The following is a 115343-nucleotide window of genomic DNA, read 5'->3' as shown; positions in this document are numbered from 1 at the left end:
GCAGAGTTCGACCAACTCGGCATTGCCAGCGGCAATGGCCATTTGCAGAGGGAAGTCGGCGCAACCCAGCGAGACAGCCAGGCCTGCATCGCCCCAGCCGAGTTCTTCGCCTATCAGAGATTCGATCCGCACTGCCATTTCCGGCGGTAACTGCGCCAACAGTGCCGGGTCAAGACCGAGCTTGGCGAATTCGCCGAACAACGAATAGTAAGGCGAGCCCGGGGCAACGACTTCTTCCGGGGTCATCCGGTCCAGCTCTCGACCCAGCGGGCGTAACACCTCTTTGGCGAAGCGGTGGACGGAGGCCTGTATTGCAGCCTCCTCTTCTGTCAGCGGTGTTTCGAATCCGGAGAGTCCGGCGGCTGGCAGGGTAAGTGTCGACTTGAGCGAGATCATCAGAGTACCTCCATCGAAATCGCAGGTCGCTGCGCTTTGCAGCGTTCTGCGTCTTGTTATTTGCAATCGACTCTAACAAGCAAAATTATTTAACGCAACAACTGTTATGTTTATTGTTGAAAACGTAAATGGCTGCTCTCCAGGCACGGAAAATCCGGCCGAAAATCAGCAGGGTTCTAGATGTTTTTTCGCGCTGAAATGCCGGAAAGCAGGCTGGCGCCTGTCTTCCGACACATCGATGGCATCAGCGTTGAGGGACGACGCCTCGCCGTGAAAACAGAATCGGTGAAGTGTCACTGTTGAGCAGGATCGCGGTGAGAGAAACACCGTCGCTGCTGGGTTGCTCGTGAAAACTGCTCCCACCGTCGTCACTGCGAACCATCAAACCGTCGAGTCCTACCGCAATCACTGCTCGCCCGGAAACATCTATGGCTGTGACTGAACTCTTGCTTTGCAACGGTACGCGCTGCCAGTTCGAACCGTCTGCAGAGCTGTGCAACAAGGTGCCGCGTTGCCCGCCCACCAGCAATGAACCGTCGCCAAGCACGGCCCCTGTCCACAACGTGCCGCTGTAGCCCGTATCCAGATAGCGCCAGTGTTTGCCCTGGTCATCGGAGCGCAATACCTGGCCGCGTTCCGCAGTTGCGTACAAATGCCCTGCTCCATCGGCAAACAGTCCCATCAGATTCAAGTCGGCACGACTCGCTCCGGGAGGCGCATCGATTTTTTGCTCGATCCAGGTCTTTCCGCCGTCATCGGTTGTCAGCACCAGCGACCACAGCCCTACCGCGACACCCTGGATCGGGTTGAAAAAGTGCACCGCAAACAATGGCCGATCTTCTGCACTGGACAAGCGTTGAACTTGCCAATTCTCACCTCCGTCCCTGGTGGCGAGAATTGCGCCCCAGTGGCCGACAGCCCAGCCCTGTCTGGCGTCGACGAAGGACACACCGGTCAAAGGCGTGGACACCGGTACGGATGTCGCTTGACGGAAATGCTGGCCTCGGTCGTCCGACAGCAACACCACCCCGTGATCGCCGACGGCAACGGTCCGCTCCCCAGCCCAGGTAACACTCAACAGCGTGGCGGCACTGGCGTTGGCAGTTTTTGCTGCAGGTACGGTCGGCAAGGGCGAAGCCTGCGATAACGCCGATAACATTAGAACGAGTAAAGCAATCAGATTTCGCATCGGGATCTCCTCAATGCACCAGTGAGCCAATCAGGCGCACTGGACGACGCCGTGGGAACATTCGTTCAAGCCAGACGGCGAATGCAGGCAGAACTGTCATGGCCATGATCATGTTGACCAGGAACATGAAGGCCAGCAGCTTGCCCATGTCGGCCTGGAACTTAAGATCGGAAAACGCCCAGGTGGCGACGCCCACCGCCAAGGTGATGGCGGTAAAGATCGTAGCGACGCCTACCTCCAGCAACGCGTGCTCGACCGCTTTGGTAATTGGCTGCCCGAGAGCCTGGTGCAGTTGCAGACGGTTGTAGATATAAAAGGCGTAATCCACGCCGATGCCGACGGCCAGCACCATGACTGGCAAGGTGGCGATGGTCAGACCGATTTGCAGCTCTTTCATGAACCAGTAGCCGATGAAGGTGCCCAGTGTCAGCGGTAGGCAACAGACCAACACCGCGCGCCAGTCTCGATAGACGACAAACACCAACAGAGCGATCGCTGCATAGACATAAAGCATCATGGGCAGCTCGCTGCGTTCCACCTCTTCGTTGATCGCCGCAATCACGCCAGCGTTACCGGAAGCCAGGCGTATGCTCACGCCCGGCTGAATGAACTGAGAACGGAATGCCTTGGCGGCGGCAATCACGCGGTGAATGGTCGTCGCTTTATGATCGGCGAGGAACAGATGCACCGCCGTCATGCTGCAATCGGGACGCATCATTCCTGGCACTCGAGCTACTTCGGCGGCCATCGACGAGTAGTTGGCCGGGTCGATGGGCACTGCGTTCATTTTCGGGTTGCCCTCGTTATAGCCCTCGTTAAACTGCCGCAGGCTGTTAGAGAACGAGGTGACCGACACCACACCTGGTACACCTTGCATAGCCCATACAAAGCGATCCTGATACTGACCAAGGGCAATGTCTTCACAAGCGTTTGCGCCGGCGTCAGTTTTGGCTTCGAAGACCACACTGAGCCAATCCAGCCCGATGTCGTAATTGCCGGCAATGGATACCGCATCACGATTGAAGCGCGCATCCTCGCGCAGTTCAGGCGCCCCGGCCTGCAGGGAGCCAACCACCCGATCGTGGCTTTGCCAGGCCGCGGTGACAAATATCAGCACGGCCATACCCAGCACCCACCGTACGTTGTGCCATTCAGTCAATCGGGCAAAACCGCGTAACCAACGAGCCCGGCGCTGGCGAGAAATTTCCTCGGCAGCGGCGTAACCGGCATCTACCCGTAGCATTGATGCCACGATCGGCAGCATCACCAGGTTGGTGACGATCTTGAACGCCACCCCGAGCGAGGCGGTGATTGCCAGCTCCCGAACCATTGGAATCGGGATCAACAATAGCGTTACGAACGAAACAAATGCAGTGACTAACGCCAGCGTGCCGGGAATCAGCAAGCCGCTGAAACTGGCGCGTGCCGCTCCTTCCACCGACTTGCCGCAGGCGATCTCGCGAATGATGAAGTTGATTTGCTGTACGCCATGGGAGACCCCGATGGCAAACACCAGAAAGGGCACCAGCACTGCCAGCGGATCCAGTCCATAGCCGAGCAAACGCAAGGCGCCGAACTGCCAGATCAGTGACACCAGCGAGCAACCCACCGCCAGCAAGGTGAAACGAAGCGAATGGCAATACCAGTACACCGCAGCGGCCGTCAGCAGCAATGCCAATAGGCAGAACTCCAGCACCGCCGAGGCACCTACTGCAATGTCACCGATCTGCTTGGCGAAACCGATGATTTGGATCTCGAAGTCCTTATCCTCGAACTGATTGCGAATTTTCTCCTCAAGCACATGGTTGTAGGCCACATAGTCGAGGCGCTGGCCGTCAGCATCGAATTCGTTGAGATCGACAGTGATCATTGCGCTGCTTTGGTCGCGAGCGACCAGCGTTCCGATAAAGCCACCCTGCGCCGTCGAGTTGGCGATCATCGCCATGCTCGTTTCATCGAGACTTTCGGGCGTCACCGTACCCGGCACCAGCGGATCGGCACGAAAACCTTCTTCGGTGATTTCGTTGACGAACGCGTTGGGCGTCCACAACGAACGCACACTGCTGCGCGATACGTTCGGCAGGAAAATCAGCGCCTGAGTGACGTCATAAAGGCGCTTGAGCCCTGCCTGGCTCCAGATCGTCCCCTGACCAGCCTTTACCACCACGGTCAGCCGGTTCGCACCGAGCAAGTCGTTGCGATACGTCTCAAAGGTTGAGATGTACTCGTGGCCAATGGGTAGCTGCTTTTCGAATCCTGCTTCCATGCGTAACTGGACGGCAAACCAGGCCATGCCCGCTGTGAACACCGCCAAACTCAACAACGTCAGCAGGCGATGAGTGAACAACCACTGTTCGATGCGCGGCAATACACCGCGCACTTTGGTTTCCTTCATTTTCAGAGAACTATTCACGGCGTGCCTCATAGGGTTCGGGAAACCACAAGGCCGACGTAATCGCGATCACGCAGCAGTTGATCGTAAGGGGTCTTGCCGCCCATGAACTTGGCGTAGTTGGCCGAGATCTGCCAGCTCGCAGGATTGCGCACGAAGTTGAGGTACAGGTTCATACTGCTGGCATCCTCGGTGAACGTCGCCGACAGGTTGGGTGTGCGTCCCTTGATGGATTGCGAATAGAACACTCCCGGCGTCACCTGCCAGCCAGGGATCAGCGTGTTGTCATACGTCAGGCTGAAATCGAGGCTGATTCCGGAAGAGGTTTTGTTGCCCTTGGCGCTCGGCGGGATGGACGGATCCAGTTGCCAGGTATTGAGACCGGCGGCAATCGGTTCACCGGCGTACTCGTTATGCAGCCCCGGGTATTTCACGACCACGAGTTCGCTCAGCAGCGTACCGGTGCTGGCACCGGTGAGGTCGAGCAACGTCGGCGAGTTGGACGGGGTCATGCTGTAAATGCCGGTCAGGTGCCATTGCAGTTTCTTTTCATCCTTCCAGCACTTGCCACCGTTGCTGGCACAGGCGTCGATGACTGGATTAAGCGGCACCGCATCCTTTGGGCGATATGAAAGCTCCGTACCCAATGCCCAGTCGCCGACCGGCATGTTGGCACTGATGCCGTACATCATTCGGTCCTCCGGATACTTCCAGGTTTGCGCCAAAGCGAAGGTTTCCGGATCCAGTACCTGCATGCTCAACGACGGCAGTTTGTCGTGATAACGCATCACGTACAGGCCGAGGTTGAGATCGGTGTTGTCAGGCTGCCAGCGCAGCGACACCCCCCATTGGCCTCCATTGCGTGCGTCCTTTTCGTCGTAACCGTAAGCTCCCCTGCCCTCGCCCAGTGCATGGGTCGTGGACCAATAACTGCCCACGGGAGGCAGCTCGCTTTTGTTCCAGTTGAACTGCCAGTACGCCTCGATGTTGACGCCGGCACCCAGTCCTGACGCAAGGCTCAACATCGGCGCTGGCAACAGGGCTTCCTTGAGCTGGGTGCCGGGACGCGACAACGCCATGACATCGTAGGCGTTGGTATTGTTGATGCCGCCGGCAGCGAACAGGCTCTCGCCCCAGTTGATGACCTGATTACCCAGACGAGCACGAACACGCTGTTCACCGACATCGAAACTCTTGCTCACCCACAGGTCCAGCAGGCGCGCTTTGAACTCCAGATCGTCCCGGGCGCTGCTGGTGAGGCCGTCGCTCCCGACACCTTCAGGCCGGTTGGCCGATAGCGCACCGCTGGTGTCGGTCGCGGCAAAGTCGCGTATCCAACTCCCGCGTGCCATGAACGTGTAGTCCTCGGGAAATTTAAGCACCAGTTCATGGGTACCTTTTATGTAGTTGGTGAACAGATCCCCCCGGTCGTAGTTCAAGTCGCCCTGGTCACCAATATTGGCGCTGGGAGCCAGACAACCGCTGGGAGGATTGTGACCGCCTGGACTGCTGGTGATGAGATTGCATCCGCGAGATTCGGTCCGTAACCCCATGCCCACAGCGAGAGTGGAATCGAATGAGCCTCGGATGTTTTCGGTTTCAAAAGTGAACGCCATGGCAAATGGGGTTGCACACGCGATGACAAGACCTGAGGTTTTACTGATTATTTTTTTCATGTCTGTTCCCGAAAGCCGCTGTTAGCGTTCGCTGGTGGCGCGCAGATTGTCTGAGGTGTAGAAGTCGCGTTTCAAACGAGGGTTGTTGGCGCTATCGGTGAGCCAGCGATGGTCGTTCTTGCCGGTACCAATGGAGGTCATGTCGTAGAGGTAGCGACCATCAACGAGGTTGTATTGCGCCTGGGCTTCCATATCGCAGGTGCCAGTCTCGTAGACCGGGATTGTGTAGCCTTCGCGGACTTTCCAGATTTGCCCTTGTTTGTCGTAGTCCACCGCCATCAGCGCGTTCCAACTGTCCTCATCGATGTAAAACAGACGTTTCGGAGCCTGATGACGCATGCCCTGGCGAACGGTTGCTTCTACCACCCAGACGCGGTGCAACTCATAGCGACGCGATTCGGGGGCGATGAAGTCGCGCTTGGCCACATCCTCAATCTTCGCCGAGTTGTCGTAGGCGCCGAACGAGTTGTAGGGCACAAGCATTTCCTGCTTGCCGACCAACTTCCAGTCGAAGCGATCCATCGGACCAAAGAACACGTTGGACTCATCAATGGTGTACTGATTGTCCAGACCGATTTGCGGTGCGTCGTAGGAGTACGCCGGCATGCGACGTACCCGGCGCTGGCCCGGGAAGTAATAGAACGTAGTGGCTTGCTCGCCAGCTTTGGTCGTCACCACGCCGGCCTGCCCGGCAAGGGCTGCGGGGTCGGAGTAGCTGAAGTAGGTCGCAACTTCGAGTCGATCGAATGAAGAAAACAACGCACTGCCCTTCACGCCCCATGGTGTGTACATGAACCAGTCAGTGGAGGTTCGCAGCCAGTCTTCACTCCCTTTTCGCGGCGAAATTCCGGAAACGGTTTTCGACATATCGAAGCCGACACCGCGATAACGCATTTTCATGTTCCACATAACCTCGGCACCCGAGGTTGGAAACGGAAATGGGATACCGGGGACGTAAGCCTCCTGCAGTGCCAGACCGTCGCCGTCGAGTTTCGCGAAACCGACATTCTTCTTCGTGTTTTCCGCGACGAAATCCGGTACGCCACAGCTGCGCCGTGTCGGATACACATCCATCCGGTACCCCGGTATCTTCTTGAACATTTCCACTTGGCCAGGGGAAAGCTTGCCGGTGTACTTCGCGACGTTGCCTGAGTCGATACTGAACAGCGGTTTGTCATCCTTGAACTTCCACTGCTGACCTCGCACCTGGCCGTGGCTCCAACCGCCACCTTGTGGTCCGGGTGGTGTCCAGGCAGGAATGACACCATCGGCGCTGGCCGCCGCCTCACCTCCCAGCGGGGTCAGTTTTGTGCCGAGCAATGCAGGATCCTTATCTGCCGCCTGCGCCGTGCAGATGAAGGTTGATGCGGCGACGGCCGCGATCAAACATCTGCGTACGACGCCTTTAGAAACATTGTTATTGGGGCGCTCAATCACTGTGTTCATTGGAGGATCCTCGTGGGTCTTGATCGGCACCGTGGCCACTTTGACGGCAGTAACACGTTGCCTGCGCTAACCTAATCAACTGACTTGATCAATTGACCAAGTCGCTTGATCAAAGCAAGGCTGGTGCCAATGTCTGAAGCGCGGGAAATAGTCACGTTTAATCAATCGATTACAGAGACGCGGGATAGATTCGAGCCACGAGAGTTTCGTTAAACATTTCCGAGTGTTTCTTCGGTTCGCACCAAATCGGGAATTTGCGAAACGGTCGTTACCAATAATGGTGCGACAGTTTCAGACCACCGTTTCTTCCCTGACGCAAGGCGATTCGTTGCTGTAGCATCCGCAAGCGTCGACAGTGCCCTTACCGATAAAGGGCGCCAGGAATATTGGAGATTGCTGACCTATGGCCAGAATGGGCGCTGAATTACGCCGGCAGGATTTCGTCGAGGCAACGATCAAAGTGATTGCCGAGCACGGTGTCGCCAATGCAACGACCCGACGGATTGCGGCGGCGGCCGGTTGTCCGTTGGCATCGCTGCATTACGTGTTTCATACCAAGAACGACCTCTTCTATGCCGTCTATGAGTCGCTATTTAACCTGCCTCATCAAGCGTTGGAACACGTCCCTGCCGGGACAACTGCCGCTGATACGACTGCCGAAGTCCTGCGACAGTTGATCACTTGGTTCATCGATCATCCGGACGCGGCCAAGGCGCAGAGTGAGTTGTTTTTTTGGGCACTGCGCAATGACCCCGAAATGGCAAGCAAGATTTACTCAGTAGCCATTGAAGCGACTGAGCAGGCACTGGAGCGAGCTGTAGGCGCAGAGCTGGGGGAAAAGTTTTTAAAGGCCGCAAGTCGGCTTCTGGTCCAACTGGTTGACGGGTTGACTATCGCGTGGTCCGCCCATGGAGACCTGCATAGATTGAGGGCCGAAACCGAGACGGCTTGCGCCGCACTGGCCCTGCTGGTGGCCAGTCACTGAGCCGATCACATGCTGCTGACCAGATGGCCTCCATCCACGGTCAGTACGCTGCCAGTCATGAATGCACCGGCGTCACTCGCTAACAGCAAAAAGGGACCGGCCAGTTCGTGTAACTGACCCAGTCGACGCATGGGCACCCTATCGCGGATGTAGCTGTTGCCCTTGTCACCCTCAAAAAAAGCTTCGTTCATTTCAGTCTTGAAATAACCTGGCGCGATGGCGTTGACCCTGATGTTGTACCGCGCCAGCTCCAGCGCCAGTGACTTGGTCAGCTGAACCACCCCGGCTTTTGCAGCGCAGTAATGGCTGTAACCGGTGCTAACGCGCAGTCCGAGTATCGAGGCCACGTTGACGATGCTGCCCTTACGTCCGGCCTTTGCCAGCCTTTGTGCAGCAACCTGGGCGACACGCCAGACGCCATCCAGATTGGTTGAAAGCATCTCACGCCACTGCTCTTCACTGATTTCGAGTGGACGCTGGCCGTTACCGATACCTGCGTTGTTGAGTACCACGTCAACCACGCCAAAATGTGCTTCGGCCGCATCGAACGCCGCTTCGACACTGTTCCGGTCAGTCACATCGAGTTCGACGGACAGCGCTTGCCCGCAATCCCATTCAATGTCCTTTGCCACCTGTGCGAGTCTTTCGACGCGTCGTGCAGTCAGCACAACCCGGGCGCCGGCATGCCCAGCGACCCTTGCCAGGTGAGCTCCAATGCCGCTGGAGGCGCCGGTGATCAATACAGTTCGGCCGGCAAGCGAAAAATTCTGAATGAAATCTTGAGTCATCAACACACCTCGAAATGAATCGCGCTGGCGCGCTCTACGGGTAACAGGTCCCTTTCTCCGAAATCGGGCGAGCATGAGGCAGATGCGTGGTCGTCCTCATGACTCGCTCTCGTCCGGAGAAAGGGAATTTTCAGAATATTTCGATGCGAGATCTGCCGGCGGCTACCAGACGTTCCAGAAGCGCCGCTGGGCGAAACCACATCTCACCGTATTCGCCAAGCGCGCTGCGATAGTGATGGATGCGGCTGAGCACCGTTTCCAGGCCCAACTGCTCGGCGTAATGCATGGGGCCTCCGAGATGCGCGGGAAAGCCATAGCCGTTGATCCACACCAGATCGATGTCACTGGCACGCAGGGCAATACCTTCGTCCAGCAAGCGAATGCCTTCGTTGATCATTACAAACAGGCAGCGATCGTGAATTTCCAAATCTTCGATGTTGCGACGCGTAACGTTGTGTTCACGGGCAAGCTGCTCTGCCAGCATGATGACTTCCCGGTCTTCCCTTGGACTACGTCCCTCGTAGAGGTAAAAGCCACGTCCGGTCTTTTGCCCGTACCGTCCCAAGGCATACAGTTCCTCGGCAAGGCAGCAGTAGCTCTGGTCATGGGCGATGGCTTCACGCTTGGCGTCGCGCATTAGAAAGCTCACATCGATACCTGCCAGATCCAGCATGCTGAATACGCCCATATTCAAATCCAGACTGGTCAGCACTGCATCAACCTGGACCGGCGTCGCCCCCTCCAGTACCAGACGGTGAGCTTCGCGGGCATAGGGTTCGAGCATGCGATTACCGATGGAGCCGGCGCTGTTACCGGAGATGACCGGAAGTTTGCCGATACGTCTGGCGATGTCCATGACAGCGGTTACGACGTCCGGCGCTGTAGTCTGACAAAGCACAATTTCCACCAATCGCATGACGTTGGCCGGACTAAAGAAATGCATGCCAATGACATCCTGCGGACGAGAGACCATCTTCGCGAGCGCATCGATATCCAGCGACGACGTATTGGTCGCAAGAATGGCACCTGGCTTACACACGCTCTCCAGAGCGAGGAACACCTGATGCTTGCTCTCCATCTTTTCGCATACCGCCTCAATGATCAGGTCGGCATCTGAAAGGTCTGCGTAGTCGAGCGTGCCAAACAGCAGCTCCATCCGCTGCTGCATTTGTACGGCACTGAGTTTTCCGCGCTTGACGCTGAGCTGATAGTTTTCACGAACACGTTTGAGACCGCGATCAAGCGTGCGCCCATCAAGATCCATCAGCGCAACGGGAATACCGACATCGGCAAAGCTCATCGCGATGCCTCCACCCAAGGTGCCTGCACCGATCACGGCAACCTTGTTGATCTTGCGCGACGGATCAGCCGTATCGATCCGGGGCGTTCGCCGCGCGTCTTGTTCTGCGAAGAAAACATGCCGCAATGCTTTCGACTGACGTGATGCTTCAGCCTGCTTGAACAGCGTCAATTCCCGCACCAATCCCTCTTCCATCGGCAACAGGCAGGCGGCCTCCAGCGCAGAAAGCACCAACCTGGGCGCCAGTCGACTTTTCCAGCGCGGCTCATGCTCCACGCGATAACGCGCCAGGAAATCATCGGGCAAGTCCTCGGCGGGGTTTGGCCATGCTTCGGCTGGCCGCGCAGGAGCACAACATTCGATCAACTCATTGGCATAAGCGCGCGCCTCTTCCAGCAACTGTTCGGTGCTGGAGGAGATACGGTCAAGAATGCCGAGCATTCGAGCACGCTCGGCATCGATCTGCTCACCTGAAAGAATGAGGTTCAAAGCCGATTCGGCGCCTATCAGCCTGGGCAAGCGTTGCGTACCGCCGGCGCCAGGCATCAGACCAAGATTGATTTCCGACAACCCTAGCCGTGCATCTGGCGCACCAATCCGGTATCCGCAGGCCAGGGCCAGCTCTAGCCCTCCTCCTAACGCAAACGTACCGATCGCCGCAATCAGTGGTTTATGAAGCGCGCTCAAGCGAGTCAGGATGCCAGGCAAGTCAGGTTCAGCGAAGCACGCTTCGGTCCCGAATTCTTTGATGTCGGTACCAGCACTGAACAGTCCCTGCACCCCATAGAGAATGACGGCACCCACCGCTATGTCCGTAGCGGCACGCTCACAGGCATCAATGAGGGCTGCACGTAGGGTCTGGTCGAGTGCGTTGACCGGCGCACGGTCAAGACCGATCAGCGCCAGGCCATCTACGACGCGGTAATGGATCAGGTCACACATGGAGTGTCCCTTACTGACGTATTCAGGGTGTTGAGAGGGCGTGATTGAAGATCGAATATCCGCGGCGTTTTAAAATTTCCGGAAAACATCACCGATGCTGGCAACGGGATAGGCTGGCTGCGACTGTGCTGTCGGGTTCCAGCTGACCGGGCTGAACACACCGTATGAGCCCACTGAGTAGAAGCTATGAATCGAGTAGATGGCGAGGGAGACGAGAGTCAGGGCCAGGCAGGAAAATAGAATCGGGCGCATCGCAAACCTCCGTCATCTGGCGGGAGCCAAATGCAGTGTCTTTTGTTATTGAGGGTTTCGATTCTGGATAACGACCGATGCAAAAGCTTGGCAGATCACGCCAGGTATTTTGCAGTTCATGACATGCAAATACCCCGAAATCCGTTCAGCTTTGTGAGCCGGGCGTTGAGCTTATTTCGTCTCAGATGAAGTAAGTTGCTCAAGCTTTGTGGTTTTCATTGCAGTAATGAGCTTTTCCTGCACAATTCCGAGGACTGAAATACGACTCGAGACCGACTGATGTCCCTGACTCCTCAAGACGAACGACTCATCAAGGCGCTTGCCCTGGCCATCGTTGATCGCCCCCGTGCGACGCTCAAGGAACTGGCTGAAGCGGCAGGCGTGAGCAAGGCTACGCTGCATCGCTTTTGCGGCACCCGCGACAACTTGGTGCAGATAATGGAAAGCCACGGTGAGACGGTGCTGAACCAGATCACCACCACAACCGACCTGCTGCACGGAGAGCCGGTGCAGGCGTTGCGCAGTTTGATCAATGAGCATTTGGCGCATCGTGAAATGCTGGTTTTCCTGCTCTTTCAGTACCGACCCGACACTTTTCCAGTCAACGGTGAGGGCGACCGTTGGCAATCTTATGCCGATGCCCTGGATGCTTTTTTTCTGCGCGGCCAGCAATTGGGCGCATTTCGCATCGATATCACGGCAGCCGTTTTCACAGAGCTGTTCCTGACCATGATCTTCGGAATGGTCGATGCCGAGCGCCGTGGGCGCGCGGCCAGCGCCAACTCGGCCAATGTGCTGGAACAGATGTTCCTGCACGGTGCCGCTAACGTAAAACCCCAATAATCCACACTCTGTCCTCCTGCAAAAAAGCCCCGTGACCTCTCGGTCTACGGGGCAAAAGGTTGGATGCGCCAACCCAAAGGAGCTCTTGCCAGGATTTATCTGACGTTTGTTTGTGATGACCATCCTCCACCCAGCGAACGGAACAGATCGACCAGGGCAATCTGGCGCTGAGTGCTGACTTCGATAAACGCCGTTTCGTTGACGAAACTGGTGCGCTGGGCATCGAGATAACGCAGGTGGCTGTCGATACCGCCTTCATAACGGGCCTTGGCCAGACTCAGGGTTTCAGTGCTGGTGTTGGCCAGTGCGCGGCGCGCGGCTTCCTCCCGGCGCAAGGTGTCGGTGGCGGCCAATGCATCGGCGACCTCGCGGAACGCCGTCTGAATCGTGCCTTCATAGGCCGCCACGGCTGAATCCTTGCGGGCTTCGGCCAGACTCAGCCCGGCACTGTTGCGACCGGCATCGAACAACGGCAGCGAAAGGTTCGGCACGAAACTCCAGGAGCGCGAGCCACCGTCGAACAGACCGGACATCTGCGCGCTGGAAGTACCAAAGCTGCCGGTCAGGCTGATGCGCGGAAAGAACGCCGCCCGTGCCGCGCCGATGTCGGCATTGCGCGCCTGCAATCGGTGCTCGGCGGCGAGGATGTCCGGTCGGCGCTCGATCAGCGTCGAGGTGGTATCCGGTGCGATGTCCTGCACCAGCATCGGCTGCGTCGTCAGCCGCTCGGGAATCACTTTCCCTGCATCCTTTGTCCCCAGCAGCAAAACCAGCGCGTTGAACGCCTGCTGCTTCTCGCGCAGATTGCGTTCCTGCTCGGCCCGCGCCTGCTCCACCAGCCCCAGTGCTTCCTGATAATCCAGCGCAGTCGCCGTGCCGCTGGAGCGGCGCTGGCTGATCAGCGCGAACGAGTATTCGCGGCTGCTCAGGGTTTGTTGAGTCAAATCCAGACGACGCTGGGCGCCGTCATGAACAAGATAGGCCTGACTGACTTCGGCGATCAGCGCGATCTGCGCGGCGCGGGCGGCTTCTTCGGTAGCCAGATATTCCTGCAGCGCCGAGTCGCTGAGGCTTTTTACCCGGCCAAACAGATCCAGCTCGTATTCGGGCAGCGACAGGCCGACTTGATACTGGCTGGCCACCCCTGCCCGGCCGTCGCTGGCCAGGTCCGACGGCAAGCGCTGGCGATTGCCGGACGCGCTTGCATTCAGCCCGGGAACCCGATCAGCCCGCTGAATTCGGTACTGCGCCCGAGCCTGCTCGATGTCCAGAAGGGTCTGGCGCAATGAGCGATTGTTATCCAGCGCAACCTCCACCAGACGGCGCAGATCGGGATCGACGATGAACGCCTGCCACGCCAATTGGTTGATCGGAGCGCCTTGTTTCAGCGACTCGCCCGCCCAGTTGTCCGCGACCGGTGCAACGGGCCGCTCATAGGTCGGCGCCAACGAGCAACCGGCCAGCAGCATGGCGATCACCAGCGTAGAAAGTCCTGAAATACGCATGTGTCACTCCTGAGTCAAAGCGGGTTGTTCAATGGGCGCAGGTTTACTGCGCAGCATCGACAGCACCCAGACAAAACAGATCGGTACAAACAACACCCCCAGCAGCGTCGCGCTGAGCATGCCGCCGATCACCCCGGTACCGATCGCCCGCTGACTTGCGGCCCCTGCCCCGGTCGCCAATGCCAGCGGCACTACGCCGAGAATGAACGCCATAGACGTCATCACGATTGGCCGGAAGCGCAGCCGTGCGGCCTCGATCGCGGCGTCGCGCAGGCTGTAACCTTTCTCCCAAAGCTCCTTGGCGAACTCGACGATCAGAATCGCGTTTTTCGCCGCCAGACCGATGATGGTGATCAAACCGACCTTGAAGTACACGTCGTTGGGCATGCCGGCGACCATCACCGCGAGCACCGCACCGATGGCGCCGATCGGCACGATCAGCATTACGGTCAGCGGAATCGCCCAGCTCTCGTACAGCGCCACCAGCAGCAGGAACACCACCAGAATGGCCAGCGCGAACAGCTGCGTGGCCTGACCGCTGGAGACCTTCTCCTGATAGGACAGACCGGTCCACTCGTAGCTGAAGCCGGCCGGCAATTGCGCAGCGATACGCTCCATTTCCGCCATGGCTTCACCGGTGCTGTAGCCCGGCCCCGCATCACCGACGATGCGCACCGACGGATAACCGTTGTAGCGCACCACCTGCACCGGACCTTCCTCCCAATGCGTGGTGACGAAAGCACTGAGCGGCACCAGATCACCCGCGGTGTTGTGTACATAAAGCTTGAGCACGCTTTCCGGAGTCATCCGGTCGCCCTGCTCGGCCTGCACCACCACGCGCTGCTGGCGGCCGGCGTTGGTGAAGTCGTTGATCACCTCCGAACCGAACGCGGCAGACAACGCACTGCTGATTGATTCAAAACTCACCCCCAGGGTGCGTGCCTTGTCACGGTCGATCACCACGCGCAATTGCGGCGACTCGGCCAGGCCTTCCATCATGGCGTAGAGGATTTTCGGGTTGCCGTTGGCCTGACCGAGCACCTGGTCACGGGCAGCGAGCAATGCTTCGCGGCCCAGACCGGCACGATCCTGCAGGCGCAAGGCGAAACCACCGGAGTTGCCCAGCCCGTCAATCGGCGGCGGTGGCACGGCCATCACCGCACCGTCGTTGGTCACGGCAAATTGCTCGTTCAGCGCATTGACTTCCGCCATGGCCGATTGATCTTCGCCACGCTCCGACCAGTCCTTGAACACCGGGAATGCCAGCGCTGCGTTATCGCCCATCCCGGAAAAGCTGAAGCCGGACACCAGGAACGTCGACTGAACCCCGTCGCGGGTAGCCAGGTAGCGCTCCAGTTGTTCGCCGGTCGCTTCGGTACGGGTGCGAGTCGCGCCCGGTGGCAACTGGACGTCGACGATCATGTAGCCCTGATCCTCCACCGGCACGAAGGATTCCGGCAGGCGCAGGTAGAAGAAGCCGAGCATGGCGATAATGCCCAAATACACCAACATCATCCGGCCGGCGCGCGCCACCAGCCCGTTGTTCAGCACCGAATAGCGATCGGTGAGCTTGGCGAAGCCACGGTTGAAAGCGCCGAAGAAGCCACGCTTTTCATGGTGCCCTTGTGGAATCGGCTTGAGCAGCGTGGCGCATAGCGCCGGGGTGAACGTCAGGGCAAGGAAACCGGAGAACAGAATCGACACCGCCAGCGATACCGAGAACTGCTGGTAGATCACACCGACCGAGCCGGACATGAACGCCAGCGGCATGAACACCGCCGATAACACCAGGGTGATACCGATGATCGCGCCCGATACCTGCCCCATGGCTTTCACCGTGGCATCAACCGGCGACAAGCCCTCCTCGGCCATGATCCGCTCGACGTTCTCCACCACAACAATTGCGTCGTCCACCAGAATGCCGATCGCGAGCACCATGCCGAACATGGTCATCATGTTCACCGAGAAGCCCATCAGGTACATCATCATCAGCGTGCCCAACAGACACACTGGAACCACGATCGACGGAATCAGGGTGTAGCGGATGTTCTGCAGGAACAGGAACATCACCAGAAATACCAGGACCATCGCTTCGATCAGGGTATGAATCACCTTCTCGATCGCGACATCAACGAAACGCGAGGTGTCGTAAGGAACGGAATATTCCACGTCATCCGGGAAGTACGCCGACAGTTCGGCCAGGCGCTGCTTGACTGCGGTTGCGGTCTGGATTGCGTTGGCGCCGGGCGACAACTGGATCGCCGCTGCCACGGCAGGTCTGCCATTGAGACGCGAGTTGAAGTTGTAACTTTCCTGACCGATTTCCACGCGGGCGACGTCGCCCAGTTTGACCGTGGAACCGTCCTCGTTGGCACGCAGGACAATGCGTGAGAATTCTTCCGGATTGTCCAGCGTACCTTTCACCGCCAGGGTGGCGGTCAGTTCCTGCAGGCTGCTGGTCGGCGTACTGCCGAAGCTGCCGGCCGGCACTTGTACGTTCTGGCCGCGGATGGCCGCGCTGACGTCGTCGATGGACAGCCCGTAGCCCACCAGTTTCTGTGGGTCGAGCCAGACGCGCATCGCCGCTTCGGAGGAGAAGAACTGCAGCTTGCCGACACCCGGAACCCGGCGCAGCTCGTTGTTGATATTGCGCGCGGCGTAGTCGCCCAGTGCGGTGGTGTCGCTGTGCTGGGTACCCTCCTTATAGTTCAGCGCATAGATCAGCAAGAACCCGGCACTGGTCTGCTCCACTTCCAGACCTTGGGTGAGCACGGCTTGCGGCATCCGCGCTTCAGCTTTTTTCAGACGGTTTTGCACGTCAACCTGAGCGAGCTGCGGGTCGGTGCCCGGCTGGAACGTCACTGCGATCTCGGCGATACCGTTGGAGTTGTTGGTCGACTCGAAATACAGCAAGTTCTTGGCACCGTTGAGCGACTCTTCGATCACGCTGGTGACCGAGTCCACCAGCACCTTCGCGGAGGCGCCGGGATAGGTTGCCGTCACCTTGATCTGCGGCGGCGCGACGTTGGGGTATTGCGCCACCGGCAGCATCGGAATGACCAGCAGACCGGCCAGAGAGATGAACAACGCCACCACCCAGGCGAAGTTCGGGCGTTTGATGAAAAACTGAGACATCGGAATATCCTCGCGGCGACGGCGCCCTTACTGTTTCGACTCAGGCGTCAGCGCCTGGGCTTGAGGCTGAGCAGGCGCGACCTTGGCGCCTGCCTGCAGGCCACTCAGGCCGCTGACAATCACCTGATCGCCGGCCTTCAGGCCTTCACTGATCTGCCAGCGCGAACCCTGCATGGAACCGGTCACCACAGTGCGCGCTTCGGCGCGGCCGTCGGCGCCGACCACCATGACTTGCGCCCCGCCATCGCTGCCGCGCTGCACCGAGCGCTGTGGCACGAGAATGGCCTGATTGTCGGTGCCTTGAGGTGTGCGCACGCGCACGAACATGCCCGGCAGCAACACACCGTCACTGTTGGCGAACTTGCCACGCAACGACACCTGGCCGGTGCCACGGTCAACGGCGACATCGGTAAACATCAGGGCGCCCTGACGCTCGTAAGCAGTGCCGTCGACACGAATCGACAACGCCTTGTTGTCGTCGGCGGAGAGTTTGCCGCCCTTGAGTGATTCGCGCAGACGCAGCGCGTCAGCGGCCGATTGGGTGAAGTCGACATACACCGGATCCAGCTGCTGAATCCGCGCCATCAACGTTGCGTCACCCTGACCGACCAAGGCGCCTTCTGTGACCAGTGCGCGGCCGACACGCCCGGAAATCGGCGCGGTCACCGAGGCATAACCCAGGTTCAACCGGGCGCTTTGCAGATCAGCCTGGGCTGAACGCGTGGCCGCCTGAGCACTGCGCAAATCGGCCATGGCGCTGTCGTAGTCCTGCTGGCTGACCGCTTCGATCTTCACCAACGGTTCATAACGCTTGACCCGCGCCTGAGCCTCAAGGGCAACGGATTGCGCACGGGCCAGTTCACCCTCGGCGCGAGACAAGGCTGCTTTCAGCGGTGCCGGGTCGATCTGGAAAAGCAGGTCGCCGGCTTTGACATCAGCGCCCTCTTCAAAACGCTTCTGCATCACGATGCCCGGCACCCGCGCACGCACTTCCGCAACGCGCATCGGTTCCACCCGCCCCGGCAGCTCTGACGTCAGTGCCAGTGGCTCAGTCTTCACTGCAAGCACCTCTACCGGACGCGCCACTTCAGCCATATCCGCCTGTTCATTCGCTGGTCCACACCCGGCCAGCGCAATGGCAACTGCCAACGACCCCGCCATCCCTACTGCACGCAAATTGCCCATAACTCACCCAAGGCTTGATTGAATTTGGTGCGAATGCTACTTTTCAAATCCTAATGAGTCAATAATGTCTCATGTGAGAAATATATGAATCTTACATTACGATCGCTTGAGGCTTGGTGATGAACCTGATTTTCCATGAAGAACACCTGCTCAAATCGTTGACCGTGGCGGTCGTCAACCGGCCGAGGGCAACCATGAAAGAGCTGGCGCAATTGGCAGGCGTGAGCAAGGCCACCCTGCACCGCTATTGCGGAACACGGGAAAACCTGGTGCAAAGACTGGAAGAACACGCCGAAGCAACGCTCAATCTGATTATCCGCCGTGCTGGTTTGCAGCATTTGCAGGCGCTGGACGCGTTACGTCGATTGATCCGCGAACACCTCGCCCATCGCGAGTTGTTGGCGTTTCTGATGGCACATTACCGCCCCGACTTTCTCGATTTCGAACGGGGCGACACACGCTGGCAGTTTTACCTGGAGGCGCTGGACGGATTTTTTCTGAGAGGCCAGCAACAAGGGTTGTTTCGCATCGACATCACCGCCGCGATTTTCACCGAGCTGTTCATCACTCTGGTGTATGGCCTGGTGGATGCCGAACAGCGCGGGCGAGCCGCCAACGCCGATTCGGCACGCACCCTTGAGCAAATGTTCCTGCATGGCGCGCTGGCCGGTGGTCAATTGCGCGAGGACGCCTGCTTGCCGGAAAAAATGCTCTAACGCTCAAAAATGGGTGAAGGCATCGCTGATGCTGGCGACCGGAGGGTGACTGGAATGATGGACAACGGTGTGGCCAGCTGGCCGGTGCTGCGAATACAGCGCACCCGAAACCAATGCGACCGCGAGCAAAGCAAACAGGAACCGACGCATCGAACACCTCCATCGTCCGGCCGCGGGCCGAACGCAGTTTTATTGTTATGGGTGCTTCGAGTCTGGCCCTCCGAGCGAGGTGAAAGCTTTGCAGATCGCGCCAGCGATTTTGCAAATCGTGCCAGTTCTTTCCGGCCAGCGGCGGCCGGTCATTCTGAGGGTTGAGCGGATGTCCACGGTTCGAAGTACTGCGCTGTTGGGGTTCAAGGCGTTTTGTGCCAGTCAGGGCATCGACCCGGCTTCGGCGCTGGCCGCGGTTGAGCTGCCTGAAGACCCTCTGGATGCTCGACTGTCCGGCGCGCAGTTCAATGCCTTGATTGACTTGTGCGCCCAGCGTTCGCACAACCCGCTATTCGGCGTGCAGTTCGGCTTGCGCCAGGGCACGCAAAGTCTCGGCACCCTGCTTTACGCCATGCGCAGTTCAGGCACGGTCGGCGAGGCGCTGAACCTGCTGACACGTTATTTCCATATCCATAGCGACGGCGCGCTCGTGCAGCTTGAGCGTCAGGCCGGTAACGCCCTGCTGCTATACGACGTCACGGATGGCACCTTTATTTCGGTCCGCCAGACCGTGGAACTGGCGATGGGTATCGCCAGTTGCCTGCTGCGCGAACTGCTCGGGCACGCCTGGCAACCAAAATCGCTGCTGTTGCGCCACAGTGCTCCGGCCAACCGCCTGGCCTATCGCGCCTTGCTCGGGGTAGCGCCGCGTTTCGACAGCCCGGTCAATGCCTGGGTGTTTGATGAGTCATTACTGACGACACCGCTGAGCACGACGGACGCCAGATACCAACAATTGGCCCGGCAACATATCGACGAACTGGCCCGCGTGACGCTGGAGGAATTGCCGTCTTACCTGCAAAAAAGGCTGCGCAATGAACTGGCCCACGGCCCGGTCACGCTGCGCGACATGGCCGAGTACATGATGATCAGTCCACGCACCTTGCAGCGCTATCTTCGAGCGCAGGGCTCTGGATTTCAGGCGCTGCTGGACCAGACACGCCGGTCGATGGCCGCGCGCTACCTCTGCGATTCTTCGCTCAGCCTGACGCAAGTGGCGGGTCTGTTGGGTTACGCCGACCTGAGCGCGTTTTCCCGGGCATTCACGCGCTGGAACGGGGTCAGCCCGCAGCAGTGGAAACAACGCATGCAACACTTACCTCGGTAAATCGACATGGCTTGCAACCCGTTCATTCGCGCCATCAGCCTGACAGGTTTCGATCCATTTGCCCGGCGTCAGGGACTAGAGCCGAACCGGATGCTGCGCCAAGCGTGTCTGTCCGTAGCGTCACTGCAGCGCCCGGAAGACATCCTGTCCTTTCGCAATTACTGCCGCTTGTTGACACTGTGCCGGCAGCGCTCGAACAACGCATTGTTCGGTTTGGAGTTCGGCCTCCATCAGGGAGTCGACGTCTTCGGTGACATGTTTTTCCTGATTCACAACACCCGTACCGTCGGCGACGCGCTGCGCGAACTGCGCGCCAATTTCGCCCTCTACAACGGCGCGGCGCATCTCTATCTGGAGGTGGCCGATGGCATCGCGTTACTGGGTTATCGAGCCGATGAGCAGGAGATCGACGGCCTCGCTCAGGCCGAAGAGCTGGCGTGCGGGGTCGGTCTGCGCCTGATGCAAACCCTGGCCAGTGCACCATGGCAACCCGAGGCAATCATGCTCCGCCATGCGCCTTTGGCGGATGAAGGCCTCTATCGGCAGGCGCTAAACATCACGCCGACGTTTTCAGCCGCCCACACGGGATTGCTCTTCAATGCCAGTGTGCTCGCGCAGCCGCTGGATTGCGCCAGTGAAGTCTTGCATCAGCTCATCGCTGAACATTTGGCAGGTATTGAACGTCTGTCCACCGATGCCATGCCGGGATACGTCAGGCAATTGCTGCGCAATCTGTTGCCCAGCGGACGCGCGACGATCGACAGAGTGGCCGATTGCATGGCCGTCACCCCGAGATCCTTGCAGCGCCACCTGGCTGAGGAAAACACCTCTTTTCAGCAGTTGCTGGACGAGACGCGCCAGCAGTTGGCGCGCAAATACCTGCAGGTCCCGACGATCAGTCTGCCGCAGGTAGCGCACCTGCTGGGCTACGCCGATGTCAGTACATTCTCGCGGGCTTTTCATCGATGGTTTGGGGTGTCGGTGCTGGAGTGGTGCAGGCAATTCGGTGTGAACAGACAGCCCTTGCTGCTTCGAAATCGAGCGAAAGAGCGACCTTGAGCGTATTGAAACTGGAACTGTTTCGTATTGGAAGTGAGCACTTGTAGCAAGTTGATTGCAGTTAGGAGGAGTTATCGGCAAAAAATGGACGCTTGTGACAGGAAGCAATTGAACACGAGCCACCGTTGAGAATGTACCGCATCCGACCAACAGTCGCCCTTTCTCCTGGGAGAAGCTATCGGCCAATAGCGGCCTCCGGCAGCAACCGACCAAAAGCTGCCACGGTAACGGGTAGAAAGCGGGTAGAAAGCGGCAAAAAATAGTCGTTGGAGGAATGTCAACACGAAGTCGATGTCCATTTCATCGACCGCCGGAGGCGGCCGTTATGACACTCGCTGGTTTTGGCCCTAGTGACGTGAAGCTTGATGAAATAGCTTATTGGAAACGTTAGATAATTAGGAATATTCTCTGAACGCACTCATTTGAACCGCAGATCTATGACCAGCCAAGAGTTCTCTCAAGACATTAATGCTATCCACCGCATCAAAGCTGTGCCGGTGATATTGAGCATGGTCAAGCACGTCACTGGAATGCGGTTCGCCGCTGTCGCCAGGGTCACTGAAAAAAACTGGGTGGCGTGCGCAGTAGATGACTCCATTGAGTTCGGCTTGAAACCTGGCGACGAGCTGGTGCTTGAGTCAACGATCTGCCATGAAATTCGGCAGCACAGAAAACCGGTCATTTTTGGCCACGCCAGTGAACATCCCGTTTTTTCCCTGCATCACACGCCCAGTACCTATGGATTGGAAAGCTATATTTCTATTCCGATCATAAAGGCAAACGGCGAGTTTTTTGGGACACTGTGTACCATCGACTCTGTGCCTGCTCATCTCGATGACCCGGCCATTGCCAACACACTTACGCTTTTCGCCCAATTGATAGCGTTGAGCCTCGATGCCCAGAATAATCTCGAGATTGCCCAAGCGGAGTTAGTTAATGCCCAGGAGCACGGAAGGTTGCGCGAGCAATTCGTCGCCGTACTCGGGCATGATCTGCGCACGCCATTGAGCGCCATTCGTATGAGCGCCGATCTGCTGGAAACCAAAACAACGGACAAAAGATCGCTTAGCTTAATTTCAGCCATTCGTACTAGCTCCACACGCATGGGAAACCTGATCGAAAACGTGCTGGATTTTGCACGGGGTCGAATGGGGAGCGGAATTCCAATCAAACGCCAACTTGTCGATGATCTGGGCAACACACTACGTTTGACTCTGAATGAGGTTCAAATCTCGCACCCTCGAGCTACATTTATTGAGTTGGTAGACATACCGGCCGGTGTCTATTGTGACCCTCTGCGTATCAGCCAGTTGCTTTCCAACTTGTTGGGAAACGCAGTCACCCACGGCTCATTAGCGTCGCCTATCACTGTTAAGGCCGACACTGAAGTGGACGAAATTGTTATATCTGTGACCAACCAAGGCCCCCCGATACCGCCGCACTTGTCGCCCTTGCTGTTTGAACCTTTCACCCGATCGGAGGCTGGACAACGTGGTGAAGGCTTGGGCTTGGGACTCTATATCGCCTCCCAAATTACCACTGCGCACGGAGGCAACCTGAGCGTGGTGTCCACACTCGAATCGGGAACTTGTTTCGTAGCAAGATTTCCCGCTCGTCTTAAATGTGCCTAAACAACGATCTTCATCCTTCAGATCATTGTTGAAGACGGTTAGGTCTTGATTCGGTTTCTCGCTCAGGTTCGATGGTGCTCACGAAAGCAAGATTTTATTCTGTTGGATTTAATTATAGATGAAATTATATTTCATAATGTAGCTACCTATTTTATTCGTGCGGGCACTCACCCACACGAACTGCATTCCCTGTTGTATATTTTTATCCAAATCCATTTTGTTCGTGCAAAGCTCAATCCAGCGATTTGTACTTTGATCCTCGATCCATAGACCTGCCTCGCAACGACCAAACTTACCCCTGGGAGGTCCGGGGTATCTCAGCTCATATGAAGATTTATAACTAACAATCTCGCCGGGCAAAAGATAGGCCGCGGTGGCATAACCATTCAGAGATAGAATAAATCCTAAACAGAACCATCCAGTGAAAGAGTTTAGAGCCTGTACTGCTGTCTTGCGCCCAGGCCGCTGGTAGAATGTTCGAATTGCAGCGGTAAGCCCAGTAATGGAGCTGATCAACAGGTATGTACTCCATTCGGGGATCTCGGGCATCAAAACTGTTCTTGCTGAAATTTTAGAAGCCCAACCTACATAATAAAGCCATGCGCCAAAAAGCAAAAATACTACCACTGTTAGAACTATTCTTTTTGATTTGCTTTCGGGTGAACTAGGTTCCATAAGCAGCTCTTGGGGGGGCATTAATTGTCGGAGGCAAAAATTTAAGTGGTGACGTCAGCGCGGGAAGGAAGAAGCTCATAAGTCAAGCCTGCCTCATAAAACACCGTTCGCCACTCTAGAAAACCCGGACGGTATTCGCACAGAAGACGAACGATCTGCCCATCCTCTCCGACATAGACTTCTTCCACCAAAGCGATATCTCCTGGCGCTGCCTCGCGGGAGTTAATCCAATCAGTTAAAACTATTTTCGCTTGGTCAGCGCTGATTAGTTTTATGAAATCGCCTTTAGACAGTGCCATGTACCTTCGCCTGGATTTTTACTGATAACAAGTACATGAGCCTATCGGCTTTTTAAGACAAAGTCCTTCTTTTAGTCCAAAGGCTTCCTTTAGACGATGTCCGCTTCTGGCTGTGGATTCAACCGGTCGACGCAACAGATTGGCTAAATCGTTCTGCCGGTGTTTCGTAGTCTAGCGTTTTCCGAGGGCGGCTATTTAGCTGCCTTGCCACTTCATTGAGCGTGGCTTGCGAGTGCTCCGCAAGGTCGGTTCCTTTCAGGAAGTACTGCCTTAACAACCCGTTGGTGTTCTCATTTGATCCTCGTTGCCAAGGACGATGAGGATCGCAGAAGTAGACCTTGATGTCGGTAGCCACCGTAAAGCGTTTATGGTCAGCCATCTCTTTGCCGCGATCCCAGGTCAGCGATTTGTAGAGTTCTTGGGGCAAGTTACGGGCGTTTTCAATTAGGGCGCTGATGACCGTCTCGCTATCCTTTCCGTCCAATTTCACCAGCATTACGTAGCGGGTATGTCGCTCAACAAGAGTGGCAATTTGGCTGTTCCTGCTACCGCACAGCAGGTCGCCTTCCCAGTGACCCGGAACCGCCCGATCCTTAGCCGCGGCTGGGCGTTCGCGGATCGATACCGCGTCAGTAATTCGACCGTGATTTTCTTTCTTCTGCGTGTGATGGCGCGAGCGACGCATGGCCCGCGTGCGCCGTAAATGCTCAAGCAACTCCTTCTTCAGAGCCCCGCGAGCCTGTATGAAGAGCGTGCGATAGATCGTTTCGTGTGACACCTGATAGCTCGCATCGTCCGGGTAGGTACGCTTCAACCAACCGGCAATTTGTTCCGGAGACCACTGTAATTGAAGCTTGTCTGCAACAATTTGCGCCACTGTTCGGTTCTCAACAAGCTTGCAAACCTTAGGTCGATGCGCGCGATCCCAGGCAGCCTGATCAGCTTGATTAGCCCGGTAGCATCCTTGGCCACCGTTGCGTCTGATCTCCCGACTGATCGTAGAGGCTGCTCGCCCTAGCAGCGCGGCCATGGAGCGGATCGAGTTTCCTGCCACCACTGCACGCGAAATCTCTTCGCGCTCAGCCAACGTCAGCGCCAATCTGGATCTGCGGCGTACAGAGGGTCTGATACCGCCTGTTTCCGCCAAAATGCGCTGTATCGATGAATGGTTTCGATCAAATAGTTGGGCTATGTGCTGGAGAGAGTCGCCTTTCTGCCAGTGATCCCACATCAGTTTTTTCTGGATTTCGGTGTAATAGATTCGAGGTCTCTGCTTCATCTGCAACACTCCTTCTGCTTACACAGAATTTAGTTGTGTTGCGTCGACCGGTTGAATCCACAGCCAGAAGCGGACGTTCAATTTATTCCGCTCCCGACCAACATTCGTTCAGAAAAGGCGGTAGTAAACAACAGTTCAACCTATCCGTCCAAAGTGCCAAACGGCCTAAGCATTAATGCACCATGGAGAATTAACGTGCGGGGCATGGCAATGGAAGAAGCCCGCTCATGCTGTCATGGCACGATTGGTGGCAACTATTTGCTCGTGCGTAAACTGACTCCCGGGAGCCATAAACCTGGCGATCAGTGCGTCGCGGTTTTGAGGCGCCCGAACCTTGTCTGCCGCTTTCAGAGCCAATTTCAGTTCCGGTAATGTCAATTCGGTACAGTACGCTGGTGTACCTGGTTGCTGGCGCCACGATTCTTCAAGGCTGCCAGCGGCAAGCGCGATAAAGCCAGTATCCTCAACAAGATCCTGCGCGATGGTTTCCGCGTATGTGTTTCCTCCAGCCACAGGTATGGCGAAGCGCGTTGGCGAGCCGACCGGCTGACCTTTGTCTGCGAGCGTCGCGGCGAGGACGGCGTTCCACGCCTTAACAACCGGGTGGCCAATCTGCTCACTTACCCAGATGCTTTCTGGCATGCCATCTTCGACCTCCTTGATTACCCCGTCACGCCCCGGATAATAATTTGATGTATCAATGACAACTGTCTTCTCCGGCACCTTGCTCATGATCGGTTCGAGATCAGGATAATTTGCAAAGGGAATCGAGAGGATAATCACCTCTACCCCGGAAACCGCTTCTTCCCTGGTCACCGCATTCACGCCGATTTCATTGGCAAGGCTTTGAATGCTCTGAGGGCCTTTCGAATTCGCTAGTTTAACTTCGTGTCCACACGCAGCGAGCTTTCGGGCCAAAGTTGAGCCAATGTTACCTGCGCCAATAATTCCGATTTTCATTTAAATAACTCCTCGCACTCATGTGAAATTGAAAAAGGTTTTAGCTGAGTACTGCTTGATTTGTTTGTATTCGCCTATCAAGCACCATCAGAAAAAAACACGGCGCGCTTATTTTATTAAAAAGCATATGCGGCCTGAGACATTGTTAGTCTGCATAATGGTTTAGAAGCTTGATATGTATGGCGACCTTGCAGATCGTCCTCCATGTGTCGTCATAACGAGCTCACGCATAAATTAGCTTGGAAAGCTGAACAATGTAGTTGCGGCTTGGGTTTGTTCCAATATTGCCGAATCTCTCGTTATATACCGAAAAGAAGAGATCTTGGCGCTTTCGCGAGCGCGCCAGATCCGCGTCAGCAAGTGCCTGGGGCAGGGACTCAAGCGTCACCTCAGTGCAATAGCAGGGCGTGCCGCACTGTTGCTTCCAGGATTCGGCCAACGAACCAGCATAGTAGGCGTCGAATCCGGAATCCTCGACGAGTGCCATTGTCACAACGCGGTCATGATCACGATCAGCCGCGACAGGGACGGCAATGCGCTCCGGATCTCCACCAGGCCTGCCAGCTTCATTTAGCGAGGCGGAGTAAATTGTATTCCAGGCTTTTGCGAGGGGACGGCCAATTTGTTCGGATGCCCATACACTGTCGGGCTGACCATTCTCGATTGCATCCAATCGATCGTCCCGCGCAGGTATATAGTTGGATGTGTCGATGATCACGCTGTCTTCAGGAAGGCCTTCGAGAAGCGCTTTAAGATCTGGAATTCGTACAAAAGGTATCGAGAGAATTACGACGTCAGCACCCACCAAAGCCTCTTCCTTCGTGACGGCAATTGCACCCGTGGAGAGCACATCAGGATCAATTGTATGCGGCCCGCGTGAATTTGAAACTCTTACTGTATGGCCAGCAGTGCTTAGCAGTCTTGCAAGCGTTCCCCCGATAAATCCGCTACCGATAATTCCGATGTTCATAGAGATTCCTCATCTTTGGAGCTGGATGTTCACAAACATAAGCCTCAGCGAGTGCTAACAAACAGAGCCTCTCCCTACGCGATCTGTTCTGCGAATACATCGCGGCTCTGAGAGCCGGTGTTTCATTTGTTTGTGGCATCACCTTAAAAGCTATGCCTTTGTCAGCTGCTTCTGAGGCAGGTATTAACTGATAGCCGGTCGCGCTAAACCCTCAAGCGTGCGATGAAGCTCCTGAAGGTCTTCGGGCGTGAGCTGGCACGCCGTTCTGATCTTGTCAGTGATGCTACGAAGTTCATCCTCCATGCCGCGGGCAGACGCCGTGAGGTCTATAAGCACTCGGCGCTCATCGACGGCATCACGTGTGCGTGTAATCACCCCGGCAGCTTCCAGCCTTTTGAGTAACGGTGTAAGCGTGCCGGTCTCCATGTCGAGACGTTCACACAAGTCGCTCACAGATCGAGGCGACCCGTTCAAGAGCTCAAGCGTGACCAGGTACTGCGAAAAAGTTAGGCCCAGTGGTTCGAGGAACGGCTTGTGCAATCGAACCATCCGGTTCGCGGCAGCGTTAAGCGCGAAGGAAAGTTCTGTGGCCACGCTTCGTTGCGTCGAACTCATATATATCGCCTGCTATTATGTAGTGTGCTACATAAATTATCCTCGGCTCCTACAGGTGTCAACAGCTTCTGAAGCTTCCAATCTTTTTTCAGATGAAATGCCCTGGATCAGGCAGCGGAATTGTGAACACACCGATTGAGCGATTCGGCCTGCAGGTAAGCAGATGCAATCTGCTCACCTGGACACAGGACGCGCTTCAGAGCAATGACTCATTCTGCCGGTGGTTTGTATCCCGCAAGCATTTTCAGCACGTCATCATGTGACCCGCTTGCCTCAGCAAACCGCAGGGGCTTAGCCCGCTCAACGACGAGTTCAGGTGGAGTGGGAGAAATCTTTAGCAGTTCGAAGACTTCATCCAAAAACTCCTCCAACGGCATCGCATGCTCGTCGTTTTCCTGGCCGAGCAATGTGGTACGCACACCCGGTGGCGCAAGTTCGATAACCTCAACTGGCGAGGCTTCCAGCTGCACTCGAAGACTTTGAGTGAACGAGTGAACTGCCGCTTTGGTTGCGCTGTAGGTAGGCGTGGCTGGCAGGGGGACAAATGCCAAAGATGAACTGACATTGATCACTGTCGCGCCAGGCTGCTTGATTAGTTGCGGAGTAAACGCATACACCATACGAATCGTGCCTAGCAGGTTCGTTGTCACGATATCTTCGGCTGTACTCAAGTATCCCGGATCAGTCAGATCCTCCCAATGCATGATCCCTGCGTTGTTGATGAGAACGTTAAGATTTGGATGGCTGATCGCAAGCGCTTCGCTGGTGCGCTGGATGGAATGAGCATCAGCAACGTCCAGCAATACTGAATCAATGCCAGGATTTTCCGACACGATTTTGTCGAGCTGAGCCTTGCGACGTCCCGCGATGATGACGTTGTTGCCCGCTTTATGAAGCCGTAGCGCCAGCCCGAGGCCTATGCCTGAGGTGCCGCCTGTAACCAGAATCGTGTTGCCAGTGCTGTTCATAGTAAACTCCAGAAACGATACTTAAGCGGACAAGTGTCCACTTGCAAACCGTACCGGACAGTTGTCCGCTTAGCAATGCAATGAGGGAAAATTATTCATGCCTGACGAGTTGGTGATGCGTTCTGACGCCAAGAAAAATCGGGAGCGGATTCTGGAGGTCGCAGTGGTTGAACTGACCAGCGATCCTGCAGTTCCGCTGAGTACGATTGCGAAAAAGGCTGGAGTAGGACAGGGAACTTTTTATCGCCATTTCCCTACCAGAGAGAAGCTGGTATTCGAGGTCTATCAGTTCGAAATGCAGCAGATTGCCTTGTTGGCACAAGAGCTGCTCGCAACAAGACCCCCGAAGGAAGCTCTCCGAGAGTGGATGGATAGCCTTGCCGAATATGCAATGACAAAGGCAGGACTCGCTACAGCAATCCAACAAGCGGCCTCCGTTTACGACTTCCCTGGCAAGTCGGGCTACGCTCCAGTTCAAAATGCAGCCGAGTTGCTTTTAAGAGCGAACGAAAACGCGGGGACGATTCGTACCGGGATCACTAACGATGACTTTTTTCTAGCCATCGCCGGCATCTGGCAAATGGATACTCAGAGCGAATGGCGATCTCGCTTGTCCAGATTGATGAACCTGGTGATGGATGGCCTATGTTTTGGGAGCCCTGAAAGCCTGAAAAACAAGGTCTAATACCCAGCAGGAAAAGAGGGTCAGAGCTAATTGGGGACAGATCGCGTTCACCAGAAGCAGATGTTGCGCAAAGCTGGCTTGCCTCAGAAAACTCTCGCCGCCCCCTTACCATGTACGTCACCCGGAGAGCAGCCATATTGCCGGCAATTTTGAGCTCAATCCGCCCTACTTCTTCTTACTTCTTGAAGTGCACAAGATCTCTCGGCTGGCGACCTTCCAGACCCGCAAGCAAATTTTCCAGGGCTCGCTTGGCCATTGCGTTGCGGGTGTCAGTCGTCGCAGAGCCAATGTGAGGTACGGTGACGACGTTTCTCAGGTTAAAAAGCTCGGAGTTCGTCAGGGGCTCCTTCACATAAACGTCCAAACCAGCCGCCCGGATTGTCTTTTCTTGCAGAGCCTCGATGAGTGCGTCCTGATCCACGACAGGCCCACGCGAGATATTGATCAAAATACTTTCCGGGCCCATCAAAGCGAGTTCTTTGCGTCCGATAAGATTCCTCGTGGCGTCCGTCAATGGCACGACCGGACAAACAAAGTCAGACGCGCTTAAAAGCTCTTCCTGCGGTACAAACCTCGCACCAAGTTCCTGTTCAAGCTTTGGTTTACGACTGTTGCCGCTATACAAAATGGTCATGCCAAAACCAAAGCGGCCTCTGCGTGCGATGGCTTCTCCGATTTTTCCCAGACCGATAATGCCCAACGTCTTTCCATGAACGTCGCACCCAAATTGGGATGCATCGATGGTTTGTGTCCAGTTCCCCTCTTTAGTCCAGGAATCAAGCTCAGGAATGCGTCTTGCTGTGGCGAGGATCAGGGCCAAAGCCAGGTCAGCAGTGGTTTCGTTCAACACATCTGGCGTATTGGTCAACATGATCCCTCGGCGGTTGAGGTAGTCGAGGTCATAGTTGTCGTAGCCAACCGATATGCTTGAGACGATCTCAAGATTTACAGCCGCAGCCAGCTCAGCTTCACCCAGACGACGACTTCCACCAATCAGCCCGTGAGCGTTCGAAATAGCGGCCTCGAACTGGGCGTCCATATCACCAAGCTCAGGGCTAATGATGATGACATCGTAGTCGTCTTTGTAAGGTTCAAGCAGGCTGGGGGAGACCCGGCTGAAGGCCAGGATTGTCTTTTTCATGACGGCGTATTCCACCTGTTCCAATATCAATTTGAATCGTGCTCTGACTTCAAAAAGATTTTTGCCCACTCACGATAACTGTCCGAGAGTGTGTATTTAGAAAGCAGCTCAGGAAGGGATAGCTCGCTCCCCTCCGTGCCGCTTTGTTCGCGTAGCGCCTCGTAGGTTGCTTTGATTGCGGACAAATAGGGGGCATGCCCATTGACCACGATCCGCACATTGGCAGCACTCAATTTTTCAATATTGCTCAGAGCAGGATTTCCATAGTTGATCAGCATGATCGGCACTCTGAGATGTGCCGTAAGTGCTTCTAGGTGCTGGAAGTCCTTAACACCGACCAGGCAAATAGCATCTGCTCCAGCCTTCTGATAAGCCGCAGTGCGAGCGATGGAGTCGTCCAAAGTGGTCACAGCCACATTCGTACGGGCGATGATGCTGAGTGCATCATCCGACCGGGCAAATCGCGCGGCATAGATTTTGGCTGCGGCTTCTTCCCTCTCAATAAGCACATGCGACTGCTCGTCGTACTTGGCCGGTAGATGGGTGTCTTCCAATGTCAGGGCTGCAACGCCGGCCTTCTGTAACTCTGTGACTGTTCGCATCACATTCAGCGCGTTTCCAAAGCCATGGTCAGCATCCCCAATGATCGGAATCTGGCTTGCCCGTCCGACCCTGGAAACCTGCTCGACATATTCATCCAGCGTGAGTAATGCAATGTCAGGTGCGCCGAGCACCTGAAGCGACGCAACGGAGCCGCCTTGAATGGCAACGTCAAAGCCAAGGTCGTATGCCATCCGAACTGAGATCGGATCGAATACGGAAGCTGCAAATTTGCAGGTGTCCCCCTGGAGTAACTCACCAAACACCTTGCGTAAATCATGATGTGATCGCTCTATCATGTTGGCTCCATCAATCTTTCCAATCAGGTCTCTCCACGCGGAAGAAGGCATGGAAAACACTACCGGTCATAACCGTTTAGATGGGAATGACCGGATCGCTTTGTAGTTTATTTATGCGCCAGCGATGCCTTGCTTGCCGCCTTTTCTTGCTTCATTGCGGCGATCTCACGTTCGCAAGCCTCGACATCGAACGAGTTGTCCCACTTGGCAATGGCGATGGTGCCGATGCCATTGCCGATCAGGTTGGTCACGGCCCGCGCTTCGTTCAAGAAACGATCAATGCCCAAAAGCAAAACGAGTCCGACCAGAGGGATGGAGTGGATGGTCGTGAGTGTTGCAGCCAGCGTGACAAACCCCGCACCCGCGACACCAGCCGACCCTTTGGATGTCAGCAGGAATACGCCTAGCAGGATCATCTGATCAACGAAGGTCAGTGGCGTGTTGGTCGCCTGGGCGATGAAGATCGCGGCCATGGTGAGGTAGATGCAGGTGCCGTCTGCGTTGAAGGTGTATCCCGTTGGCAGCACCATGCCCACTACAGATTTCTTGCAGCCAAGTTTTTCAAGTTTCACCATCATGCGTGGTAGCACTGCTTCGGTTGAGCAGGTGCCGAGGGTGATGAGAATTTCGTCCTTGAAATAACGGAGAAACTGCATGAGTGGCATGCCTGACCATCTGGCCACCGTGCCTAGCACCACCACAATGAAAATCAAGGTGGTGATGTAGAGCGCGATCAGCAACTGACCGAGTGACAGCAAGGTGCCAATCCCGTACTTGCCGATAGTGAACGCCATACCTGCACCCGCACCAATCGGCGCCAAGCGCATGACCATTGCAACGATCTTGAACAGGCCTTGCAGGAACAAATCAATAGTGTTGATCAGCGGCTTGCTGGTTTCGCCCATCTGAACCAGGGCAACTCCCATCAAGACCGAAAGCAGAATGACCTGCAGCATGACGCCGTTGGAGAATGCGCCGAGGAACGTGTGGGGAATGATATTAAGGAAGAAATCAATTGTACCGCCTTGTTCACTCGCGGCCTGGCTGTACTTGCTGATAGCATTTCCATCGAGCGCGTTGACGTTAATGTTCATCCCGACGCCAGGCTTGACGATGTTCACCACGATAAGGCCTACGACCAGGGCGATAGTCGATAGAATTTCAAAGTAGATCAGCGCTTTTACGCCAATCCGTCCGACCTCCTTGATACTGCCCATTTTCGCGATACCGACGACGACCGTACCGAAGATAATGGGGGCCAGCAGCATTTTTATCAGCTTGATGAAACCATCGGCGAAGGGTTGGAGCTTGGCTCCAATATCAGGCACGAAGTAACCGATTGCTGCACCGATCAGGATGCCGATCAGCACCTGCACATACAGCTGGCTATACCAGCGGGACTTGGAAGTTTCCACGGAAGCACCTCATTTTATTTTTGTGATGGGCATGTGGCTTGGCGTCAGTGGGTGACGCCTGACTCTGCGGCCTCCCTGAAGGAGGCCACAGATAGAGGGAAATCAGCCTTCGCCTAGCTCACGCATGACTGCGTACAAAGCGGATTTGGCTTCGAAGCCAACACCTGGAATATCAGGCAGACCGACATAACCATTTTCCACCTTGATTCCGTCAGCGAAGCCGCCGAAAGGCTGGAACACATCGGGGTAAGACTCGTTGCCGCCCAAGTGCAGGCCTGCTGCGATATTGAGGGACATCTGGTGGCCGCCGTGCGGAACCACGCGACGGGAAGACCATCCCATTTCGTCCATCACTTTCAGTGTGCGCATGTACTCAACGAGTCCGTAAGACAGCGCGCAGTCGAACTGCAGAAAGTCGCGATCAGGGCGCATGCCACCGTGGCGCAGAAGGTTACGAGCGTCCTGATGGGAGAACAGGTTTTCCCCGGTAGCCATCGGCAGCTCGTAGTGATTGGCAAGCTCAGCCTGGAGTGCATAGTCCAGCGGGTCGCCGATTTCTTCGTACCAGAAGAGGTTGTACTTCTTGATGGCTTCCGCATAAGCAATACCGGTCTGGAGATCGAAGCGACCGTTGGCATCGACCGCCAGTCGACGACCGTCCCCAACCACTTCGAGTACCGCTTCGATGCGACGAATATCTTCGTCCAGTGGCACTGCACCGATCTTCATTTTGACAACGTCGTAGCCACGATCCAGGTAACTCTGCATTTCTGCTTTGAGTTTGGTCTGGTCTTTGCCTGGGTAGTAGTAGCCACCTGCTGCGTAGACCCAGACTTTGTCATCGGCCACGCCGTTACGGTACCGATCAGCCAGCAGACGATAGAGAGGCTTGCCTTCGATCTTGGCAACGACATCCCACACGGCCATATCAATGGTGCCGACTGCAACTGAACGTTCGCCGTGACCACCTGGCTTTTCGTTGGTCATCAGGGTCTTCCAGATGGCGAACGGATCCAGGTTGTTGTTCTCATGGTCGATAAGAGTATCCGGATCAGCTTCCATGATTCGCGCCAGGAAGCGATCACGCATCAACGCGCCTTGACCATAGCGACCGTTGGAGTTGAAGCCGTAGCCAATGACAGGTTTACCATCGCGAATCACATCCGTGACAACAGCAACGACCGAGCAGGTCATTTTCGAAAAATCGATGTAGGCATTGGCAATGGGAGAAGCGATAGAAACAGTTTTTTCGCGGATGTCTACGATACGCATGACGGGTTCCTCTTGTTGTTGGTGGCCCCACGTTATGCTTTGCGATGACACCCGCCCAATGCTATTAATGCCGCGCCCTATGCACAGGAGGCATTGCCCTTGGAACTCGTTTGGCTTGAGGATTTTTCAGCGCTTGCGGAATACGGCAGCTTTGTTCGGGCGGCTGAAGCGCGCCACGTTACTCAGCCTGCCTTCAGTCGTAGAGTCCGCGCTCTGGAGAATTGGATGGGTGTCGAATTGTTCATACGCACTCCCCAGGGGGCGACGTTGACCGAGGCTGGAAGACAGATTTTGCCTAGCGCCCAGGAGGCTGCCAGACGCTTGTACCGGATGCGCTCCGAGGCACAGGAAGTAGCTGGGATGGCCGCCAAAACGCTGCAATTTGCAGCCACTCATTCCTTGTCATTTACCTTCTTCCCAAGGTGGTTGAGAAGTGCAGAAAATGGCGCGCCGATAGATGCCGTACGCCTGCATTCAGACAGCATGGCCGTTTGCGAGCAGATGCTGATACACGGTCAGGTTCAATTCCTGCTTTGCCATCGCCACCCCGATGTTCCACCTTTGCTGGCCCCTGATCAGTTCACCGGGAAAAAAGTTGGAGAGGATGTGCTCATACCCTTGGCGAGTGCCTCTGCCACGTTGGGTACGTCCCCGGAAACACTGCCTTATTTGGCATATACCCAGGAATCCGGTCTAGGCCGTATCGTCGCTCACCGACTCCACGGCAAGGAAGACTACCTTCACCTCAAGCCGCTTTTTAGCAGCCATCTTGCGGCGGTTCTGATGTCCATGGCACTGGAAAGCAAGGGCGTAGCGTGGTTACCAAAAAGCCTGACCGAGCAGGAAATGGCTGATGGGCGGCTGGTCAGAGCTCTCGACGAAAGCTGGGATATACCGTTAGAGATTCACCTCACTCGACCTAAAGCCCCCATTAGCTTATCTGCAGAAGAATTCTGGGCCAGGCTGGCTTAATAGATCCATCTTACTGACCTCCATTTTTCACTTTCTAACGGCGTTCTGGCGAGCCAGAAAACTTGGCTGTTAGTGACTGAGTGTCTCCTATTGGCCGATAGCAGTCGCTTCCGAGCGTCCGCTTATGGCCGATAGCGGTCGCTTTTGAGGGTTCTCTAATGGCCGCTAGCTGACACCTGCGGTTAGTCTTTAGGGTTGCTTGATGTCGGTTTTTTCTGACTCGCGGCTTGCGCTTGATCTCTGACAGCTGGCGTATCTGAATCAACTGTTGTTCTAAAGTTTCTGCGCGGGCCAACTGCGCCGCAGTACGTTGCTCCGCTTGGCTGAGCTCGCTCTGGGCCGACTCCAACCTACGTCGCAAGTCGTCGCACCTGCGGCTGGCTACTTTTGATTGGCTTACTGCGGCTGTCCCCTCCTCCCGGGCCCGATCAACCTCGCGGTGAGCCCGATCCTCAACGCCACGCAAATAGTTCTCCTGTTTGATTCGCTCCTGCTCGGCCTTGAGTCGTAGCAAGTGGAGTTCCTGTTGGAGAATTTGATTTTGCCCCTGGGCATCGTGCCGTTCACGCTTAAAGAAATCACGCTGTTGCTGGAGCTCCTCAATCTGGGCCTGCCGCTGCACCAACAGAAGGTCCAGGTCAGCCAAGCGAGATTCGGCCGCCTCAGGCACCCTGCGTACAACATGGCTGTGGCGCACCTGCGAGCGATCCAGGCTTTCTATTGCGAGGCGATTCTGGCTTTCTCGACGGTTACGCCATCTGGCTCCAAAGCGGCCGTCAAGCCGACAACCTGGTCGCCAGAATCGGCAATGCTGAAACGGCACCTTTTCCGCAGATCGATCCGCGTCCCAGTGACCTGTACCTCGCCGAGCAATTGCAACGCCCCGGCCCAGACGGCAAAAGCGTTGCCTATGCATCAAATGGAACAGGCGCGGCCACCATGCTTTTCAAGGTAGCGCTGATGTTCTTCATCCGCCTTTTGAAATTCACCCAGTGGCAGGATCACCGTAGCCACTGGCTTGCCCAACTGGCCACTGGCATCCAGCTGCTGCCTGGCGACAAGTGCCAGTCGGGACTGCTCGGCACTGTTGAAAAACAGCGCGGAACGGTATTTCGCCCCGACGTCCGCACCCTGCCGGTCGACTGACGTTGGATCGTGCAGTGTCCAGAAGTGCTCGACGAGACGGCTGTAGGAAATGAGTCGGGGGTCGAAGTCGACTTGCACGACTTCGATCAGGGTGGCGTCGCCCAAGTCTGACCGCGCGAACCCGACACGGGTGTCGAGCACACCCGGCAATGCCCGGAATGAGGCTTCCGCCCCCCAGAAACAGCCGGCACCGAATGTCGCCTGCTCTGACAGAACGTCGCCTGGAAAATCACTCATGCGCGGCCTCCTCACCCTTTTGATAGTGCAGGTGCAAATGCAACTGGGCGATATGCTCCGGGCCGATCCCACAGCATCCGCCGACAATGCTGGCCCCTGCGGCAACCCATGATTTCGACCAGTCCAGATAGGACTCGGGGCCCAGATCGCGCCGAATGTCCAACAAATCGCTATTGGCCTCGGCTTTGGCACTGACAGGGGGGAAAGCATTGGCATAAACCCCCAGTTCGACAGGATGATCCAGGTTTTCAATCACAGCGCGTGCCTCAATCAAGGCCGCGGCCATCACTTCCGGCTGGCTGCAATTGAAGAGCACCGCCTTGGCCCCCAGCTCAGCCGCCACGCGAACCGCATCGGCAACGGCCTCGTTTGAGCGTAATCGCGGTTCCCGGCCCTCTTCGTCCAACAGCGTGAATGACACCCAGAGTGGCGCGGGATTCGTTCCGAGGGCTTCGACCACCGCACGCACTTCAGCAATGGAGCTTTGCGTTTCGGCCAGCCACACATCGACGTGCGCCTGCAATCCGGCAATCAGTTCGCGGTGAATAGCTACTGAACGCTGATGATCGAACAGATCCGGCCGGTACGACCCCAGTGCCGGCGGCAACGACCCGGCCACGGTGACCGGATCGGTACTTTCGCCGGCGGCCTGCCGCGCCAGTCGTCCGGCGCGCTCAGCCAGCGCTCTTCCCTGCTCGGCAAATCGCTCGTCGCCAATATGAAAAGGCACCACCGCATAGCTGTTGGTGGTGATGATTCGGGCGCCCGCTTTCACGAACGCCTGATGCGCCTGCAGCACATACTCGGGCGCTTCGATCAGCGCGAGGGCCGACCACTCCGGTTGACGGAACGGCGCGCCGATTCGCTTCAACTCGCGCCCCATGCCACCATCGAGTACACGTACGTTCGCTCTGGTCATTGGGCTGAACTCACTTGCTGCGCCTGCCCTGCAAACCACTGGTCAACAGTAGAAGGGTTGGCTTGAACCCAGGCCTTGGCGGCGACGTCTGCTGGCTGTTTCTCCTTTTCGATCTTCTGGATCAGTCCGTTCAACTGTGCCGGGTCGATGGAGAAGTTGTGCAGGAACTCGGCAATTTTCGGCGCGCGCTTTTGCAGTGCTGTGGAAGCCAGGACGTACACCTTGGCATCCGGGAAGGCGCAGGTGATGTGGCTCTTGTTCAGCCAGTCGGGATCGACGGTCGGGCTGATGAATTTCCAGCAGCCATCCGCCTTGTAAAGAGGATCTTCTTTTTTGTTGTCCTGGGCGTAGCCATCGAACGCGGGCTCTTCCAGGCGACGCAGATCATAGGCCGAGAAAATCCAGTCAGGGGTGTAAGCGTAGAACACCACGCCCCGTTGCGCTTTGTAAGCCGAGGCCAGTTTGGCGTAAGTCACCGAGGCTTCCGTCGACACGGACTCAAATTTATCGGCGAAGCCATAATCCTTGGCCTTGATCTGGCCGATATACGTCGACTCCCAGCCCGCCGGCCCCACCAGCAGTTCGGCCTTGCCGCCGCCCACTGGCTCGAAGAGCTTGGCCACTTCCGGTTTTTTCAGGTCGTAGATCGATTTGACGCCGTACTTGTCTTGCAGATAACCGGGAATGTAGAAGCCTTGTTCGCCGGCATAAGGGTGAGCGTTGGGCACCAGTGAGCGGGTGCCGCCGGTGACGTACTTGGCCCACGCCGCCGACTGATTGGGCAGCCAGATGTCCGTCAGCACATCCACAGAACCGTCGCCCTTGGCCGCCGCACTGAAAAGCACCGGCACGTCCCCGGCCAGATACGACACATCACCGTCCAGACGGGTTTTGATCACCTCACCCAAAATGTGTTGAATGGCGATAGCCCCCGTCCAGTTCTGCTCGCCAATGACAATTTTGTCCTTGGCCATCACGCTGGCCGGCACGATCAGGGAAGCCAGCACTGCAACCGCGCTCAGGTTACGCAATAGATGTTTTGTCACGATAAGTCTCACTGTTCAGTTATGCAGATGGTCTTGCTTGCGCAAGCTCGATTGAATGATTCGATCGGGGATCAATGCACACAGCACGATCGCCACGCCGGCCAGCACGCCCTCGCCGCCCTTGATATTGCGCAACGCCGTCATGACGTCGTAACCCAGTCCTCCAGCGCCGATCAGGGCAGCAACCACCACCATCGACAGGCTCATGACAATGGTCTGATTGATCCCCAGCAACAGGGATCTTCGCGCCAGCGGCAGTTGCACCTTCACCAGGGTTTGCCAAGGGTTCGCTCCATGGGCGATTGCCGCTTCCACGGCATCCTTCGGGACTTCCTGAATGCCCAGGGACGTCAGACGAATCATCGGTGCCAGGGCAAAAATCACCGTTGCAATGACCGCCGGGGTCCTGCCTACCGAAAAGAACGCCACAGCGGGAATCAGATAGACAAAGGTCGGCAGGGTCTGCATGACATCCAGCAAAGGCGTGAGCAGCCTGCGGGCAAATGGCCGCTTCGCCAGCAGAATGCCGGTGGGTACGCCGATCACCAGTGCGATCAGCACCGACGAACCAACCAGCGCCAGCGTGGCAATTGTCCGCTCCCAAAACCCGAACAGGCCGATATACAACAACGCTGCGCTGCTGGTGAGCGCCAGGGCCAGGCCCGCCGAGCGCCATGCCAGCAATACCAGCGCCAGCGCGCAAACCGGCCAGGGCAGCCAACCGAGCAGGGATTCGATTCCTTCAATGACCGTGCGAACCGCAACGATCACGCCGACAAAAGCGCTCTCGAACGTCACCTGTGACCAACCGATAAAGTCATCCACACTCTGTGCAGTCAGTAATAGCGCCTGGCGGCTGGCCGGGAACTGCAAAAGCGCCTGGGTGGTATCGGGCGTCAACACCCGCCAGATCACCAATGCCTGACTGACCAGCAGCACCGCCAGCGGCAACGTCCAACTCGAAACGGCGCGCCGCACCGGTTGACGGCCCAGTGAATACGCGGTGAAACGACTGGCCGCCAGCACGGCCAATCCCACCACGACCGATATCCAGGATGCGCTCGTAATGCCCTGCACCGCAGTGGCCAGGGCCGCGAGTTCTGCGGCGAACCCGAGCCAGAACAACCCGCCTCGGCCCCGCGCCGCCAGCGCTGCCGGCCCGAGCAACAGGGCTTGCCAGCCGCGCAAGCCCGGCTGAACCGGTTGCTCCTTTGGTGCCGTTTCGGGAACCTGACGTACCGCGCCACCGGCATCGTGCAACACCGGTGCGGCTGGAAGGCAATCGCGGAAAAAATCCGCGACCTCAGCATCGGCCGGCGTCTCGAGCAGCTGTTTCGGGGTGCCCGACTGCACCAGACGTCCCTGGCGCAATACCGCTATCCGGTCAGCGAGACGTACCGCTTCGGCAGGATCGTGGGTGACCAGCAACGTGGTGATCCCGCGCTCGCGTACCAAGGCCAAAAAGTGGCTTTGCAGGTCTCGCCGGATGGTCGGATCCAGTGCGCTGAAAGGCTCGTCCATCAGGAGAATATCCGGATCAGTCACCAATGCCCGCGCAAGTCCGACCCGTTGCTGCATACCGCCGGACAACTCGTGGGGATAATGCTCGCCCCATCCCTCCAGGCCCATCGCCTGTAACTGTCGGGTGGCCGCTGCGTGCCGGACGGCCTCGGATTCGCCGCGCAACTCCAGAGGCAGCGCAACGTTGTCCAGCACCGTGCGATGGGGCAAAAGACCAAAATGCTGGAACACCATGCCGATTCGCCGCGAGCGCAAATCCCGCAACGCTTTGTGGCTCAGGCCGCTGATAGCCTGACCTTCAATCAAGACCTCACCGCTGGTGGGTTCGATCAAACGATTGATATGGCGAAGCAAGGTCGATTTGCCGCTGCCGGAGGTGCCCATCAGGCACAGCACTTCGCCGCGTCGAACCTTCAAGCTGACATGGTTGACAGCCGGCAACGGCGATCCGCCTTTGCGCAGATAAGCTTTAGTGACGCCTCGCAGTTCGAGGACAACATCGCCCTCCTCGGCGCTATCGTCGATGGGTGGGGCCAATCGTTCAGGCAAGTCGACCTGTACCGTTGCCAAAGAGGTTTGAATAAGTGTCACGAGGGCTCCGGGCAACAAACCGTTGACGGCCTGATGTGTGGCCGTACCAGGGTAGAAAAAATGGACAGGAGCCTCAGACAACGACCGCGAACGGGGTCGGCCTGAGGCAAAACAAACGCCGCAAGCGAGGCGCTGCACGTTTCCTTTGCTAAAAGCTAAACGATCTTAAAAAGATTAAATAAATATCTTTTTGGAATGAGCTTAGGCCCTCCCGCCCGGTTTTCCGGAGGTGCTTTTCAAAGCGATCTGGTATTGCTGCGTGCCGACGGCTGGACGTGCTGCACACCGACAACGATCCTGTATCGCAGGCCCAAAGCCGTGCCGGTCAACGCGTGATCGACTCATCGACGGGCTGACGTCCAGCAGCAGACTCAGCCCGGTTTTGATGGAGTGTTCCGCGCCCATGCAGGCGCCACCTCAGAGCCCCCTCACTGAGTGAGCGAACATCAAACGGCACGACCTTGATCCCTCTCCAAAGCCGCAAACCCGCGCTGCAAATCTTCAATCAAGTCGGCGACATCCTCCAGGCCGACGTGCAAGCGCAACACCGGATTCAATAAGCGATCCGCCGCACTGTCGCGATCGCCGGTATCGGCCACGGTGATCAGACTTTCAAAACCGCCCCAGGAAGCCCCCAATCCGAACAGTTGCAGCGCATCGATGAAGCGTTCCACGTACGCGGCGTCCGTTTCACGCAATTCAAAGGACAGCAGACCATTGCTGCCAGTGAAGTCCCGGCGCCACAAGGCATGGCCGGGATGATCGTGCAAGGCCGGATGGAACACCTGCTTCACCTGCGGGTGTGCCTGTAACCAGTGGGCGACTTCCAGAGCCTGACGCTCATGCACTTGCAGTCGTGACGCGAGCGTTCGAGCGCCACGCAGCACCAGATACGCGTCGTCAGGGCTGACGGTCGTTCCAAAGCTGTCGCTCATGGCCGCCAGTGCGGGCCATGCGTCTTCGGTCGTGCAGACGCTGCCCATGACCACGTCACTGTGGCCGCTCAGGTATTTGGTCAGTGCCATGATCGAGATATCTGCACCGAGCGCCAAGGGACGGTACAGGTAACCGGAGCCCCAGGTATTGTCGATAGCCAGCAGGATACTTCGCGGTTTGCACAGGGCAGCCATGGCCGGCAAGTCGCACAGTTCATACAACAACGAGCCAGGCACTTCGGTGTAGACCATTCGGGTATTGGCTTGCAGCCGGGCCTCCAGTTCACGGCCGTCGGCCGCGAAATAGCTGACTTCAATGCCGAAGGGCTGAAGAAACTCCCGTGCCAGGCGCCGCACCGGCGCGTATACCGCGTCGGTGATCAGCACATGGTCACCGGGTCGCAGATAAGCAAGAAACGTCTGTGCGATCGCTGCCAGCCCGGTACCGTACAAGCGCGTGCGATACCCACCCTCCAGCTCGGTGACCAGGTCTTCGAGGGCGAACGCCGTCGGATTGCCGCGCGCGCCATAACTCAGCACCCGCTCGCTATCACGACGAGCACGGGCGTCACGCATTTGCGCCAGGTTGTCGAACAACACCGTACTCAAGCGAGTCACCGGCACATTGACTGCGCGGCCACCGGCCCCCTGGGCCAGTGCCGAATGCACCAGCCGCGTATGCACGTGCGACCCCGGACGTGCCTGCACCTGCAACGGTTTGAGACTGGCGATTTCGTCGGCGTTCATCTGCGCCAGCAAACCGATTTCCCACGTCAGGTATTGACGCGCTGCGTCCTTGTTGCCGGAGTGGCGGTCATGGGTAAAGAACAGAAAATCAATGCATTGCTCATCAGAGAGCGCGTCCGGACTTTCCTGCACGGCAAAACCGGCCGCACGCCAGGCATCAAGGCCGCCGTCCAGCAGCCGTACCTGCGCGCGCTGAGCTTGTGGCAGTTCCTGTGAGGCGAGCGCAGCCAGTTGGGCAACCTCGGCCAACAGCACCAGCGGCCGCTGCTCGCCCGCCACGTGTTGTGCGAGCAAGGAGCGAATCGACCAGCGCGCCCCGGCAATGTGGCCCTTGCGATAAGTCATGCTCGGCCGCAGATCAATCAGCGCGACGGCGTCATCCTTCAGTGCATCGGAAAGCGCCTGCGCCGTGATCAGCGGCAATGCTTCGTGGGCGACCCCATCGCTTTCCGGTAGCGACAGCGTGCTGCTCACACCACCTGCCAGCACATAGGCTTCATGCCCCGCCTGACGCAGCCAGCTCGCGACAATCCGGGCGCGGACACCATCGCTGTCGATCAGCACCAGTCGCGCCTGGCGCACGCCGACATACAGATCGGTCGATTGAACCAACTGACCGCCTGGCGTGTGTTGCGCGCCCGGCAGACTGCCGGCGGCAAACTCTTCGGCAGTGCGCACATCACACAAAAACAGACTGCGATCAGCATCGCCGGCCCATTGCTCGACCTGTGCAGCCGTCACTGTCTCTGCGCCGGCTCTTTCGGCCAGTCGGGCAGCCGCCAGGCGCTGTGTGGTCAATGGCGCTGCGGTCACCGACTCGGCATAACGCCGGGTGCTGCCGTGCTCAAGCTCGAAGTCCTCCAGATACCAGCCTTGTGTGCCGTTTTCCAAGGCATACACCGGGTTCTTCAATCCGAGGTTGATCAGGGTCTGCGCACCGATAATGCTGCGGGTACGACCGGCGCAATTGATCACGATCGGCGTGTCTTCGTCAGGCACCAGGTCATGGATGCGATACCCCAGTTCGCCATTGGGGCAGCACACGGAACCAGGAATGGTCATTTTGTAGTATTCATCGAACGGCCTGCCGTCGAGCAGCACCAGAGGCTCGCCTCGGGTTTGCCATTCGGCCAGTTGTCGCGCGGTGACATGGGGCGTGTGATTGACCTCTTCGACCAATTCGCCAAATGCCTTGGATGGCACATGCACGCCGGCAAACAACTGATGACCGGCGGCCTGCCAGCCATCGGCACCGCCCTCAAGGATATGCACGCGGTCATACCCCAACGCCTGAAGGCGCCGCGCGGCGCGCGTGGCAACATCGCCGCCGTTCTGGTCATGAATCACCAGTCGCACTTGAGGGTTGGGCGCCAGTCGCCGAACCTCCAGTTCCAGCCGGCTATAAGGCAGATTGACGGCAAAGAACGGATGGGCTTCGCCATACTGGCCATGTTCACGCACATCGAACAGGGCAATTTCCTGCCCGTCGAACAGCCACTGCTGCAATTGCGCTGGGGTTACGATCTGACTCATGGGGTTGCGCTCGAAAGAAAATTATTGAAGCGCCAGAGCGCGTTCACTGGCCGCCACGTCGCGGCCCTTGGCATACGCACGTTGGATGGCCGGGCGCGCCTTGAGGCGTTCGCGCCAGGCCCGAATGTGCGGAAAGTCCTGCAGTTCCTGCCCCTGTCGCTGCGGCTGAATCCACGGGAATATCGCCATGTCGGCGATGGAATAATCACCGGCCACGCAGGGCACTTCGGACAACCGTCGCTCCAGCACGCCATACAAGCGCGCCGCCTCGCCCGCCAGCAGTTCCAGGGCAAACGCCTGCGGTTGCGGCGCCTTCTCCTTGAACAGCTGCAACTGACTCAGGTATGGCGTGACGTGCCCCACTTGCCAGAACAACCATTCCTGCACCTTCTGACGTTCGGCAGTGCCCGCCGCGGGCAGGAATCGCCCGGCCTTGTCGGCCAGATAATTGAGGATGGCACCGGATTCGAACAGGCTCAGCGGTTCAATCAAGCCGTGAGGCGCATGATCGACAATCGCAGGAATCCGCCCGTTGGCGCTGATGCGCTGGAATGCCGCCTGCTTCTGTTCACCCTCACGGATGTTGACTCGCAGCACGCGGTACTCCAGCCCCAGTTCTTCCAGGAGAATGCCGATTTTCAAACCGTTGCCGGTCGGCCAGTAATACAGATCGATCATGCGTAGGCCTTGATCGACGGCGCCATTTGCGAGGCGTTGTAGTTGAGAATGCGCCCGTCGGCCTCAACGCCGTAACGCCCGTTGAGGGATTCCAGCGGCAAGCCGTACAAATGGAAATGCAGGGTCGGCTGTTCCCCATCGACACGAATCCCGTGCAAGTCTTCACCCAAAAACGAGATTGAGGTGCCGGGCTGCACGATGACTTCCTTTTGCAGGTGCAACGTGGTGAAACCAGGCTCGCGACCCTCATCGCTGCGGGTATAGACGTAGTTGATTTCCTGGCCTTCGATGGCACTGATGATTGCCCAGGTCTCGTGGTTGTGGGGGATGGTGCTTTTGCCCGGCAGCAGCGAGTTCAGGTACAGCGTCGGGGTGTCGCCGTCATCGTTGAGACGGTAGCGGAACGCGGTGCTGCCCTGCCCCGGCACCGGCGCCGGGAATTCATCGAAGTTGAACAGGTCGCGGCGTTCGGCGAGCGTTTCCAGCAGGCTGACGATTTCGTCCAGCGCAGCGCGGTCGACGCCCCGTTGATGGATGACGCGGACTTTCTTCAGGAAGTCCTCGATGACATCGGCACGGTTCACGGTACTCATTAATATCTCCTCGGGGTCAGACGGAAAGGCTGTAGCGGCTGAGGTTGGTCAACAGATAAGGATCATTGGCAAGCGCCGCGCGCCGGCCCGGATCGCCCAGGGCGTGGCGCAAGAAGGTCTGGGTTCGTTCGCTAACGGGGTGCTGGAAAATCTGCGCGGCGCTGCCGTGCTCGACGATGACCCCGTTCTCGGTGAAATAGACGACATCGCTGATTTCCTCGGCAAACCGCATCTCGTGGGTCACCAGCACACAGGTCATGCCTTCCTCGGTCAGTTCGCGAATCACCGTCAGCACTTCGCCGACCGTTTCCGGATCGAGGGCCGAGGTCACTTCATCGAACAGGATCAATTCCGGGCGCATCGCCAGGGCACGGGCAATCGCCACGCGCTGTTGCTGACCGCCGGACAGTTGGCCGGGATAGGCATCGGCCTTGTGTTCCAGACGCACTTTGGCCAACAAGGCGCGCGCGTCTTTCTCGGCGTCGACCCGATTGCGCCCCAATACCTTGCGTGGCGCCACCACCAGGTTTTCCAGCACCGAGAGGTGCGGGAACAGGTTGTACTGCTGGAACACGAACCCCACGCGTTTGCGCAATTGGATGCGCTGTGCTTCCTGCGTCAGGGTGTGGACGTCGGTAGCGCCGACCCGGATGCTGCCGCGCTGGGGCTGCAACAACCCGGTGATGCAGCGCAGAATCGTCGACTTGCCGGAACCCGACGGGCCGATAATCGACACCGCCTGACCGCGATGCACCTCCAGATCAATGCCCTTGAGTACCGGGTTGCCACTGAACGACAGGTGCAAATCCCGCAGGCGGACCAGCGGTTCGCCGCCGGTTTCAATAGAAGGCATAACGTCGCTCCAGGCGTCGGGTGAGTCGGGATATCGGGTAGCAGTAGGCGAAGAACAGCGCGAGCAGGCTGAAGTAGATCACCACGGTAAAACCGGTCATGTTCACGGTATTGCTGGCGATCTGTGCGGTATCGATCACGTCATGCACGCCCACCAGCGAAGCCAGCGCCGTGCCCATGGTGATCACCGCGTACAGGTTCATCCACGGCGGCAGCATGCGTTTGAAACACTGCGGCAGGATGATCGAGCGGAAGATCTGCCCCCGCGTGAAAGCCAGCGAACGAGCGGCTTCCCATTGCGTGGCCGGGATCGACGCCACGGCACCACGAAAGATCTCCGCGACGTTGGCGCTGGCCGGCAGCGCGAGGCCGAGGGTGACCTTGACCCAGTCCGGAAACGCCACGTAAGTGCCGGCAATACGGATCTCGAACGGAAACACGTAGGTGGTGAAATAGATCAGTACCAGCCACGGTGCATTGCGAAACACCTGCACCCAGATTTGCGCCGGCAGACGCATCAGGCGCAACGGCGACAAGGCCAGAGCCCCTACCAGCAACCCCAGCAGCGAACCCAGCCCGATGGCCACCAGGCTGATCAGAATGTTCTGCGCGAAGCCCGCCGCCAGTGCCGGCGACCATTGCAGCAAGGCCTTGAGCACCGGGCTCTGCGCGCTGAAATACAGCAGCGCCAGTGCGATGCCCGCCACTATCAACAGCTTGCCGAAGTGTCGGCGCGGCAGGGCCGTCATTGCAGTGACGGTCGATTCAGTGGCCATAACCGGGCATCCTCAGGCGCGCTTCGAGGTAGCGCCCCACGCAATTGACGATAAAGCTCAGCAGACCGAAAAAACTCAGGATCAGGATCATCAGTTCCAGCACGTTGTCACTCTGGGTCCAGATCATGATCGCCGCGTACGTGATGTCGCCCACGGCAATGGCCGACGCCACGGCGGTCATCTTCACCAGGTCGATCAGGTTGTTGATCAGCGAGGGCAGCGCAAAACGCAGGGCCAGCGGGAGCTGCACATTCCACAACAACTGCCGGCTGCTGAAAGCCAGCGAACTGGCCGCTTCCAGTGTCACCGCAGGCACCGCCTCGATGCCGGCGCGCAGGGCTTCGGCATGGAACGCGCCCTTGTGCAGGGAGATCACGATCACCACCCAGGCAAACGGTGTCAGCGGATTGGCCGCACCCACCGCTTGGGTCAGCAGCATGTTCAACACCAGGAAGGCGCAGTACAGCTGCACCAGCGTCGGCGTGTTGCGCGTGACTTCGACAAAGATTCGGGCCGGTGTCGCCAGCCACGACTTGCCCGATGTCAGCATCGCCGCCAGTGCGACACCGGCCAGCAAACTGCCGACGATGGTGAACGCACACAGCAATGCGGTGGTAAGTGCGCCTTGCCCGAGTGTGCCGCGCTGGTACGCGTCCAGAAGAAAGCTGTAGTTCAGACCCAGCCCCGCCGTCCAGTGAACGAAAAGCTCCAGCCAGTGAGTCATGGCTCGCTCCGTAGCTGCGCGCAGGCTCGTGCGATTCGGCGTCCCGCTTCAACGACATTGTCAGTGGCCGTGGCGATGGACAGGCGGAACCACGGCGACAGACCATAAGCACTGCCCGCTACACCGGCAACGCCCTCCTCCAGCAGATAGTCGACGACATCGGCGTCGCTGCTCATCCGCTGCCCGTCAGGGCGATATCGGCCGATCAAGCCGGCGCAGCGGACAAACGCAAAGAAGCCGCCCTGTGGCTCAAGCACCTGCAGACCCTCCACCGGGCGCAGCGCGTCGAGCAGCAAATCCCGTCGCAACTGATAGGCCTCGACCTGCGGCGGCAGAAACCCCAGGCCACCCTCCAGCGCCGCCAGCGCAGCAGCCTGGCCAACGGACGATGCGCCGGATGTGGATTGCGATTGCACCACGGTCATGGCCGTTGTCAGCGCCTGCGGCCCGGCGCCGAAGCCGACGCGCCAGCCGGTCATGGCATAGGTTTTCGAAACACCGCCGACCAGCAGGCAACGCTCTTGCAGATCTGGCGCAACGTTCAGCAGATTCAGCGCCGGACGGTCGTCGAAACGAATGTGTTCGTAGAGTTCATCCAGCAGGATCAGCAATTGCGGATGCCGCCTCAGTACGGTGGCAATCGCTCGCAATTCTGCCTCGGTATAAACCGCGCCGCTGGGATTGCCCGGACCGTTGAGAATCAGCCAGCGGGTACGCTCGCCAATGTGCTGCTCCAGCTGCGCAGCCGTGAGTTTGCAGCCTTGCTCCAGCGGGCATTCGATGAACACCGGCTCGCCACCGTTGAACCGCACGCTGTCCGGAAACGACGGCCAGTACGGAACCGGCACCAGCACTTGATCGCCGTCGTCGAGGGTGGCAGCAAAGGCATTGAAGATGATCTGCTTGGCACCTTTGGCAATCACAATCGAGGGCAGCGGATAGCTCAGGTGGTTTTCCCGCTCGAGCTTGCGTTGCACCGCCAGGCGCAAGCCTTTGACGCCGGGCGTCGGGGTGTATTTGGTGGCGCCGGCGGCAATCGCTGCGCAAGCAGCCTGCTTGATATGTTCGGGCGTGTCGAAATCCGGCTCGCCGGTGGTCAGGTCGAGAATGTCGCGACCGCCGTCACGCAGTTCGGTCGCGCGGGATTTGGCTGCCGCGTTGGCGGACAGCGAGACGCGTTGCACGCGTCTGGAGAGACGGAGCGTCATGAGCGGGACACCTCAATGACCTTGCCGGGATTGAGCAGGTTGTTCGGATCCAACGCCTGTTTGATACGGCGCATCAGATCCAGCTCCACCGGACTTTTGTAACGCGTCAGCATGTCGCGCTTGCGCTGGCCGATCCCGTGTTCCGCGCTGATGGAACCGCCATGGGCGTGGGCGCTGTCGTGCACCAGCAGACTCAGCGCGGCGTAATGGGCCATGTGTTCATCGACGGTCGAATGCAGCGGATGGGCGACGTTGTAATGCAGGTTGCCATCGCCCAGATGGCCGAAGGTGAAGTGCCGCACGCCCGGAAAGTGCACCTGCAACAGGGCATCGGTGTGGGCGACGAAATCCACGACCCTGGAAATGGGTACCGAGATGTCGTGCTTCATATTGCGCCCGGCGCGCTTCTGCGCCTCGCTCATGTTCTCCCGCAGCAACCACAGGGCCTGACTTTGGGCCAGGCTTTCGGCAATCAGTGCATTGGCCAGCAAGCCTTGCTCGAAGGCTTCGCCCAGCACGCTTTCAAAGGCCTCGCGGGCTTGTGCTTCACCGCGATTGTCGGAGAGTTCGAGCAGCGCAAACCACGGCTGTACAGCGCCGAGAAAAGGTTGCGGGGCTTCAGGAAACTGCTCGCGCAGCAACGCCAGGCAATCGGCGTTGAGCAACTCGAATGCGGTAAGCCCGGCGCCGAAATCGGAGCGGGCATGGGAGAGAAACCCTACCGCTTGCGCCAGCGAATCGAACGCGAGGAAGGCCGTGGATTGCGCCTTGGGCAGCGGGAACAGTTTCAGGGTTGCGGCAGTGATGATGCCCAGGGTGCCTTCGCTGCCGATGTACAAGTCGCGCAAGTCGTAGCCGGTATTGTCCTTGCGCAACCCACGCAGGCCATGCCAGATCTCGCCCTCGGCCGTCACCACTTCCAGCCCGAGGGTCAGCTCACGGGTGTTGCCATAACGCAGGACAGCCGTGCCGCCGGCGTTGGTGCCCAGATTGCCGCCGATCGTGCAACTGCCCTCGGCCCCCAGACTCAGGGGAAACAGCCGCCCTGCTTCCTCGGCGACCTGTTGCACGTGTTGAAGAATGCAGCCGGCCTCGACGGTCAGCGTGTCGTTGTCGGTGTCCACTGCGCGCACTCGATTCAAACGATCGAGCAACAGCAACACCGAATGCCCGCTGGCATCCGGCGTCGCCGCGCCCATCAGGCCCGTGTTGCCGCCCTGAACCACGATTGGAGCGCGGGCAGCGGCGCAAACCCGCACCACTGCCGCGACTTCCTCGGTATTGCCGGGGTGCACGGCTGCGATCACCGCGCCCACGTAGCGCCCCTGCTTGTCGGTCAGAAAAGCGCTCGCCTCTTCGCTGCGCTGCACATGACGCTCGCCCAGCAGTTGTTGCAACTGCGCAAACAAAACCTCACTCATGGCTGCGACGCCAGCGGTTGAGCGTTGCGATACTGCTCGTGCAGATCACGCAGGGCCTGGGATGGCGCCATGCCGGTGCGCTCGCCCAACGCAATCAGCCAGCCGCTGCGGTGCCAATCTCGCACGATGGCGTCGAGTTTCGCCTGAGTGTCGTGCTCGCCTTTGCGCAGCCAGATCACCGAGTTGGAGGGAATCAGATCATTGGGCAGCGGAATTTCATAACCGGCCCATTCGGTATCGCCGAGCAAGGCGTGCATGGTCGGGCTGACGTGCACCGCCGCCACGCAGCCGTTGCCGCGCAGCGACAGCAACGATTCGGACTGGCTGCGGAACGCCTTGATCTGCGCTCCGTAGGTTTCCTGCAACGGTTTGATGAAGTTGCTGCCCTGGGACACGCACACCGGCTTGTCCTTCAGGTCTGCCCACCGAGTGATGCCCGCGCCCTTGCGGATCAGCGCCGCCCCGCCCACTTCCTCGTAGGGCGTCGGCACGTAGTCGAGAATCTGCGCACGCTCATCGGTGAACTGCATGTTGGCGATCAGGATGTCGACCTTGCCTTGCTGCAGAAACTGCACCCGGTTAGGCGCCAGCACCGACACCGTTTTCGCCTCCACACCCAGAGCCTTGGCTACGCCCTTTGCGAGTTCGACGTTGTAACCCAGATGCTCGCCGGTCTTGGGATCTATGGTGCCGAACGGCGGGCCGCTGAGGATCACCCCGACGCTGATTTCGTGGCGTTGGCGGATCTTGTCCAGCGTGGCATCGGCCCGGACGGCACTGGTGCCGATGGCAACCAGGGCGCCGAGGCAAAACGTGGTCAGGGCTTTAGCGGAAAAATGACGTTTCATGCAGGGCTACCTTGAACGACCGTCGAGTGACACGACGGTCGGATGAAAACTCTGAGGGAGGGATTTCAGGCCCCGTTGGCTTGAAACTGTTTTTGCAGTTCGACCAGCGCCGGTGACGCGGGGGTGATGTGGTTGCGAGTCTGGGCTTCGATCAACCAGCCGCTGCGGTGCAGTTCCTTCACAATCGGGTCGAGCCTGGCCTGAGTATCGTTTTCACCACGGCGTGTCCAGATCACCGATGGCGCCGGATTGAGCTCCGGGGTGATGGCGCGGTAGCCTCGCCACTCGGCGCTGTCGGCGATTAACGGATTGATCAGGGTGGCGTCATGAACTGCCGCAACGCAGTTGTTGCCACGCAGTGCCAGCAAGGACTCCGATGAACTTTTGAAAGCTTTCAACTCGACGCCCAGTTCAGTGAGCGGCTTGATGTAGCTGCTGCCCTGGGAAGTGCAGACCGGTTGCCCTTTCAAATCCTCCCAACGAGCGATCTTGCTGTCCTTCAGCACGGCTGCAGTACCGCCAACCCGATAAAACGGTGTGGGTACAAAACCGAGGATCTCACCACGCTCCGCCGTCCATTCCATGTTGGCGATCAGCAAATCCACTTTGCCCTGTTGCAGGAATTGCACGCGGTTGGCTGGCAATACCGGCACCAGTTGCACCTCGGCGCTTAGCCGCCGACCCAGTTCCTCGGCCAGTTCGACGTTCAAACCACGCGGTTTCTGTGTGGCAGGATCAATCCCGCCAAAGGGGCCACCTGACAACAGCACGCCGACCACCAGCACATGACGTTGCTCGATCTTGTCCAGCGTCGCATCAGCCAGGGCAGCGGTGCTGGCGGCCAGCGATATGAAGGCGCCCAGCATCAGGGGCAAAAAACGTTTTGAAGGCGCGCGATCGGACAACATGGTTTTCCCCTCGTGATTGATCGGCAAACCCCGATCCAGTGAGGGGCATCCTGCTGACAGCACCGGCATAACGGAAATACAAATATCTAATATCGTTATAACTCAGGCGCCGTCACTTTTTTACCAAACGCATATAATCGTGGATTTATTGACTTAAGAGAACATCAAGAGAAAAAACTTCCTTCAAATGCATAAAGATATGTAATGTTTAAGTTCGTCCCTTTGATATAAAACCTGCCTATGACGATCCTCGATCTCGAATTGCTGCGCACGTTCATTGCCGTGGTCGATCACCACAGTTTTGCCGAGGCCGGCGTGCAACTGGCCCGCACCCAGTCGTCGGTCACTCAGCACATGCAGCGCCTGGAGCAACAGGTCGGGGTCAACCTGTTCGAAAAGCGCGGGCGGCAAAAGCAGCTGACGGAAGCCGGACAGCAGTTGCTGCGCCATGCCCGGCAGATGCTTTCACTCAACGATGATGCGCTGAACTCCCTGCGCGAAAGCAGCTTGAGCGGCGTGCTGCGTATCGGCTCGCCCCATGACATCGCCGACACCATCCTGCCCCCGATCCTCAGCCACATCGCGCGTTCGGCTCCGCGCTTGCGCCTGGAGATCGATGTCGGCCGCAGCCCGTTTCTCATGGACGATCTGCAACGGGGCAAGATCGACATGGTGATCTCCACCCGCGAAGCGCCCAATCTGGAAGGTTTTGCGTTACGCACCTCGCCGGTATGGTGGATTTGCTCTGCGCAGTTCATTCATAACCCCGGCGAGACGTTGCCGCTGATTCTGGTCGACGAACCGAGTATCTATCGACGGTATGCCCTGGAGGCCCTGGAGCGCGCCAACATTCCCTGGCGTCAGGCTTATCTCGCATCGAACCTGATTGGCATCAAAGCGGCGACGCGCGCAGGTCTTGGCGTCACCGCCAGAAGCATGGAAATGTTGGGCCCGGATATGCGGGTACTGGGGGAAAGCGATGGCTTGCCCCGCTTGCCGGACGTCACCTACTACCTGTGGATCCGTTCCAATACGATCAATCCGCTGGTGCGCCGGGCCTATGAGTTGATTCGCAGCAGCCGCGGGCATTGAATACCGACGATGCACGGGGTGCTCGCGGCGAATCTTCCCGCCCCCGTCAAACAGCGTTGCCGAAACTGAACGAGGCGCCATACGAGGATTTCTCTCGCAAGCATTGGCCATTCAGATGTCCGGGCTTCGCAGATTGACTGACGGTTGGCTGCTTCACCAGGGAACTGCCGGTGCCAGGCATCGTCCGAGCTTAAGCGTTTAAGCAAACTGCTCGCCACGAGGTTTCCGTTTGAAAGCTGCCATCGTCAAAAAATACCGCCTGATCATCAAGACCCTGGGCTACGTGGGCTGGTCTCTGTTCTGGTTGCTGCTGTGGGACATCGCCGTCACCGTCGACTTCATGCTGTTCCTCAACGCCAAGCTGAACCTGCCGCTGATGCCGCTGACCTTGCTCGGTTCGGCGTTGATCGTATTGATCAGTTTTCGCAACAGCAGCGCCTACAACCGCTGGTGGGAAGCGCGGACGTTGTGGGGGGCGATGATCAACAACTCCCGCAGCTTCGCCCGGCAGGTGCTGACGCTGCTGGACGATGCCGGCGGCGAGGTGAATCCGGTCAAATCCACTCTGCTGCGCCGCCACGTCGCGTATGTGAACTGCCTCGCCGCGCATCTGCAAGGCCAGCCTTGTCCCGACGAGGTGCGGGCGTTTATTCCCGCCGAAGAGTTCGCCCGCAGTGGCACGACCAATAACTTTGCCAACGATATCCTCACCGGCTCCGCGACTTTGCTCGCCAAGGAATACAAGGCCGGGCATCTGGACAGTATTCGCCTGGCGCGGCTTGAGTCGACGCTGGTCGACCTGTCCAACAGTCAGGGCGGCATGGAGCGGATCGCCAACACCCCGCTGCCCTACCCTTACGTCTATTTTCCGCGGCTGTTTATTTCGCTGTTCTGTTTGATCGTACCGGTGGGACTGGTCGAATCCCTGGGCTGGTTCACGCCGCTGGCGTCGACCGTGGTGGGATTCATGCTGCTGGCCATCGAACGCATCGGCACCGATCTGCAAAGCCCGTTTCGCCACAGCGAACACCAGATTCAAATGGAAGCACTGTGCGAAACCATTGAAAAGAACTTGCAGTCGATGCAACGTGATTCGTTGGGTGATGTGCGCAGGCTTGAAGAGCACGCGTGAGGCGCTGCTTTAGCAGCAGTGTGATAGCGGGTCTCCCCTTTTCTTTATCAGGTGCAAAGCGACTATTGATGAGACGGGCGGATTAACTGACCTGGGTGCGCTCCAGGCCAGCCTTGGTGTTTCAGTTCGCGATCCTCGGTGCCTTCTCTTCATCGTCGTAATGGCGGCAAAGAAATTCGCGGACCAGGACGGCAGTTCGTCCAGCGCTGGTCACCACAAAGAAATGTCCCTCGCCCTTCAGAAGGCGAAGTTCTGAACGTCCAATTGTGCGGCGCAGGATATGGCCGTTGTATGCCTGTATTAACGGATCGCGGTCGCCGGCAAGAATCAGCGTGCGTTGAAGCAGCCGGGACAGCCGAAGCAGGCTTGTCCATCCGATCAAGGCTGCGAGCTGGAAATAGTAGGTTCGCGGATTAACAGAGAGCATGCCTTTCATCACACCGAACCGCAGCAGCGTCTGAACTGAATGGCCGGATCGTTCTTGCTTGTGCATGTTGGTGTTTTTGCTCTTGCGGAAAAAATCCATAACGTCTGCAGGCTTCATCAGCAGCAATGGACCGGGAGAGGTCGCCGCGAGGATCAGCCTGCGTACCCTGCTCGGGTAACGAAGAGCGAATTCCTGAGCCAATGCACCTCCCCAACTCACACCGAACACATCGACCTGGTCGATCCCCAATTGCTCAAGCATCCCGGCAATCACGTCGGCATGGCGTGGCAGGCGAAAGGGCCAACGGGGCATTTGCGACTTGCCGACTCCGGGCACGTCCAGCGTGATGGTCATGAAGTCGTCAAGTTTATTGCGCAGCGGATCGAAGGTACGAATCAAACCACCCAAACCATTGAGCAAAAGCAGCGGAGAGCCTTGACCGCAGATCGAAACGTTCAACTGCAAGCCCTTCGTTGTCAGCCTGTGCGTTGTCATGATTTCTCCTTGCTGCACGTAATTGAAAGGCAGTGCAGGTGGGATCGCGACGTCTACCGTCGGATTTTTGCTTCCAGTTTCTTCAACCACGCCGTCCAATGATGGATGGGAGGTAAAGGGTCAACCCAAAGCCGTGTCGAGAAACATCATGACCCCGAAACCGAGCATCAACCCCAAGGTTGCAGGTGTCTCATGACCGTTGCGATGGGTCTCGGGAATGACCTCATGGGACACCACAAAAATCATCGCGCCCGCCGCCAGACCAAGCGCTATGGGATATCCCAATGCGAAGCTGCTCGAAATCCCCAAGCCGACGATCGCGCCAATGGGTTCCATCAACCCTGAGCCCACCGCAATAAGCGCAGCGCGAAGCGCTGAAATCCCGGTCACGCGTAACGCAAGCGCCACCGCCAGGCCTTCGGGAATGTCTTGAATGGCGATGGCAGTGGTGAGCGGCAATCCCACCTTCATATCGCCATTGGCAAAACTCACTCCAATGGCCATCCCCTCCGGCAAGTTATGCAGCGTGATTGCCAGAACAAACAGCCATACGCGATTGATGCGCTGCGCCTCGGGCCCACGGCGACCGCTTTTCTCATGTTCGTGAGGCACGAAGCGATCCAGACCGATCATCAGCGCTACCCCCAATCCCAATCCTGCAACGACGACACAGGCTGCGAGCAGCTGGTTACCGCAGAGCTCCTGGGCGGCTTCGATACCCGGAAGAATGAGCGAAAACGAACTGGCGGCCAGCATCATTCCGGCGGCGAAGCCCAGCATGATGTCCTGCGTTCTGGCGGCGATATCGCGTAACGCAATCGCTGCCACCGCACCTATGGCCGTCGCAGCGAAGCCTGACATGCCGCCGAGAAATGCAAAGTGCAGATTTTGTTTGTTGGCGCCGACGAAGGCGCCGTACCCGCTGATCAGCAAGCAAAGCGTCACGCCAATCAGAATTGACCAGAAGGCTAGCCCGCCCCATCCGGATTTTGAGAGCCGAACAAACCGTGAGCGAAGTGTTGCGCCAGATGAGGTCAACGGCTCGGACATCGCACCCTCCTGTTTTCTTGAGTTGGAAAAACCGCACGCCTTTTGGCGTGCGGTCGCGTCGTTAAGGTTGTGGTTCGCCTTGCACACCCGCCCCCAGGTCCGCACCCGTGATCGGATTGCTGTCTGGGTCGGACATCGTCCTGGCTTTCATGTCCATGAGCAGCGCTTCATCCTCGGCGCTCAATTGCACAGTCGCGGTGCCCTCGCCTCCATCCACCGCCGGCGCTGGATTCTCTACGAACTCCCAGTCCTCCCCTTCGTTCCACGGCCCGCGGGTGCTGCCTTCGCCCTGAGACATGTTGAAGTAAACGTTGGTGAATTCAGGCATACCCGGCAGTTTGCCCTGAGGGAAATTAGGCTGGATGGCGTGCAGTGCTTTTTCAAAAGACAGTTGATGGGCGATTTCACGGGTCATCAAAAATCCGAGGGCTTCCTTTACACCCGGATCATCTGTGACATTCATCAAACGCTCGTAGACGATCTTCGCCCTGGCCTCAGCGGCGATATTGGAGCGCATGTCTGCAGTCGGTTCGCCGATGGTATCGACGTAAGCCGCCGACCAGGGAACGCCTGCCGAGTTGGTCAAGGGAGCACCGGCGCCGTACAACAGACTTGTGATGTGGGAATCGTTGCCGGCCCCGTTGATGGCGCGATACAACTCGCCCTCTTCCTCGACACCTTCGGCCATTTGCCCTTTGGCGCCCTTGTTCAACATCACGATAATCGAGCCGACGATCTCAAGGTGGCTGAGCTCCTCGGTGGCAATATCCATAAGGAGATCCTTTCTGCCTGGATCATCTTCGGCCAACGCCTGTGTGAAGTAGCGTGAAGCTGCGGCGAGTTCCCCTTGGGCTCCTCCGAATTGTTCCAGTAGAAGATTGGCCAACCCTGGATTAGGCTGAGCAACGCGCACGGTGTATTGAAGTCGTTTGTTATGTAGGAACATGACATTCTCCTCAGGTGAATCAGGGCTGCCGTTCACTCGGCAATAGACCGAATGCCAACCCACATTCATCTGAAGCAAATGCGCCGGAGTTAATTTCAAAAACCTTCTGCCCTGTCGACCAACGGGTGCTGATTTCCCTTTGCTGTTGGAAACCTGCGAGTCAGTCTTCCTGGACAATAACGGAGATCCAGACTTTCAACTGATAGGCCATGTCCTCGCGTATTGGATAATTCCGGCTACGCAAGTGGGGACGGTTGCGCTCATCGCTCATCGGGCTCACCTTGTAGAACTCGTTGATGGAAACGCGTCAAGTACTGCAACGCATACTCGGTGGCGTATTTTTGTACTTCACAGCGTCCGCCGCAGAAGCGATGCTGGTGACTGAACACGCGACACTCATCAGCTACCTGAAACGCCCAGGCAAAGCAGATCGTGCCAGCCGGGATACCGTCTACATCGTCCGGGCCGAGAATGCCCGTTGTAGCAACGGCAACGTTGGCGGTACTGTCGCGCAATGCGCCCATTGCCATTTCACGCGCAACTTCCACGCTGGTGAGGTTGAACGTTTCGATGGTCTGCGGTTTGACATGCAGGAGGCGTTGTTTCGCCTGAGGCGAATACACCACGTACCCGCACTCGATGAACTCGCCACTACCCTCGACCTCGGATAACAGCGTCACAATTTTACCGGCGGTACACGACTCCGCTGTGGTGAGCACCAAACCATTGGCGCGCAGGTAGTGAACAGTGTCGTCGGCAATAGACATGTGCTGAATGACCTCAGTGATAATCCTCACCAGCGACCGCACGCAGATAGGCCGCATCTGCCTCCCTTCTCAGGTCACGCCATTCGGAATCGGTCAATCTACCCAACCGATGCATCTCATCAGACTGGCGTAATAGCTCCTCGTGATAGGCATCGGGACACTCCATGCGTAACGCTCGGTTCTCCAATGCAAGATGCCAGGCATCCAGGGCTTTCAATTTGGATTCCTGCTCAAGCGTCAGTTGATTCTTGAAAGCATTCATTTCACCCACCCCAAACATTTCCCGGTTGAGCAACAGTTTTCGAATTAGGTTCAAAAGGTCTGACGAAGAACAGCCTTTCGGTAATCTCGATGGAACGTTGCGCCAGGCCCCGTCCTCTATCGCAACACCAGCGAATCTGAGGATTTCATCATGATCGACCCAGCAACCGGTATGAAGGCAGGCGAGCGCTACACCATAGACAGTCTCGAACGCACGCGACATTTCCCGGGTTTCTTCCTCGACGGAAAATATTACCTTGGCCCGGAATTGATGACGGCCATAGGTTGGCTGGAAGGAAAGCAGTTTTATTACGATGAGCTTGATCCCACGGGTGAGCCGGTGTTTCCCGATCGACTCGCCGGCACTGTCGAAGACCTCACCCTGACTCTCGCGGACGGTGCGCGATTGCCCTTGAACGAAATGCCGTACAGGGCAGATGCCGACCCCACTGCCAGTCCAAGCCGTCTTACTTCATCGTCATCACGACATCGACCTGCTCCGGCAAGCGATCAACTCGGAGTCGAGGGCGTCCGGATGTCAGGTAAACATCCGTATCCAATACTCCTGGCGGCAGGCGCCGCGCTAGTACTGGGAATACTGCTTGGAGTCAAACAAGCCAATCGTCTTACTGCCCGAAAACCGAGATAGCCGTCCTTGCTGATTTTTTGGAGAAGTGCTCTTTGAACGATCGGAGACAGGAATGCATCCAGTGACACCAGACGGTCGCTACTTTGTTGTCAAAGGCCAGCTATGGCGATGTTCCAACCCATCATTGGATGAAGATTTGCGCCAGCGTCTTGTCAATGGGCTTATGGCCGCTCGACGAGAGGTCAAGAACGCCAAGGGTTCGCAAGACGCGTCGCAACTGAAGCGCGCTCGAGAAAAGGTACAAATGGCCAAAGTGGCCCTCGGGGAACGGGGGCCTGTCTGGTGGACTGATGGAAGCCCGGACTTCAACCGGCGGCTGGTCATCAATTCCCCTTATGCCGAATGGTTCAGCTCGCTCCAAGAGCCTGATTAACTCTCGGCGTAAGGCGGGATTCGGATGATGTTCCAGTGTTGCTCACAACCGCCGATCCAAGGCATTGGATGCACCCATTACAACCGCTCGCCCTCTGGCACTTGTACGACGTAGCCAAGTTAACGCTGCGGTAGACAGGGAAAGCGCTTGCAAGCCTAGCCAGGCTCCACTGGCGCCGGCAGTGCCACTCTTGCACAGGCGAAAAGCAGCATGCCTGTCAGGATCAGCGCGCCTCCACGCATCCAGGTTTCCAGACTTTGCTGACTAAGCAGTACCAGGCAAGAGACGATAGCCAGTAGCGGAACCCACGTAGGTACTCGAAAGTGATCTTGCGCAACCTCGTCACGGCGCAGGATCAACACGGACAAATTGGTACTGAGAAATACGAACAGCAGGAGCAGGACGACTGTTTCAGCGAGTGTGGCTAGCGTCCCCGTCAGCGTGAGCAAGATTGCCACGAGGGTGGTAGCGATCACTGCTATCCACGGGGTGCGTCGTTGAGGCAGCACTTTGCTCAAGGCATTCGGCAAAAGTCCAAGGCAGGCCATGCCATAAGTAAGGCGGCTGGCCATTATCATGGTTAGAAGTGCGCCGTTGGCTACCGCGACCAATGCAATAAAGGCAAAGACGCGAGGCGGGATGTTCAAACCTGACGCCCGAACCACCTCAAGAAGAGGAGCAGAGGTTGCAACCAGTTTTTCCATGGGCAGTACGGAAGATGCCGCTACACCGACCGCCATGTAGAGGACTCCGGCGGTCAGCAATGCGCCAAACAATGCGCGGGGGTAAACCTTTCGAACGTCTCGAATTTCTTCTGCAAGATTGGCGGATGTTTCGAATCCTACAAAAGAATAGAAGGCGATCAGTGCCGCACCCAAAACGGCTAACATCGGGCTGACTCCCGGCTTGAACTCCAGGCTGCGACCCAAATCTGCATCGCCTGTACGGAAATACCAAGCGGCGGCAACAACGACCAAAAGAAGGCCTGACAGCTCAATGACTGTCATCACCAGGTTGGCTCCCAAGGATTCTTTGATTCCCCTCGCATTGAGTAGCGCGATCACGAGAAGGAACAGTAAGGCTGAGATATGAGGTGGTACATGGATGAACGCCGCCAGGTAATCGCCCGCAAACGCCAGCGATAAACCCGCAGCGCTCGTGACAGCTGCAGATAGCATGCAAAAGCCCACGAGAAAAGAAATGAGCGGTGACCCGAACGCTTTCTCGGCGAAAACCGAAGCGGCGCCCGCGTGGGGATATTTTGTCACCAACTCGGCATAGGAACCTGCAGTAAGCATCGCGAAAAAAAGAGCGATGAGCAGCGGCATCCATATTGCGCCACCCACCTCCCCCGCAATTGTCCCGGCAAGAGCATAAACGCCCGCTCCGAGCACATCGCCGAGAATAAATAGAAAAAGCATCGGGCCGGTAACGGCCCGGCGCAGGGAGGTCTTGGAGGGCAAGGTCTTCACGATCTACTTCCTGACTTGAGGTTCGGAGGGCCGATTACCGGGCTGGAAGTCAGGCGGCTCCACTCTCAATCAATGGAAATTCGCGTATCACTAAAGTTCACATATCTTGCCAAGGTGACAAGTAAAAGGTGCCTCACGTACACCCTGATTAGAGCTGTGGAAATCCTCTCAAGTAGCTAAAAATCGAAAACAAAAAAGGGCCGTAATCAGGCCCTTTTGTGTTCAAACCAAAATCATTTGGTCAGCCAGGACTCCACAGTGTCGGAGCCGTGCTCTGCTTTCCAATCCTTCAGCGTTTTATGATTGCCGCCTTTGGTTTCAACAACTTCCCCAGTGTGCGGATTTTTATAGACCTTCAACTGGCGAGGCTTGCGACTGCCGGCTTTGGACCCGGCGGCTGGAGCGCGACGACCTGCTTGCGGATCAAGCAGGTTGATCACGTCCTTAAGGCTGTAGCCGTATTTTGCGAGCAAGTCGCGCAGCTTCGTTTCGAACTCGATTTCTTTCTTGAGGCCAGCATCACCCTTGAGGGTTTCGAGGGCCTGGAGCTGTTCGGCGAGGTGTTTTTCGAGCTGGCGGAATTCGGCAAGTTTAGACATGAAAAAATCTCGATGTGAGTAATACCTGAAGGTTACACCATAAATCACGGCCCGCACTTACAAGGACTGGCGCTGGGTCTTTACCTGGACAGCCTCAACAGGCCTTGAATTGATTCCCTGTGAACGGTCGAAGTCTTTTTCTTATCGATGAGTATCCGCCTCCTCAGCCGGATAAAACTCACCTTCCTTCCCTATCCTTTTGAGCTGTTCGCGCACGATCAACTCAACGCTGGCAACTGCGGCTTGATCGTCAGGGTCGACCAGCTGCAAGGACAGGCGCTGGATATTCTGATCGTGGGTGCCCTCACTCATCATCTCGTGCGTAAAGACTTGTTCACCTCGCCATAGGCAAAGTTGAGTATGAGTTTCGCCGAGCCATATTTCGTTGATTGATCTGAGGTCGGTGGTAGCCAGTTGATCGACAGTGATTGTCTTATCCATTGCGCTGTACCTTACCAATGAGTAGATACAGATAGACTTACGGGCCCAGGGGTCGTTCCAAGTGAAGGCAGTTCACTGCGATTTCCGATGATGACGAAACCATCCCGTTCGTCCGCTTCCAGCCCTTCCTGCACCTCAGCCAAACCAGCAAAGAACATCGACTTCATGATCAGAAATACCGCCAGTCGTAAATCACCCACTCATCAGCAATTGAGGCTATGGAATCACCAGAATGATCGAGCAACGCTTTGATCTGCGAATTCGCAGGGGCGAATCGATCAGTAATGAGATGACCAGGTATTTACGGCGAAGCTGTATGGCAACAGAGCGAGCGCGCGAGGCCTTGCCAAGGAAACCGAAAACGCGTTTAGCGACTACGACAAGCGACAACAGCGACTATAGTCATTGGTGAGCCAGAGCGAATCCTGTCGCTGCTCTCCCCACCTGGCCCTCAATTCAATACCGCGAAAGCACGGCGAGCGTCGTCGTGCTTCTGGACGCGGAATATGAACGTCTTGCTGCCGATAACACTCAGGCTCAGGCTGAAATCGTGGCAGCGTTGCCTCTTATAAATCCCTTGATGGTGGATGGAGTTATCCCCGCCGGGCAAGTCGCATCCCCCCCTGAGTAGACCCCAAACTCCTATCTATCAGGGCTCAAGCAATGAACACTTCAGAATTTGGTGATGCAGAGGAAACGAAAGACGACCTGGTTCAGGAGCCGCTGCCAGCCGGCACCGTAGCGCCCGACTTCTTACTGTACGCGACTCCCGATCAGCAATTGTCGCTACGCGAGCTGAAGGGAAATCCCGTGATACTGACGTTTTATCCCGCCGATTGGAGTTCGGTTTGTGGCGATCAACTGACCTTGTACAACCAGTTGCTACCCACATTCAGAGAATACGGTGCGACGCTCCTGGGTATCTCAGTCGACAGCGCCTGGTGTCATCAGGCCTTTGCCAAAGATCGGAATTTCCACTTCAGCCTGCTGGCCGATTTTGAGCCCAAAGGAGCTGTGGCGCGACGGTATGGAGCGTACGACTCCCACCTGGGAGTTTGTAAGCGGGCACTGTTCGTGATTGACAAGAAGGGTCTGATCACCTGGAGCTACATTTCACCAATGGCAATCAACCCAGGGGCGGACGGCATTCTGGATGCGCTGGATGCGCTGGCGAATGCACCACAATGCACGCCAACCAAAAATTAACAGGTGATCACATGGCCACTCTCAAAGTGCCGGTAAGTGCCAACGACCATCGCCAGGGAAGCGCGCATGCCAAAGTCACCTTGGTGGAATTTGGCGATTATGAATGTCCCTATTGCGGTTTAGCGTATTGGGTCGTCAAAAATCTCCAACAGCGTTTTCGCAACGATTTGCTCTTCGTGTTCCGTAACTTTCCCCTGACCACCGCCCATCCGCACGCAATGGGGGCAGCCGTCACAGCTGAATATGCAGGGAGTCGAGGACTCTTCTGGGAGGCTCACGACGAACTGTATGAAAATCAGGATCGATTGGGCATGCCACTGTTTCGGGCCATCGCTCTAAAACACGGTCTCTCCAGTGAAGAACTTTATGTTGCGCTGCAGGAAGGCACTTACCTGGCCAAAATAAAATCCGACTTTAATGGCGGCGTACGGAGCGGCGTTAATGGCACCCCCGCGTTTTACATTGACGGGCTTCGCTATGACGGGGTTCCAGAGTTCGCCGAAATGAGTCAGATGATTGAGCTTTCGTTGGTGAGTTGACGAAATGGCCGGATAGTCAATTCACCCGATAGTTCCCCACCGTAATCGAGGCGGCATGTACGGCTGTTGAACGGCAGCACCTGCCCGATCCAATTGGCCCGCTGCTGCGCACTCGCCATTTGGCCATATACAGGTCGCCGACACGGAGCCAGCAGCGAATGAAATCCTTGAAGTATTATGAAAAAAATCGACACGCCACATGGTTAGAGTTGTTTTTTGACCTGATTTTTGTTGTTGCAATTGGCAAGGTTACGCACACTCTCGGACATGTTCATCAAGGCCACTTTGAACAAGAGCAACTATGGACATTTCTCCTGCTTTTTGTTCCATTGTGGTGGGTTTGGTCCAGCCACACGATTTACTCCAACAGGTTTGATACAGACAGCAGCCTTCACCGTCTGGCCACATTATTTATAATGTTGCTGCTGATTGTGTTGTCTGCACGGATCGGTGAGGAATTAGGATTAAACTATCCGCTTGTTATTTCCTGCTATTTTGGAATACGTGCCATCATCAGCATTATGTACATTTCATCCATCAGTAAAATCGACTACCGCAGCGAATTATCCTCCAGGCTTGGCTTTGCGCTGTCAATTAGCGCAATGGTTAGTCTTTCATCCATCCTTTTTGACCCACCTGTGCGTTACGTTGTCGCTTACATTGGGATTTTCCTTGACATTCTGCTGCCTGTATTTTTTTGGAGCAAATCAAAGCCATTGCCAGCACATACGGAACACTTGGTTGAACGACTAGGCTTACTCACCCTCATCTTATTGGGTGAGTCAGTCATTAGCCTTGCTGGAGGATTATCCGGCATTCAATGGGATCGTTATAATGTGATGGCAGCAATCACCGGCTTTATCATGATTTGCAGTATCTGGTGGATCTATTTTGATAGCTTTTACCTGCTGAGCAAAAATGATAGCAGTATGAGCGGGCACTCCTTAATCTACTCGCACCTCTTTCTATTTATAGGGCTGGCCCTCCTCGCAAATTTGATTAGACATGCAATCCTGAATGACATTGTGATTCGCGATTTTCAGATCATGTCAATCATCGGCATGACCTTGTTTTTCCTGGGCAAGCAATATGGCTATTTCGTAGCCGTACCTAAAATAAGGAAGTACATACTGCAAAACACCTTGATCGTGTTGTCTTTGGCAGGGCTGTTTATATTCCTGCCCCGCGCCGAGTACATATTGATCGGACTAACAGCAACCATGATCTGTTATGTTTTGTTGAATTTCAGATATCGTTAAATGTTTATTATTCGAGCATGGAGCTCGCAGGTGCATCAGTGGTATCACCGGGACGAACCTGCTGAGTCATTCGCTGCGCCACTTCAATCAGTACCTGATCGCCGAAGTAGTGTCCGATCGAATCGTTGATGGATTTGAATCCATCCAGATCAATACACATCACCGCCAGACGACGCTTACGCATTAGCTATCAGATTTGATGCTCAATCGCACAGACACAACGTCAGCCCCTGAGATACAGCAGATTATCCCTTGCCGACTTCAAGAACGGCATATTTCGACTGAGCCCTTTTGCTAGCTTATTCAAACCACAGGGCACCCCATATACCGGTGCCCCGGCGTTGTTCTGACCTCCCTCCGTCCCTGCGGTTAACAGCCCCCATCAGTCCTCTAAGGAGCTAGTTGGATGACAACACAATCTTCGAATACCTACACCGTGGATTCGCAAACGGCTCAACAGTTTTATATCAATGGTGGCTGGTGTTCGCCGGCAACGCCTGCCAGTTCGCCCGTGGTCAATCCGGCGACTGAAAGCGTAGTTGCAGAGGTTGCCAGCGGGTCGGCCGCAGACGTTGATCGGGCCGTCGCTGCAGCGCGTGCTGCGTTTCCTCACTGGTCTGCAACCTCCGCCGAAACGCGCGCGAGCCTTCTTGGAAAGATTTACGACCTGATCCTTGAACGAAAAGAGTCGCTTGCGCAGGCCCTATCTCTGGAAATGGGTGCTGCCATCGTTTTCGCCCGAGCGATGCAAGTGCCTTTGGCGGCCGAACATGTTCGGATTGCCCGTGATCTGCTGTCCACCTACCGCTTCCAGACGGTTGAAGGCGGCACCGCGATTGACCGCGAACCCATTGGCGTCTGCGGTCTCATCACCCCTTGGAACTGGCCGCTTTATCAAATCACCGCCAAGGTGGCTCCAGCGATTGCGGCCGGATGCACAGTGGTGCTGAAACCCAGCGAGCTGTCACCGCTGAGCGCCCTTCTTTTCGCCCAGCTGGTGCATGACGCCGGCCTGCCACCGGGTGTCTTCAATCTGGTCAATGGCACGGGCCCCGAGGTCGGCGGCGCCATGGCTGCGCACCCGGATATCGATATGATTTCGATCACCGGTTCAAACCGTGCAGGTGCGCTGGTCGCACAGGCGGCTGCTCCTACAGTGAAACGCGTCACCCAGGAACTGGGCGGCAAGTCACCCAACGTGCTGTTGCCCGATGCGGACTTCGCCAACGTCGTGCCACTGGGCGTGATGACGGCGTTTCGCAACGTCGGGCAATCCTGCAGCGCCCCGACCAGAATGATCGTACCCAGGGACCGGCTGGCGGAAGTCGAGGCACTGGCCGCCGCAACCGCCAACGCGATCATCGTGGGGGATCCACAATCGGAAGAAACGGTACTCGGTCCGATAGCCAATGAGGCTCAGTTCAAGCGCGTGCAAGCCATGATCGAATCGGGCCTGAATGAAGGGGCCAAACTCGTCTGCGGCGGACCAGGCCGCGTGCCTGGTCATGAAACAGGCTTCTATGCCCGACCGACTGTCTTTTCCGATGTCGACTCGAGCATGCGCATTGCCCAGGAGGAAATCTTCGGGCCAGTGCTGTGCATCATTGCCTATGAAACGCTCGATGAGGCTGTCGCGATCGCCAACGACACCGTGTACGGACTGAGCGCCCACGTTCAATCCCGCGACCTTGATCATGCACGCGCCGTTGCCTCACGCATCCGCGCAGGACAAGTGCTGCTGAATCACCCGGCCTGGAATCCCATGGCCCCATTCGGTGGCTACAAACGATCCGGAAATGGTCGTGAATTTGGTGTCTACGGCTTTGAGGAATATCTGGAAACCAAAGCAATCGTAGGCTTCGGTGGCTAGCACACAATGGGGGACAGTCAGCTGTCCCCCTATTGGATCGCGCCTGATGGATGTAGGGAACTTCAGTGCCGCAACAACTTGCGCAACGGCACACCGTCCTTGAGCACCGGGGACTTGATAACGATGTAGCTGAAGTACTTGGAAATGCCGATGTTTTTATCCAGCAGGCTTTCAATCACTTCCTGATAGTGCTGAATACTGCGCGTCATGAAACGCACCAGATAATCGTAGCCACCACTGATCAAATGGCACTCGAGCACCTCATCCACCAGCCGAATGTTCGACTCGAACTTGGCGAAGTCTTCACGCTTGTGGTCACTCAGGGTGATTTCGGTGAAGACCGTTACCGATTCGGTGATCTTCGCCAGGTTCAGGTGTGCCTTGTAGCTGGAAATGTACCCGGCCGATTCCAGCCGTTTGACCCGTTGCAGACAGGGGCTGGCCGACAATCCCACGGCATCGGCCAGGCTGACATTGGTCATGCGCCCGTCCCTCTGCAACTCAACCAGGATACTGATGTCGATGCGGTCCAGTTTGACTAAACCTTCCATTGCGAACCTCTTGACTGCCATTTGTAGGACAATCTACTAGCAAAATCAGCGCCGTAAACACTGCTGATGCTGTGCGACCAGATCAGCCATGCTGTTGATGCAATAATCCGCAGCACATGGGGTCGGCTGTTGGCCCCGTTCGCGACCGATCAGACACACATCGGTCAGCGCCGGGCCACGGGCGGCGGGTCGGGTCACCCGCAGAATGTGCTCCGGCTTCAGCTCGTTGGCATTCAACCAGTCCTCGTCCCGCAGCGGATCGCTGGCCAGCGAAATAAAATCATCGGCCACAATCCCCAGATGCTCGCACAACACGGCGCGATCCTCGGCATCCCGGTCGCCCACCACCAACAGACGATAAAACTTGCGCAAGTACAGCATCGCTCCCGGCGCGTCTTCGAACAATGACCAGTTGGCAGCAGAGCGCGCGAAACTCATGCCCTCCTCCCAACTGGCGTTCAAGCTCCAGCGCTCGGCCAGTTGGCGATGGGCAAAACACAGCAATCCGCTGAAGCCCAGTTCGGCAAAGCGCGGATAGAGCGCCTGCACCACCTCGCGAAATTCGCCCAGCACCTGTTCCTTGTCCGGGCGCCCGCCCCGGCTGTCGAGCAACGGCTGCAGCGCTGTCCAGACACCCGAATCACGGTCAACCAGGACTTCGTCGCAATCGATGAGCAGTGCTCGATAATCAGTCAGCCCCATGGTGTACACAGCCTCCGATGATGCGTTTCATCAATCCGTGCGCCAAAAAGGTTCAGCGACGCTGGCCAGCGACCGCGCCGCTGAACCCGGCGGACATCAGTTCAATACCCGTGCCAATGCAGCCTGCAGAATCTGCAACGCTTCATCGATCTGCGCTTCGGTCGTCACCAGTGGCGCGAGGAAGCGCAGGACGTTGCGATAGACGCCACACTTGATCACCAGCAAGCCACCTTTGCGCGCTTCATCGATCACACGCTGGTTCAGATCCGCGTCCGGGGAGCGCGCTTCATCGTTCTTGATCAGCTCGATGGCCAGCATGAAACCGGTGCCGCGTACGTCACCGATCTGCGGGTGACGGCGCTGCAACTGCAGCAAACCTTCACGCAGGCGCTTGCCCAATGCATCGCCACGTTCGAGCAGTTTCTCCTCTTCATAAGCGTCGATCACTGCCAGGGCCGCTGCGCAGGAAAGTGCATTGCCACCGTAGGTGCCGCCGAGGCCTCCAGGCAGTGGAGAATCCATGATTTCAGCTTTGCCGACCACGCCCGACAACGGCAGCCCGCCGGCCAGACTCTTGGCGACGGTGACCAGGTCAGGCTGGATGCCGGCGTGCTGGAAACCGAACCACTTGCCGGTGCGGCCGAATCCGGTCTGGATTTCATCGAGGATCAGCACGATGCCGTGCTTGTGGGTCAACTCACGCAATGCCTGGAGGAATGGTGCCGGCGCCGCAAGGAAACCACCGTCGCCCTGTACGGGTTCAATGATGATCGCCGCAACCCGCTCCGGCGCAACCTGAGTGGCGAGCAACTCGTCCAGCGCCTTGAGCGCCATCTCACTGGTGACGCCGCGATAGGCATTGGGAAATGGGGTGTGAAACACCTCCGGCGCGAATGGCCCGAAGTTCTGTTTGTAGGGCTGGCTCATGCCGGTCAGCGTGGTGCCGAGCAAGGTGCGTCCATGGAAACCGCCGCGGAAGGAGATCACCGCAGAGCGGTTGGTGTGAGCGCGGGCGATTTTCACCGCGTTCTCCACGGCTTCGGCACCGGAGGTGAAGAACGCCGCTTTGTAGTGTTCCTCGCCACCTATCATTTCGCACAAACGCTGGGCCAGATCCAGATACGGCTTGTAGGCCACCACCTGGAAGCAGGCGTGCGAGACCTTATGCAATTGGGCCTGCACCGCTGCAACCACTTTGGGATGGTTATGGCCGATGTTCAGCACGCCGATGCCGCCGACGAAGTCCAGATAACGCTGGCCGTCCACGTCCCACAATTCAGCCCCTTGGGCGCGATCAATCACCAGTGGATGAGCGGTGACCAGTCCGCGTGGCACGAACTGATCACGCTGACGGAGTAAATGAGGCGTTTGGTCGACTTGGCTGTTCATGGCATTTCCCTTCGTGATTCCGGCAGCCCGGAGTGAATGCAGGAGGTGGTTACACAGGGTCTTAAGATTAAGACTTGTGCGGAACGAACTACGCCGAACTTGGCCCCTGAGAAATCCGGATCGACTGTTTTCACCCTGCCAAACGGCAGATTCCTTCAGGCCGCCGAATCTGCCGGACGCGTGCGTATATGACGTGGCGCGCAGTGTTCGCAGCGCTGCTTTCGACAGATCCTGCTCTGGCGTTGGGCGATGATGGGAGCACCTTCAACCTCCTCAGGAATTGACCATGGCCCTGCTTTACAAAGCTGACCCCGTGCGCGGCGAACGGTGGAAAGCACTGTTCGCCGAACATGCCCCGGATATCGAATGGCGCGCCTGGCCGGACATCGGCGATCCCACAGACATCAAGTACCTGGCGGCGTGGCAGGCGCCGGAGGATCTGCAGACGGTGCTGCCGAATCTGCAGGTGTTGTTTGCGTTGTCGGCCGGCGTCGATCAACTGGATCTGAGCCGTATCCCCCCGAGTTTTCCGGTGGTGCGCCTGCTCGATCCCGGCATCACCCAAGGCATGTGCGAGTACGCCAGTTTTGCCGTGCTCGCTTTGCACCGGGACATGTTGCGTTATCGCCAGCAGCAGATGGCGCGGTGTTGGCAGGCGCACCTGCTGCAGCCGGCGCATCAGCGTCGGGTGGGAGTGATGGGCCTCGGTACTCAGGCGCAGCAGATTCTCGCCACCTTGCAGCTCCTGGGCTTTGCCCTCAAGGGCTGGGCGCGCAGCGCGCATCGGATTGCCGGCGTCGAGTGTTTTGCCGGTCGCGAGCAACTGCCGGCGTTTCTGAGCCAGTGCGACATTGTGATGTGCGTATTGCCGCTGACCGAGCAGACCCGTGGCATTCTCGACCGTGAGTTGTTTCGCCAATTGCCGCGTGGCGCGGCACTGATCAACATGGGGCGCGGTGGGCATCTGGTGGAAGAAGATTTGCTCGAAGCGCTGGACAGCGGGCAACTCAGCGGAGCGGTGCTGGATGTGGTGCAGAACGAACCGGCGCCGGCGGATCATCCCTTCTGGGGCCATCCGCAGATTCTGCTGACGCCGCATATCGCGGCGATGACCCAGCCGGAAAGTGCATTTGCTGTCCTGCTGGAGAACATCCGCCGCTTCGAACGCGGCGAACCCATGAACGGTCAGATCGACCGCAACAAGGGCTACTGATTCAGACCCTCTGCACGAGCGAGCAGGCTCACTCATGCAGAGGATGACGATGTTTCAGAGGAACTCGGCGATGGCCCTGCCGACATCCTGGGTCGAGCCCTTCCCGCCCAGGTCCGGGGTGATCGGCCCCTCGGCGATCACCCGCTCGATCGCCTGCAGGATCCCGTCGTGTGCTGCACGATAACGCTCGTCACCGTTGCCCAGGAAATCGAGCATCAGCGCCCCGGACCAGATCATCGCAATCGGGTTGGCGATGTTCTGCCCATAGATGTCCGGCGCCGAACCATGCACCGGCTCGAACAGCGACGGAAAGCGTCGCTGCGGATCAAGATTGGCCGACGGCGCAATGCCGATGGTTCCGGCACACGCCGGCCCCAGGTCGGAGAGGATGTCGCCGAACAGGTTCGACGCCACCACCACATCGAACCGATCCGGTTGTAGAACGAAGCGCGCGCACAAGATATCGATGTGCTGCTTGTCCCACGTCACTTCCGGGTACTGCGCAGCCATCAGCGCGGTGCGCTCGTCCCAGTACGGCATGCTGATCGAAATGCCATTGGACTTGGTCGCTGCGGTCAGGCGCTTGCGTGGCCGGGTCTGGGCCAGGTCGAAGGCAAACTTGAGAATCCGGTCGACACCTCGGCGGGTGAACACCGACTCCTGCAGCACGAACTCATGCTCGGTGCCTTCGAACATCTTGCCGCCGACCGATGAGTACTCGCCTTCGGTGTTCTCGCGAATCACCACGAAATCGATATCCCCCGGTTCGCGTCCAGCCAACGGGCATGGCACCCCGGGGAACAAGCGCACCGGCCGGATATTCACGTACTGGTCGAAGTCGCGACGGAATTTCAGCAGCGACCCCCACAGGGAAATATGGTCCGGCACTTTCTCCGGCCAGCCCACGGCGCCGAAGTAAATCGCGTCGAAGCCCTTGAGCTGTTCGAACCAGTCCTCGGGCATCATCTGCCCGTGTTCCAGGTAATAATCGCAATGCGCCCAGTCGAGCACTTCAATGCTCAAGTCCAGCTGCCATTTTTTCGCGGCCTGCTCCAGAACCCGCAGCCCCTCGGGCAACACTTCCTTGCCAATCCCGTCGCCGGCAATCGCGGCGATCTTGAAGACCTTGCTCATCAGTTGTGGCTCCCCGTTGTTGTGAAGTTACAAGCCGCCGATGTGGAAGGCTTTGACTTCAAGGTATTCGTCAAGACCGTATTTGCTGCCTTCACGACCCAGCCCCGATTGCTTGATGCCGCCGAACGGCGCGACTTCCATGGAGATGATTCCGGTGTTGAGGCCAACCATGCCGAATTCCAGCGCCTCGCCGAAACGCCATGAACGCCGCAAGTCTTGAGTGAAGTAATAGGCGCCGAGGCCAAACGGTGTGGCGTTGGCCAGGGCCAAGGCTTCGGTTTCGTCGGTGAACCGCATCAGCGGCGCGACGGGGCCGAAGGTTTCTTCGTTGGCCAGGAGCATGCCGGCGTGGGCACCGCCAAGCACCGTCGGTTGCACAAATTGACTGTCACCCTCGGGAACGCCGCCGCAGAGCAACTGCGCGCCCTGGCTCAAGGCATCATCGATGTGGCGGGCGACCTTGCTCACGGCCGCCTTGTTGATCAGCGGGCCGATGGTCACGTTGTCTTGCAGGCCATTGCCGACCTTGAGCTTGCCGACCTCCTCGACCAGACGCTGGGCAAAACGCGGGTAAATGCCGTCCTGTACCAGAATCCGGTTGGCGCAGACGCAGGTCTGCCCGGCGTTGCGAAACTTGCTCAGCATGATCCCGGTAATCGCCTGCTCAAGATCAGCGTCGTCAAACACAATGAACGGTGCGTTGCCGCCGAGTTCCAGGCTCAATCGCTTGATGTGTTCGGCACTCTGGCGCATCAGCAAACGGCCCACCGCAGTGGAACCGGTGAAGGAAATCTTGCGCACTGTCGGGTTGCCGGTCAGCTCTTCGCCAATCCCGGCGGGCATGCCGGTCAGCACATTGAACACCCCGGCCGGAATGCCGACGCGCTCAGCCAACACCGCCAACGCGAGCGCTGACAGCGGCGTCAGATCCGACGGCTTGACGATGATCGGGCACCCCGCCGCCAGAGCCGGTGCACACTTGCGGGTAATCATCGCGTTGGGGAAATTCCACGGCGTGATCGCCGCGCAGACACCCACCGGTTGCTTGAGGGTCAACAGTCGGCGGTCGCCGCTGGGCGCCGGCATGGTTTCGCCGTAAATCCGCCGAGCCTCTTCGGCAAACCATTTGACGAAACCCGCACCGTAGCGGATTTCACCTTTGGCTTCATTCAGCGGCTTGCCTTGTTCGCAGGTCATGATCAGCGCCAGATCATCGAGGTTGTCGATCATCGCCTGATACCAACGCTCCAGCAGCGCCGCTCGTTCGGCGGCCGGTCGTGCCCGCCAGGCGGGCCAGGCCTGTTCGGCGGCGGCGATGGCGCGTCGGGTTTCCACGCCTTGCATGGCGGGCACGCGGCCGATCAATTCGCCGCTGGCCGGGTCGACGACATCCAGGGTCGCGCGGTCATCGGCGCCGATCCACTGGCCGTTCACATAAGCGAGTTCTGCGAGAAGACCGGGGTCTTTCAAACGATTCTTGAGCATGGTCGAGTCCTGATCCGAGACAGATTCCAGTCTAGGGAGACTCGACGGATAAGGATGCTGAAAGCGCGTAGCGGACAGTGTCGGCTGCTGAAATTGACGGTGGAACAGCAGAATTGCTGTTTCCTATCGTTTCAGCGAACCGAGCAAACCCTCCAGAAAGCGCTCCCCCGCCTCCATCTGGCTGATCTCGATAAACTCGTCCGGCTTGTGCGCCTGCTCGATCGATCCTGGCCCACAGACAACCACCGGCACATCCAGACGCTGCTTGAACAACCCGCCTTCCGTACCGAACGAAACCTTGGACGTCGCGGTATCCGGCGCCGCGAAATTTTTCAGAAAACGTACCGCTTCGACGCTCGGGTGGGTGTCCAGTCCGGGATAGACGTTGACCGTTTCAATCTCGATGGCCGCCACACTTGAGAGCTTCTGCGCCTCGCGCACGATCACCTCGGCACGCTCCTGCATCTGGGCGAGAATCTGTTCCAGATCATCGGCCGGCAAATTGCGCACCTCAAAATCCACCGTGCAAAGGTTCGGCACGATATTCAGCGCCCGGCCACCGCCGATCTGGCCGACGTGCACGGTGGTGTAAGGCACGTCGTAATCGGCATCCCGGGCGCCCTGCTCCTGCAGTTGGCGCTGGGATTCACGCAACGCAGCAATGAAATCGCAGGCCACGTGGATCGCGTTGACCGAGCGCGGCGCCAGCGAAGAATGCGCCTCCAGCCCCCGACAATAAGTGCGGTACGAGCCCTTGCCCTTGTGCCCCAGCACAAACTGCATGTTGGTCGGTTCGCCGATCAGGCACAGGAACGGTCGCACCGGCGCCAGGTGCAGCACATCGAGCAAACGCCGCACGCCAACGCAGCCGATTTCCTCGTCGTGTGACAGCGCCAGTTGCAGCGGACGGCTGAGGGAATGTTCAGCAGCGTCAAGCATCGCGTCGATGGACAGGGCGATAAAGCCTTTCATGTCGCAACTGCCGCGCCCGTAAACCCGCCCGTTCTGCTCCGTCAGCTGGAACGGTGGAACAGTCCACGCCTGCCCCGCTGCTGGCACCACGTCGGTGTGTCCGGACAGCAGAATGCCCGGTTGGTCTTTCGGACCGGTACTGGCAAACAGATTGGCCTTCTTGCCGCTTTCGTCCTTGACGATCAGCGACTCGATGCCCTTGCTCAGCAGCAACTCGCGAACGTACTCGATCAACGCCATGTTCGATTCCGACGACACGGTATCGAACGCAATCAATCGTTTGAGAATCTCCAGTACACGGGGTTTCATGAGGCTTTGCTCCGTTGTTCGGCCAGGGGGGCGAACCGGCGTATGGAAAAGGGTTCAATCAACGTGGAGGTACTGCCGGTACTGATCAATTCAGCCATGACGTCACCGACGCCCGGCCCTAACTGGAAGCCATGGCCACAGAAGCCGAACGCGTAATACAGACCATCGACCGTACCGCTTGGCCCCATGATCGGCAGCGAGTCCGGCAGATAGCTTTCGATGCCGCTCCAGACTCGAATGATGTTCAGATTGCCGACGCCCGGCAGCAGTCGGCGCATTTGCCGGATCTGGTTGAGGATGCTGCGTGGCTCGACATAGGCGCGGCGATTGACCATGTCCGGTTTGCTGCGATAGCCGCCGCCAATGATGATGTTGCCGCGTGGAATCTGCCGGAAATAAATGACTTCCTCAGGGATCTTGGTGAATACACCGATCACCGTCGGCAAGGCGTACGGCACCGGTTCCGTCACCGCCATCTGCGGGCCATGGGTGTCCAGCGGAACCGGTTCGCCGAACTGCGCGGACAGTTTCTCGCCCCAGGCCCCGGCGGTGATCAGCAGTTGTGCGGCGCGGTATTGCCGGCCATCGGTGGTGGTGACGCTGAACTCGCCTGCATTTTTCTGCACTTGGGCCACTTCGGTCTGTTCTTCGATACGCGCACCGATCCGCCGCGCCGCCCGGGCAAATGCCGGCGCCGCCAGACGCGGGTTGGCGTGACCGTCATGCGGCGCGTAGGAGCCCCCCTTCACGTCCGGTCCCAGAAACGGAAAGCGCCGATGCAGTTCAGCGCCGCGATAGACCTGCAGATCCAGTTGGGCCGCCTCCGGTGCAGCGGCATACGCCTCGAGCTCGGCAATTTCGTCTTCGCGGTAACACACGCGCATGTGGCCGCTGGCGATGAATTCCAGATCGTCGTCAATCAGCTCCGGCAAGCGCTTCCACAGCGCAAACGAACGGTTGGCCAATTCCAGTTGCCCCAGATAACGACCCTGACGCCGTACGTTACCGAAATTGACGCCGCTGGCGTATTGGCCAATCAGGTCGCGCTCGAGCAGCGTCACGGAGTGCCCGCGCTGACGCAGGAAAAACGCTGACGCCGCGCCCATGATGCCGCCGCCGATAATCAATACATCACTTTTCTGCGGGTTCATGACGGCTCCTCGATGATCACCATCGGCAACGGTTTGACGGGGGCCTGACCGCGTTGACGGCCGACCTGCTGCACACTGACGCCGGCCGCGGCGGCAATCACTTCGGCGCCGGCCTGGGAGCAGTAGCGGCCCTGGCAACGGCCCATGCCGACCCGACTGAAGGCCTTGGCCCGATTGACTTCACACGCGCCCTTTTCACTGACCGTACGGCGCAGTTCGCCCGCGCTGATCATCTCGCAGCGACAGACGATCGCCGAATCCGGCAACGCCCGGGCCTGTTCGGCGGGCCAGGGAAATGCCTGCGCCAGACCGAGGCGGAACTGATCCATCAACGCCAGTGCGCGCCGTTGCTCCGCGCGCAAACCGGCATCCACCGGTTGTTGCTGATCCTCCAACAGAGCCATCGCCACCAGACGTCCGGCATGTTCAGCCGCATCGGCGCCGCGGATCTTTGCCCCGTCGCCGGCGGCATACACACCGCTAACCGAAGTGCGGCCCTCTTCATCAAGCGCCAGCCACCATTGGCCGGATGCTTCATCAAAACGCTTGCGGCACCCGGCCAGATCGGCCAGTTGGGTTTCCGGACGCAAGTGATACCCCAGGGCCACGGCATCGCAATCGATGTCCAGGTTTTCGCCTTTGGCTGAGCGCACGCGCACGCCACTGACGCCGCTAGTGGCATCTCCCGATATCTGCTCCGGCTTGATCCCCAGGTGCACCGGAATTTTTGCCTGGTACAACTGCGCCAACAGTTTCATCCCGGTGAGCAACACCCCGGGCCGCGCGAGCATCTTCGGCAGCGCCACAATGCGTTTGCTCATCGGTGATGTATCAAGCACCGCGGCGACGTTGGCGCCGGCCTTCACGTACTGACTGGCCACCAGATACAACAGCGGGCCGCTGCCCATGAACACCACGCGATGACCGATAGAAACCGCCTGCGACTTGAGCGCGATCTGCGCCCCGCCGAGGCTGTAGGTGCCCGCCAGCTGCCAGCCTTCAATGGGCATCAAACGATCCGTGGCGCCGGTGCAGAGGATCAGCGCGTCGTAGTCCACCGTCGTATGGTGCCCCTGACTGACGCAGCACAACTGCTTGGGCACCAGATTCCACACCAGTGTGTCAGGGCGGTAATCGATGTGTGGGCGCAAGCGCTCGAAACTCTCGTGCAGGTCGCGCGCCTTGGCCGCTTCAGTGCCGTACAGCGCGCGGTAGTCGCGGGTGAAACCTTCGGGTTGGCGCCGATAGATCTGGCCGCCGTCGCGGCGATTTTCATCGATCAGGACCGGCTTGATGCCGGCCTTCACCAACGTCTCGGCGCAGCGAATCCCCGCAGGGCCGGCGCCGACGATAACTACCCGTGCAGTGGCCATGTCGCCTCCGGTTGTGTGGTGACGAGATCCAGCCCTTCACGGACTTCACTGGAGCACGCACGCAGACGTTCGCCGCTGCGCGTCCACACCCAGCAATCCTGGCAGGCGCCCATCAGGCAGAACCCGGCACGTCGACCGGCATCGAACTCCGACTGGCGCAGCGCATTGCCCTGAGTGAGCAATGCGACCATCAGTGTGTCGCCCTGCAACGCCTGGATGGGCACGCCATCCACGGTCAACCCGACGGTCACCCGACCCTGCTCGGCCAGTCTCACAAAACGAGCACTCATGCATAGGCTCCCTGATTCAAGGTGGTCACGTCCCGCTGGGTTTTCAGCAGTTCGACGCTGTCGTGGTGGCAAAGAATTTCACTGCCACCGTCGATGATTCGGCGGTTGGGTGCCGTGCGGTTGCACAGGCCATCGACGCGCACCGGGCAGCGATTGAGGAAAGTGCACAGTTCGGCGACATTGGCTTTGGGCCCGATGGGCGGCAGTTCGCCGCAAGTCGTCCCGCAGGTTTCCAGCCAGCCCTGGCGCAGCTCCGGCACCGAGTGAATCAACAGATCGGTGTAGGGATGGAACGGTGCCTGCGCAAACGACTGGCGGCTGCCGGCCTGAACCTTGTGGCCGCTGTACATCACCACCACGTCATCGCACAGCGCGCGCACGGTGGAGATGTCATGACTGATGAACAGGTAGGACACGCCGAGCTGCTGACGCAAGTCGCGGAGCAATTCGAGAATCGCGGCACCGACCACGGTGTCCAGCGCCGAGGTCACTTCATCGCAGAGGATCAGATCGGGTTTGGCCGCCAGTGCCCGCGCCAGGTTCACCCGCTGTTTCTGCCCGCCGGATAACTCGCTCGGACGACGCTCGGCCAGGGCTCGCGGCAGGCGCACCAGATCCAGCAATTCGCCGATACGCTCGCGCAACGCCGCGCCTTTGAGGTTGAAATACATCTTCAGCGGCCGACTCAGAATCGTGCTGATGCTGTGCATCGGATTGAGCGCCGTGTCGGCGTTCTGGAACACCATCTGGATCCGCCGGAATTGCTCGTCGCTGCGTTCGGCCAGACAACCGCCCAGCGGTTGCCCGTCAAAGGTCAGCCCGCCCAATGCCGGCGTGAGCAGGCCGGCCACCACGCGGGCCAGCGTTGACTTGCCCGAACCCGACTCGCCGATCACGCCAATCGCCTGGCCCCGGCGCACGGTCAGATCAATGTCTTCCAGTACACGAATGGCCGGCATGCCCTGGGTGTTCTTGTTGCCGTAACCGGCAGTCAGGCCGCGAATGGTCAGCAGCGGGGTTTCTTCGGCAATACCGCCAGGTGGGCGGATCGTCGTGTCCGGCCGCGCGGCGGCCAGCAAACTGCGGGTGTATTCATGACGCGGGCCTTTGAGCAGCGCCGCCGTGGCGCTTTGTTCGAAGATCTGACCGCCATTGAGCACGACAATCTGATCGGCCATTTGCGCCACCACGGCCAGGTCATGGGACACATACACCGCTGTCGCGCCACGGTCACGCACCACGCGTTTGAACGCTCGCAACACGTCGATCTGGGTCGTCACATCGAGCGCCGTGGTCGGTTCGTCGAGGATGACCAGCAACGGATCACTGATCAGCGCCATTGCCGCCATCACCCGCTGCAGTTGCCCGCCGGACACCTGATGCGGGTAACGCTGGCCGATGTGATCCGGGTCCGGCAGGGCCAGGTCGCGGAACAGTTCAATGGCCTTGGCCTCAAGGGCGGCGCGGGTGCCGAGGCCATGAATCAACGCGCCCTCCACCACTTGGTCGATCAGCTTCTTCGCCGGGTTGAAAGCCGCCGCAGCGCTCTGCGCGATATACGACACCCGATTACCGCGCAGGCCCTGCAATTGCTGCTCGCTGAGCGCGAGCATGTTGTGCTCGCCGACCTGTACCACGCCGCCGGACAACCGACAGCCCCGTCGGGCATACCCCAACAGAGCGAGGGCAATGGTGGTCTTGCCCGAGCCCGACTCGCCGATCAACGCCAGCACTTCACCTTGTTCCAGGGCAAAGCTCACGCCTTTGACGATTTCGGTTTCCCCGTGTTCGCCGCAAGCGACCACGCGCAGGTCTTCAACTCGAATCAATTGGGTCATTTCAATGGCCTCCCGTGCGGCGACTGCGTCGCGACGACACTCTGTCGATAAACAGATTCACGCCGATGGTCAGGGTGCCGATGGCCAGCGCCGGGATGACGATGGCCGGCGCACCCTGATTGAGGCCGCCGATGTTTTCCCGCACCAGCGAACCGAGGTCGGCATCCGGCGGTTGCACGCCCAGCCCGAGAAAACTCATGCCGCTGAGCAGCAGCACGATGAAACCAAACCGCAAGCCCAGGTCAGTCAGCACCGGGTTGAGCATATTCGGCAGGATCTCCACGCAGGCGATGTACAAGCGCCGCTCGCCACGGGTTCGGGCGACCTGCACATACTCCAGCGCTTCGATGTTCACCGCCATGCTGCGGGCGATACGGAACGCGCCCGGGGCGAAGCTCAACACTGCCGTGCTGATCAGCAGGGTCACTGAAGAGCCGAATGCCGAAACCATGATCAACGCGAGCATCTTGCTCGGGATCGAGATAAAGGCGTCCATCAAGCGGCTGATCACTTCGTCCAGCCACTTCGGCGACACCACCGACAGCAGCGCACAACCGGTGCCCAGCGCACTGGCCAGCACCGCCGCAATCAACGCCAGGCCCACGGTGAAACGTGCGCCGACGAGCACCCGGCTGAGCATGTCGCGGCCCAAATAATCAGTGCCGAACGGGTACACCGCGCTGATGTTGTCGAACACGTTGCCCGAGACCACCTCGCCGACCGGGTGCGGCGCCAGCCACGGGCCGAACAACGCGACCAGCAGCCAGATAACGCAGATGGCGGCGCCGATGAGTCCCAGCCACGCGGGCCCGTGAGACACCTTGCCGGCTGACAGATCGGGGGCCGCGGGCGTCGATTTCACAATGAGATTGTTCATTGGTTTCTCAGCCTCGGATTGGACAGAATCGCGCACAGGTCGGCAATCAGCACCAGACCCAGATAAGCCGTACAGAACAACATGGTGCAGGCCTGCACCAGTGCCATGTCACGGTTGGTCACGGCATCGACCATCAGGCTGGCGATGCCGGGATAGTTGAAGATGGTTTCGACAATCACCACCCCGCCGAGCAGATACGACAAGCTCAGCGCAATCGCATTGGCGATCGGCCCGATGGCATTGGGCAAAGCGTGGCGCAGTACGATGCGCATCGGACTGACGCCTTTGAGCCGGGCCATTTCCACGTAGGGACTGTCGAGCTGGTCGATTACTGCCGCGCGTGTCATCCGCGCCATTTGCGCAACGATCACGCAGCACAGCGTCATCACCGGCAAGGCGTAGGTGCGCATGAATTGCCACGGTGAAGTGATGTCGCTGGCATAGGACAGCGCCGACAACCAGCCCAGGTTTACCGCAAAGATCAGCACCGCGAGGGTCGCCACCAGAAACTCTGGCACCGCGACCATGGCCAGGGTGGTGAAACTCAAGACACTGTCGATCCGCCCGCCACGACCCATCGCCGAGCCGATGCCGAGAACCAGCGCCACCGGCACCGACACCAGCGCCGTGGCGGCCGCCAGCATCAAGGTGTTGGGCACGCGCCCGGCCATCAGCTCGACGACCGGCATCGCGTTGGATACCGACACGCCCATATCGCCACTGAGCAGGCTCATCAACCAGTGCAGGTAACGCACCACACCGGGTTGATCGAGCCCCAGTTTCAGACGCAGCGCCGCCACCTGTTCCGGGGTGGCAAACTGGCCAAGGGATTGTTGCGCCGCGTCTCCAGGCAGTACCGCCGTGATCGCGAACACGACCATCGATACGATCAACAAAGTCACGATCGCGGCGCCCAGCCGTCGACCGATCAACCACAGTGTGCTGCTATTCATCGCCTACCCTCCTGCACCTGGCTTGCCGTTCATTTCGACGGCTCTGTTCAAGCGTCCAGCCAGACCTGCTCGGCGAACATGTAACCCATGAAGCCGCCGAGCGGGTTGCTGCCGTAGCCCTTGATCCGTTGATCGACGCCGTCGATGTTGCTGATGAACACCGGTATGCCGATGCCACAGTGGTCGTGCACCAGGGTCTGCATGTCCGCGTACATCTTGCCGCGCTTGGCATCGTCGGTTTCGCCGCGGGCGAGCATCAGCAACTGATCGAACTGTTCGTTCTTCCAGCCGGACTCGTTCCACGGCGCCTTCGACTGGAAGAACTGCGAGAACATCACGTCGGCGTTCGGGCGTGGGTTGATGTTGCCGAAGCTGATCGGGTGCTTCATCCAGTGGTTGGACCAGTAGCCGTCGCTCGGCAGGCGTTTGACGTCGAGTTTGAGCCCGGCCTGTTTGGCCGACTGCTGCAACAGCACTGCGATATCGACGGAACCCGTTGCGGCAGGCGACGCAAACAGCTCCATGCTGATGTTTTCCATGCCCGCTTTTTTCAGCAGGAATTTGGCTTTTTCCGGGTCGTAGACTGTTTGCGGCAGGTCGCTGTTGTAGTAGCGCGAGCCGGGCGCGATCGGATGATCGTTGCCGACCACGGCAAAGCCGCGAAACACCGCCGACTTGATCTGTTCGCGATCGAGCAGGCACTTCATCGCCTGGGTGAAATCGGCGTTCTGACCCGGCAGCTGATCCTGACGGATGATCAAATCAGTGTAGTTGCCCGACGGCGCATCAACGACCCGGTGTCTGGCGCTGGCCTTGATCCGGTCGGTGGAGCGCGGGTTGACCTCGTTGATCATGTGCACGTCGCCGGACAGGAGCGCGTTGACCCGCGACGGCTCGTCGCCGATGGCAATGAATTCGATTTCGTCGAGGTACGGCAGGCCAGGCTTCCAGTAGCCGGTGTTGCGTGCGGCGACCGAACGTACACCCGGTTTGAACTCCTTGACCTTGAACGGTCCGGTGCCAACGCCCTGGTTGAAGTCAGTGGTGCCTTCGGGAACGATCAGCAGATGCGAGACGGCCAGAATCGACGGCAATTCGGCGTTCGGGGCAGTCAGGCGAATCTGTACTTCGTTGGCCCCTGTGGCCTTGATTTCGGCGAACTGCTCCATCAGCGGCATGACTTTGGAGCCGGTCAGCGGATCCTTGTGGCGTGACAGCGAGAACACCACGTCGGCCGCGCTGAGGGTTTTGCCGTTGTGGAAAGTCACGTCCTTGCGCAGGGTGATCGTCCACAGGGTCGCGTCGGTGTTATCGATGCGCTCGGCCAGTTCCAGTTGCGGCACCAGGTGCGCGTCGAAACGGGTCAGGCCGTTGTAGAACATGTAGTGCCGCACATAGTCGGTGGACAGCGCGCCTTTGGCGGGGTCGAGGGTATCGGCGGTGGAGCTGGACATGCCGGCGACACGTATGCGCCCACCCTGCTTGCCTTTGCCCGGCGTCGCCGTATCGTCGGCCAACAGCTTGCCCGCGGCACCGAACAGGCTGCCGGCGCCGGCAGCCGCTACACCGGCCACGCCGAGCATTTGCAACGCGTGACGGCGTGACATGCCGCGATTGAGGCCTTCGAACACCCGCAGGCTTTCTTCGCCCGAGATCAGAGGTGAGTCGTTCTTGTGATCAGTCATTTCAGTGCTACCTGTCGAAATTAAGAAGGCTCAAGTGTTCCGGTTGGCCGGAACGTCCTGGAAACGCAAACGACGGTAAAGCCACAGCATCAGCTCAATGCAAATAGTCCTGAAAGCGGTAATAGGCGCCCACGAAAGGCAGGAACCACGGCTTGCCGAAATGCCCGGGGATCGCCGGCCAGTCGAGTTCACGCCAGGGGTTGGCCTCGGCATTGCCCGCCATCACATCGGCCATCACCTGCCCCATGTGCACCGACATCTGCACGCCGTGGCCGCTGTAGCCCATCGAATGGAACACGCCGCCGTGCTGGCCGGCTCGCGGCAAACGGTCGGAGGTCATGTCTACCAGGCCGCCCCAGCAGTAATCGATCCTGACGCCGGCCAGCTGCGGGAACATCTGGATCATCGCCGCCTGCAGCACCTTGCCACTCTTGGCATCGTTGACACTGTCGGACATGGCAAACCGCGCGCGCCCGCCAAACAGCAGGCGGTTGTCCGGGGTCAGGCGGAAGTAGTTACCGATCATTCGACTGGTGACATAAGCGCGGCGCCCCGGCAGCAACTGGTCGATCAGCGTCCGCGGCAGAACCTCGGTGGCAATGACGAAGCTGCCCACCGGCACAATCCGCCGCCGATACCAGCCCAGACCACCGTGCTGACAGGCACCGGTCGCCAGCAGAATCTGCCCGGCGTGCAGCGATCCCTGGCTGGTGTTGACCTGATAACCACCAGCCCGGGCTTTCCAGTCGAGCACCGAGGTGCCCTCATGGATCAGCGCGCCGTGACGCACCGCCGCTTCTGCCAGACCGACGCCGAAACGCCCGACGTGCATCTGCACGCCATTGCGCTGCAACAGGCCGCCATGGAACTGCGCAGAGTTGACTTCGGTGCGGGTCTGTTCGGCAGACAGCAATTCAACATCGGCATCGACTTCGTTGCGAATCAGCTCGCAGGTGCGGGCCAGCCCTTCGTAGTGCAGCGGTTTTGCCGCCAGTTTCAGCTTGCCGTTGCGCAACAGGTCACAGGCGATCTGCTCCTGCTCGACCAACGAGACAACGCTTTGCACGGCACTTTCGTAAGCCTGGTAATAGGCTTTGGCCCGGTCGGCACCGAGGCTGGCGCTGAGGCTGGCGTAATCTTGCGCCACCCCCGTGTTGCACTGCCCGCCATTGCGTCCCGAAGCCTCGCCGATCACGCGCCCGGCTTCCAGCACCACCACACTGGCGCCCTTGAGCGCCAAGGCCCGGGCCGCCGCCAGCCCGGTGAAACCGCCACCGACGATGGCCACATCGACTTGCCCGGGCAACCCGCCGAGCTGTGCGCCGGTGAAGGCCGGTGCGCTGTCGAGCCAGTAGGATTCACTGCCCATGTTCAATCCCGCCTTTGCCAATGAGGATGTCGTTACAGGCCGACCAGTGCGGCCAGACCGCCGATGTCCGGGATCTGGTGGTAGCTGTAGAAGGCGTTGCCCGGTACTTCGTGGCCACGGGCGACGAAGGCCTTGTTCTTGATCTTCATGTCGTGGGCCGGCATCAGGTCGTAACGGAAGCTGGAGGACACATGCAAGATGTCTTCCGGGCCGCAGTTGAGGTTGTCGAGCATGTACTCGAACGCCGCCAGACGTGGTTTGTAGGCTTGTGCCTGTTCAGCCGTGAAGACTTTGTGAAAAGGTGCGCCGAGTTTTTCGACGTTTGACATGATCTGGCTGTTGCTGGCGTTGGAGAAAATCACCAGGGGAATCTTGTCGGCGATTTTCGACAGGCCGGCCGGTACGTCCGGGTGCGGGCCCCAGGTCGGAACGGCGTCGTAATACAGCTGGCCTTCTTCGCGGTATTCGATTCCCCAACGCTCGCAGGTACGCGCCAGAGCGGTCTTGAGAATCTCGTCATACGGCATCCAGTCGCCCATGACCTGGTCCAGGCGATAGGCCGAGAAATCCTTGACGAACTGATCCATCTGCTCAGCGGGAACGCGATCGGCGAAGAGTTCGCGGGTCATCGTGCCCATGTGGAAATTGGTCAGCGTTCCGTAGCAGTCGAAGGTAATGAATTTGGGGCGAAGAAAGCTCATTGAGTGCGTTCCTGAAGTTCGTTGAGGTCAATGGCGCTACAAGCATTTGCCTGGTTTGCGCAGTAGCGATGCAACGCTGCAGCACACCGTCATTACAACACCGTGAAATCAGCAGATGGCGTTAAAAGCGACCTCCGTTCGATACAAATCACCGTTTTGGTCACGCCGCTCAGCAGACTTTGCGGTGCGCTCCAGCCTTGGGCAAAGCCCCGGTTTATGCGCACTTATGGACCTTTATCAGCCGCTTTGGACTTCGGGCAGCGACTTTGCCCGCAGAAACTGCGCCCCATCGCAGCCGTGGCATCAGTTGCTGCGGCGCATCTCAGCCCGGTTCTGAATCGAGGCGATTGAACGTACATCCTGCGCCTGAGCGACGAGGCTCGGTACAAGCCTTTTATAGGGTAAAAAGGCCCAAGCATTTGCTGCCGACACAAGGCCCGGATTAAGTAGTAAGTGTGGTCTTCGGGACCGTGCTTCGCGGAATCTGCCGAATATTCCCTGCCCCCTTGTCAGGCTTTCATCCAGATGGGATACAGGCGTCACCTCGCCGCAAAACCCGGCGCCAGCGCACACTCTTGATCGGAGAATCGCCATGTCCACCCCACTCCCTTCCTACGTCTATCGGCCGATGACTGCCGACGACCTGCCCAAGGCCCATGCCCTGTCCGTGCAATTGAAGTGGCCCCATCGACTTGACGACTGGGCCATGCTGCAACGGGTCAGCAAGGGCTTTGTCGTACTCGATGGCGAGCGTTTGATCGGCACCGCGTTCGCCTGCCCGCAAGGTGATTTCACGACCATTGGCCTGGTCATTGTCAGTGACGATTACCAGGGCCAGGGCATCGGGCGAAAGCTCATGGAACACGCGCTGCAGGCTTGCCAGTCAAGCACGGCGATATTGAATGCGACCGTGGCCGGCGCACCGCTGTATGCCAGCCAGGGTTTTGTCGAGTTTGGCCGGATTCAGCAGCATCAGGGCCTGGCGCAAGCCCCCGTGCCCGGACCATTGGCAGACGGTGAGGAATGCCGCCCGCTGCACGAGGCGGATCATGGGCGGGTGCTGGAACTGGCCAATGCCGGCAGCGGGCTGGATCGGCAAGCGGTGCTCAGCGATCTGTTCACTGTCGTAGAGCATTCGGTGGGCATTGTGCGCGCCGGCCAGTTGCGCGCCTTCGCCCTGCTGCGCCCGTTCGGTCGCGGTCGTTGCATCGGCCCGTTGATCGCCGAAAACCTTGGGCAGGCCCAACATCTGATCGCGACATTGCTGGCCGGGATACCGGACGCCTTTGTGCGCATCGATATTCCAGCCGATTGTGGCCTGGCCGATTGGCTGGAAGCCGCCGGCCTGAAAAAGGTCGACACCGTGGCCCAAATGTCCCGCGGTGCTGCACCGCAGGCACACCATGGCGTTCGGCAGTTTGCCCTGGTCACCCAAGCCATCGGCTGACTATCGGGCTGGCGCTGGTCGCCCCCCATGAAATTCCCTCAAGACCTGGAGCTTCACCCGTATGTTCGAACCTTGCATCATGCTGCTGGCTCGCGCCGATGGCAGTCGCGTCGACACCGCTTTCAAACAGCAACCCTTGAACGCTGCAGACCCTTTCTCGACCGGACGTCAGGTTGCCTGGTCAGGGAGCGACGGCATATCTGCAGGCATCGTCGAAGCAGGCGAAAGCCTTGATATCGAGGACTTCCCGCACACCGAGGTGATCGTGGTTCACGCGGGGCATGTGACGTTGAAAACCCGGGAGCGGACGCTGCAACTGGCCGTTGGCACCAGCGCGGTCATCGGCCGCGGCACGGCCCTGCGGATCGAAGCAAAGACCGGCACCCGATGGGCGTTTTGCGCCATGGCCACCGAAGCCGCGACACCCGGCCTGACCCCGCTCGACCCGCTGGCGCACCTATCTCCCTCCGCCGCGCCGGAGCAGCAGATACTGATCGGTCCGGCACCGCAATGCCGCTCACGCAATGCCTTCGAAGACGCCACAACCGATCTGCGTGTCGGCGTGTGGGACTCGACGCCCTACGAACGTCACGGTCGCCCGCACAAGCTCAATGAGCTGATGTACCTGATCGAAGGAACCGTAACGTTGCAGACCCCTGAGGGCTCGAGCATGACCGTCAATACCGGCGACAGCGTATTTGTTGCGCGCGGGGCACCGTGCGCCTGGAAAAGCACGCGCTACGTACGCAAGGTGTATGCGGTTAAATAGCGTCAGCCATAAAGCGCCTTGTCGAAGCGGAACGAAGCCCCATAGGCCGAGGCTGGCAGGTGACTGGAGTGATCTGCCCGTAACCGCGAGCGGAAAGTGCCACTCTGCGGTTGAGTACGGTACAGCCCTCGCTTTTGCAATTCGGGAATAACCAGTTCGACAAAGTCCTCAAGGCTGCCTGGGCTGATCAACGGGTTGAGCATGTAGCCGCTGGTGCCGGAAATTCGCGCGTGCTCTTCGATGCGCTCGGCGACTTGCTGCGGTGTACCGACGAGAATCAGGTCGCTGCCACGGGTAACGCTGGCGAAGCGCTTTTTCACATCACCCGCCGTCAGCGGCTTGCCACTGCCATCGGGGCGCATCACGTAAGAGGTCAGGCCTTCGGTGTGCGTCGAGAGTGCATCGCTGTCGGCGTAGCGGCTGATGTCGATGCCGGTGTCGCCGGCGTAACTGACCAGTTGTGCCTGCAAGTGATAGTTGCTTTGCAACTCGTCGTATTTGCGCTGGGCTTCGATTTCGGTTTTGGCCGTGACGATGCGCAATACCGTCAACGATTTCACGTCCTCACGTTGACGCCCCCGCGCCTGAGCCTGGGCCCAGATGTCTTCCAGGCCCTGACGGATGTCCTGCGGGTTGGATTTGGCGATGAAGATCAGTTCCGCATGCTTGGCGGCGAATTCTCGACCGCGTCCCGACCAGCCCGCCTGGATCAGCAACGGGGTGCGCTGCGGGGACGGAGCGGTCAGGTGCGGCCCGGCCACACGATAGTGCGCACCCTCATGATTGATCGGTCGCACCCGCTCGCCTCTGGCATACAGCTGGCGGGCCTTGTCGGCAACCACGGCGTCATCGGCCCAACTGCCTTCCCAGAGTTTGTACACCACGTCGAGAAACTCCTCGGCGCGTTCATAGCGATCGTCATGCTTGATCATTTGCTCCAGCCCGAAATTGCGGGCGGCACTGGACAAGTAAGAGGTGACGATGTTCCAGCCCACTCGCCCATTGGTGAGGTGATCAAGCGTGCTGAAGCGCCGGGCGTGGGTAAACGGATGCTCATAACTGGTGGTCACCGTGACACCAAACGCCAGGTTTTCCGTCACGGCCGCCAATGCCGGAATGATCATCAACGGATCGTTGGCCGGTGCTTCCACCGCCCATTTCATGGCCGCATCGGCATTGCCGCCGAACACATCGTAGAAACCCAGAACATCACCAAAGAACAACATATCGAGGTGCGCCTGATCGGCAATCCGCGCCAGGTTTGACCAGTAGCCCAGCGAGTTGATCGCCAGGCGTTCGTCAGCCGGGTGCGTCCACAGACTCGGCGCACCGCCGCACCCGACACTGGCTTGTTCATAGAGTGCAAAAAGCAGAGGTTTGGGATCGGACATCTTGGTTCCTGCAAGAAATCATTCAACGGAATGGCTCAGCGCTGATGCTTGAAGCCTCTGCCGTAATGGCGTTCGAGGCGATGCTGGATCAGTTCGAGACCGATGGATAACAGCCAATAGATGGCGGCTGCGGTGGTCAGCATTTCAATGTAACGGTAGGACGAGCGCCCGTACGACTGCGCCAGAAACATCACTTCCCAAACCCCCATGACCGAAATCAGGGACGAGTCCTTGAGCATCGAAATGAACTGGCTGGTGGTCGGTGGAATGATCGTGCGCATGGCTTGCGGCAGGATGATATGGATGAACGTCGCGGCCGGCCTCAGGCCCAGTGCGGCTGCCGCTTCGCGCTGACCTGGGGCAACAGCGAGGATGCCGGCACGGAAAATCTCACTCAGATAAGCCCCGTAGTTGAGCGACAGCGCGATGATCCCGGCGCTGATTGCGCCTGGCACCACGCCCAACTGCGGCAGCCCCAGATAGATCAACAGGATCTGGATCAACAGTGGCGTGCCGCGAAAGAATGAGGCGTAGAAGCTGGCGATACCAAACGCCACGGCGCTGCTCGACAGTCTGGCCAGCGCGGTGACAAAGCCCAGCAATAACGAAAACCAGATCGAGCAGAAACACAGGAATATCGTCAGCGCCGCGCCCTGCAAGAACCCGTTCGGCCCCAGATGCAGGCCGATCAGGTTCGGCAACTTTTCCACAATGATCGAAAACTTCAGATCGAAGCGCATGAAAAACCACACGCCCAGACCCGACAGCGCCGCCCAGGTCAGATAAAGGCGCGTGCGAAAGCCGAACAGCTGACGTGTCAGTGGCGGCTGCTTTTGCGGGCTGACGGCCGCTTTGGCCGGATGCGGATTGATGGCTGTCATTGGCTGATATCAGAACCGATCCACTTGCGGGATATTTTGCTCAGCGTGCCGTCAGTCTTGAGTTGCGCAATGACCTCGGTGACTTTCGCATTCCATTGCGGATCGCCCTTCTCGACCGCCACGACGTTCGGCTCGGCATACAGTGGATCTCCGGCAATCTTGAAACGCGGATCCTGAGCGATGCGTTCACGCGCGGTGATGAGGTTGGTGACCATGGCATCCAGGCGCACGCCAGTACCCAGTGCGAGATCCTGGAAGGCAACGGTTTCATTGTCGTAAGGGGCGATCTGGACATTGTCGAACGGATAGCTCAACGGTTTGTCCTCGGCGCCTTCAATGACCAGATCCTTGTTCAGATAGGCCTCATAAGTCGACGCACTGATCACACCGACTTTTTTGCCGGACAAATCTTTGCCAGTGACGATGTCCTTGTCCTTCGCATTGACCACGATCACCGCCGGTGACTGGTAATACTCCACGGGGAAATCAAATACTTCGGCCCGCGCCTTACTCGGTGTCATCGAGCACACGCAGATGTCGTATCGACCGTTCCAGTGCCCCGCGGCAATCACGTCCCAGGAAGGTGTTTCAAGTTTCAGCTTGACCCCAAGGCGCTCGGCCACAGCTTTAGCGACATCCACATCGAAGCCGTCGAGCTGGTTCTGGTCATTGAGAAAAGAGAACGGCGGGTAACTCTCCATCAGGACACCGGTGAGCTCACCTTTTTGCGTCACGCGATCAAGGGTGGGCCCGGCGAAGGCTGCAGCGCAACTGACGGCGAGCGCCAGGCCAAGTGTCAAATGTGTCGGGATCTTCAAGTGCGAATGCTCCAATCAGGAAATGCCTGGTTAGATTAAAACGCACTATAAAATTAATATGAACTTCGTTTTAGGAATAAAAAGCTACACTTGGGCTATATGAAATTCAGCCGCCAGCATCAGGCAAAGCCTTCATCTCCAAGGCCCGTTAATGAAGTTGCCGTTGCCTGTCGAGCTCCCTCTTCAACCAGCTGCTGGCGGGTTCTGTGCGTTCTGCACAACGCACCTCATAGGCGCGCCCACTGATGCTGCTTTGAGTGGCAGCAAGATCGATGAAGTCTTCTGCGCTGTTCACCCTGTTCCTGGCTTCAAGATAATTCAGCTTTTTCTCCAGATGCGCTCGAGCACGGGGACCTGGGTATTCGCTGCCATTGCGCACAAACTGACACTCACTGTGTTCGACAAAGTCCAGCAAGGCTTTTATCTCTTCAATGGTTTGAGGTCTGGTTTGAACCTGCGCATCTGCGACGATTGCGATGAGGCTGATCCCTGCAATCATGACCCATTGGCTGATACGCCTCGCCGTTTCCCCTGCTCTCATTCGCATGATTCATCCTGCTCTTGAAAAAGGAATGGAACGAGCTCTGGCAGTATCGCCCGTCGTTGTCCGGTTGGTCGCAGCCCCAAGCTCGATGCGGTCTCTATAGCATCCTCTCCAGCCCGATCGCGCTGCTCAGCCACGAATTGAAGTGTCGCCACCAACTCCCCGGCTCCCTGGTCAACGTATGCTTTTTGCCGTCATCCTCGGTGACCCAGACCAGTTGATCCTTTTCCAGCACGGTGTGATAACTCAGAGCAGGCGCCATACCTTCCAGGGCCAGTTCACGCACCCGCCCCGCGAGTTCGGGATCATCAACCAACACCCCGACTTCGGTGTTCCACAATAAGGATCGCGAGTCAAAATTGAACGACCCGATAAAAGCTTTCTGCTGGTCAAAAATCATCGCCTTGCTATGCAGGCTGGAGTCGGAACTGCTGGAGGACCCGCTGTGGAACAGACGCGGTCCGCTATGGCTGTCGGCATTGTCGCCGGACTGGCGGCGTAATTCGAACAACTGCACACCATGCTTGAGCAAGGTTTTTCGATAAGGCGCGTAAGCGCCGTGCGCGGCGGGTACATCGGTAGCTTCCAGAGAGTTGGTCAACAAGGTGATCGACACGCCGGCGTCGGCACGACCGGTCAAGTACAACAATCCCGGTTGACCAGGCACCATATAGGCCGAAACCATGATCAACTCCTTGCTGACGCCGTCAAGTTCAGGCGCCAACTGGGTGGCCAACAGCAAGTGCGGAGCGGGTTCGCCCTTGGACAACACCTTGCTCGGGGCATCCCACATCGCTTTGTTCCAGGCCCAGATCAGCTCCCGGCGCCAGACATTCAGGCGTGGGTGAGTGGTGTAAGTTATCAATTGCTGATAGAGCGCGTGATCCTGCTTGCGAGTTTCCTCCAGGGATTCATCCAGCCGGGTCCGGGTATTTTGCAGGTCCCTGATCGTCGGCCTGATCGACAGAAACTGCTCGATCGACTTGCTCAGCGCACTGTTCCAATACTGATCAAAACTTTGCTCCAACTGCTCCGCAACCGGGCCGACACTCAACATGTCGATGTCTTTGAAATTCTTGTCAGGCTGCGCATCGAAATACTCATCGCCCAAATTGCGGCCTCCGACGATTGCCACACAGTTGTCTGCCACCCACAATTTATTGTGCATCCGTCGGTGTTGCTGCGACAGATTGAACAGCCGCCCCATCGTTCGCGTTACGACGGTGCTGCGTCCCAGGTGCAGCGGATTGAACACGCGCACTTGAATCAGCGGGTGCGCCGCCAGTGTCGCGATAATCCGGTCCAGGTCATCGCTGGTGGTGTCATCGAGCAGAATCCTCACGCGGACGCCGCGGTCGGCGGCGTCGAGCAACTCGCTCACCAGTATTCTGGTACTGATGCCGTCGTGGACGATGTAGTACTGCAGGTCCAGGCTGCTTTGGGCATTACGAATCAGCTCGGCGCGGGCACTGAACGCTTCGGCACTGTCGGATAACAAACGAAACCCCGATTGGCCCTGATGCGGAGCAGCCTGGGCCTTGATTGAACGCCCGAACGCCGAATCGCTTGCCGGCAAAGCCTGACTGGGTTCGTGGAGGACATTGGGGGTCGTACACCCACCAAAGAGTACGGCGAGCAACAGAAGAACAAACAAGCGCTGCTGGTTTCTCACGGAGCGTACTCCGAGCAATGAAACATCAGGGAAACCGGATCCTGAAGAATGGCCTGTTGGTTCCCTCCAGCCTTGTGGTCATATCGACCCTTTGCACTGTTTTCTTCAATCTGCGGGGGTTGTTTCAGGAGCGTAGTTCATCCGCTGACACTTGCTGGAGCCGCCCAGGGTGGAGAAGAGTGTGTGGACAGCAATCGGCAAGAAAAAAAGCAATTGCTACCGCTGATTAAAATGGCAGCGCGAAGCATTTCCGCTGCGCTCCCGCAGTCAGAGGCCTTGGTATAACGGTGGACGACTTGTAGATGGCGTCAATGCTCAGCCAAGGGCAGTTTCATGACGAACTCGCTACCCTTCCCTTCTCCCGAACTAGTCCCCGTCACAGTACCGCCGTGGGCTTCGATCAATTCCCGCACGACCGTAAGTCCAATGCCCAGGCCTGCGCCATTGAAACCGACCGCGTGAACATCTTGTACAAACGGCTCAAAAATGAACGGCAGTGCCTTGGGCGTTATCCCAATACCGGTATCGCGAATGCATATCGTCAGGTGGTCGACTTCAATCGTCGCAGTCAGTGAGACCGTGCCATTGGCGGGCGTATATTTGGCGGCGTTGCCCAGTAGATTGCCGAGGATTTGAGTGAGGCGCGCTGGATCACCATTAACCATCAAGGCGCATTCCGGCAGATTCGAGCTGAAACTCAAACTGTTAGCGATCATGAGCGGGCTGCAGGCATCTATCGCCTCATGAATGATTCGAGCCATATCGACACGCTGGCAATCAAGTCGAAACTTGCCGGTACTGGCGCGGGCGATATCGAGCAGGTCTTCGACCAAGCGGGACATCTGCTTCACTTGCCCCTCTATCAACACCTGCATGCGCGGCAGTTCCTCACTCGGCACACGTACCAGCCGGCCGGCAATCATGCTGATGGGTGTCAGAGGATTGCGAAGTTCGTGTGCAACCAGGTTGAGGAAGTTGCGTTGCTGTTCCAGCGCATGTTCAGCGGCCGCCTGCAAATCCTGGGCACTCAGCGCGGCTATCACCAGCTTCTCGTTTGCCTCGCGCAATTCGAGATACATTTGCTGCTCTGCCTGGGCGACTGTCGGATTTTCTGCATCCGACTGCGCCGACAGGATTGACAGCACCAGTTGCTGGTTGGCTTCAATCAATTGTTCGACATGGTGGCTATCGACGAGTTGGGCATTGGCCTGGTTGAGTTCTTTATGAACCGCTGCCAGCACTGCACGCGCCGCCACCGTTTTCTGGCCGAGTACGAACAGTTCGCGTGCAGCGCCAGCGATGGCTTGCTCATTCTTGCCGTGACCCTCGCTCATGATATTTCGCTCATCCTTCGATGGTGACCGCGCGCTGCTGGGTAGGACGTCCCCCTAACAACCCTTCCCTGTCCGGCAACATTTCGCCGATCTGCAAGCCATCATCATCTATCCGGTACAACCTCAACTCGTCGGAATGCGCGCTGGCCCGCACCTTGACCACGGCCATGATGCGCAACAAGCGGCTCTGCACTTCTATGTAGCGCTGGACGATGATGGCATCGGTGAGAAACGCCGTGCCGTAAGGACTGAAACGCAGGTCGGTGTAGCGATCCTCCAGCTCGGAGGTCATCAATACACTGACACCTGCACTGGTGAGAGCGGTCACCATGCGTGACAGCGACTCACGAAAGTCTTCGCGGAATGTCGGCGCCAACGCCAGCTCAAAGCCTGACAGGGAGTCAATCACCAAACGAGTAGCGTTCAGGCGGTTGATCTCGCTCAACAGTAACTGGACGATTTCGTCGATTGACAAGTCTGGCGCGCGACTATCGACCAAACCCACCTTCCCGCCCTGAATCAACCCGGCGAGGGTGGCGTTCTGGGAGCGATTGGGACGCTGCTCGAATACCGCGATCACGCCGGTCTCACCATTGCGCACGCCTTCGGCGAGGAAGGTCGCAGCCAGAATGCTTTTGCCCGAACCTGATGGACCTGCCACCAGCAGGGAGTATCCACGGGGCAAGCCACCGCCCAGCATTTCGTCGAGTTGGGGCACACCCATTTTCAGGCGCTGCATCGGAAACGTCAGCGTGGGTTCAACGTGGTTGAGGGGGGCCGGTGCGAAAACCTTTATGCCTGATGTAGCGATGCGGAAGGTGTGCAGCCCCGGCAGCGTCGGCTGGCCGCGCATCTTCATGATTTCCATCTTGCGCACCATGGAGTTGCGTTGAACGCTCTGACGCAGCCAGATCAAACCATCGGCCACCGTGAAAATAGGGTTGGTGTCAGTTTCAGTGAAATATTCACCGATCAGGAAAGTGGTGGCCTGCCAAGTGGTCATCAACATGCCTAACTGCTGAATGAACTGCGGCAAGTTGTTGTTGGGATTGTCCTGGGTCTGGCTCGCGAGCACCACTGAACGAAACGAATCGACGAACACCAGCGCCGGAGAGTACGCCTCTACCTCGGCGACGATTCGGCGTAGCACTTCGTCCAGATCCCCCGCCAGGGTGTCACTGGCCAGGTTGATATAACGGATTGACTGATTGACGGCTTCCTCGTCGAAAAAGTCGAATTGCTGTTGGTAACGCAACATCTTCAACGGAGGCTCGCCGAGCACGGTGAAGAACAGTGCCGGACGCTCGGGCGTCGCCAGGGCAAACATCATCTGATGCGCCAGGGTAGTTTTGCCACAGCCAGGCGGGCCGGCGATCAGGTTGAACGAGAACTCCGGCAATCCCCCGCCCAGCACCTCGTCCAGTCCTGGCACTCCGGTGGACAGACGCTTGATAGTCACTTTGGTGTTCATGGCGAGTTTTCCTGCGCAGATGTGTCGCTCAAAGAAGGTTTCCACACGTCACGAAGCAAGCGTGCGGTGAGCGAGGGCCCGATCAGCGTAGTGAGCAGTTCGTAGAAGGTGGTCAGCATCACTTCACCAAACAACAAGGCGTCTGCTTCGCTTTCTGTAACGAGTTCAGAATGAAGAGCGTTCAGACCCGGCGCGGCTTGTACACGATCAGACAGGGGGCCCAGGTGCGGTTGGCGGGAGGCGCAGAGATGAAGGCTGCGTCGATAAAGCGCTGCGACTCCCTGCTGACCGATGATGGGGGTAAGCGCTGTGTGCATAGCCTCCAAAATCGAGACAGTCGCTTGCGCGATACTTGCAGTATCAGCATTGGGGCCAACCCGGTGCGCCAGAGCAGCTACGATCTGGCGGCTCTCTTCGTTTAGCGCGGACATGGCTAGCTGATTTCTGATGGGCAGGTCTTGATAGTACACCCTGCAAGGCGTTGCAGAGACTCAATTGGCCCGAGAACCTTCTTTACTTTCGATTCCCCCGATTTATCGCCCACATTGAGGCTTCGCAGCTCCAGATTTAAGCGAATGAATAACTTTACCGGCACTGCTGCCTGAAACGTCAGTGAAGTGCAGATAGCCCCGGCACACAAATGGCGTTAGCATCCCGTACATTCGGTTTAACAGCATGATTTCAAGATCAGGGTCGCATAGTGGAAAAGTTAAATCGCCTTCAGAGTGGAATCGAAGGCCTGGATGCTCTGCTCAAGGGCGGATTGGTCTCAGGCGCTTCCTACATTATTCAGGGGCGTCCAGGGTCGGGCAAAACGATCCTCGCCAACCAACTTGGATTCCATCATGCGCGCAACGGCGGCCGTGTACTGGTAGCGACACTGCTTGCCGAATCCCATGACCGGCTTTTTCAGTTTCTGTCCACCTTGAGCTTTTACGACGTTTCCAAAGTTGGCGCTGAAATCCAGTTCGTCAGTGCATTCGATACGCTGGAAAATGAAGGTCTGGATGAAGTCGTAAAACTGCTGAGGCGTGAGATCAGCCGCCAGAAGGCGACAGTCATGGTTGTCGACGGCTTGCTGAACGCACGCTCTAAAGCCGACTCGCCAATCGACACCAAGAAGTTCATCTCTGAATTGCAAGGGCACGCTGCATTTGCTGGATGCACCGTGTTGTTTCTCACCAGTTCCCGACTGGATGACGGCAGCCCCGAGCACACCATGGTGGATGGCGTGATCGAAATGGGAGAGGAGCTTTATGGCACCCGCTCGGTGCGTCGTATTCAACTGCGTAAAACCCGGGGTAGCGCGGCACTGACCGGACTTCACGAGTGCGAAATCACCGAGAACGGTCTGGTGGTTTATCCGCGCCTGGAAAGCCTCTACAGCCACCCCTCTTCGCCCGACAGCGCCAACATGACGCGCATCCCCAGCGGTATACATTCTCTGGACACGATACTGGGTGGCGGGCTGCACAGTTCCAGCGTGACGCTGGTCATGGGCCCATCAGGAATAGGCAAGACAACCCTAGGTCTTAAATTCCTGGGTGAGTCGACGGTGAAGGCACCGGGCCTGCATTTTGGCTTTTATGAAAGCCCGGAGCGGTTACGCCTGAAGGGCCAGTCACTAGGAATCGACATCAAAGGCATGGAAGAAAGCGGTGCGTTGAGCATCGCGTGGCAACCGACCACCGAAGGTCTCCTGGACGGTCTGGGCTCAAGGTTGCTGAGCATCGTCGAAGAAAAGGGCATCAAGCGTTTATTCATCGACAGCCTTAGCGGCATGACGCGGGTGTCGACGAATCCAGCCCGAATTACTGACTTTTACAGTGCCCTCATGAACGAATTACGCTCCAGGGGCGTGACAGTGTTCGCCTCTTGGGAGATGCGAGATCTGTTCGGCTCCGAGATCAGTTCACCAAACTCTGACCTGTCCAGCATCGTCGACAATCTGATGCTGATGCGGTTCTTCGAGAATGACTCTGAACTAAGCAGAACCATTTCCATTCTTAAAGTCAGAGATAGCTCTTATGACCCTTCGCGATTTGAAGTGGTCATCCGTGACCAGGACGTTGATCTGAAAAAGGCTTCAAGAAATGAACCGCCAGTTCCTAATCCTGCAGCCCTGCCAGGTTCATTTTCCTAGGTCTTCTATTCAGGTTGCATTCTCATGACCACCATCCTGGTTGTCGACGACGAATATTTGATCGCTGACATTCTCGGCTTTGCGCTGGAGGATGAAGGCTTCATGGTCGTGAAAGCCAGCAATGGCAAAAAAGGGCTTGAGGTACTTGAGCGAGAGCGCCCTGACCTGATCATTACCGACTTCATGATGCCGGTAATGGACGGACTCGAATTCGCCACGGCCGTCCGCGCCCTGCCCTCAGCGCATCTCTTGCCCATCATTCTGATCAGCGGCGCGCAAGCCCACCTCGGCATGGAGAGATCGGACTTGTTCAATGCTGTCCTGGAAAAGCCTTTCAATATCGATTCAATCCTTGCCGCTGCCAAGCGGCTGCTGGCTGAAAAGTGAAATGGATCAAATCCATCTCGAAGACTGAATCTACCCACTCGCCCCTGCATGCCTCATGGCATGCAGCTTTCACCTTTTGCTGGAACCGCTCGAGATTCATCGATGATTCGCCCAATGACCGAAGTCATGTCGAGTGGGACTCGATGGATCGTAATCCTGCCACCTGCTTGTGATCGGTTGAAGTCGCAAAGGTCTCCCACGATGTGCGAGGCACAATGGCGCAACACGGCAATACCGCCTACGCTGATGAGGTAACCTCTGGGCCCGTTTCCGAGTTGACAGTATCGAGCCGGGAGATGATTCCTTTTACCGTCCGCTTATCACCCATCCGGACCTGCCCGCGCATATCGCCAGCAACTGGCTCCTCAAGCCGGTCCACCCGACCGGCAGTACGGCGCAATGGGCAAAGCTGCACTCAGTCCCCCCACCTGTCGTTCCCAAGCGACCGATGCCGCAGCACCTCTGGCAACGGGGCGCTGTTCACGTTCTGCCACTGAGGAAAATCAGTATGTATCGGCCGAGCACGATTCCTTATCAGCAGCATCGAGGGTTCAGCCGAACCTTCACGCCGGGGCATTTGAGCCTTGGATTGTTCTTTCCCATGGAGGCCTTCGACGGCGACACGCCGAGCATGCTCAACCAGGTCGCATTGGCGAAACAGGCCGAGGCACTGGGCTTCAGCGCGCTCTGGTTTCGTGACGTGCCGCTTCGCGATCCCGGATTCGGCGATGTCGGCCAAGTCTTCGACCCCTGGGTCTATCTGGGTTATATGGCCGCCCATACATCGGAAATTGCGCTTGGCACCGCCTCCATCGCCATCCCTTTGCACCATCCCCTGCACACGGCCAAGGCGTCAGCCAGCGTCGATCAGTTGAGCGCAGGTCGCTTGATTCTTGGGGTGGCGTCCGGCGACCGTCCGGTGGAGTTCTCGGCTTTTGGCGTCGATCCCGAAAGGCGCGGGGATATCTTTCGCGAGCACTACGCGGTGATTCGCCGAGCCCACAGCACCAGTTTCGAACCCATCCACTGGAGCGCCGGGGAAATGCGCGGCGCGGATCTGATTCCGAAACCGACCACCCAATTCATTCCAATGCTCGTGACCGGCAATAGCCGTCAGTCACTGGATTGGATCGCGCGCGAAAGCAACGGATGGATCAACTATCCACGCATACCGAACATGCAGAGACTGGTCGTGGAAGATTGGCGGCTGGAGGTCACGAAGCAATGTGGTTCCGTCTATAAGCCCTTCACTCAGTCGCTTTACATCGACCTTGATGAAAACCCGTCCACGCCACCCACTCGCATTCATTTGGGGTTCAAACTCGGACGTTACCATTTGCGGTTTTTGCTGGAGTCGCTTGAGGAAATCGGCGTCGATCACGTCATCCTGAATCTCAAATACGGAAAGCGCCCGGCAGCGGAGGTTATTGAGGAGCTGGGTACTCACATCATTGCGCAATTCGGTGCACAGCCAAGTCCGACAGCGCATTGATCTGTCGGCCACTCCTATCCCCGCAGGATGCTCACTGAGCATCCTGCGCCTCACGGTCCGGCGTTCACTGCGCTGGATATTGCCCAGTACCAGCGCTCGACCGGCAGACCGGCCAACCGCTGTTTCCAGGGCAAAACGTTCGGCATCGCGTTAAGGCGCAGCAAGCGCCCTGCGTGAGGGAAGAAGTATTGTCAGATGGTTTTTTTCAGCCTATCTTGATTTATACCTATACAGACCATCCAACCACGTACAACTATTTCGCGATGGCTTGCCCTCACGTACAGCGCTGTCGCGAGAAAAACAAAGCCGGCCATCGCCGTAAGACTCTCGTTGACGTCGTCAAAAGTCGAGCGTCAAGACCAGCCGGGGAAAACGATAAACCTGTACATGTCCAGCCCACCGTACAAGCAAATGGTTCGAACCTGGCCTTCGACACCTTTGCAATCAGGGAGTAAGGCAATGACTCGATTACTGCTGTTACTGACACTGATACTCAGCATCGCAAGCTGCACCAGCGTGGACGTCACCCGTTATGCCGACCAACAACCAGCCCTGGATCTGCATCGGTTTTTCAGCCAGCCCGTCAAGGCCTGGGGAATGTTTCAGAAGCGCAGCGGCGAAGTGACCAAGCGTTTCGAAGTGAATATCGTCAGCCGTCGCGAAGGCAACAACCTGATTCTCGACGAGCGCTTTCTGTACAGCGATGGCACCCGCCAACACCGCGTATGGACATTGACGCCCGAGGGCCAGGGACGCTGGAGCGGTCGCGCCGGCGATGTAGTCGGCGTTGCCCAAGGCCAGGTGGCGGGCAACACATTTCACTGGCGCTATCGGCTGAACGTACCGGTCGACGATTCGACCTATGAAATGAGCATGGACGACTGGATGTACCTGATGGACGAGGACACGTTGATCAACCGCACCCGCATGTCCAAGTTCGGCGTGGAGGTCGGCCAGGTGACCTTGTTCTTCCGCCGCCAGAGCACCGAAGCAAGCCAATGAACCGCAAAATGAACACTACCCGCCGCTTGTGCCTGGTCCTGGGCGACCAGTTGTCCTTCGACCTGGCGTCCTTACAGGAACTCGATGCCGAGCGCGATACGGTGCTGCTGGTCGAGGTCATGGAAGAAGCCAGCCATGTGCCCCACCATCCACAGAAGATTGCTCTGATCTTCAGCGCCATGCGCCATTTCGCTCAGGCGTTGCGAGACCAAGGCATACGTGTTGAATACGTGACCCTGGATGACCCGCAAAACAGCGGTTCGGTGCCGGGTGAGCTGCATCGTTGGAAAAAGCTGTTGCAGGCCGACGAAGTGCACGTGACTGAGTGTGGCGACTGGCGGCTGGAGCATTCGATCAAGGAATGCGGTTTGCCCGTCCAGTGGCACGCCGATACGCGTTTTCTGTGCGGTCGCGAAGAATTTGCCGCATGGGCCGAGGGTAAAAAACAGCTGCGCATGGAGTTTTTCTACCGTGAGATGCGGCGCAAGAGCCGCTTGCTGCTCAATGGCGACGGTTCACCAGTGGGCGGCGCGTGGAACTTCGATGCCGAGAATCGCAAGGCCCTGCCCAAAGGCGTCAAAGCCCCCTACCCCGCACGCTTCAATAACGACCCCATCACCCTCGATGTGCTGGCACTGGTCAAGGCGCGCTTCAGCCACCATTACGGCACACTCGATGACTTCAACTATCCCGTCACCCATGCCGATGCGCAGGCACTCTGGGCGTACTTTCTCGATTATGGCCTGGCGGGGTTTGGCGATTACCAGGACGCCATGGCCAGTGACGAGCCGTTCCTGTTTCATGCGCGCATCAGCGCAGCGCTCAACATTGGCCTGCTGGATTTGCGGCAAATTTGCAGTGATGTGGAGTCGGCGTACTGGGCCGGCAGCGTTGCGCTCAATGCCGCCGAAGGCTTCATTCGGCAACTGATTGGCTGGCGGGAATATGTGCGCGGCGTGTACTGGCTGAAGATGCCGGATTACGCGCTGGGCAACTCTTTTGGCAACAGCCGTCCGCTCCCCGAGTTCTACTGGACGGGTGACACGCAGATGAACTGCATGCGCCACGCCATCGGGCAAAGCCTGCAGCATGCCTATGCGCATCACATCCAGCGACTGATGGTCACCGGTAACTTCGCCCTGCTCGCCGGTATCGCGCCGAGCCAGATCTGCGAGTGGTATCTGGCGATCTACATGGATGCTTTTGACTGGGTCGAGCTGCCCAACACGCTGGGCATGGTCATGCACGCCGATGGCGGTTATCTCGGTTCCAAACCCTATTGCGCCAGCGGCCAGTACATCAATCGCATGTCGGATTACTGCCGCGGTTGCGCGTACAAGGTCCGCGAAAGCACGGCGGACAATGCCTGCCCGTTCAACGCGCTGTATTGGCATTTCCTGATGCGCCACGGTGAGCTGCTGCGCGGCAATCAGCGCATGGCCATGATGTACAAGAACCTCGACCGCATGCCGCAGGCCAAGCAAGAGGCACTGTGGCAACGCGGCCAGTCGTTGCTGGCCCGCCTGGATAACAGCGAATCGATTTGAAATCAGCGTTCACCCGAAGCGACCTTGTTCCATCAGTGAAACTTAACGACGAAGCAACCTGTCAACGGATCAGCAGCCACAACGCTTCCCGATATTGACGGCACCTGTCGGGCATGCACGACCCTCTGAAATCGGCCCCTGAAAAATTCAACCAAGAAGGCGAGATGGACACCCTCAAACACCTAAGTCGCGAAGCGCTCGAGTCCGAGGTCAAGCGATTACGCGCCGCGCTGCAGAGCAATGAAGTCGACAATGACCGCGACATCACGGCGCGACTGCACGCCAGTCAGGCCGCGCTCGCTCGTAGTGAGGCGCGGCAGCGGGCGGTTTTTGAGAGTGCAGTGGATTTTGCGATGGTCGTCACTGACCTTGGCGGGAACATCACGGAATGGAACTGCGGCGCAACCAACGTGCTGGGCTGGTCCGCCGAAGAGGTTCGCGGCCAGAGCGCGGCCTGCTTTTTCACACCTGAGGACCGCGCCGCCGGCCGTGTAGAAGAGGAAATGCAACGCGCCCTTTGCGCTGGCCGTGCCTACGATGAGCGCTGGCATCTGCGCAAGAACGGCGAGCGATTCTGGGCCTCGGGCGAGCTGATGCCGCTTTACGATGAAGACCAGACTCACCTGGGTTTCGTGAAAATTCTCCGCGACCGGACTCAGGAGCATCTGTTCGGACGCGCCATGACCGAAACCCAGGAGCGCTATCGACTGGCGGTCAAGGCGACCAGCGATGCGGTGTGGGATTGGGACCTGCAAACCAACCAGATCATCTGGAACCAGGCGTTGCAACAGGCGTACGGTTTCCCGCTGGAGAATGTTGATCCCAGTGGCGACTGGCGGTTTGCGCGGATCCATCCGCAGGATCAGGCGCGGGTGCAGGCATCGATGCGCGCCGCCATCGAAGGCGACGGCACGACATGGAGCGCGGAGTATCGGTTCTGCTGCCAGGACGGCTCCTACGCCGAGGTGCTGGATCGCGGCCACTTGATCCGCAATCCCGCCGGTCAGGCCGAACGCATGATCGGCGCGATGCTTGACCTGACGCGCTCGCGCAGTGCCGAAACGGCGCTGCGTCAGAGTGAGGAACGCTTCAGTACCATTCTGGAAACCATCGAGTCGGCGTTCGCTATCGTCAAAGTCAAATTCGACGCCAACGACGAGCCTGTCGACTACTACTTCGTCGAGGCCAACCCGGCGTTCGAGCGCCAGTGCGGGGTCAACCTGCGCGGTAAGTGGGTCACCGAGTTCGCGCCCAATCTTGAACGTTTCTGGTTCGAAACCTACGGCCATGTGGCCAAGACCGGGGAACCGGCGAACTTCGAAAATTACGCCAATACCTTTGAACGCTGGTTCGATGTGCGCGCGGTGCGGGTCGGCGATCCGGCCGACCGGCAGATCGCGATCCTGTTCAACGACGTCACCGAGCGGCGCGCCGCCGAGGAACGCTTGCGCGCCAGCGAGGCAATCGCCCGGGAAAACGTCGAACGTGTGCAACTGGCCCTTGCCGCCGGCGCCATCATCGGCACCTGGCACTGGGACCTGCTGACCGACCGTTTTGCCATCGACGAAGGCTTCGCCCAGGTGTTCAATCTCGACCCGGCACTGGGGCGCGAAGGCCTCAGCCTCGAACAAGTGATCACCAGCGTGCACCCCGACGACCGCGATAGCCTGACCACGGCAATCGACGAAGCCATTGGCCGTGGGGGCGCCTATTCCCATCAGTACCGTGTACGGCGCGAGGACGGCAGATTCCAGTGGATCGAAGCCAACGGACGCGTTGAGTGTGCAGATGACGGAGTTCCCCTGCGGTTTCCCGGCGTGCTGATCGACGTCGAGGAGCGGCGGACCGTCGAGGCGGAGCGCGACCGGGCTCTTGCCGCGTTGCGTTCGCTCAACGACACCCTCGAGCAACGGGTTTCATCGCGCACCGCGGAGTTGATGCAGGCAGAGGAAAAACTGCGTCAGTCGCAGAAGATGGAAGCAGTCGGCCAACTGACGGGAGGCCTCGCTCACGATTTCAACAACTTGTTGGCCGGCATTTCCGGCGCACTGGAGTTGATGGGCGCGCGGATCAATCAGGGCCGCTTGAACGAAGTCGACAAGTACATGGTGACCGCACAGGGCGCGGTCAAGCGAGCCGCCTCCCTTACCCACCGCCTGCTGGCGTTCTCCAGACGCCAGACCCTCGATCCGCGACCGACCGACGTCAACACACTGATGACCGGCATGACCGAGCTGATCCAGCGCACCGTGGGCCCGAGCATTCTCCTGGAAACCATTGGCTCGCCCGTGCTTTGGCCAACACTGGTCGATGCCAGTCAACTGGAGAACGCGCTGCTCAATCTGTGTATCAACGCGCGCGATGCAATGCCCGATGGCGGACGCATCACCATCGAGACGGCCAATCGCATCGTCGACACCGAGATCGCCGGCGCGCTGGACATGCCCGAGGGCGAGTATGTGTGCCTGTGCGTCACCGATACCGGCACCGGCATGTCGGCCGATGTCATCGCCAAGGCCTTCGACCCGTTCTTCACCACCAAACCGCTGGGCCAGGGCACAGGGCTGGGCTTGTCGATGATCTACGGGTTCGCCAAACAGTCCGGCGGCCAGGTGCGCGTGCACTCCCAGGTCGACCGGGGCACCACGATGTGCATCTACCTGCCTCGTCACCGTGGCGATCCCGTGCAGAGCCACGATGACAAGCACATCGCACCGGCGGTGGTGCCCAAGGCCAGCGAGACCATTCTGGTGGTGGACGACGAACCCACAGTGCGCGCGCTGCTGACCGATGTGCTTGGCGATCTCGGCTACAACTTGCTTGAGGCGGCCGACAGCGTTGCCGGGCTGAAAGTGTTGCAATCAAACGTGCATATCGACCTGCTGATCACCGATGTCGGCCTGCCAGGTGGCATGAACGGTCGGCAGCTGGCCGACGCCGGCCGGGAAATCCGCCCGAACCTGACGACCCTCTTCATTACCGGTTACGCGGAGAACGCAGTCATCGGCGCCGCCCAACTGGGCCCGGGCATGCAGGTGCTGACCAAGCCCTTCGCGGTCGACACGCTGGTGGCGCGGGTCAGTGAACTGATGTGCTCAAGATCCGAATGAACGACCGCTGCGGCGGAACAAACCAGGCAAACGGGCTGCGGCCAAGGAGTGTGAAATGGTGACTTTCCTGATTTTTCTGATCGCGTGCGGTGCGGCGGCAACCACCGGCATGGTTTTCAAGCCCGGCCAATGGTACGCGCAGCTCAACAAACCGAAGTTCACGCCACCCAACTGGGTGTTTCCGGTGGCCTGGACGACGATCTACCTGCTGCTGGCCTGGGTCGGCTATCGCTTGACCATGATTCCCGGCAGCGAACAGGTGCTGGCATTGTGGGCGGCGCAGATTGCGCTGAACACACTGTGGACGCCTGTGTTCTTCGGCGCGCAGCGGATCGTTGCCGCGATGATTATTCTCGTCCTGTTGTGGCTGGTCGTCGCCGTGATGGTGGTCCTGGCCCTGCGCCTGGATGTGATCACCGGGTTGATCCTGTTTCCTTATCTGGCCTGGCTGTGTGTCGCTGCGGCGCTTAATTTTTCGATCATGCGCAACAACCGGGTGGGTCTCGGCTCATGACCGTACTCCAGGCGCATGAAGCGCCGCTCAAATCCGATAGTACTGGCGATACCAACTCACAAACTGCGCCACACCCTCTGCAACTTCCACTCGCGGAGAGAACCCGATCCATTGTTCCAATGCCGAAACATCAGCCCAGGTCTTGATGACATCGCCGGCCTGCATCGGCAACAGATTGCGCTGGGCTTTTATGCCCAGTGCCTGTTCGAGGCAGTCGACGAAATCCAGTAACGCGACCGGTTTGCCGCGCCCCAGGTTGAAAATCCGGTTGACGCCACTCGCCTCCTTCTCCGGCGCTGGCGGTTTCGGACACAGGCGGACGATGCTTTCGACAACGTCATCGACGTAAGTAAAGTCCCGCGCCATCTGACCCTGGTTGTAGATGTCGATCGGTCGTCCCTGAAGAATGGCTTCGGTAAATTTGAACAGCGCCATATCCGGCCTGCCCCAGGGCCCGTAAACCGTGAAAAAGCGCAGGCCGCTGGCCTTCAAGCCGTAGAGATGGCAATAGCTGTCGGCGAGAAGCTCATTGGCGCGCTTGGTGGCGGCATACAGCGAGACAGGGTGCTCGACCGCATCATCGACGCTGTAGGGCAACTTGCTGTTGGCCCCATATACCGAGCTGCTCGACGCGTAGATCAGATGCGCGGGCGGATAATGTCGGCAGGCTTCCAGCACATTCAGAAACCCCACCAGGTTCGATTGCGCATAGGCATCCGGGTTGTCGAGCGAATAGCGCACACCCGCCTGAGCGGCCAGATGCACCACCTCGGTGAAATCGTGCGCTTTGAATAACGCCATCAAGGCAGGCTTGTCGACAATATCCAGTGTTTCAAAACTGAAACTCTGCAGACTACTCAACTGTTCAAGCCGCGCCTGTTTGAGATCCACACTGTAGTAATCGTTAAGGTTGTCGATACCGACAACTTCCTGGCCTTGCTGCGCCAATCGTTTGACCGCGTGATAGCCGATAAAGCCCGCAGCGCCTGTAACAAGAACGGTCATAATCCCTGCTCCACACAAGCCGACAGGCAATAAGTTATAGCGCTGGATGACTTATTCAGTCCAGGTTTTATAACAGCACCCAATAGTGGGGAAAGTTTTCGATCTAAATAATAGTCGCGACCATAACAGGCAGAAAAAGTTTCTACCGTTCAGCTAAAAGAATAAGTCATTAAAAAACAATTGGTTATCCATCGGTAAAAGCATTACTGGATGGATGGCGTATTTTTTGACTGCTAACGTTTGACAGACCAGAAAGACTGGCCGATAACTACCAAGGTTGATTTTTTGCAGGGCGCGAGCAGTCACTTATTCGCGCCCTGTCGCTTCAGGGACAACTACTTAGTTACCTAACCTTAAGCCTGAATGAACAGACCGTGCGGTAGCTTTGCCTTCTAAAAAGTTGAACCGATAATTCCTCCAGAGGTGCCGCAGAACAGAGCGAAACTTCACTGTTCGATGCACACCAATGAAACACTTTGTGATTCATGTTTGAAACACTTCAATAACCCATAATAAAAAATCACTTTCGCTGACAGCCCTTACTTAGCCCTCAATAGAGCTTCTGCCTGCCATAAACTTTCGATCATTACAGAGTTTACCAGCATGCCAGTCATCAGCTCGGACCACCCAAATTGGTATCTTTTGCAATGCAAGCCACGTCAGGATGAGCGTGCTCATCTCAATCTGCTTCAACAGAATTACGTGGTCTTTCATCCCCAACTCGTCAGCGAGCGCATTATTCGCGGAAAACGCCAGCGAGTGCACGAATCCCTCTTTCCTGGATATTTGTTCATCCAACTCAGTCGTGAAGACAACTGGGCACCCTTGCGTTCCACCCGAGGGGTCAGTCGTTTTGTCGAATTCAATCATGGTCCCGCGACAGTGCCTGAGCACGTCATCGAGCATCTGCGTACGCGTTGCATCGAATCAATGACGTCGGGGCCGGATGAAGCGCTGAAACCCGGAGAGAATCTACAGATTGTCAGCGGCCCGCTCGCGCCACTGGAGGGCGTGTTCCTCGGATTGCACGGAACCGACCGCGTGATGATCCTCCTGCAGTTTCTCAACCGTGAGCAGCCTGTCTGCCTGCCATTGAGCGTGATTGAACGACAACAAGCCGGTTTTCACCCCTACAACTAACGACTTGCCTTATATGCCCTTGCTCAGGAGCTATAACATGGCTTTGAAGTCACGATGCCCCGTCGCGCTGATGATGGCCTGTCTCTATCCCGAAATGGCCTGGAGCATCAATCCGCAAGCCATTGATGTGTATGGATTCGACTTCACGCCATCGTTCCTGTTTTCGGAAAGTTATGACGACAACTTTCGCGAACTGGAAAACAGCAAACAGTCCTCCATGGTCACCAAGCTGGCGCCTTCTTTCGAGCTCAAGGCCGAGGATCGCAACAGTGCCACGCGACTGATCTGGCAACCCACTCGCTACATTTATCACGACGAGTCGGATGCCTCGAACACGGCACAACGCGTGCGAGCGGACAGCATCATGGAGTTCACCGACCGGCATCGTCTGAAGCTCGACGCCGAGTACCGCAAATGGGAGCGCACGGAATCGACGGCGGTCGAAGGCATCAACGACAAGCTCAACAACAAACGTGTGGGCGGTCTCTACACCTTCGGGGCGAAAAGCGCTGACAACCAAATCGATCTCGGGGCCAGTTACGCACAACTGCGCTACGACAACGCCGATGGCATCAACGACGACAAGGAACGCAATACCACTGCCCTGACGAGCACCTGGTATCACCGCATCGGCAGCAACACCCGAGGTCTGGTGGAATACAACCACACCGACTTTGATTACCAGCAGGCCAACAGCCCGCGCAGCAGTAAATCCGACGCCGTCATGGCCGGTGCCGTATGGGATTTCACGGCACGCACGACGGGCAAGGTCCGCGTCGGTTACGAGAAAAAGAACTTCGACAACAGCGAATCCAAAGACCTCGACAACCCGACCTGGCAAGTCGATCTGCAATGGAAACCGCGGACCTATTCGACATTCACCTTCGTCGCTCGCCAGGCCCTCGCCGAAGGTGACGACGGCGCTGATGCCGTGAAGTCGACCTTCACCCAGGTCGGCTGGCGTCACGGCTGGACTGAGCGGATTACTACCGTGGCCCAGGCCGGTTACGGGCGTTATGTCTACGAAGGCCAAAGCCGTACCGACAATCTTCAGGACTACAACCTGGCCGTGGTGTACGCCATGCGCCGTTGGCTGGATATCGAACTGGGTTATCGATACCGCGACAACGATTCCGATGCCGACAATGAAAGCTTCACCCGCAACGTGTTTCAGATCAGCTTCAACGTCAGCCTTTAAGAGGGTCTCGACATGAACACTCGCACACTTGTCCTTTTGTTCGCGTTGTTTCTCTTGCCCCACACCTATGCGGCAGATCCCGATACGCAATACAAACTCGCTGCCGGCGACGTGTTGCGAATCATCGTTTTCGGTGAGCCGGAATTGAGCATGAAAAAGATCCGGCTCAGTGATGCCGGCACCTTTTCCTACCCGTTTCTCGGCGAAATATCCGCCAAGGGACTGACCCCCGGCCAGGTCGAGAAAATCATCGTCGACGGGCTCAAGCAGGGTTATCTGATCGACCCGAAAGTCAGTCTCAGCCAGATCGAATACCGCTCGTTCTACATCAATGGCGAAGTGAAAAAGCCCGGCAGCTATCCGTTCGTGCCCGGACTGACACTGGAAAAAGCCATTGCACTGGGCGGCGGCTTGACCGAGCGGGCCTCGATGAAGCGAGTGACCATCTTGCGCGGTGATGGTGGCGCGACCGTGACCGATAACGTCACGCGCAGCACCACGATCGCCCCCGGCGACACCATTTCCATTGCACAAGGCTTTTTCTGATCATGGACAACAGCCCAAGCAACTACGTCGAACGTCCTCTTCAAGCGCATCTGCATCCGCAGCACGCCGAAGACAAGGACACCCTGGACCTGCTCAATCTGTGGAGGATCATCTGGCGCGCCAAGTGGCGCATCGGCTGGCTGGTGCTGCTGAGTTGCGTATTGGCGGCCGTGGTGGTCTCCAATATCACGCCGCAATACATTGGCAGCACCACCCTGCTGTTCAACGACAAAACACCTCCGCTGATGTCGTTCCAGCAAGTCAAGGACTCCGGCGGCAACGCCACAGATTACTTGCAGACTCAGCAGGCGCTCCTGCAATCGCGAGACCTCGCCGAACGCGCGGTGAAAAAACTCGGGCTGACGACTCACCCGGTCACCGATCCGCGCCAGCAGCCAAAGTCCTGGTTTGCGCCGCGCCAATGGCTGGCCGATCTGGACCTTGATCAATGGATCCCGGGGCTAGGTCGATATCTACCGCAAAAGAAAGAGCCACTCACTGAAGCAGACGTTTTCAACCAGGTCACGCAGAATCTCATGCTGCATACCAGCGTCAAGTTCGTTGGCAAAAGCCAGTTGCTCGAAATCGAAGTCGAGTTGCCAGACCCTGTTCTCGCAGCGGCGGCGGCCAACGCACTGGCTCAGGGCTTTACCGACAGCCAGCTCGATACCAGCGAGAAATCGTCGCAAACCACCACGGCCTGGATGAACACGCGTCTGATCAAGCTGCGCGACAACCTGCGTGCGGCCGAGAAAAAACTCCAGGGTTACCGCGAAGAACAAGGTCTGGTGGATGTTGGCGGCGTTGCCACCATCAGCGCCAACGAACTGGAAATGACCGGCAACCGCATGGTCGACGCCCGACGCAACCGTGCTGAAGCCGAGAGCGAGTACCGGCAGGCGAAAGCCCTGGGCAACGGCGATCTGAGCCGACTCTCCAGCGTACCGGCGGTCTTGAGCAACCCTTTGGTGCAGAAATTCCAGGCCGATCGCGCGGTGGCCCAGGCCAAGGTTGATGAACTGGCCGGGCGCTATGGTCCGAAGCACCCCAGCCTGATCTCCGCACAAACCGAATTGCGCACCGCCACCACCAGTCTGCAATTGCAGGTGCAGCAGGTGGTGGCCGGTATCGAGCGGCAATACCAGCTCGCCACGGCGAGTGAAGCGTCGCTGCGTCAATCCTTCAACAGCAACAAGGCACAGATCCAGGACATCGCGCGCAAAGAGTTCCAGTTGCGTGAGTTCCAGCGTGAAGTCGATAGCACGCGCGCGCTGTATGAAACTTTCGTCACTCGCCTGAAGGAAACCACAGCCACCGCCGACATGGACTCGACGAAAGTGCGCATCGTCGACCCGGCCATCGTTCCCGTCGACGCGAGCAAACCGCGCAAGACATTGATTGTCGCGATCGTCGGGCTGATCGCTGCGGTCATCGGCGTCGGGCTGGCACTGCTCTTCGAGAGTCTGAGCAATACCTTCAAAACCGATGAATCGATCGAGAGCGTGTTGAATGTTCCACTGCTCAGCGTCGTGCCGCTGGTGATAAAGAAAAGTCGCCGGCAACTGGCGCGCCTGTTCGAGGACAACGACAACCCGCGTTTTTCCGAGACCATTCGCAACCTGCGCACCTGGTTGATGTTGCAAAGCAGCGAAAAACCGTCACAAGTGGTGCTCGTGACCTCCACGGTTGCCGGCGAGGGTAAAAGCACCATCGCCACCAATCTGGCCAGTTCACTGACGCCGCTGGAACGCGTGCTGCTGATTGATGCCGACATGCGTCAGCCAACCCTGTCGCTGAACTTCGATTTTCCGCCGGACAGCCCCGGACTGGCGAATGTCATTGCCGGCACGGCCAGGCTTGAAGACTGCATTGTTTCAGTGGGCAATCTGGACATGCTGCCGGCCGGGAAGGTCTTGCCGCCGTCGCTGGATATGTTCGTTGCGCCGCGCCTGCCGTCCCCTGGCGATCCGCTCAACCCAGTTCAGCCACCGCCACAGGATTTGCTCAGTTCGCCGCGCATGGCGCGCATGCTCGAGGCGCTCAGGTCACGTTATCGCCACATCATCATCGATTCTCCCCCAGCGGAGATGATCAGTGACGCGCTGCTGCTGGCAAAACATTCGGACGCGGTGATCTATGTCGTGAAGGCTGACAGCACGTCGATCAGCCAGGTTCAGCGAGGGATTGCCATGTTGCAACAAAGCCATGTGCCGGTCTTTGGCACGGTGCTCAACCAGGTCGACCTGCGCAAGGCGCGCAAGTACGGCTACCACCACTCCCGGGCGTTCTATAACTACGATTTCGCGCCCAGGTAACCATCGGGCGCGTACGCCCGCCGCTACGCCCTCTTCTGCCAACGCACTACTCGCTTCACCTCCGCCGAGCTACGGAAAAGCCATCGGGAGGCACGCCGTGCCTGCTCGATTCGCGCTGATGCATGAATGCTGTCTCGAGGTTAAGCCCATGACATCGCTCTATACCGCTCACATGACACACCGCCGAGGCCTGACGTTCTGGGGCCAGTGGCTGTGCGCGCTGTCGCTGGTGACGGCGCTGTTGATATTGCTCGTGCATTGGCGCGTCGGCAGTCTGACCAGCGAATACCGCATCCTGATCATTCTGACGGTGCTCGGCTCGGTGCCGATCTACAGCGTGATGCAGGTCTACCACAAGCGCCATGGCCTGCTGGTCGGGCTCGGCAGATTGCTGGCCGGGTGGTTGACCCTGCTGGCCGTACTGGCGGCGATTGCGTTCTTCACCCAGACCAGCGCCATTTATTCACGCCAGGTGATCATGGTCTGGGCGGTGCTGGGTTTCGTGGTTCAGGCCTTGAGCTTTCTGCCCCTGCATTACCTCGCCCGCCTGTACTCGCGCAAGGTCTGCAACGGACGCCGTTCGGTGATCATCGGCACCTGCCCGACGGCCCACGAACTGGCTAAAAAGCTGTCCCGACCGAACCGCGCGCTGGTGCTGGGCTTCATTGCCGCCGAGGACAGCTGTGGCCCTGCCCCCAGCATTCTGCCGTTGCTCGGCCACGTTTCCGCCATCCGCGAGATCATCACGGGCCAGGAAGTGCGCCGCGTCTATATCGTGCTGCCGATGGCCCATGCCGCCACCATCGAAGCCCTCTACATCGACCTGCTGGACATGAACGTCGACGTGGTGTGGATCCCGGATTTCGGCAGCATGGTGTTGCTCAACCATTCGATCTCGGAAATCGAGCGAATGCCGGCCATCTACCTCAACGAGAGCCTGATCAGCTCGCACCCTGCCAGCCTGTTTTGCAAGGATCTGTTTGAACGCAGCCTTGCCGCCCTGGCGATTATTCTGCTCAGCCCGGTGCTGCTGGTGGTGGCCATAGCCGTCAAGCTGACCTCCGCCGGCCCGGTGCTGTTCAAGCAGAACCGTCACGGTTGCAACGGCGAAGTGATCAAGGTCTGGAAGTTTCGCTCGATGCACGTCCACGACGACCAGCAGGTTCGGCAGGCCACCCGCAACGATGATCGCCTGACGCCGATCGGCGGTTTTCTGCGCCGCAGTTCCATCGACGAATTGCCACAGCTGTTCAATGTGCTGTCCGGCCGCATGGCCCTGGTCGGCCCGCGTCCGCATGCCGTCACCCACAACCTTTATTACACCGGCAAGGTGCGCGCCTACATGGCCCGGCATCGCCTCAAGCCGGGGATCACCGGCCTCGCCCAGATCACCGGCCATCGTGGCGAAACCGAGACCGTGGAAAAGATGCAGCTGCGCGTCGCCCAGGACCTCAACTACATCAACCAGTGGTCGCTGTGGCTCGACATCAAAATCCTCATCAAGACCCCCTTCACCCTGTTCTCGAAAAACATCTACTGAGCCCCTGCTCCACTTCTGCCGCCCCCCTGCCCGACCGTTGATAACTGTCACCACGATCTGAGGTTCGACCATGAATGTGAGCGTATTCGGTATTGGTTACGTAGGCCTTGTCCAGGGTGCTGCATTGGCCGAGGTCGGGCACAACGTACTCTGCGTCGACGTCGATGCCGGCAGGGTCGAGGCATTGAAAGAAGGAACGCTGCCGCTCTACGAACCGGGCCTGAAAAGCCTGGTGCGCGACAACTACCAAAGCGGCCGACTGCGGTTTGGCACAGACCTGGCGGACGCCGTTCACCATGGCGATGTGCTGTTGATCGCCGTCGGCACACCGCCCGACGAAGACGGTTCGGCGGATCTCCAATACGTGCTGAGCGTGGCGCAGACCATCGCGCTGAACATGGATCGGCACCAGATCATCGTCGACAAATCCACCGTGCCCGTCGGTACGGGCGATCGGGTGCGAGCCTGTATCGAGCAAGTATTGGCCGACAACGGTCGCAGTGACCTGACGTTCGACGTGGTTTCAAACCCGGAATTTCTCAAGGAAGGCTGCGCGGTCGATGACTGCATGCGCCCGGATCGGATCATCATCGGCACCGACAGCCCGCGTGCCGAAGAGGTCATGCGCGAACTGTATGAACCGTTCAATCGCAGCCGCGAAAAAATCATTGTCATGGACGTTCGCAGCGCTGAACTGACCAAGTACGCCGCCAACTGCATGCTGGCGACCAAGATCAGCTTCATGAACGAAATGGCCTGCCTCGCTGAAAAGCTCGGCGCCGACATCGAAAAGGTGCGCCACGGCATCGGCGCCGACCCGCGCATCGGTTACCAGTTCATCTACCCAGGTCTGGGCTACGGCGGCTCGTGCTTTCCCAAAGACGTGAAAGCGCTGATACAGGCGGCCGACGGTGTCGACATCGACGCCCGGGTGCTCAAGGCCGTGGAGGCGCGCAACCAGGAACAGAAAGCCAGCCTCTATCGCAAGGTATTCGATCACTTCGACGGTCACCTTCGCGGCAAGACGTTTGCCCTGTGGGGGCTGAGTTTCAAACCCAATACCGACGACATGCGCGAAGCACCCAGCCGGGTACTGATGGAGGCTTTGTGGCAAGCCGGCGCCAGCGTGCAGGCGTTTGATCCCAAAGCCATGGAAGAGGCCCAGCGCCTTTACGGCTCGCGCGACGACCTGACGCTGACAGGCACCAAGGAAGCGGCGCTGAAAAATGCCGACGCCCTGATCATCGTCACCGAGTGGCAATCGTTTCGGGCGCCGGACTTCGACCAGCTAAGCCGGTTGCTCAAACAGCCGTTGATTTTCGACGGGCGCAATCTGTTCGATCCGCAGCGTTTGAGCAAACGTGGGTTCACCTACGTCTCCGTGGGTCGGCAGACCCCTTCAGTTCTCTGAGAGGAGCCGCGCCATGTTCAAACTGGAGATAGTCGGCCACTACTCGGCGAAATTGCTGGAGGCCAACCAGGCCTATTCCTTCATCAACTTTGCCTCGATCGGCAGTTTTTTCGAGCAGAACCCGAGCAGCGTTGCCTATTTTTGCGACGGCATGCTGATGTCGACCTTCATGTCTCGCATCACCGGCAGACCGATTGGCCGGGTCAGCTTCGACTTCACCTCGATAGCCGACGTTGTGCTGCGCAGCGCCGAGCAACAGGGCAAACGGGTTTATTTCGTCGGCGCCCGGCAAGCCGAACTTGACCTATTCATCATCAAGATCAAGAGCCTTTATCCGCAGCTGTCCATCGCCGGCTATCACAACGGCTTTTTCACCGCCGCCCAGGCCGAAGACATTCGGTACGACATCTGTCGCAGCGCAGCGGACATTCTGATCGTCGGCCTGGGCGCCGGACGGCAAGAGCAGTTCGAGCAGGATGCCCTGCGCGCAGGCTTTCGCGGGGTCGCCTTCAGCTGTGGCGGGTTCATCCGCCAGGAAGCTCTGGCCACGCGGCAGTACTACCCGGCGCTGATCAATCGCCTGCACTTGCGCGCGTTCTATCGCATGTACCGCGAGCCCCACACGATCAAACGCTACCTCATCGATTACCCGAGCAACTTCCTGCACCTGCTGAACATGATCGTTCGACACAAAGTCGCCATCAAGGTTGAGGAATGACCATGCACATCCTGTTTATCCTCAAGGATTTCAAGCCCGGCGGTGGCGTCGAGCGCGTTCAGCAGCGGCTGTCCGAGCAGTTTCTCAAGGATGGCCGGCGGGTGAGCTTTTTCGTCATGAACGCAGACATGCCCGACGCCCGGGACATTCAATGCTACAGCGGTGGCGGCAACGGCCTCGTCGGCCTGTTCAAGTCCATCGTTTTGCTGCGCCGGCTCATACGGCACGAAGGTGTCACCCATCTCATTTCCGCCAAGGAGCAGGCCAACCTCTGCACGTGGTTCGCCACCCTGGGCAGTACCTGCAAAGTCATCTACAGCCGCCATGCGACCCTCGATTGCAGCGAACAGAAAACCGGACCCTCGAGCCTGCGTCTGCTCTACGCCTTGTACCTGTGTGGCAGCGGCAAGGTGGTGACGGTTTCGTCGGCTTTGCGCCAGACCCTCGCCGATGCCGTGCCCTGGGGGCGGCAGCGCATCCGCTATTGCCCCAACGCGGTCGTCACCGATCAACTGTTTCAAGCCGCCCAGGCGCCCAGGCCGGCCGGATTGCCCCGCAACTACTGGCTGAGCCTGGGGCGTCTGGTCGAACCCAAGGGGTTTCATCTGCTGCTCGATGCCTACGCCTTGGCGCTGCGCAGCGCGGCGCTGCCGGATCTGGTGATCGTCGGTGATGGCCCGTTGCGCGAAGCCTTGGTCACCCAGGCCAGGCAATTGGGTATCGCGCAACGGGTGCATTTCAGCGGGTTTATGAGTAATCCCTATCCCGTGCTCAGGCACGCCCGGCT

Annotated in this window: 102 protein-coding genes and 3 pseudogenes (2 of these 105 running past the window's edge); 35 read left to right on the top strand and 70 right to left on the bottom strand. The window is 58.2% G+C overall.

Going from position 1 to position 115343, the window contains the following annotated elements:
• The 5 genes from ACTJK9_RS05230 to ACTJK9_RS05210 form a co-directional block, all read right to left on the bottom strand.
• Positions 1 to 396, bottom strand: the 5' end (the start) of a protein-coding gene (locus tag ACTJK9_RS05230; RefSeq protein WP_011334160.1) for an acyl-CoA dehydrogenase family protein. 888 nt of this gene lie to the left of the window's left edge; 396 of the gene's 1284 nt are visible here — the first part of the coding sequence; the start codon lies at positions 394 to 396; its stop codon lies off the left edge, out of view.
• Positions 397 to 640: 244 nt separating this feature from the next.
• Positions 641 to 1585 carry a WD40/YVTN/BNR-like repeat-containing protein gene (locus tag ACTJK9_RS05225; RefSeq protein WP_440812645.1) on the bottom strand — a complete coding sequence of 315 codons (945 nt, stop codon included), beginning with the start codon at positions 1583 to 1585 and terminating at the stop codon, positions 641 to 643.
• 10 nt (positions 1586 to 1595) lie between these two features.
• Positions 1596 to 3998 carry an efflux RND transporter permease subunit gene (locus ACTJK9_RS05220; protein WP_440812642.1) on the bottom strand — a complete coding sequence of 801 codons (2403 nt, stop codon included), beginning with the start codon at positions 3996 to 3998 and terminating at the stop codon, positions 1596 to 1598.
• An 8-nt stretch (positions 3999 to 4006) separates the two neighbouring features.
• Complete coding sequence (locus ACTJK9_RS05215; RefSeq protein WP_011334163.1) at positions 4007 to 5653, bottom strand: DUF1302 domain-containing protein; 1647 nt, start codon at positions 5651 to 5653, stop codon at positions 4007 to 4009.
• A 21-nt stretch (positions 5654 to 5674) separates the two neighbouring features.
• Positions 5675 to 7099: a DUF1329 domain-containing protein gene (locus tag ACTJK9_RS05210; RefSeq protein ID WP_011334164.1), complete on the bottom strand. Its 1425-nt coding sequence runs from the start codon at positions 7097 to 7099 to the stop codon at positions 5675 to 5677.
• Between the two features lie 403 nt (positions 7100 to 7502).
• On the opposite strand from ACTJK9_RS05210, the gene ACTJK9_RS05205 reads away from it, so the two are divergent.
• Positions 7503 to 8084, top strand: coding sequence for a TetR/AcrR family transcriptional regulator (locus tag ACTJK9_RS05205; protein WP_011334165.1), 582 nt, complete (start codon positions 7503 to 7505; stop codon positions 8082 to 8084).
• 5 nt (positions 8085 to 8089) lie between these two features.
• Here ACTJK9_RS05205 and ACTJK9_RS05200 read toward each other — a convergent pair whose 3' ends face one another.
• Positions 8090 to 8872, bottom strand: coding sequence for an SDR family NAD(P)-dependent oxidoreductase (locus ACTJK9_RS05200; protein ID WP_011334166.1), 783 nt, complete (start codon positions 8870 to 8872; stop codon positions 8090 to 8092).
• A gap of 130 nt (positions 8873 to 9002) precedes the next feature.
• Positions 9003 to 11114: a 3-hydroxyacyl-CoA dehydrogenase NAD-binding domain-containing protein gene (locus tag ACTJK9_RS05195; protein ID WP_103385262.1), complete on the bottom strand. Its 2112-nt coding sequence runs from the start codon at positions 11112 to 11114 to the stop codon at positions 9003 to 9005.
• Between the two features lie 531 nt (positions 11115 to 11645).
• On the opposite strand from ACTJK9_RS05195, the gene ACTJK9_RS05190 reads away from it, so the two are divergent.
• Positions 11646 to 12209 carry a TetR/AcrR family transcriptional regulator gene (locus ACTJK9_RS05190; RefSeq protein WP_011334168.1) on the top strand — a complete coding sequence of 188 codons (564 nt, stop codon included), beginning with the start codon at positions 11646 to 11648 and terminating at the stop codon, positions 12207 to 12209.
• A 95-nt stretch (positions 12210 to 12304) separates the two neighbouring features.
• On the opposite strand, the gene ACTJK9_RS05185 is transcribed toward ACTJK9_RS05190, so the two are convergent.
• From ACTJK9_RS05185 to ACTJK9_RS05175, 3 genes are read right to left on the bottom strand one after another with little or no spacing between them, the layout of a single operon-like run.
• The gene (locus tag ACTJK9_RS05185) at positions 12305 to 13714 is read right to left on the bottom strand and encodes an efflux transporter outer membrane subunit (protein WP_440812635.1); all 1410 of its coding nucleotides are present in this window, start codon (positions 13712 to 13714) and stop codon (positions 12305 to 12307) included.
• 3 nt (positions 13715 to 13717) lie between these two features.
• Positions 13718 to 16849, bottom strand: a complete 3132-nt coding sequence (locus ACTJK9_RS05180) for an efflux RND transporter permease subunit (protein WP_039768488.1) — start codon at positions 16847 to 16849, stop codon at positions 13718 to 13720.
• 27 nt (positions 16850 to 16876) lie between these two features.
• A complete protein-coding gene (locus ACTJK9_RS05175; RefSeq protein ID WP_039768489.1) occupies positions 16877 to 18034 on the bottom strand; it encodes a MexC family multidrug efflux RND transporter periplasmic adaptor subunit in 1158 nt (385 codons plus the stop codon).
• Positions 18035 to 18153: 119 nt separating this feature from the next.
• Here ACTJK9_RS05175 and ACTJK9_RS05170 point away from each other — a divergent pair, with 119 nt between their 5' ends.
• Complete coding sequence (locus ACTJK9_RS05170; protein WP_440812633.1) at positions 18154 to 18750, top strand: TetR/AcrR family transcriptional regulator; 597 nt, start codon at positions 18154 to 18156, stop codon at positions 18748 to 18750.
• Positions 18751 to 18753: 3 nt separating this feature from the next.
• On the opposite strand, the gene ACTJK9_RS05165 is transcribed toward ACTJK9_RS05170, so the two are convergent.
• Positions 18754 to 18900 carry a hypothetical protein gene (locus ACTJK9_RS05165; RefSeq protein WP_164872147.1) on the bottom strand — a complete coding sequence of 49 codons (147 nt, stop codon included), beginning with the start codon at positions 18898 to 18900 and terminating at the stop codon, positions 18754 to 18756.
• A 169-nt stretch (positions 18901 to 19069) separates the two neighbouring features.
• On the opposite strand from ACTJK9_RS05165, the gene ACTJK9_RS05160 reads away from it, so the two are divergent.
• From ACTJK9_RS05160 to ACTJK9_RS05150, 3 genes are all read left to right on the top strand, one after another.
• Positions 19070 to 20068, top strand: a complete 999-nt coding sequence (locus ACTJK9_RS05160; RefSeq protein WP_011334173.1) for an AraC family transcriptional regulator — start codon at positions 19070 to 19072, stop codon at positions 20066 to 20068.
• A gap of 6 nt (positions 20069 to 20074) precedes the next feature.
• Positions 20075 to 21127 (top strand): AraC family transcriptional regulator, encoded by a 1053-nt coding sequence (locus tag ACTJK9_RS05155; RefSeq protein ID WP_011334174.1) that lies wholly within the window; start codon positions 20075 to 20077, stop codon positions 21125 to 21127.
• Positions 21128 to 21564: 437 nt separating this feature from the next.
• Positions 21565 to 22758, top strand: a complete 1194-nt coding sequence (locus tag ACTJK9_RS05150; protein ID WP_440812628.1) for a GAF domain-containing sensor histidine kinase — start codon at positions 21565 to 21567, stop codon at positions 22756 to 22758.
• Positions 22759 to 22866: 108 nt separating this feature from the next.
• On the opposite strand, the gene ACTJK9_RS05145 is transcribed toward ACTJK9_RS05150, so the two are convergent.
• The 7 genes from ACTJK9_RS05145 to ACTJK9_RS05115 all read right to left on the bottom strand — a co-directional run bounded on the left by ACTJK9_RS05145 (position 22867) and on the right by ACTJK9_RS05115 (position 28524).
• On the bottom strand, positions 22867 to 23433 hold the full coding sequence (locus ACTJK9_RS05145) for a hypothetical protein (protein WP_111539342.1): 567 nt from the start codon (positions 23431 to 23433) through the stop codon (positions 22867 to 22869).
• A gap of 41 nt (positions 23434 to 23474) precedes the next feature.
• Positions 23475 to 23732 carry a hypothetical protein gene (locus ACTJK9_RS05140; protein WP_011334177.1) on the bottom strand — a complete coding sequence of 86 codons (258 nt, stop codon included), beginning with the start codon at positions 23730 to 23732 and terminating at the stop codon, positions 23475 to 23477.
• 118 nt (positions 23733 to 23850) lie between these two features.
• Complete coding sequence (locus tag ACTJK9_RS05135; RefSeq protein WP_011334178.1) at positions 23851 to 25011, bottom strand: IS30 family transposase; 1161 nt, start codon at positions 25009 to 25011, stop codon at positions 23851 to 23853.
• Positions 25012 to 25236: 225 nt separating this feature from the next.
• Positions 25237 to 25971, bottom strand: coding sequence for an NADPH-dependent F420 reductase (locus tag ACTJK9_RS05130; protein WP_440812625.1), 735 nt, complete (start codon positions 25969 to 25971; stop codon positions 25237 to 25239).
• 223 nt (positions 25972 to 26194) lie between these two features.
• The gene (locus tag ACTJK9_RS05125; protein WP_440812623.1) at positions 26195 to 26941 is read right to left on the bottom strand and encodes an NADPH-dependent F420 reductase; all 747 of its coding nucleotides are present in this window, start codon (positions 26939 to 26941) and stop codon (positions 26195 to 26197) included.
• Between the two features lie 183 nt (positions 26942 to 27124).
• Positions 27125 to 27556, bottom strand: a complete 432-nt coding sequence (locus tag ACTJK9_RS05120; RefSeq protein ID WP_011334181.1) for a MarR family winged helix-turn-helix transcriptional regulator — start codon at positions 27554 to 27556, stop codon at positions 27125 to 27127.
• A gap of 209 nt (positions 27557 to 27765) precedes the next feature.
• A complete protein-coding gene (locus ACTJK9_RS05115) occupies positions 27766 to 28524 on the bottom strand; it encodes an SDR family oxidoreductase (RefSeq protein WP_440812620.1) in 759 nt (252 codons plus the stop codon).
• 97 nt (positions 28525 to 28621) lie between these two features.
• On the opposite strand from ACTJK9_RS05115, the gene ACTJK9_RS05110 reads away from it, so the two are divergent.
• Complete coding sequence (locus ACTJK9_RS05110) at positions 28622 to 29209, top strand: TetR/AcrR family transcriptional regulator (RefSeq protein ID WP_440812618.1); 588 nt, start codon at positions 28622 to 28624, stop codon at positions 29207 to 29209.
• A 175-nt stretch (positions 29210 to 29384) separates the two neighbouring features.
• Here the strand turns inward: ACTJK9_RS05110 and ACTJK9_RS05105 are convergent, their stop codons facing one another.
• The 4 genes from ACTJK9_RS05105 to ACTJK9_RS05090 form a co-directional block, all read right to left on the bottom strand.
• Positions 29385 to 30350, bottom strand: coding sequence for a 2-hydroxyacid dehydrogenase (locus ACTJK9_RS05105; RefSeq protein ID WP_236194503.1), 966 nt, complete (start codon positions 30348 to 30350; stop codon positions 29385 to 29387).
• Positions 30351 to 30376: 26 nt separating this feature from the next.
• Positions 30377 to 31249 carry an isocitrate lyase/PEP mutase family protein gene (locus ACTJK9_RS05100; RefSeq protein WP_440812831.1) on the bottom strand — a complete coding sequence of 291 codons (873 nt, stop codon included), beginning with the start codon at positions 31247 to 31249 and terminating at the stop codon, positions 30377 to 30379.
• A 107-nt stretch (positions 31250 to 31356) separates the two neighbouring features.
• Entirely contained in the window at positions 31357 to 32664 is a 1308-nt protein-coding gene (dctA, locus tag ACTJK9_RS05095; RefSeq protein WP_440812615.1) for a C4-dicarboxylate transporter DctA, read from the bottom strand.
• Positions 32665 to 32766: 102 nt separating this feature from the next.
• Positions 32767 to 33936, bottom strand: coding sequence for a mandelate racemase/muconate lactonizing enzyme family protein (locus ACTJK9_RS05090; RefSeq protein WP_440812613.1), 1170 nt, complete (start codon positions 33934 to 33936; stop codon positions 32767 to 32769).
• Between the two features lie 99 nt (positions 33937 to 34035).
• On the opposite strand from ACTJK9_RS05090, the gene ACTJK9_RS05085 reads away from it, so the two are divergent.
• The gene (locus ACTJK9_RS05085; RefSeq protein ID WP_064598756.1) at positions 34036 to 34908 is read left to right on the top strand and encodes a LysR family transcriptional regulator; all 873 of its coding nucleotides are present in this window, start codon (positions 34036 to 34038) and stop codon (positions 34906 to 34908) included.
• A 208-nt stretch (positions 34909 to 35116) separates the two neighbouring features.
• Here ACTJK9_RS05085 and ACTJK9_RS05080 read toward each other — a convergent pair.
• The 15 genes and pseudogenes from ACTJK9_RS05080 to ACTJK9_RS05010 form a co-directional block, all read right to left on the bottom strand.
• Positions 35117 to 35572 (bottom strand): annotated as a pseudogene (locus ACTJK9_RS05080) (DNA-binding protein); the annotation flags it as partial.
• Between the two features lie 251 nt (positions 35573 to 35823).
• Complete coding sequence (gene msrA, locus ACTJK9_RS05075; protein ID WP_440812610.1) at positions 35824 to 36291, bottom strand: peptide-methionine (S)-S-oxide reductase MsrA; 468 nt, start codon at positions 36289 to 36291, stop codon at positions 35824 to 35826.
• Positions 36284 to 37210 carry a homocysteine S-methyltransferase family protein gene (locus ACTJK9_RS05070; RefSeq protein WP_440812608.1) on the bottom strand — a complete coding sequence of 309 codons (927 nt, stop codon included), beginning with the start codon at positions 37208 to 37210 and terminating at the stop codon, positions 36284 to 36286. Before ACTJK9_RS05070 ends, msrA begins: the two co-directional genes overlap by 8 nt.
• On the bottom strand, positions 37207 to 38184 hold the full coding sequence (locus ACTJK9_RS05065) for an ABC transporter substrate-binding protein (RefSeq protein WP_440812829.1): 978 nt from the start codon (positions 38182 to 38184) through the stop codon (positions 37207 to 37209). Before ACTJK9_RS05065 ends, ACTJK9_RS05070 begins: the two co-directional genes overlap by 4 nt.
• Positions 38185 to 38271: 87 nt before the next feature.
• Positions 38272 to 40326, bottom strand: a complete 2055-nt coding sequence (locus tag ACTJK9_RS05060; RefSeq protein ID WP_440812826.1) for an ATP-binding cassette domain-containing protein — start codon at positions 40324 to 40326, stop codon at positions 38272 to 38274.
• Positions 40327 to 40814: 488 nt separating this feature from the next.
• Positions 40815 to 43583: a cystathionine beta-lyase gene (gene metC, locus ACTJK9_RS05055; protein ID WP_440812606.1), complete on the bottom strand. Its 2769-nt coding sequence runs from the start codon at positions 43581 to 43583 to the stop codon at positions 40815 to 40817.
• 21 nt (positions 43584 to 43604) lie between these two features.
• A complete protein-coding gene (locus ACTJK9_RS05050) occupies positions 43605 to 44261 on the bottom strand; it encodes a glutathione binding-like protein (protein WP_440812604.1) in 657 nt (218 codons plus the stop codon).
• Positions 44258 to 44854: a hypothetical protein gene (locus ACTJK9_RS05045; protein ID WP_064596649.1), complete on the bottom strand. Its 597-nt coding sequence runs from the start codon at positions 44852 to 44854 to the stop codon at positions 44258 to 44260. Before ACTJK9_RS05045 ends, ACTJK9_RS05050 begins: the two co-directional genes overlap by 4 nt.
• 16 nt (positions 44855 to 44870) lie before the next feature.
• A complete protein-coding gene (locus tag ACTJK9_RS05040; protein WP_085646578.1) occupies positions 44871 to 45707 on the bottom strand; it encodes an amino acid ABC transporter ATP-binding protein in 837 nt (278 codons plus the stop codon).
• On the bottom strand, positions 45694 to 46482 hold the full coding sequence (locus ACTJK9_RS05035; protein WP_440812601.1) for an amino acid ABC transporter permease: 789 nt from the start codon (positions 46480 to 46482) through the stop codon (positions 45694 to 45696). Before ACTJK9_RS05035 ends, ACTJK9_RS05040 begins: the two co-directional genes overlap by 14 nt.
• Positions 46472 to 47206 (bottom strand): amino acid ABC transporter permease, encoded by a 735-nt coding sequence (locus ACTJK9_RS05030; protein WP_064596656.1) that lies wholly within the window; start codon positions 47204 to 47206, stop codon positions 46472 to 46474. Before ACTJK9_RS05030 ends, ACTJK9_RS05035 begins: the two co-directional genes overlap by 11 nt.
• Positions 47203 to 48414 (bottom strand): aminotransferase class I/II-fold pyridoxal phosphate-dependent enzyme, encoded by a 1212-nt coding sequence (locus tag ACTJK9_RS05025; RefSeq protein ID WP_440812598.1) that lies wholly within the window; start codon positions 48412 to 48414, stop codon positions 47203 to 47205. The genes ACTJK9_RS05030 and ACTJK9_RS05025 overlap by 4 nt, the downstream gene beginning before the upstream one ends.
• Positions 48411 to 49835: an FAD-binding oxidoreductase gene (locus tag ACTJK9_RS05020; protein ID WP_440812596.1), complete on the bottom strand. Its 1425-nt coding sequence runs from the start codon at positions 49833 to 49835 to the stop codon at positions 48411 to 48413. Before ACTJK9_RS05020 ends, ACTJK9_RS05025 begins: the two co-directional genes overlap by 4 nt.
• The gene (locus ACTJK9_RS05015; protein ID WP_440812594.1) at positions 49832 to 50683 is read right to left on the bottom strand and encodes a transporter substrate-binding domain-containing protein; all 852 of its coding nucleotides are present in this window, start codon (positions 50681 to 50683) and stop codon (positions 49832 to 49834) included. The genes ACTJK9_RS05020 and ACTJK9_RS05015 overlap by 4 nt, the downstream gene beginning before the upstream one ends.
• A 65-nt stretch (positions 50684 to 50748) precedes the next feature.
• Entirely contained in the window at positions 50749 to 51591 is an 843-nt protein-coding gene (locus ACTJK9_RS05010) for a transporter substrate-binding domain-containing protein (protein WP_064596664.1), read from the bottom strand.
• Positions 51592 to 51831: 240 nt separating this feature from the next.
• Between ACTJK9_RS05010 and ACTJK9_RS05005 the strand changes: the two genes are divergently transcribed.
• A complete protein-coding gene (locus ACTJK9_RS05005; RefSeq protein ID WP_064596666.1) occupies positions 51832 to 52683 on the top strand; it encodes a LysR substrate-binding domain-containing protein in 852 nt (283 codons plus the stop codon).
• Positions 52684 to 52912: 229 nt separating this feature from the next.
• Entirely contained in the window at positions 52913 to 53815 is a 903-nt protein-coding gene (locus tag ACTJK9_RS05000; protein WP_039768508.1) for a bestrophin family protein, read from the top strand.
• Between the two features lie 121 nt (positions 53816 to 53936).
• Here ACTJK9_RS05000 and ACTJK9_RS04995 read toward each other — a convergent pair whose 3' ends face one another.
• From ACTJK9_RS04995 to ACTJK9_RS04975, 5 genes are all read right to left on the bottom strand, one after another.
• On the bottom strand, positions 53937 to 54737 hold the full coding sequence (locus ACTJK9_RS04995; protein ID WP_440812590.1) for an alpha/beta fold hydrolase: 801 nt from the start codon (positions 54735 to 54737) through the stop codon (positions 53937 to 53939).
• A 120-nt stretch (positions 54738 to 54857) separates the two neighbouring features.
• On the bottom strand, positions 54858 to 55787 hold the full coding sequence (locus ACTJK9_RS04990; protein ID WP_440812588.1) for a ZIP family metal transporter: 930 nt from the start codon (positions 55785 to 55787) through the stop codon (positions 54858 to 54860).
• A gap of 61 nt (positions 55788 to 55848) precedes the next feature.
• The gene (locus ACTJK9_RS04985; protein ID WP_064596678.1) at positions 55849 to 56733 is read right to left on the bottom strand and encodes a manganese catalase family protein; all 885 of its coding nucleotides are present in this window, start codon (positions 56731 to 56733) and stop codon (positions 55849 to 55851) included.
• A 260-nt stretch (positions 56734 to 56993) separates the two neighbouring features.
• Positions 56994 to 57500, bottom strand: a complete 507-nt coding sequence (locus ACTJK9_RS04980; RefSeq protein ID WP_440812586.1) for a CinA family protein — start codon at positions 57498 to 57500, stop codon at positions 56994 to 56996.
• Between the two features lie 13 nt (positions 57501 to 57513).
• Entirely contained in the window at positions 57514 to 57762 is a 249-nt protein-coding gene (locus ACTJK9_RS04975; RefSeq protein WP_440812583.1) for a hypothetical protein, read from the bottom strand.
• 150 nt (positions 57763 to 57912) lie between these two features.
• On the opposite strand from ACTJK9_RS04975, the gene ACTJK9_RS04970 reads away from it, so the two are divergent.
• Together ACTJK9_RS04970 and ACTJK9_RS04965 are read left to right on the top strand one after the other, a co-directional pair.
• On the top strand, positions 57913 to 58410 hold the full coding sequence (locus tag ACTJK9_RS04970) for a short chain dehydrogenase (protein ID WP_440812581.1): 498 nt from the start codon (positions 57913 to 57915) through the stop codon (positions 58408 to 58410).
• 52 nt (positions 58411 to 58462) lie between these two features.
• The gene (locus tag ACTJK9_RS04965) at positions 58463 to 58783 is read left to right on the top strand and encodes a hypothetical protein (RefSeq protein WP_440812580.1); all 321 of its coding nucleotides are present in this window, start codon (positions 58463 to 58465) and stop codon (positions 58781 to 58783) included.
• Positions 58784 to 58938: 155 nt separating this feature from the next.
• On the opposite strand, the gene ACTJK9_RS04960 is transcribed toward ACTJK9_RS04965, so the two are convergent.
• The 3 genes from ACTJK9_RS04960 to ACTJK9_RS04950 form a co-directional block, all read right to left on the bottom strand.
• Positions 58939 to 60255, bottom strand: coding sequence for an APC family permease (locus ACTJK9_RS04960; protein WP_440812577.1), 1317 nt, complete (start codon positions 60253 to 60255; stop codon positions 58939 to 58941).
• A 233-nt stretch (positions 60256 to 60488) separates the two neighbouring features.
• Positions 60489 to 60854 (bottom strand): histone-like nucleoid-structuring protein, MvaT/MvaU family, encoded by a 366-nt coding sequence (locus ACTJK9_RS04955; protein ID WP_039768520.1) that lies wholly within the window; start codon positions 60852 to 60854, stop codon positions 60489 to 60491.
• Between the two features lie 141 nt (positions 60855 to 60995).
• Complete coding sequence (locus tag ACTJK9_RS04950; protein WP_221397355.1) at positions 60996 to 61295, bottom strand: hypothetical protein; 300 nt, start codon at positions 61293 to 61295, stop codon at positions 60996 to 60998.
• Between the two features lie 348 nt (positions 61296 to 61643).
• Between ACTJK9_RS04950 and ACTJK9_RS04945 the strand changes: the two are divergent.
• The 4 genes and pseudogenes from ACTJK9_RS04945 to ACTJK9_RS04930 form a co-directional block, all read left to right on the top strand.
• Positions 61644 to 61922: pseudogene (locus tag ACTJK9_RS04945) on the top strand (TolC family protein); the annotation flags it as partial.
• 36 nt (positions 61923 to 61958) lie between these two features.
• Positions 61959 to 62501: a redoxin domain-containing protein gene (locus ACTJK9_RS04940; protein WP_440812575.1), complete on the top strand. Its 543-nt coding sequence runs from the start codon at positions 61959 to 61961 to the stop codon at positions 62499 to 62501.
• An 11-nt stretch (positions 62502 to 62512) separates the two neighbouring features.
• The gene (locus tag ACTJK9_RS04935; protein ID WP_064596690.1) at positions 62513 to 63040 is read left to right on the top strand and encodes a DsbA family protein; all 528 of its coding nucleotides are present in this window, start codon (positions 62513 to 62515) and stop codon (positions 63038 to 63040) included.
• Between the two features lie 158 nt (positions 63041 to 63198).
• Positions 63199 to 64299 (top strand): low temperature requirement protein A, encoded by a 1101-nt coding sequence (locus ACTJK9_RS04930; protein ID WP_085610305.1) that lies wholly within the window; start codon positions 63199 to 63201, stop codon positions 64297 to 64299.
• Positions 64300 to 64339: 40 nt separating this feature from the next.
• Here the strand turns inward: ACTJK9_RS04930 and ACTJK9_RS04925 are convergent.
• A pseudogene (locus ACTJK9_RS04925) lies at positions 64340 to 64480 on the bottom strand (diguanylate cyclase domain-containing protein); the annotation flags it as partial.
• Between the two features lie 225 nt (positions 64481 to 64705).
• Between ACTJK9_RS04925 and ACTJK9_RS04920 the strand changes: the two are divergent.
• Complete coding sequence (locus ACTJK9_RS04920) at positions 64706 to 66169, top strand: aldehyde dehydrogenase family protein (protein ID WP_085610306.1); 1464 nt, start codon at positions 64706 to 64708, stop codon at positions 66167 to 66169.
• Positions 66170 to 66231: 62 nt separating this feature from the next.
• Here the strand turns inward: ACTJK9_RS04920 and ACTJK9_RS04915 are convergent, their stop codons facing one another.
• The 3 genes from ACTJK9_RS04915 to gabT all read right to left on the bottom strand — a co-directional run bounded on the left by ACTJK9_RS04915 (position 66232) and on the right by gabT (position 68811).
• Positions 66232 to 66720, bottom strand: coding sequence for an Lrp/AsnC family transcriptional regulator (locus ACTJK9_RS04915; RefSeq protein WP_039768527.1), 489 nt, complete (start codon positions 66718 to 66720; stop codon positions 66232 to 66234).
• 45 nt (positions 66721 to 66765) lie between these two features.
• The gene (locus ACTJK9_RS04910) at positions 66766 to 67422 is read right to left on the bottom strand and encodes a 2-haloalkanoic acid dehalogenase (protein WP_221397358.1); all 657 of its coding nucleotides are present in this window, start codon (positions 67420 to 67422) and stop codon (positions 66766 to 66768) included.
• A gap of 96 nt (positions 67423 to 67518) precedes the next feature.
• The gene (gene gabT / locus ACTJK9_RS04905) at positions 67519 to 68811 is read right to left on the bottom strand and encodes a 4-aminobutyrate--2-oxoglutarate transaminase (protein WP_440812570.1); all 1293 of its coding nucleotides are present in this window, start codon (positions 68809 to 68811) and stop codon (positions 67519 to 67521) included.
• Positions 68812 to 69097: 286 nt separating this feature from the next.
• Here gabT and ACTJK9_RS04900 point away from each other — a divergent pair, with 286 nt between their 5' ends.
• On the top strand, positions 69098 to 70024 hold the full coding sequence (locus ACTJK9_RS04900; RefSeq protein ID WP_440812568.1) for a 2-hydroxyacid dehydrogenase: 927 nt from the start codon (positions 69098 to 69100) through the stop codon (positions 70022 to 70024).
• 54 nt (positions 70025 to 70078) lie between these two features.
• Here the strand turns inward: ACTJK9_RS04900 and ACTJK9_RS04895 are convergent, their stop codons facing one another.
• The 12 genes from ACTJK9_RS04895 to ACTJK9_RS04840 all read right to left on the bottom strand — a co-directional run bounded on the left by ACTJK9_RS04895 (position 70079) and on the right by ACTJK9_RS04840 (position 84161).
• The gene (locus ACTJK9_RS04895; RefSeq protein WP_074690552.1) at positions 70079 to 71158 is read right to left on the bottom strand and encodes a tartrate dehydrogenase; all 1080 of its coding nucleotides are present in this window, start codon (positions 71156 to 71158) and stop codon (positions 70079 to 70081) included.
• 27 nt (positions 71159 to 71185) lie between these two features.
• Positions 71186 to 72643 carry an NAD-dependent succinate-semialdehyde dehydrogenase gene (locus ACTJK9_RS04890; protein WP_440812566.1) on the bottom strand — a complete coding sequence of 486 codons (1458 nt, stop codon included), beginning with the start codon at positions 72641 to 72643 and terminating at the stop codon, positions 71186 to 71188.
• A gap of 123 nt (positions 72644 to 72766) precedes the next feature.
• Positions 72767 to 73924 (bottom strand): acetylornithine deacetylase, encoded by a 1158-nt coding sequence (gene argE / locus ACTJK9_RS04885; protein WP_085610311.1) that lies wholly within the window; start codon positions 73922 to 73924, stop codon positions 72767 to 72769.
• Positions 73921 to 75075 (bottom strand): NAD(P)/FAD-dependent oxidoreductase, encoded by a 1155-nt coding sequence (locus ACTJK9_RS04880; protein WP_440812563.1) that lies wholly within the window; start codon positions 75073 to 75075, stop codon positions 73921 to 73923. The genes argE and ACTJK9_RS04880 overlap by 4 nt, the downstream gene beginning before the upstream one ends.
• A complete protein-coding gene (locus ACTJK9_RS04875; RefSeq protein WP_440812560.1) occupies positions 75072 to 76448 on the bottom strand; it encodes an FAD-dependent oxidoreductase in 1377 nt (458 codons plus the stop codon). The genes ACTJK9_RS04880 and ACTJK9_RS04875 overlap by 4 nt, the downstream gene beginning before the upstream one ends.
• Positions 76430 to 76738 (bottom strand): (2Fe-2S)-binding protein, encoded by a 309-nt coding sequence (locus ACTJK9_RS04870; RefSeq protein ID WP_221397364.1) that lies wholly within the window; start codon positions 76736 to 76738, stop codon positions 76430 to 76432. Before ACTJK9_RS04870 ends, ACTJK9_RS04875 begins: the two co-directional genes overlap by 19 nt.
• Positions 76735 to 78576 carry an ABC transporter ATP-binding protein gene (locus tag ACTJK9_RS04865; protein ID WP_440812556.1) on the bottom strand — a complete coding sequence of 614 codons (1842 nt, stop codon included), beginning with the start codon at positions 78574 to 78576 and terminating at the stop codon, positions 76735 to 76737. Before ACTJK9_RS04865 ends, ACTJK9_RS04870 begins: the two co-directional genes overlap by 4 nt.
• Position 78577: 1 nt before the next feature.
• A complete protein-coding gene (locus ACTJK9_RS04860) occupies positions 78578 to 79453 on the bottom strand; it encodes an ABC transporter permease (protein WP_039768547.1) in 876 nt (291 codons plus the stop codon).
• A complete protein-coding gene (locus tag ACTJK9_RS04855; RefSeq protein ID WP_039768548.1) occupies positions 79450 to 80406 on the bottom strand; it encodes an ABC transporter permease in 957 nt (318 codons plus the stop codon). Before ACTJK9_RS04855 ends, ACTJK9_RS04860 begins: the two co-directional genes overlap by 4 nt.
• 47 nt (positions 80407 to 80453) lie before the next feature.
• On the bottom strand, positions 80454 to 82091 hold the full coding sequence (locus ACTJK9_RS04850) for an ABC transporter substrate-binding protein (protein WP_440812553.1): 1638 nt from the start codon (positions 82089 to 82091) through the stop codon (positions 80454 to 80456).
• A gap of 94 nt (positions 82092 to 82185) precedes the next feature.
• Positions 82186 to 83460, bottom strand: a complete 1275-nt coding sequence (locus ACTJK9_RS04845) for an NAD(P)/FAD-dependent oxidoreductase (RefSeq protein WP_221397368.1) — start codon at positions 83458 to 83460, stop codon at positions 82186 to 82188.
• 32 nt (positions 83461 to 83492) lie between these two features.
• Complete coding sequence (locus ACTJK9_RS04840; RefSeq protein WP_440812550.1) at positions 83493 to 84161, bottom strand: haloacid dehalogenase type II; 669 nt, start codon at positions 84159 to 84161, stop codon at positions 83493 to 83495.
• Positions 84162 to 84753: 592 nt separating this feature from the next.
• Here ACTJK9_RS04840 and ACTJK9_RS04835 point away from each other — a divergent pair.
• Both ACTJK9_RS04835 and ACTJK9_RS04830 read left to right on the top strand, forming a co-directional pair.
• Entirely contained in the window at positions 84754 to 85608 is an 855-nt protein-coding gene (locus ACTJK9_RS04835; RefSeq protein ID WP_085610319.1) for a GNAT family N-acetyltransferase, read from the top strand.
• 61 nt (positions 85609 to 85669) lie between these two features.
• Positions 85670 to 86377: a cupin domain-containing protein gene (locus tag ACTJK9_RS04830; RefSeq protein WP_440812548.1), complete on the top strand. Its 708-nt coding sequence runs from the start codon at positions 85670 to 85672 to the stop codon at positions 86375 to 86377.
• A gap of 2 nt (positions 86378 to 86379) precedes the next feature.
• Here the strand turns inward: ACTJK9_RS04830 and ACTJK9_RS04825 are convergent, their stop codons facing one another.
• The 8 genes from ACTJK9_RS04825 to ACTJK9_RS04790 all read right to left on the bottom strand — a co-directional run bounded on the left by ACTJK9_RS04825 (position 86380) and on the right by ACTJK9_RS04790 (position 94919).
• Positions 86380 to 87768 (bottom strand): LLM class flavin-dependent oxidoreductase, encoded by a 1389-nt coding sequence (locus ACTJK9_RS04825; protein WP_085610321.1) that lies wholly within the window; start codon positions 87766 to 87768, stop codon positions 86380 to 86382.
• 35 nt (positions 87769 to 87803) lie between these two features.
• Positions 87804 to 88649 carry an amino acid ABC transporter permease gene (locus tag ACTJK9_RS04820; protein ID WP_440812545.1) on the bottom strand — a complete coding sequence of 282 codons (846 nt, stop codon included), beginning with the start codon at positions 88647 to 88649 and terminating at the stop codon, positions 87804 to 87806.
• On the bottom strand, positions 88646 to 89467 hold the full coding sequence (locus tag ACTJK9_RS04815) for an ABC transporter substrate-binding protein (protein ID WP_039768560.1): 822 nt from the start codon (positions 89465 to 89467) through the stop codon (positions 88646 to 88648). The genes ACTJK9_RS04820 and ACTJK9_RS04815 overlap by 4 nt, the downstream gene beginning before the upstream one ends.
• Before the next feature lie 148 nt (positions 89468 to 89615).
• A complete protein-coding gene (locus ACTJK9_RS04810) occupies positions 89616 to 90014 on the bottom strand; it encodes a DUF5329 domain-containing protein (RefSeq protein WP_221397372.1) in 399 nt (132 codons plus the stop codon).
• 94 nt (positions 90015 to 90108) lie between these two features.
• Positions 90109 to 91683: a phospholipase D family protein gene (locus ACTJK9_RS04805; RefSeq protein ID WP_440812541.1), complete on the bottom strand. Its 1575-nt coding sequence runs from the start codon at positions 91681 to 91683 to the stop codon at positions 90109 to 90111.
• A 308-nt stretch (positions 91684 to 91991) separates the two neighbouring features.
• A complete protein-coding gene (locus tag ACTJK9_RS04800) occupies positions 91992 to 93017 on the bottom strand; it encodes a sensor histidine kinase (protein ID WP_440812539.1) in 1026 nt (341 codons plus the stop codon).
• 10 nt (positions 93018 to 93027) lie between these two features.
• Positions 93028 to 94488: an ATPase domain-containing protein gene (locus ACTJK9_RS04795; RefSeq protein WP_085610326.1), complete on the bottom strand. Its 1461-nt coding sequence runs from the start codon at positions 94486 to 94488 to the stop codon at positions 93028 to 93030.
• Complete coding sequence (locus tag ACTJK9_RS04790; RefSeq protein WP_085610674.1) at positions 94485 to 94919, bottom strand: hypothetical protein; 435 nt, start codon at positions 94917 to 94919, stop codon at positions 94485 to 94487. Before ACTJK9_RS04790 ends, ACTJK9_RS04795 begins: the two co-directional genes overlap by 4 nt.
• Before the next feature lie 266 nt (positions 94920 to 95185).
• Here ACTJK9_RS04790 and ACTJK9_RS04785 point away from each other — a divergent pair, with 266 nt between their 5' ends.
• The 7 genes from ACTJK9_RS04785 (at position 95186) to tspO (ending at position 104683) form a co-directional block, all read left to right on the top strand.
• Positions 95186 to 96631: an ATPase domain-containing protein gene (locus ACTJK9_RS04785; protein WP_440812824.1), complete on the top strand. Its 1446-nt coding sequence runs from the start codon at positions 95186 to 95188 to the stop codon at positions 96629 to 96631.
• A 24-nt stretch (positions 96632 to 96655) separates the two neighbouring features.
• The gene (locus ACTJK9_RS04780) at positions 96656 to 97018 is read left to right on the top strand and encodes a response regulator (protein ID WP_440812536.1); all 363 of its coding nucleotides are present in this window, start codon (positions 96656 to 96658) and stop codon (positions 97016 to 97018) included.
• 508 nt (positions 97019 to 97526) lie between these two features.
• Positions 97527 to 98510 (top strand): LLM class oxidoreductase, encoded by a 984-nt coding sequence (locus ACTJK9_RS04775; protein ID WP_440812533.1) that lies wholly within the window; start codon positions 97527 to 97529, stop codon positions 98508 to 98510.
• Between the two features lie 459 nt (positions 98511 to 98969).
• Positions 98970 to 99512, top strand: coding sequence for a DUF3833 domain-containing protein (locus ACTJK9_RS04770; RefSeq protein WP_440812530.1), 543 nt, complete (start codon positions 98970 to 98972; stop codon positions 99510 to 99512).
• Between the two features lie 8 nt (positions 99513 to 99520).
• Complete coding sequence (locus tag ACTJK9_RS04765; protein WP_440812528.1) at positions 99521 to 101059, top strand: cryptochrome/photolyase family protein; 1539 nt, start codon at positions 99521 to 99523, stop codon at positions 101057 to 101059.
• Between the two features lie 164 nt (positions 101060 to 101223).
• Positions 101224 to 104169 carry a PAS domain S-box protein gene (locus ACTJK9_RS04760; protein ID WP_440812525.1) on the top strand — a complete coding sequence of 982 codons (2946 nt, stop codon included), beginning with the start codon at positions 101224 to 101226 and terminating at the stop codon, positions 104167 to 104169.
• 58 nt (positions 104170 to 104227) lie between these two features.
• Positions 104228 to 104683 carry a tryptophan-rich sensory protein TspO gene (gene tspO / locus ACTJK9_RS04755; RefSeq protein ID WP_064600841.1) on the top strand — a complete coding sequence of 152 codons (456 nt, stop codon included), beginning with the start codon at positions 104228 to 104230 and terminating at the stop codon, positions 104681 to 104683.
• A 27-nt stretch (positions 104684 to 104710) separates the two neighbouring features.
• On the opposite strand, the gene ACTJK9_RS04750 is transcribed toward tspO, so the two are convergent.
• On the bottom strand, positions 104711 to 105688 hold the full coding sequence (locus ACTJK9_RS04750; RefSeq protein ID WP_085646622.1) for an NAD-dependent epimerase: 978 nt from the start codon (positions 105686 to 105688) through the stop codon (positions 104711 to 104713).
• A 603-nt stretch (positions 105689 to 106291) separates the two neighbouring features.
• On the opposite strand from ACTJK9_RS04750, the gene rfaH reads away from it, so the two are divergent.
• The 8 genes from rfaH to ACTJK9_RS04710 all read left to right on the top strand — a co-directional run.
• Positions 106292 to 106828: a transcription/translation regulatory transformer protein RfaH gene (gene rfaH / locus ACTJK9_RS04745; RefSeq protein WP_064596747.1), complete on the top strand. Its 537-nt coding sequence runs from the start codon at positions 106292 to 106294 to the stop codon at positions 106826 to 106828.
• 37 nt (positions 106829 to 106865) lie between these two features.
• A complete protein-coding gene (locus ACTJK9_RS04740; RefSeq protein ID WP_039768571.1) occupies positions 106866 to 108026 on the top strand; it encodes an outer membrane beta-barrel protein in 1161 nt (386 codons plus the stop codon).
• Between the two features lie 12 nt (positions 108027 to 108038).
• Positions 108039 to 108572, top strand: coding sequence for a polysaccharide biosynthesis/export family protein (locus ACTJK9_RS04735; RefSeq protein ID WP_085610331.1), 534 nt, complete (start codon positions 108039 to 108041; stop codon positions 108570 to 108572).
• Between the two features lie 2 nt (positions 108573 to 108574).
• Positions 108575 to 110887, top strand: a complete 2313-nt coding sequence (locus ACTJK9_RS04730; protein WP_039768574.1) for a GumC family protein — start codon at positions 108575 to 108577, stop codon at positions 110885 to 110887.
• A gap of 148 nt (positions 110888 to 111035) precedes the next feature.
• Positions 111036 to 112427, top strand: a complete 1392-nt coding sequence (locus ACTJK9_RS04725; RefSeq protein ID WP_064596757.1) for an undecaprenyl-phosphate glucose phosphotransferase — start codon at positions 111036 to 111038, stop codon at positions 112425 to 112427.
• A gap of 70 nt (positions 112428 to 112497) precedes the next feature.
• Positions 112498 to 113838 (top strand): UDP-glucose dehydrogenase family protein, encoded by a 1341-nt coding sequence (locus ACTJK9_RS04720; RefSeq protein WP_440812522.1) that lies wholly within the window; start codon positions 112498 to 112500, stop codon positions 113836 to 113838.
• Positions 113839 to 113851: 13 nt separating this feature from the next.
• Complete coding sequence (locus tag ACTJK9_RS04715; protein WP_440812520.1) at positions 113852 to 114556, top strand: WecB/TagA/CpsF family glycosyltransferase; 705 nt, start codon at positions 113852 to 113854, stop codon at positions 114554 to 114556.
• Between the two features lie 2 nt (positions 114557 to 114558).
• Positions 114559 to 115343, top strand: partial view of a glycosyltransferase gene (locus ACTJK9_RS04710; RefSeq protein WP_440812517.1) — the 5' portion only. Its footprint extends 295 nt past the window's final position; the window shows 785 of its 1080 coding nt (coding positions 1-785); its start codon is at positions 114559 to 114561; the stop codon falls past the right edge of the window.

It is taken from the genome of Pseudomonas sp. 22082, from assembly GCF_052046055.1.
In the GTDB taxonomy this organism is placed as follows: domain Bacteria; phylum Pseudomonadota; class Gammaproteobacteria; order Pseudomonadales; family Pseudomonadaceae; genus Aquipseudomonas; species Aquipseudomonas pharyngis.
Note: the sequence above shows the minus strand (reverse complement) of the source record. Positions and strands in the feature narration are given on the sequence as shown.

Coding starts and splice junctions, on each gene's coding strand:
- ACTJK9_RS05225 (WP_440812645.1), bottom strand. CDS start 1,585: ATGCGAAATCTGATTGCTTTACTCGTTCTAATGTTATCGGCGTTATCG.
- ACTJK9_RS05215 (WP_011334163.1), bottom strand. CDS start 5,653: ATGAAAAAAATAATCAGTAAAACCTCAGGTCTTGTCATCGCGTGTGCA.
- ACTJK9_RS05210 (WP_011334164.1), bottom strand. CDS start 7,099: ATGAACACAGTGATTGAGCGCCCCAATAACAATGTTTCTAAAGGCGTC.
- ACTJK9_RS05205 (WP_011334165.1), top strand. CDS start 7,503: ATGGCCAGAATGGGCGCTGAATTACGCCGGCAGGATTTCGTCGAGGCA.
- ACTJK9_RS05200 (WP_011334166.1), bottom strand. CDS start 8,872: ATGACTCAAGATTTCATTCAGAATTTTTCGCTTGCCGGCCGAACTGTA.
- ACTJK9_RS05195 (WP_103385262.1), bottom strand. CDS start 11,114: ATGTGTGACCTGATCCATTACCGCGTCGTAGATGGCCTGGCGCTGATC.
- ACTJK9_RS05190 (WP_011334168.1), top strand. CDS start 11,646: ATGTCCCTGACTCCTCAAGACGAACGACTCATCAAGGCGCTTGCCCTG.
- ACTJK9_RS05185 (WP_440812635.1), bottom strand. CDS start 13,714: ATGCGTATTTCAGGACTTTCTACGCTGGTGATCGCCATGCTGCTGGCC.
- ACTJK9_RS05180 (WP_039768488.1), bottom strand. CDS start 16,849: ATGTCTCAGTTTTTCATCAAACGCCCGAACTTCGCCTGGGTGGTGGCG.
- ACTJK9_RS05175 (WP_039768489.1), bottom strand. CDS start 18,034: ATGGGCAATTTGCGTGCAGTAGGGATGGCGGGGTCGTTGGCAGTTGCC.
- ACTJK9_RS05170 (WP_440812633.1), top strand. CDS start 18,154: ATGAACCTGATTTTCCATGAAGAACACCTGCTCAAATCGTTGACCGTG.
- ACTJK9_RS05165 (WP_164872147.1), bottom strand. CDS start 18,900: ATGCGTCGGTTCCTGTTTGCTTTGCTCGCGGTCGCATTGGTTTCGGGT.
- ACTJK9_RS05160 (WP_011334173.1), top strand. CDS start 19,070: ATGTCCACGGTTCGAAGTACTGCGCTGTTGGGGTTCAAGGCGTTTTGT.
- ACTJK9_RS05155 (WP_011334174.1), top strand. CDS start 20,075: ATGGCTTGCAACCCGTTCATTCGCGCCATCAGCCTGACAGGTTTCGAT.
- ACTJK9_RS05150 (WP_440812628.1), top strand. CDS start 21,565: ATGACCAGCCAAGAGTTCTCTCAAGACATTAATGCTATCCACCGCATC.
- ACTJK9_RS05145 (WP_111539342.1), bottom strand. CDS start 23,433: ATGGAACCTAGTTCACCCGAAAGCAAATCAAAAAGAATAGTTCTAACA.
- ACTJK9_RS05140 (WP_011334177.1), bottom strand. CDS start 23,732: ATGGCACTGTCTAAAGGCGATTTCATAAAACTAATCAGCGCTGACCAA.
- ACTJK9_RS05135 (WP_011334178.1), bottom strand. CDS start 25,011: ATGAAGCAGAGACCTCGAATCTATTACACCGAAATCCAGAAAAAACTG.
- ACTJK9_RS05130 (WP_440812625.1), bottom strand. CDS start 25,971: ATGAAAATCGGAATTATTGGCGCAGGTAACATTGGCTCAACTTTGGCC.
- ACTJK9_RS05125 (WP_440812623.1), bottom strand. CDS start 26,941: ATGAACATCGGAATTATCGGTAGCGGATTTATCGGGGGAACGCTTGCA.
- ACTJK9_RS05120 (WP_011334181.1), bottom strand. CDS start 27,556: ATGAGTTCGACGCAACGAAGCGTGGCCACAGAACTTTCCTTCGCGCTT.
- ACTJK9_RS05115 (WP_440812620.1), bottom strand. CDS start 28,524: ATGAACAGCACTGGCAACACGATTCTGGTTACAGGCGGCACCTCAGGC.
- ACTJK9_RS05110 (WP_440812618.1), top strand. CDS start 28,622: ATGCCTGACGAGTTGGTGATGCGTTCTGACGCCAAGAAAAATCGGGAG.
- ACTJK9_RS05105 (WP_236194503.1), bottom strand. CDS start 30,350: ATGAAAAAGACAATCCTGGCCTTCAGCCGGGTCTCCCCCAGCCTGCTT.
- ACTJK9_RS05100 (WP_440812831.1), bottom strand. CDS start 31,249: ATGATAGAGCGATCACATCATGATTTACGCAAGGTGTTTGGTGAGTTA.
- ACTJK9_RS05090 (WP_440812613.1), bottom strand. CDS start 33,936: ATGCGTATCGTAGACATCCGCGAAAAAACTGTTTCTATCGCTTCTCCC.
- msrA (WP_440812610.1), bottom strand. CDS start 36,291: ATGAGTGATTTTCCAGGCGACGTTCTGTCAGAGCAGGCGACATTCGGT.
- ACTJK9_RS05070 (WP_440812608.1), bottom strand. CDS start 37,210: ATGACCAGAGCGAACGTACGTGTACTCGATGGTGGCATGGGGCGCGAG.
- ACTJK9_RS05065 (WP_440812829.1), bottom strand. CDS start 38,184: ATGGCCAAGGACAAAATTGTCATTGGCGAGCAGAACTGGACGGGGGCT.
- metC (WP_440812606.1), bottom strand. CDS start 43,583: ATGAGTCAGATCGTAACCCCAGCGCAATTGCAGCAGTGGCTGTTCGAC.
- ACTJK9_RS05050 (WP_440812604.1), bottom strand. CDS start 44,261: ATGATCGATCTGTATTACTGGCCGACCGGCAACGGTTTGAAAATCGGC.
- ACTJK9_RS05045 (WP_064596649.1), bottom strand. CDS start 44,854: ATGAGTACCGTGAACCGTGCCGATGTCATCGAGGACTTCCTGAAGAAA.
- ACTJK9_RS05040 (WP_085646578.1), bottom strand. CDS start 45,707: ATGCCTTCTATTGAAACCGGCGGCGAACCGCTGGTCCGCCTGCGGGAT.
- ACTJK9_RS05035 (WP_440812601.1), bottom strand. CDS start 46,482: ATGGCCACTGAATCGACCGTCACTGCAATGACGGCCCTGCCGCGCCGA.
- ACTJK9_RS05030 (WP_064596656.1), bottom strand. CDS start 47,206: ATGACTCACTGGCTGGAGCTTTTCGTTCACTGGACGGCGGGGCTGGGT.
- ACTJK9_RS05025 (WP_440812598.1), bottom strand. CDS start 48,414: ATGACGCTCCGTCTCTCCAGACGCGTGCAACGCGTCTCGCTGTCCGCC.
- ACTJK9_RS05020 (WP_440812596.1), bottom strand. CDS start 49,835: ATGAGTGAGGTTTTGTTTGCGCAGTTGCAACAACTGCTGGGCGAGCGT.
- ACTJK9_RS05015 (WP_440812594.1), bottom strand. CDS start 50,683: ATGAAACGTCATTTTTCCGCTAAAGCCCTGACCACGTTTTGCCTCGGC.
- ACTJK9_RS05010 (WP_064596664.1), bottom strand. CDS start 51,591: ATGTTGTCCGATCGCGCGCCTTCAAAACGTTTTTTGCCCCTGATGCTG.
- ACTJK9_RS05005 (WP_064596666.1), top strand. CDS start 51,832: ATGACGATCCTCGATCTCGAATTGCTGCGCACGTTCATTGCCGTGGTC.
- ACTJK9_RS04995 (WP_440812590.1), bottom strand. CDS start 54,737: ATGACAACGCACAGGCTGACAACGAAGGGCTTGCAGTTGAACGTTTCG.
- ACTJK9_RS04990 (WP_440812588.1), bottom strand. CDS start 55,787: ATGTCCGAGCCGTTGACCTCATCTGGCGCAACACTTCGCTCACGGTTT.
- ACTJK9_RS04985 (WP_064596678.1), bottom strand. CDS start 56,733: ATGTTCCTACATAACAAACGACTTCAATACACCGTGCGCGTTGCTCAG.
- ACTJK9_RS04980 (WP_440812586.1), bottom strand. CDS start 57,500: ATGTCTATTGCCGACGACACTGTTCACTACCTGCGCGCCAATGGTTTG.
- ACTJK9_RS04975 (WP_440812583.1), bottom strand. CDS start 57,762: ATGAATGCTTTCAAGAATCAACTGACGCTTGAGCAGGAATCCAAATTG.
- ACTJK9_RS04970 (WP_440812581.1), top strand. CDS start 57,913: ATGATCGACCCAGCAACCGGTATGAAGGCAGGCGAGCGCTACACCATA.
- ACTJK9_RS04965 (WP_440812580.1), top strand. CDS start 58,463: ATGCATCCAGTGACACCAGACGGTCGCTACTTTGTTGTCAAAGGCCAG.
- ACTJK9_RS04955 (WP_039768520.1), bottom strand. CDS start 60,854: ATGTCTAAACTTGCCGAATTCCGCCAGCTCGAAAAACACCTCGCCGAA.
- ACTJK9_RS04950 (WP_221397355.1), bottom strand. CDS start 61,295: ATGGATAAGACAATCACTGTCGATCAACTGGCTACCACCGACCTCAGA.
- ACTJK9_RS04940 (WP_440812575.1), top strand. CDS start 61,959: ATGAACACTTCAGAATTTGGTGATGCAGAGGAAACGAAAGACGACCTG.
- ACTJK9_RS04935 (WP_064596690.1), top strand. CDS start 62,513: ATGGCCACTCTCAAAGTGCCGGTAAGTGCCAACGACCATCGCCAGGGA.
- ACTJK9_RS04930 (WP_085610305.1), top strand. CDS start 63,199: ATGAAATCCTTGAAGTATTATGAAAAAAATCGACACGCCACATGGTTA.
- ACTJK9_RS04920 (WP_085610306.1), top strand. CDS start 64,706: ATGACAACACAATCTTCGAATACCTACACCGTGGATTCGCAAACGGCT.
- ACTJK9_RS04915 (WP_039768527.1), bottom strand. CDS start 66,720: ATGGAAGGTTTAGTCAAACTGGACCGCATCGACATCAGTATCCTGGTT.
- ACTJK9_RS04910 (WP_221397358.1), bottom strand. CDS start 67,422: ATGGGGCTGACTGATTATCGAGCACTGCTCATCGATTGCGACGAAGTC.
- gabT (WP_440812570.1), bottom strand. CDS start 68,811: ATGAACAGCCAAGTCGACCAAACGCCTCATTTACTCCGTCAGCGTGAT.
- ACTJK9_RS04900 (WP_440812568.1), top strand. CDS start 69,098: ATGGCCCTGCTTTACAAAGCTGACCCCGTGCGCGGCGAACGGTGGAAA.
- ACTJK9_RS04895 (WP_074690552.1), bottom strand. CDS start 71,158: ATGAGCAAGGTCTTCAAGATCGCCGCGATTGCCGGCGACGGGATTGGC.
- ACTJK9_RS04890 (WP_440812566.1), bottom strand. CDS start 72,643: ATGCTCAAGAATCGTTTGAAAGACCCCGGTCTTCTCGCAGAACTCGCT.
- argE (WP_085610311.1), bottom strand. CDS start 73,924: ATGAAACCCCGTGTACTGGAGATTCTCAAACGATTGATTGCGTTCGAT.
- ACTJK9_RS04880 (WP_440812563.1), bottom strand. CDS start 75,075: ATGAACCCGCAGAAAAGTGATGTATTGATTATCGGCGGCGGCATCATG.
- ACTJK9_RS04875 (WP_440812560.1), bottom strand. CDS start 76,448: ATGGCCACTGCACGGGTAGTTATCGTCGGCGCCGGCCCTGCGGGGATT.
- ACTJK9_RS04870 (WP_221397364.1), bottom strand. CDS start 76,738: ATGAGTGCTCGTTTTGTGAGACTGGCCGAGCAGGGTCGGGTGACCGTC.
- ACTJK9_RS04865 (WP_440812556.1), bottom strand. CDS start 78,576: ATGACCCAATTGATTCGAGTTGAAGACCTGCGCGTGGTCGCTTGCGGC.
- ACTJK9_RS04860 (WP_039768547.1), bottom strand. CDS start 79,453: ATGAACAATCTCATTGTGAAATCGACGCCCGCGGCCCCCGATCTGTCA.
- ACTJK9_RS04855 (WP_039768548.1), bottom strand. CDS start 80,406: ATGAATAGCAGCACACTGTGGTTGATCGGTCGACGGCTGGGCGCCGCG.
- ACTJK9_RS04850 (WP_440812553.1), bottom strand. CDS start 82,091: ATGACTGATCACAAGAACGACTCACCTCTGATCTCGGGCGAAGAAAGC.
- ACTJK9_RS04845 (WP_221397368.1), bottom strand. CDS start 83,460: ATGGGCAGTGAATCCTACTGGCTCGACAGCGCACCGGCCTTCACCGGC.
- ACTJK9_RS04840 (WP_440812550.1), bottom strand. CDS start 84,161: ATGAGCTTTCTTCGCCCCAAATTCATTACCTTCGACTGCTACGGAACG.
- ACTJK9_RS04835 (WP_085610319.1), top strand. CDS start 84,754: ATGTCCACCCCACTCCCTTCCTACGTCTATCGGCCGATGACTGCCGAC.
- ACTJK9_RS04830 (WP_440812548.1), top strand. CDS start 85,670: ATGTTCGAACCTTGCATCATGCTGCTGGCTCGCGCCGATGGCAGTCGC.
- ACTJK9_RS04825 (WP_085610321.1), bottom strand. CDS start 87,768: ATGTCCGATCCCAAACCTCTGCTTTTTGCACTCTATGAACAAGCCAGT.
- ACTJK9_RS04820 (WP_440812545.1), bottom strand. CDS start 88,649: ATGACAGCCATCAATCCGCATCCGGCCAAAGCGGCCGTCAGCCCGCAA.
- ACTJK9_RS04810 (WP_221397372.1), bottom strand. CDS start 90,014: ATGCGAATGAGAGCAGGGGAAACGGCGAGGCGTATCAGCCAATGGGTC.
- ACTJK9_RS04800 (WP_440812539.1), bottom strand. CDS start 93,017: ATGAGCGAGGGTCACGGCAAGAATGAGCAAGCCATCGCTGGCGCTGCA.
- ACTJK9_RS04795 (WP_085610326.1), bottom strand. CDS start 94,488: ATGAACACCAAAGTGACTATCAAGCGTCTGTCCACCGGAGTGCCAGGA.
- ACTJK9_RS04790 (WP_085610674.1), bottom strand. CDS start 94,919: ATGTCCGCGCTAAACGAAGAGAGCCGCCAGATCGTAGCTGCTCTGGCG.
- ACTJK9_RS04780 (WP_440812536.1), top strand. CDS start 96,656: ATGACCACCATCCTGGTTGTCGACGACGAATATTTGATCGCTGACATT.
- ACTJK9_RS04775 (WP_440812533.1), top strand. CDS start 97,527: ATGTATCGGCCGAGCACGATTCCTTATCAGCAGCATCGAGGGTTCAGC.
- ACTJK9_RS04770 (WP_440812530.1), top strand. CDS start 98,970: ATGACTCGATTACTGCTGTTACTGACACTGATACTCAGCATCGCAAGC.
- ACTJK9_RS04765 (WP_440812528.1), top strand. CDS start 99,521: ATGAACACTACCCGCCGCTTGTGCCTGGTCCTGGGCGACCAGTTGTCC.
- ACTJK9_RS04760 (WP_440812525.1), top strand. CDS start 101,224: ATGGACACCCTCAAACACCTAAGTCGCGAAGCGCTCGAGTCCGAGGTC.
- ACTJK9_RS04750 (WP_085646622.1), bottom strand. CDS start 105,688: ATGACCGTTCTTGTTACAGGCGCTGCGGGCTTTATCGGCTATCACGCG.
- rfaH (WP_064596747.1), top strand. CDS start 106,292: ATGCCAGTCATCAGCTCGGACCACCCAAATTGGTATCTTTTGCAATGC.
- ACTJK9_RS04740 (WP_039768571.1), top strand. CDS start 106,866: ATGGCTTTGAAGTCACGATGCCCCGTCGCGCTGATGATGGCCTGTCTC.
- ACTJK9_RS04735 (WP_085610331.1), top strand. CDS start 108,039: ATGAACACTCGCACACTTGTCCTTTTGTTCGCGTTGTTTCTCTTGCCC.
- ACTJK9_RS04730 (WP_039768574.1), top strand. CDS start 108,575: ATGGACAACAGCCCAAGCAACTACGTCGAACGTCCTCTTCAAGCGCAT.
- ACTJK9_RS04725 (WP_064596757.1), top strand. CDS start 111,036: ATGACATCGCTCTATACCGCTCACATGACACACCGCCGAGGCCTGACG.
- ACTJK9_RS04720 (WP_440812522.1), top strand. CDS start 112,498: ATGAATGTGAGCGTATTCGGTATTGGTTACGTAGGCCTTGTCCAGGGT.
- ACTJK9_RS04715 (WP_440812520.1), top strand. CDS start 113,852: ATGTTCAAACTGGAGATAGTCGGCCACTACTCGGCGAAATTGCTGGAG.